Source organism: Chelatococcus asaccharovorans, assembly GCF_003201475.1.
In the GTDB taxonomy this organism is placed as follows: domain Bacteria; phylum Pseudomonadota; class Alphaproteobacteria; order Rhizobiales; family Beijerinckiaceae; genus Chelatococcus; species Chelatococcus asaccharovorans.
The window spans coordinates 1-115,107 of record NZ_QJJK01000009.1 but is presented as its reverse complement, the minus strand read 5'-3'; the positions used below and the strand labels follow the sequence as shown (position 1 = coordinate 115,107).

Below are 115,107 nucleotides of genomic sequence, written 5' to 3'. Positions count from 1 at the left end.
CGGTTTCCGTCTGGGTGACAACGAATTCCATCGCCGCCGTCTCGGCGATCATGCGCGCGGTGCGGTTGCCGCCGTGGCCGATACCCTTGAGATAGGAGGCGATGCGCTTCTTGATATGCCGCGCCTTGCCGACATAGAGCACATCCCCATCCGCGTCGATCATCCGATAGACGCCAGGACTGTTGGGAGCCGTCTGCCAGAAATCGCGGATGATCAGGGCACCGGCGCGCAGCGACGCCGGTGCCTTCTCGGCGAAGTCGAAATCGACGCTCGACGCGACATCATCCGCTTCATCAGCGCCCGCATCGCTCGCGACGCTCGCGCCCGCCCTCAACTCCCCCGGCACAAGCTGTGCCTCGGCTTCCTCGTTCGGCTTATCGTCGCGTCCCATCACCATGCGCATGACGTGACCCCGGAGGCGCCGGAGGTCAAGGGGGCCGCGGCGATCCGTGCCGTCTCCGGATGCATTTCGCGCTCCCGAATTCCGGATGACGCTTTCGCGTCACGGGCCATCCTCGGACCGAGGCGCCTTGACCGGCAATGTGGCGAGATAGGCCTCAACGTCAGCCCTGCCGTTGAGGCGCGTGACGGGAACCGACGGTCCCGTCGCCCTCAGGGTCGCCTCGATGCGCGGGCGGACGTCCCTGTTGAAATTCCAGACATAGCGCAGGAAGGCGAGATAGGCCCGGTCCATCCGCTCCTCGCAACCCACTGGCAGGTCGGGACGGCGCCCGCCCTTGAGCCCGCGCATCAGCACGCGCCACACGCAGAGGAGCCGCGGCGCTTCCAGCCAGATCACCCGATCGGCGCGCGGCAGGCGCAGGTCGAAGGTCTGGCGGGAATAATTGCCCTCGGAGATCCAGGAGTAGCCTTCGATCGCCGCCGCGACCCGCGCACGGAACACGGCGTCGTCAGGCTGCTTCCAGCCCGGCTCCCAGAACAGCACATCGAGATGGACCACGGGCAAGCCAAGACGCTCGCCAATCTGCCGGGCGAGCGTCGACTTGCCGCTACCCGCGCTGCCGAGAATGACAAGACGTCGGAGATCGTTGCCGGCGTTCAGCGGCAACCGGTTCACGCCGCCGGCTGGGGCTGTGGTGGCGCCATGGTCGTCGAGGCGGCGCCGGCTGCTTCGAGCGACTGCTCCTGCATCGTGCCGCCCCGCCCCTGAACCACGACGGCATTGGAGGCGAACTCGATGCCGCTGTCGTGGAATGCCTTATGGATGCGCTTTATCGCCTCGCGCTGGATCATCGTCTGCTTGCCGGGCTTGACGGTGAACTTGAACCGGCACAACAGCGCGTTGGGCTCGATGTCCGTGACGCCCTGCATCTTGAAGGGTGCGATGAACTGATCAGCGTATTCCGGCATCGCGCTCAGGTCCGCCCCCACCTTCTTGGCAAGCTTGCGCGCCTTTTCCATGTCGGTGTCCCGCGCGAGACGCAGATTGAACTTGATCGTTGCATAGTCACGGCTGAAATTCGTCACCGCGCCAAGTTGACCATAGGGAATGGTGTGGAACTGGCCGTTCTGATGGCGCACCCGGACGGAGCGCAACGACAGTTTCTCGACCGTGCCCTTGTGGCTGCCCGCCTGGATATACTCGCCCACCCTGAACGCGTCGTCCGCCACGAAGAAGACGCCCGAGACGATATCCTTCACGAGGGTCTGCGAGCCGAAGGAAAAGGCGAGGCCGAAGATGCCGGCGCCCGCCAGCAGCGGCGAGATATTGACACCGAGATGCGACAGCCCGAGCAGCAAGGCCGTGGCAACCACAAGAACGCCGAAGAAGCCGCGCACGACCGGCATGATGCTTGACAGCCGCGATGTGGGCTGCCCGGCCCCGGGAAGCGCATCTTCATGATCCCCGATCGGGGCGGCGACGGCGACGGGGGCCGAGAGCCGCGTCGACGACCAATAGCCCAGCAACTCATAGGCGATATGGCCGACAATGAGCACGCTGATCACCATGATCAGGGCACGGTCGAATGTCCGCCAGTCTTCCCACGTGAAGATGCCGAACACATCCACCAGCCATGACCGGGCCAGCATCACGAGCACGACGGCCGCGGCAACGGGCACCATGGTTCGCCGCGCGACATGCAGCAGAGAGAAGCGGTTCTTGTCCTTCTCGGCGATGCCATCCGCTTCGCGCTGGGCGATCGCCCGCGAAAGGAGACGCTCGATGATATAGGTGGCGATGGCCACCTCCATCGCCCAGAACACAACGTTATAGGCTTCGAACCTCAGCATGCTCACGCCGATGGTCCACAGCGCCCAGCCGACGAGAACCATGACCTTCGCCACATTCCCCATGGTCTTGCGCCATCCCCTGGACTGCGCGAAGAACCGCTGCAGGGCGAATACGGCGCCGATCATGATCAGCGTGCCCACGACCACGCCGACGGCCTGCGCGGGCGGGACGGGCATACCCGCATCGATCATGAGCGGCAAGTATTTCACCGCGACGAAGCCGGCCGCGAAGCAAAGGCCGGCACTGCGATAGGCCATCAATGCCCGTTGGTCATCCGCCTGGATGAGCCGCTGCTGCGGATCCGATGGGCGCAGCAGGATGAGGAAGGGCAGCATCCAGATGCGCCACTGGATGGTAGCGAGCCCGATGCTCGCGGCGAAGGCATCGAAGAGGGTTGGACCCAGCAACCGGTTCCGTCCCACGACTCCCGCGACCGCCACGGTCAGCCCCAAGGCGACGATGTCGAGGAGGCCGCGACGCAGGATCGCGCGGGCATCCGGCCCGGTGAAGTCGAGGTGACGCATCCAGCGCATGAACAGGCGGCTGAGCAAAGCTGGCAGCCAAATCACGGCCAAGACGACCACGAGCACTTTGCTGAGGGTCAGCAGCGGGGTGGCGGCGGTGTCCAGAAGCGTGGCAGTGGCGTCGGCCAACGCCCGCGGCGCAGCAGGCAATGCCGCCAGCACCGTCGCGAGACGGTCGCTGATGAGGTCGACATTCGCCCACATCCGCGTGAAACTCGTGTCGAGCTCATTGCGAAGCGGATTGACGGCGGCTGTGGCGGCCGGAGGGGCTTCCGCGGGTGCGGCGGCTCCCGCGACCGATACCGTGATGACCAGTCCCAACACGAACAAGGCCAGTCCAGCCGCAACGCGCCGCCCCGGCCCGATGTTAAACGCCCGACTCATCGCAGTTCCTCTTGACGCCAGAACGCACCATACCCCATCAGCCCAGCTTCCGCTTGCGGCGCGGAGGCCTAACCGGCCCGGGCCATTGCTCTAAATTGCGCGCAAGTCGTTTGCACGCAAGCCTTTTTATGCCCTCCCAAGATGGTCGCGTGTTGGATAGTAACCAACCTCGCCGACTGCGCTGGACCTTGCCGCGACACAGGCGTAAACGTTAAGGGTCTGTTAAGCACGATCAGCGGAACGGAGCGGCGGAAACGTATGACCCAAAAGGCATTGACTTCGCTGCTGATTCCCTGCGGCGCCACGGTCGTCGCTCTTGCGCTCGGCGCCTGCCAGACCAACCCCACCGCAATGAACGCCCCGCCGGGAATGCCCATCGCCCTCGAAAGCATCGAGGGCGCTCCTGATGCCGTGAAGTCCGAGCTTTCCACTGCGCTTGCCACCGCTGCGGTGGCGCGCAAGGTCGAGCTCGTATCGGGCACGGATGCGCGTTACAGGCTCAAGGGCTATCTCACCGCCTATGACCGGCAGGATGGCTCGACGGAGCTCGCATTTGTCTGGGATGTCTTCGACGGTGACAAGCGGCGTGCGAAGCGGATCGAGGGGACGAGCTTCTCGGTCGCCGGCGCTGGCGGCGCTGCCCAAGCGAAAGATGCCGCGACAGGCGATACCAAGACAAACGATACGCGGACAAGCACGGCCTGGACGGCGGTCGATCAGACCATCATCGACAAGGTTGCCTCGACCAGCATGAGCGAAGTGGCCGGGTTCCTTGCGACAGATGCGCGCTTCGGCGGCCAGACAGCCGTGGCTCAGGCTGATGCGGCGGAACTCCCGGCGGCTCCGGCTTTCGGCACCCAGGTCGCATCCGCCTCAGAAGCCGTGCAGGCTTCGGTTGGACAGGATTCGACTGGACAGTCTTCGGCGGGAACGGCGGCGCTCGGCTTTGCGGAATAAACGGGCGTGCCGGCCGGGCAACCGGTCAAGCGGCCCAGAATCCTGCTGACGCTGCCGCCGTGAGCGGCCCTTGCGCATTTTTGACAGGACGCTGGTATTGTTCGGCGGCGCTCCGGCTGTTATGAGCCCGCCAGAATGGATTATGTCGGCGGCATGACATCCGGCATTACGACCATTCCGCATCGCGCCATCATCACATACGGAAGTTCGGCCGCATGAAAGCCTCGATCAAACTTGTCGCGGGCAATGCCAATCGCCCATTGGCGGAGGCCATTTCGTCCTACCTGGAGATCCCGCTCGGCGCCTGCCAGGTCAAGCGCTTTGCGGATATGGAGATCTTCGTCGAGATCCTGGAAAACGTCCGCGGCGAGGATGTTTTCGTCGTGCAGCCGACGTCGTTCCCCGCGAACGATCACCTGATGGAGCTTCTCATCATCATCGACGCGCTGCGCCGCTCTTCAGCGCGCCGCATCACGGCGGTGCTGCCCTATTTCGGTTATGCCCGGCAGGATCGGCGCGCCGCCGGCCGTACGCCGATTTCGGCCAAGCTCGTCGCCAATATGATCACCCATGCCGGCGCCGATCGTATCCTGACGGTCGACCTGCACGCCGGCCAGATCCAGGGCTTCTTCGACATTCCGACCGACAACCTCTTTGCCGCGCCGGTCATGGTGCGCGATATCAAGGAGCGGCTCGAGCTCGGCAACCTCATGGTCATCTCGCCGGACGTCGGCGGTGTGGTGCGTGCCCGCGCGCTCGCCAAGCGCATCGATGCCCCCCTCGCCATCGTCGACAAGCGCCGTGAACGGCCTGGCGAATCCGAGGTCATGAACATCATCGGCAATGTCGAGGGGCGCACCTGCATCCTGGTGGATGACATCGTCGATTCCGGGGGTACGCTCTGCAACGCCGCCGAGGCGCTGCTCGCCCATGGCGCCCGCGACGTCTATGCCTATTGTACACACGGGGTTCTCTCCGGCGGCGCGGTTGCCCGTATTGCCTCGTCGCAGCTCAAGGAAATGGTGATCACCGATTCCATCCTGCCGACCGAAGCGGTGAAGGTCGCGCGCAATATCCGCACCATCACCATTGCGCCGCTGCTCGGCGAAGCGATCGGCCGCACGGCCTCGGAATCGAGCGTCTCCAGCCTGTTCGACTGAGCGGCAAGCGCTTCCGGATTTGTCTTCCGGCGCGATCGGCGGTATAAGCCGCGCGCGCCCGCCAGACACCCTTGGAGGCACGGGCGTATCGACTGAGACGTTGAAAAACCAATGGGTGCCTTCGGCGCCCGCCGGACGACGTTCAAGGCAACCGCGCATCCTGCGCGGTTCTTTGCATTTCATCCGGTCACACAAGGACCGAACCATGACCTCTGTGAAGCAGATCAAGGCCGTGGCGCGCGAACGGGTCGGCAAGGGGGCCGCCCGTGCAGTTCGTCGTCAAGGCCAAGTTCCCGCCGTGATCTACGGCTCGGGGCAACCCGCCGTCGCCATCGCGCTCGACTACAACGAGACAAAGCGGCTGATCTTCGCCGGCCACTTCCTGACCACGCTTTTCGAAATCGAGCTCGGCGGCGACAAGACCCGCGTCATTCCGCGCGACTATCAGCTTGACCCGGTCAAGGATACGCCGGTCCATGTCGATTTCCTGCGCGTCGCCAAGGACGCCACCATCAATGTGGAAGTGCCCGTGCACTTCGTGAACCAGGAAGCCTCGCCCGGCCTCAAGGTTGGCGGCGTGCTCAACGTGGTTCACCACTCGATCGAGCTGACCGTCCCGGCCGATGCCATTCCGGACTCCGTTGAAATCGACGTCACCGGTCTCGATATCGGCGCGTCGATCCACCTGGAAGACGTGAAGCTTCCGGCGGGGACGAAGGCTGCGACCCATGAGAAGGGTTTCACGGTTGCGACCATCGCGGCCCCGGCGAAGCTCGAGGCTGCCGGGGAAGCTGCGGCCGAGCCGACCGCCGAGTGATTGTTCCGGCCGGGGTTCCAACGCCCCGGCCGTGTCCCGCCACGCGGCGTGCCGATGACGCCTGCGCGCGCTCCATGGCTTCGCGATACCGCCGCCCTCACCATGACCAGGCCATGTGTCTGTTTCGATGTGGGCTTGCGCCTTCGGGGCGCGTATCGCCCAACCGAGACCTGTCGCCATGCTCCTCTTCGTCGGGCTCGGCAATCCCGGGGACCGCTATCGGCTCAACCGGCATAATGTCGGCTTCCTCGCGATCGAAATGATCGCATACGTGCATAAGGCCGGTCCGTGGCGGCAGCGCTTCGCCAGCCGTGTCGCCGAAGCTGACATTGCCGGCCAGCGTGTGCTCCTGATGGAGCCCCAGACCTTCATGAACGAATCGGGGCGGGCCGTGGGCGAAGCCTCGCGCTTCCTCAAGATCCCTCTCGACAAGATCGTGGTGTTCCACGACGAACTCGATCTCGCGCCCGCCAAGCTGCGCATGAAGACCGGCGGTGGCAACGCCGGCCACAACGGTCTGCGCTCGATCACCGCGCATATCGGTAACGACTACCGCCGCGCGCGGCTCGGCATCGGGCATCCCGGCAAGGACAACGTGCTCCATTACGTGCTCAGCGATTTCGGTCGTGACGAGATGCCGTGGGTGGAGGACCTCACACGGATCATGGCCGACAATGCGGGGCATCTCGCCAAGGGCGAGGATCCGAGCTTTCAAAACAAGGTTCACCTCGCCATGGATGCCCGCGGCTGGGGCGATGTGAAACGCGTCGGCGAGCGCGGCGCCGCGAAGGAGTAGGCACCATGGGTTTCAAATGCGGCATCGTCGGCCTTCCCAATGTCGGCAAGTCGACGCTCTTCAACGCGCTGACGCAGACAGCCGCCGCACAGGCGGCGAATTATCCCTTCTGCACCATCGAGCCGAATGTCGGCGACGTGGCGGTCCCTGATGCGCGGCTCGACAAGCTCGCTGCCATCGCCGGCTCGAAGGAGATCATCCCCACGCGCCTGACCTTCGTCGATATCGCCGGCCTGGTGCGTGGCGCCTCGCGTGGGGAAGGCCTCGGCAACCAGTTTCTCGCCAATATCCGTGAATGCGACGCCATCGCCCATGTGGTGCGCTGTTTCGAGGACAGCGACATCACCCATGTGGAAGGCAAGATCGCGCCCATCAACGACATCGAGACCATCGAGACCGAGCTGATGCTCGCCGATCTCGAAAGTCTCGAGAAGCGTGTCGTACCGCTCGAGAAGAAGGCGAAATCCGGTGACAAGGATGCCAAGGAGCAGGTCGACCTGATGAACCGCTGCCTTGCCCTCCTGCGCGACGGCAAGCCGGCGCGACTGGTCGAGGTCGCCGACAGTGAGCGCCGCGCCTTCACGATGCTCGGCCTCCTCTCCTCGAAGCCCGTGCTCTACGTCTGCAACGTCGAGGAGGCGAGTGCGGACACGGGCAACAGCTTCTCCGCCGAGGTCAAGGCGCGCGCGGCCGAGGAAGGCGCCGTCGCGGTCGTCGTCTCCGCCAAGATCGAGAGCGAGATCGCCGTGCTCCCGGAGGCCGACCAGAAGGACTATCTGGAGGCCGTCGGGCTCGAGGAGCCGGGCCTCAACCGTGTCATTCGCGCCGGCTATGCCCTGCTCAATCTCGTCACCTATTTCACCGTGGGGCCGAAGGAAGCGCGCGCCTGGACCATCGAGAAGGGCACCAAGGGCCCGCAGGCCGCCGGCGTCATCCATAGCGACTTCGAGAAGGGCTATATCCGGGCCGAGACCATCGCCTTCGACGACTACATCGCCTACAAGGGCGAGGCCGGCGCGCGCGAGGCCGGCAAGTTCCGCCTCGAAGGCAAGGACTATGTCGTCGCCGACGGCGACGTCCTGCATTTCCGCTTCGCCAACTAGAGCATTTTCGAGCGAAGTGGACACCTGTTCGCGTGAAGAAAATGCGCTAAACAAAAACATGGATCATTTTCGCGATTCGGAGAAACGCGAAAATGCTCTAGCAGGCTGTTGAAAAACTCAGCCTTTGCCTGAGCGATGTCATTTGGCGACGGTGTCATTCCCGGCCGAGGGTCGCAAGGCCCGAGGGGAAGGGAATCCAGGACAATGACGCCCTTGATGATTTTGGATCCCCTTCCCGCTATTGGCTTCGCCAATCGCGCCGGGGATGACACGTGAGCGGTTCGAGAAACAGTTTTTCAACAGCCTGCTAGAGTAAGTCCGTCTGTTGCGGACTTGGCTCCACTTGAAAATAGACGTGCAAATTCACCGGCTTAGATGGTATCAGACGATTCCATCCAAGCCGGATTTGCTCTAGGATGGGGCCAGAGCTATGCAGCTCGCGCACCGCCACGACTGGTCACTGACGCCCAGCGAGGCGATCGCCCTCCAGCAGCGCATGCGCGCGGAGGTGATCGCCGACCAGCCGCTGGATGTCGACGCCGTGAGGCTGGTGGCGGGCGTCGACGTCAGCGTGCGCGACAACGTCTCCCAGGCGGCGGTTGTCGTCCTGCGTTTCCCCGAACTGACCATCGTCGAGACGGTTCTCGCCGCCGCGCCCACGCCCTTCCCCTATGTCCCCGGCTTGCTGAGCTTCCGTGAGGGGCCGGTGCTCGAGGAAGCCTTCCGCAAGCTCAAGCACACCCCGGATGTCTTCATCTTCGATGGCATGGGGATCGCCCATCCGCGCCGTCTCGGCATCGCCAGCCATATGGGACTGTGGCTTGGCCTGCCCACCATCGGCTGCGGCAAGACGCGGCTCTGCGGCCGGCACGAAGCGGTCGGACCCGACAAGGGCGACGCGGCGCCCCTCATCGATCGCGGCGAGACGATCGGCGTCGCGCTGCGGACGCGCGCCGGGACCAATCCGGTCTTCATCTCGCCCGGCCATCTCTGCGACCTGCCGTCCGCCGTGACGCTCATCCTCAGGACGACGCCGAAATTCCGCCTGCCCGAGCCGGTGCGCGCGGCGCACAAGGCCGCCGGAGCGATGGCTTCCCAGGACCGGTGAGTTCTGCGAGGCGAGGATTTGCACGCTGTCACAGTCCGGCGCAGACCCGTCGGCATGGGACGCCTGCAATTGCAATCCCGATGCGCGCGAAGCTTCTCGAAAATAATATACACCATTGTTATATTAGGATAAAATATCAATAATCCATAAAATTGCTATATGGAAATGTACCAATGAAATGGAACAAATATTTTATACTAAATATAGAGCCGGATAACGCTATAGTCAGCGGATGCGTCAGGATCCTTAAGAGCAGATACGGCATACCGTCAACCAGAAATTTTTACGTCCGCGGTTTCAACGCTGATTTATACTCAGATGTTAGACCAACGATATTCGACGCCTCTCCCCTCTCACCAACCGCGTTCGCAACCGTCGATCGCGCATCCAAGCTGATGATCGTGGGGCATGGGACTGCTTGGGGCCTGTGCGAGATGGACCTGGGGCCCTTGGCCGACCTGCTCGAGAAAACTGGCCTCCGGGAAGTCGGATTGATTTCCTTCAAGGCATGCCTGATCGGAAAGTTATCGTCCCTCGACATCCTGTCCTTGTACCTGAAGATCCGCAAAATCAATCACGGCTGGCTCATCGGCTATCTGGAGAATGCTCTGCTCCCCCTCCCAAAGTCCGGAAACCCATGGCACATACGTATTGACACCGACGAGGACATGTATTTACATAGTGAGTTTGGTTATAAATCCGCTGATTGCGACCGCATCCGCCTGGTCAAAGGCAATATCGACGTGATACTGCCCGGAACGCGCCGTTTTTCGAGCACTTCGCCACGGCTCTGCACTCGTCGCCTGCGGCTGACCTGAAGCCGGCGGCAGCCCTTCGGCGACCGCATGCCTGCCCCAACTTTCCCCCGTGCAGCCCATGGGCTAGGGTCAGGACCCATTAATATGATGGAAATGGCGCCTGAAACGACAAAGAGATGCCGAAAAGAGATTCCTGGAGAGACGCGAAGGTCGATGGGGTTCCATCGGCCGAGTGGCTCGACGCCGCAGGTCGCAGCCGTTTCGGCGTCCTTCGGATGTGGTCCATTTGGCCGGCAACTGCGTCGCGGAGGGCTCGAAAGCCGAAAGGCTTCCTTCACCTCCGCTTCTTGTATCCGGCCAAATGGCCTCACACCATTTCAACCAGATTAATGGGTCCTGACCCTAGGGTCGGAAAGACTTGAGCTGCAGATCACATTGAAGGGCTTGCATGTCGCTGCTGTATTTCGAGGATTTCGTGGTCGGCGAACGCCGGCACCACAGCCTGCCCGTCGTCCGCGTGGACGATGTCATTGCCTTCGCCCGTGAATACGACGCGCAGCCCATGCATCTCGGTGAAAGTGACGGGTTTTACAGCGAGCACATCGGTTCCGGCTGGCATACATGCTGCCTGACCATGCGGGCCATTGCGGACAGTTTCCTGACAGGCTCGCGCGCGTTCGGCGCACCGGGCATCGACAAGGTGGAGTGGCGCGAGCCACTGCGGCCCGGCGATCAGCTCAGCGTCACGATCGAGACCCTCGACAAGCGCGAGTCACGCAGCCGCCCGGAAATGGGCCTGGTCCAGTTCGGTATCGAGACCACGAACCAGTCCGGCACGGTCCTCATGCGCCAGGTCAATTGGGTGATGTTCGGCACCCACGAGCCCCCGCTTGAAGAGCGGCCCGCGCCCATCCCGCGCGTCGTGCCTTCCGCTGCCGCCGCCACCCTGACCGGCAAGGCCGGCACGGACCAGCAGCTCTATTTCGACGACCTCACGGTGGGCGACACCCAGATCCTCGGCAGCCACTTATTCCTCGAAGAGGATATCATCACCTTCGCCCGCGCCTACGATCCCCAGAGCTTCCACACCGATCCGGCGGCGGCGCGCGACAGCTTTTTCGGGAGCCTGTGCGCCTCCGGCTGGCATACGGCCGCAATCTGGATGAAGAAGATGGTGGAGCACCGGAACGCCATGGCCAGGACCGCGATGGCGCGTGACGGCCGGACTGCGCGCCTCGGACCCTCCCCGGGTTTCCAGAATCTCAAATGGATCAAGCCCGTACGCGCCGGCGACACCCTCACCTATCGCTCGCGCGTCAGCGGCAAGCGCCCGTCGGCCTCGCGCCCGCAATGGGGTATCGTGTCCCATCACAACACCGCGCATAACCAGCATGGGGAATGCGTATTCGCCTTTGACGGCGTAGTCTTCTGGGAGCGGAAACCGTAAGTCGCAGACGTCGCTCCAGCTGTGGGCGACGCCGCGATCCAGGCGACCCGGCGTCAGTGACCGTCGAAGCTCATCAGCGTGCGAACAGTGATGCCGAGCTCTCGCAGCTTGTCGGCGCCACCGAGGTCCGGCAGGTCGATCACGAAAACGGCCGCGACCACCTCCGCCCCCAGGTTGTGGAGTAGTTTGACCGCGCCTGCTGCGGTCCCGCCTGTCGCGATCAGATCATCGACGAGAATCACGCGATCGCCGGGCGTGACGGCGTCGCGGTGCATCTCCATCTCGTCGATGCCGTATTCCAGCGAATAGGCCACACGCACCGTCGCATGCGGCAGCTTGCCCTTTTTGCGGATCGGCACGAAGCCGGCGGAAAGCTGGTGCGCGACGGCGCCACCAAGAATGAAGCCGCGCGCCTCGATGCCGGCGACCTTGTCGATCTTGGAGCCTGGCCAGGGCTGCACCATCTCGTCCACGGCACGGCGGAAGGCCCGCGCATCACCCAGGAGGGTCGTGATGTCGCGAAATACGACCCCGGGCTTGGGATAGTCGGGAATGCTGCGTATTGCCGCTTTGAGGTCCGTTACCAACCGCTCGGTCATCCACCGCTCCATCAGACGCAACCCAGGCGCATCGTTGTCAGATTCGACCAGACGCGACCGGAGCGCAAGTCAACCAGAGCGCAAGTCACTGCATTCGCCCCAAGTCCCAAGCCCCAGGTCCCAAGTCCCAAGCCCCAAACCCCAAGTCCCAAGTCCCAAGTCCCACGCCCCAAGCCCCAAGCCATCACCCCGCGTCGCACGCATCATGATGCAATGTCCGCGCAGTGCGGAAAAATGGAGCGGTCCGCGAAAGAATATGGCCGCCCCGAGGGACGGCCATGAAAGAGAACCGACAGCGTCAACGCGCAGGCATGGCGCTCAGGTCAGGCCTTGGCTTCCTCGTCGTGAGCCTTGGCCCAGATCTTCTTCTTGGTGAAGTAGAGCAGCCCGGCGAACACGATCAGGAACACCATGACCTTGAAGCCCATCTGCTTGCGGGCTTCCAGATGCGGCTCGGCAGCCCACATCATGAAGGCGGTCACGTCGCGGCTGTACTGATCGACGGTCTCGGGAACCTGCGGCTGCCCGTTCGGGAGCTTCGGGTACTCCACCTGACCGTCGTTGATCGGCTTCGGCATCGCGATGCGATGGCCGGGGAAATATTCGTTGTAGTGCTGGCCCGGCTGCAGCTCGAACCCCGCCGGCGCAGGCACATAGCCGTTGATGATGCCGTGGATGTAATCCGGCCCCTGTTCCTGGTACTGCGTCACCGCATCGATGAGAAACCACGGGAAGCCGCGCTCGAAGGTCCGGGCTTTGGCGAGCAGCGAGAAATCCGGCGGGAAGGCGCCGCCGTTGGAGGCCCGCGCCGCCTGCTCGTTCGGGAACGGCAACGGGAAGCGGTCCGCTGGCCGGCCGGGACGGTCGAACATGTCGCCCGCGTCATTCGGCCCGTCGTGAATTTGGTACGTGGCGGCGAGCGCCTTGACCTGCGCCTCGCTGAACTCGGGACCGCCGGGCTCGGCGAGGTTGCGGAATGCCACAAGGCCAAGGCCATGGCAGGACGAGCAGACCTCGCGGTAAACCTTGAAGCCACGCTGGAGCTGGGCACGGTCGTAGGTGCCGAAGGGACCCGAGAAGCTCCACGATTCGCGGGGAGGTTTCGGCGCGCCCTCGGCGGCGTGCGCCGGCACCGATGCCGCACCGGCAAGCGCGACCATGGCGGCCACCACACCGGCGATGAGAAGACCAGGCTTCGACATATCCCTCAAAATCCCTCGGCGATGGCCATTGACCGGCCCGTCTGAACCATCATTCTGTCCGTCCCGCCTGACAACGCCCAGTTCTGAACGCTGACGAGCGGACGGGAGCCTGTCTTGCGACGGGCCGTCATCCCTTCGTGTTCGGCGCGGAGACCGCACCCTGCGCCACCACGGCCCCGCCGGCACCGGCGTGCTTGGTCAGCACGGCATCGGCAATGGAATTCGGCAGCGCCTTCGGCTTCTCGATGAGGCCGAGCAACGGCAGAAGAACGAGGAAGTGGATGAAGTAATAGGCCGTCAAGAGACGCGAGGCGATGACATATCCGCCCTCGGGCGGCATCGCGCCGAGATAGCCGAGACCGATCGACACCAGGACCAGCACCCAGAAGAGCTGCCGGTAGATCGGGCGGTAGACGGCCGAGCGCACCTTGGAGGTATCGAGCCACGGCAGGAAAGCCAGCACCGCGATGGCACCGAACATCGCCAGGACGCCGCCGAGCTTGTCCGGGATCGAGCGAAGGATCGCGTAGAACGGCAGGAAGTACCATTCCGGAACGATGTGGGCGGGCGTCACCAGCGGGTTGGCCGGTATGTAGTTGTCAGCGTGGCCCATGTAGTTCGGCTGGTAGAACACGAACCAGGCGAACAACAGCATGAAACAGACGATGCCGAATCCGTCCTTGATGGTCGCATAGGGCGTGAAGGGCACGGTGTCCTTCCTCACGTCCTTGATTTCGACGCCGGTCGGGTTGTTCTGGCCAACCACATGCAACGCCCAGACGTGGAGCCCGACGACGCCGGCGATCATGAACGGCAGCAGGTAGTGCAGCGAGAAGAAGCGGTTGAGCGTCGGATTGTCCACCGAGAAGCCTCCCCACAGCCACGTCACGATCGGCTCGCCGACGAAGGGCAGCGCCGAGAACAGGTTGGTGATGACGGTGGCGCCCCAGAAGCTCATCTGTCCCCAGGGCAAGACGTAACCCATGAAGGCCGTTGCCATCATCAGGAGGAAGATGATCACGCCGAGGATCCACAGCACCTCGCGCGGCGCCTTGTAGGAGCCATAGTACATGCCGCGGAACATGTGGATATACACGGCGATGAAGAACATCGACGCGCCATTGGAATGGAGGTAGCGGATCAACCAGCCGTAGTTCACGTCGCGCATGATGTGCTCGACCGAATTGAAGGCCAGCGTCACATGCGGCGTGTAATGCATCACCAGCACGACACCCGTGACGATCTGCGCAACCAGCATGAACGACAGGATGCCGCCGAAGGTCCACAGGTAGTTGAGGTTGCGCGGAACCGGATAGGCGATAAACGACGAATGGATGAGACCGCCCAGGGGAAGGCGGCTCTCGAACCACTTCATGAATGCGCTTTTCGGAACGTAGGTCGAATGTCCGCTGCTCATGGCTCTCTCAGGTGGCTCCCCGGCTTCACGCTTCTGGCGGCAATCAACCGATGCGCACGGTCGTATCGGAAATGAAGGAATAGACCGGAATATGCATGTTTTCCGGCGCAGGCCCGACGCGGACGCGTCCGGCGGAATCATATTGCGAGCCATGGCAGGGGCAGAACCAGCCGTCGTAGTTGCCCTGCTCGCCGAGCGGCACGCAGCCGAGATGGGTGCAGATGCCGACCATGATCAGCCAGGCTTCCTTGCCGGGCGCGCTTCTGTTGACATCCGTCGCCTCCGCATCCGACGCCAGATTGGCGTTGCGGGCGTCACGATCGATAAGCTGCGCCACGGGGACGCTCTTGGCTTCATCGATTTCCTTCGGTGTGCGATGGCGAATGAAAACCGGCTTGCCGCGCCACTTGACGGTGATGCTCTGTCCTTCGGCCACCTGGCCGACGTCGACTTCCACCGTGCTCAGCGCGAGCGTGGACGCATCGGGGTTCATCTGGCTGATGAAAGGCCAGGCCACGCTCGCCAAACCAACGGCGCCCACGGCACCCGTTGCAATGTAGAGAAAATCCCGCCTGGTCGGCTCAGAACTTGCTATCTCAGCCACAACGGCTCCCCAGTCCTCGATATTCCGGTTCTACTGGCGTCGGATCCATAGTCCTGACGTCAGCACGACCCAGGTTGGCCCCACCGGAAAGCAATGAGAACGCTAGTCCTCGGATCGCCATCCCGAACGAGACCTCCCGCAAGGCAGCAATGCTGCCGCTTTAGCAACAAACACGGCGCGACGATGGCCGCAATGCGACCGGGAGTCGCCCATCACCTTCGCCACGAGGCGGCTCTTTGGCATGGTTCTAGAAGCATGTCCATAGGCTGGGTCGCGCTCGGAAATGTCGCTGGGGCGCCGCACGGCGCCCGTTTCCCGCTCTCGTGGAACTCTCGCATTCGACATTCGGTCTCACGGCCGAGATCAGGCAGGTGCCGGATGGAACATTCATTCCGCTAGAGCAAATCCGGCTTAGATGGAATCGTTTTATGCCATCTAAGCCGATGAATTTGCTCGTCATTTTTTGAGCGGAGCAAGTCCGCAAAAGACGGACTTGCTCTAGGAAACGGCCTCCGCCTGAAGGGCCGCCGCACCGTCGGAGGCAAGGAACCCGCCCGATTGCCTGTGCCATAGTCTTGCATAGAGGCCGCCCCGGGCGATCAGTTCCTCATGGGTGCCCTGTTCGACGATCGCCCCCCGATCCATGACGACGAGCCGGTCGAGCGCCGCGATCGTCGACAGGCGATGGGCGATCGCGATGACCGTCTTGCCCTCCATCAGATGCGCGAGCTGGCTCTGGATGGCGGCCTCGGCCTCCGAATCAAGCGCCGATGTGGCCTCGTCGAGCACCAGGATCGGCGCGTTCTTCAGGAGGACGCGGGCGATGGCGATGCGCTGGCGCTGCCCCCCGGAGAGCTTCACGCCCCTCTCGCCCACGTGCGAATCGAAGCCGCGGCGGCCGCGATGATCCTCAAGGCCGGCGATGAAGGCTTCGGCATCGGCCAGCCGCGCGGCATGGCGGACCGCGTCCTCCGAAGCCTCGGGCCTGCCATAGCGGATGTTGTCGCGGATCGAGCGATGCAGAAGGGAGGTATCCTGGCTGACGACCGCGATCTGCTGGCGCAGCGAATCCTGTGACGTCTTGGCAATATCCTGGCCGTCGATGAGGATGCGCCCGCCTTCGAGGTCATAAAGCCGCAGGAGAAGGCTCACGAGGGTGGACTTGCCCGCGCCGCTCGGCCCGACCAATCCCACCTTTTCCCCAGGCTTAACCACAAGGTCGAGATTCTCGACGACGCCGGAGGTGCGGCCATAGTGGAAGCGCACGTTCTCGAAGCGGATCTCGCCGCCGGTCACGACGAGCGGCTTGGCGTCGGGCGCGTCGACGACCCCATGCGGCCGCACGATGGTATCCATGCTCTCCTGCACGGTGCCCACATTGTCGAACAATGTGCGCACAACCTGCATGACCCAGCCGGACATGGTGATAATGCGCAGGACGAGCGCCAGCGACGCGGCAATGGCGCCAGGGCTCATCTGGCCGAGCGACCACAGATAGATGGCCGCGCCCGTGGAGACCACGAACAGCACGGTATTCAAGACCGACAAGGTCACGCTGACGCCGGTCATCAGCCGCATCTGCACCAGCATCGTCGCGGTATGGTCGGCAATCGCCTCGCGCACCGCCGAGCGTTCCTCGGACACCCGTGCAAACAGCTTGACGGTCATGATGTTCGTATAGGTATCGACGACGCGCCCGACGAGATAGGAGCGCCTGTCCGCCACCGCCTGGGAACGCGCTTGGGCGCGGGGCACGAAATAGACGAGCAGCGCGATATAAAGGACGACCCAGGCAACCACCGGCACGGCGAGCAGCAGGCCGATCTGCCCGAAGACGGTGATCGCCGTAATCGCATAGACCGCAACGAACCACAGGTTATCCACAACGCCGGTGGCGATTTCACGCAGCGCCGGTCCCACCTGCACGATGCGGTTGGCGAGACGTCCGGCGAAATCGCCCTGAAAATACGCGAGCGAGTGGTTGATCGTGTAGAGATGCGCGCGCCAGCGGATCATATTGGTGAGCTGCGGCACGACCACCTGGTCGACAAGCATGTCATTGACCGCGGTGAACAGGGGCCGCAGCACGAGGATCGCCGCGCCGCCGCCAATGACGATCGCGCCATAGTCCGCGAAGAACTGCGCGGGTGTCGCGCCAGCCAGCCGGTCGACAAGCCAGCCGACGATCAAGAGCAGCGACGAATCGACGATCGAGATGACGAGCGAGCTCAAAAGGATGAGCACAAGCCAGCCGCGCACCGGCTTAAGGTAATACCAGGCGAAGCCGAGGAAGCTCTCCGGCGGCATGCGCATATCGTCGAACGGAGCGAACACGTCGACGCGACGCTCGCACCAGTTCAGGCATCTTTGCAACAGGCGCTGCAGCACGGCATAACCCTCGGTCAAATCTTGAGAAGCCGGACAGGATACACGCCTCTAGCGATTCGCCCAGAAAAGGGGCGCAACCGTGACGTGCGGCAGGCGCAGGCTTGGCCCGCATCGCAGTTGGCCGCTGCCGGAAGGTACGCTTGGCGGCCCCAGGAGACGGCTTGACGTCGGACACGGAAGCGCGCAGGCCCTCCGCATGCTCAATGCTCCCATTGCACTTGCCCTTTACCAGCCGGACATTCCGCAGAACACCGGTACCCTGCTCCGGCTCTGCGCCTGCCTTGCCATCGAGGCCCATATCATCGAGCCGGCGGGCTTCCCGGTCAGCGACCGCGCCTTCCGGCGGGCGGGGATGGACTATCTCGACCGTGTGACGATCACGCGTCATGTGTCATGGACCGCCTTCGATACCTGGCGACGGCAGGCAGGGCGCCGGCTCGTGCTGGCAACGACGCAAGGCGCCACGCCCTACACGCGTTTCGCTTTCGCTCCGGGCGACATCACCCTCCTCGGTCGCGAATCGGCGGGGGTGCCCCCAGCGGTGCATGCTGCGGCAGATGCCCGCATCACCGTGCCAATGGTGGCCGATTTGCGCTCGCTCAATGTGGCGGTCGCCGCCGCCATGATAGCGGGCGAGGCGCTGCGACAAACGGACGGCTGGCCGGGCTCGCAGCCCGGGCCTTGAGCCAGGCACCCGGACGATACATCCAGATAGAACCTCCCGAAGGAGCTGCCATGGGTTCCGCCGTCACCGACATCATCGCCACCGAAGCCCAGCGCGACGAGGCCCGCCAATGGTTCGAGGCGCTGCGCGACCGCATATGCGCCAGCTACGAGGCGCTCGAGGACGCGGCAACCGGCCCGTTTTTCCCTGAGGCGACGGCGCCGGGACGCTTCGTGCGCACGCCATGGCAACGCCAGGACCACACCGGAGCCGATGGTGGCGGCGGGACGATGGCCATCATGCGCGGCCGGGTGTTCGAGAAGGTCGGCGTCCATTGCTCGACCGTGCACGGCGAGTTCGCGCCCGAGTTCCGCAGCCAGATTCCCGGCACCGAGGCTGATCCGCGCTTCTTCGCAACGGGAATTTCGCTGATCGCCCATCCGTGGAACCCGAATGTGCCCACGGTTCACATGAACACGCGTCTCGTCGCCACCTCGAAATCGTGGTTCGGCGGCGGGGCGGATCTGACGCCGGTGCTCGACCGCCGGCGCAGCCAGGACGATCCTGACGCGATCGCCTTCCATGCCGCGATGCGCGCGGCCTGCGAGGCCCATGCCGCGGTCGCGCCCTATGGACGCTACAAGGACTGGTGCGACGAGTATTTCTATCTGCCCCACCGCAAGGAGCCGCGCGGCATCGGCGGCATCTTCTACGATCACCACTGGTCCGGCGATTTTGGGAGGGACATGGCCTTCACCCGCAGCGTCGGCGAGGCCTTCCTTGCGATCTACCCGCGCATCGTCACCAACAACGTCGAGATGCCCTGGACCGACGCCGATCGCGAGGAACAGTGCATCCGCCGCGGTCGCTACGTGGAATTCAATCTGCTCTACGATCGCGGCACGCTGTTCGGCCTGAAGACCGGCGGCAATGTCGATTCGATCCTGTCGTCGATGCCGCCGAGCGTCCGCTGGCCGTAAATCGCTTCCGCGTTCGTGGCCGGAGCCTACCCTGATCAACCGCTCGAAAAGAACCGCCATTGTCATCCCGGAAGCCGCAAAGCGGCTGTCCGGGATCCATGCATACGACGGGTGATCAATGGCCCATGCCGGTGTTCATGGGTTCCGGCTCCACGCTGCGCGTGGCCCCGGAATGACCGGCGAGGATAGTCCCGCACCGGTCCGATGATCATAGAGCCGCACCACTCCCGCGTCATCCCGGAAGCGGCAAAGCCGCTGTCCGGGATCCATGAACACGGCGCCTATCCATGCGGCATCGACAATGTTCATAGTTCCCGGCCAGCCTGCGCCTTGCCCCGGGATGACCAAGCGGTCGCCGTTCAGCCGTCAATCCGCGCTCGGCAGGCAGCGAATGGTGAATTCGATGCGCCCGTCGTCGAGCTCGCGCCAGTTTTCGACCTCGGTCATATAGGCGGCTTTCGGAAAGCGCTCGAACCATTCCCGCGCCTTCTCCCTGGCCGCCTCGCGCGGCAGGATGAAGGTCTCGCGCCGCCAGGGCGAGTTTGTCGCATCACGCTCACGCCGCTGGACAACATCGCGCCGCGCCGCCAGGCGCTGCGCAAGATCGGAGGGACGCTGAACGGTGCGAGCCATGACGATGTCCGGTTACAGCCTGTCCGGGCGCCGCCTGATGGGAGACGCCCGCTCAGCCATGCTACCCCTGGTCGAGGCTATGTGCGAGTCACTCTGTCAGTTCTGGTCATTCTTGCAGTTCTGGTCATTCTTGCAGTCCTGGTCACTCTTGCGCTGATTCGCCTGACAGCTCCTTGACAGCCCGGGCAAGGAGCGCCCGCGCCTCGGCCAGGCCCTCAGGGCAATCGTCGTCGAGCCAGAGCGCCTTCGCCCGCGCGAGGACACGGCCGACCGCAGGCCCTCTCTCGACACCGAGCGCGAGCGCGTCTTTCCCCGACAGGCGGAAAGCCGGAACGGGTTCGCCGGCGCGATAGGCCTTGAGCCGGGCCTCCGCATCGGCTGAAAGCACAGGCCGCGGCTCCCCGGCGACGACGGCCAGCACATCGCTCACCGGCGCGAGACCAACGGTCACCGCAAGCCGCCGGATCGCGCGGGCATCGAGCGGCTTGTCCGTGCCCCTGAGCCGCTCCAGCAGCGCAGCATAAGCCGACAGCCGCGCGACCTCGCCATTGGAGAGCCGCAGGATCAGCTTCAGCCGCGCCGCGTCCTCGCGCGTCGTCACGGCCAGCGCAGCAAGCCGCAACACGCCGTCCGGCAAGGTTGCGCACACGGCCTCGCCGGACGCCAGCCGGGCCAGACGCCCGCGTTCGCCGACCCCTCCGATGACGCGCAGCAACAGGCCGGCATCCGCCATGGCGTCAACCGTCTCCACGGCACGGTGCGCAACGAGAAGCTTCAGGAGTTCAGCACGCACGCGCTCGCGGGAGAGACCGTCCAGCCCCGCGCGCAGGCGGATCGACGCCGCCATGCCGTCGGCGTCGAGCGGGCCGGCCGCATAATCGGCATGAAAGCGGAAGAAGCGCAGGATGCGCAGAAAATCTTCGCGAATGCGCGTATCGGGGTCACCGATGAAACGGACGCGCCGCGCCGCGATATCGGCCAGGCCGCCCACCGGATCATGCAGGCGGCCGTCCCGGCCGAGATAAAGCGCATTGATCGTGAAGTCGCGGCGCGCCGCGTCGGCCGCGAAGCTCTTGCTGAAAGCCACGGTTGCGCGGCGCCCATCGGTGGCGACATCCTCGCGCAGGGTCGTCACCTCGTAGGCGTCACCGTCCACCAGAAGGGTGACCGTCCCATGCTCAAGTCCCGTCGGGATCGTGCGCAGGCCCGCGGCGCTGGCGCGGCGCACGACCTCGTGCGGCTGCAGCGTGGTGGCGCAGTCGATGTCGTTGATCGGCCGGGAAAGCAGCGCATTGCGCACGGCGCCGCCGACAATGCGCGTTTCCTCCGTCGGCGCGGCGAGCGCCTCGAACAGGCGTTGCAGGGAGGGCCGCGAGAGAAGTCCGCCAAGGCGCTGGGCACAGGCATCGCTCACGGCCGCGCCGGTCATTCGAAATGTCCGGGAACGAGCACGCCATCCTTGAGATGCGTCGGGACCCACGCGCCCGTGCTGCGCTCAGCCACCAGCCCGATATAGACGAATGAGGCGATGACCACGACAAGACCCGTGAGGACGAGCCAGTGAACATGGCCATCCCATGCCTGTCGCGTAAACGGGTTGCGTCGCCTGGCACCGAGATAGAGGGCGAAAAGTGCAAACGGCGCCAGAAACAGCACCAATCCTTCAAAAACGGCTCTGGTCATACCCCCTCATAGAGCTTTTCGTAGAGATTGCGGATGATTTTCGCCGTTACCCCCCAGATATGGCGCTCCCCATACGGCATTGCATAAATTTCTCTCGGTCCGCCGGGATATTCGCGCATCATTCTCTGATGATTGCCCGCGTTCATCAAAAAGCTGAATGGCACCTCGAAGATGTCGTCGACCTCGTCCGGATTCCGCACGAGGTCAAAACCTGGCTCGACCCAGGCGACGACGGGCACGATGCTGAAGCCGCTCGGCGTGCGCAGAGTATCCAGATACCCGAGGGGTTCGACATAGCGACGGGCGAGGCCGACCTCCTCCTCGGTTTCCCTGAGCGCCGTGGCAAGCGGTGTCGGGTCCGTCGCATCGACACGACCGCCGGGGAATGCAATCTGCGAGGCGTGGTTGCGCAGATGCGCAGAGCGCTGGGTCAGGAGAACCGTCACTTCGGGCCCCCGCCCCACGACGGGCACCAGGACGGCCGCCGGGCGCGGCTCACTGAGCCGTTCGCGCGGGAGCGGCTGCCCCATAAGATTTTCGCCGGCGCGGCCCGCATTATGCGCGGACGGGGGCGTCGGCCATAGGCGCTCACGGGCAAGCGCCCTGAAGGTCACGCGATCGAAATGCTCAGTCATTGCGCGCCCTTCGGCCTCTACGATGGCGACGGATCAGCCGCCGCGAGCTCTGCATCGAGTTCGTGCATGGCGGCGATGGGGAAGAACAGATCGCCCGAGGGCACCCCGAACGAGCCGTTCCGCTCCTCTGCCCCGTCCACGAGATCATGAACAAGGGCGCGTGTCAGGCGTGCCCAGAGGTCGGCGCGCACGCGCACGTAAGGCTTGAGGCCGCCGTCGGCATCCGTCTCGAAACGCAGCGGATGGTCGGCATCCACGGCGACGATATCGTCGACATTGGTGCGGAAATGGAGAGCGCCTCCCGCGTCGCGCGCCATCTCCACCGCCAGAAACGGTAGGTCGTCGACTGAGATGCCCACACATTCGACAGGCGTGACCAAGACATAGCCATCGGGGTCCTTGCGCAGAATGGAGGCAAACAATTTCACCAGCGCCGGCCGGCGAATCGGACTGCCCTCGTAAAACCAGGTCCCGTCGGCCGCGATGCGCATGTCGATGGCCCCACAGAACGGCGGGTGCCACTGATCGACAGGCGCCGGACCCCGGCCCGGCGTGACGGCGCTCAGCCCCGCCAATGACGGAATGCCAGCTCCTTGTGCCCGCTGGCCTTCACTCACATCTTGTTGTGGTCCAACCATTCATTCAGCCCCAACTCGGCCGCAGTTTCTCGTCATCTTACCAATATGTTGTTATGGCCCGACACGTTTTCGTCATGAGCGAAGGACGCGCGGTCTCACAGGAACCGGAAACCCGCCGCTCGGCACGCCGGCCGGGAACGCCAGGTCCGGGGGTGCAAGGTCCGGGGGTGCAAGGTGATGGTCCAAAGGTGATGGTCCAATGGCAAGGGTCCAAAGGCGATCCATGCCATAATGCATGTAGGCTGCGTCGGGCCGCATGAACAGAGGAACGGCGCAAAGACGAATAACGTTGATAGTTTGGTTCCTCGCGGCATCGTGCTTGCATCGGCCTTGATGGCAATCGCGATCTCGGCCCAGATAACCGGATGGGCTTTGAAGGAGAAAGACGAATGACGGCAGGGACGCGCTCTGAGGCTGCAGCCGTGGCGCCCACAACGATCGACCAGGCCGTCGTCGCGGCAGCCGAGGCCGCTCTCGATACGATCGGCAAGGCCAAGGGTTCCATCGGCTCTGTGATCTTTGGCCAGGAACATGTGGTCGAACTGGCGCTCGTCACCATCCTCGCCGGTGGCCACGGCCTTCTTGTCGGCGTTCCCGGCCTTGCCAAGACAAAGCTGGTCGAGGCGCTTGGCACCGTGCTCGGGCTCGATGCCCAACGCGTTCAGTTCACGCCGGATCTGATGCCCTCCGACATCCTCGGCAGCGAGATCCTCGACGAAACGGCCGATCACAAGCGCAGCTTCCGCTTCGTGCGCGGGCCGATCTTCGCCCAGCTTCTGATGGCGGACGAGATCAACCGCGCGAGCCCGCGCACCCAGTCCGCGCTCCTGCAGGCCATGCAGGAGCACCATGTCACCGTTGCCGGTGAGCGCCACGACCTGCCCCGGCCGTTCCATGTGCTCGCCACGCAGAACCCGATCGAGCAGGAAGGCACCTATCCGTTGCCCGAAGCGCAGCTTGACCGCTTCCTGCTGCAGATCGACGTGGGCTATCCCAGCCGCGCCGCCGAGCGGCGCATTCTCCTGGAGACGACCACCTCGGAGACCGTGGTGCCGACGGCGGCGCTGACCGCCGATGGCCTCCTCAATATCCAGCGCCTGGTGCGGCGCCTGCCGGCCGGCGACAAGGTGGTGGATGCCATTCTCGATCTCGTGCGCTCGGCCCGCCCCGGCGACGGACCGGACGAGGTGACCAACCTGCTGGCATGGGGGCCGGGTCCGCGCGCCAGCCAGGCGCTGATTCTTGCGGTTCGCGCCCGCGCGCTCGTCGATGGGCGCCTGGCGCCCTCGCTCGATGACGTCGCCGCGCTCGCTGAACCCGTCCTCAAACACCGCATGGCTTTGACTTTCGCGGCACGCGCCGATGGCGAGACCGTGTCCGGGCTGATCAAGCGGCTCGTGGCGCGGCTCGGCTAGAGGCATTGCAATGGCGCGTGTTGAGGTTCTACCGCTCGCAGACCGATCGCCGGGCCGGCGCGAAGCCGATGCCGCGATGTCGCTGGCCGAGCGCCTGCCGCGCATCGTGCTGGAGGCGCGCCGCGTCTCGGCCTCGGTTGCCCACGGCATCCATGGACGCCGCCGCGCCGGCACCGGCGAGAGCTTCTGGCAGTTCCGCCCTTTCACCTCGGGCGAGGCGATGGCGCGCATCGACTGGCGACGCTCCGCCCGCGACGACCGGCTCTATGTGCGCGAGCGCGAATGGGAAGCCGCGCAAAGCGTCTGGCTGTGGATGGACCGCTCCGCCTCGATGGGCTTCACATCGACGCTCGCCAGCGCCTCGAAGATCGAGCGTGCCCTCGTCATCGGCCTTGCCCTTGGCGACGCATTGGTCGAGGGCGGCGAGCGCATCGGCCTGATGGGGGCGATGCCGCCCCGCGCCTCGCGGCGTATCGTCGAGCTCCTCGCCGAGGCGATCGTCGCCGATACGCAGGGCCTCAAGGCGGACCTGCCGCCCCCGCAGGCCCTGCCGCCGCTGAACGAGGCGATCCTGATCAGCGATTTCCTGGTCGAGCCCGCCCGGCTGCGCAATGTCGTCGAGACCATCGCGGCGCGCGGTGCGCGCGGCCATTGCGTGATGATCATCGACCCGGTCGAGGAGACCTTCCCCTTTCGCGGCCAGGCCGAGCTTGAGAACCCGGAGGACGGCACCCATCTCAGGATCGGCGACGCGACGACCTGGGGCGAGGACTATCGCCGGCGCATCGCGCGTCATCGCGACGAGGTCACCGCCGCCCTCGCCTCCCGCGGCTGGACGCTCTCGCTCCATCACACGGATCAGCCGGCATCGGGCGTGGTCCTGCGCCTCCTCAATCTCATTGCGACCAGCCGCGGTGCCGCCGCGCTGCAGCCGCTGGCCCCGGGGAGGTAGTCGATGTTCGGTTTACCGCTCGCCTTCACCGCCCCCCTCGTCCTCGCTGCGCTCGCCACCCTGCCGGCGATCTGGCTCATGCTGCGGGTCACGCCGCCGCAGCCGCGCCGCATCGCCTTTCCCCCGCTCGCCGTCATCACCGACATCCTGCCGAAGCAGGAGACGCCCGCGCGGACGCCCTGGTGGCTGCTCCTGCTGCGGCTCCTGATCGCGGCGCTGCTCATCCTCGCTGCCGCCGGGCCGGTGTGGAACCCGCCGGCGGGCGATGCGGCCGCCGGCCGCGGGCCGCTCCTTCTGCTGGTGGACAACGATTTTGCCGCCGCGGGCGATTGGCAGGAGCGGATGGATCTCGCCGCCGGGGTCATCGCCACCGCCGCACGGAATGAACGGCCCGTGGCGATTGTCGCGCTGGGAGGCCCGCTGACATCGGACGTGACCATGGGCGACGCCGGCCAGGCGGCCGAGCGCCTGCGCGCCATCGCGCCACTTCCCTTTTCCAGCCGGCGCAACGAGCATCTGGCGAGCATCAGCGCCTTCCTGAACGCCCAGCCGGAGGCGGACATCGTCTGGCTGACAAGCGGCCTCCGCGTGGAGGAAGACCAGTTCGTGTCGGGCCTCGCCGCCATCAAGGGCTCGCATCCCGTGACGGTCTATCGCCGCGAGACCTCCCAGCCCTTCGCGCTGACGGCGACCGCCAATGTCAGTGCGGGCTTCGACGTCACGGTCGTCCGGCCGACCGCGGCGGGCCGCGATCGCGGCACCCTGCGCGCGGTGGACCTCAAGGGACTGCCGCTTGGCGAAACACCGTTCGCCTTTCCCGCCGGCGCGACGGAAACGACGGCGCGCTTCACGCTGCCGGTCGAGATCCGCAATGCCATCACGCGCGTCGAGATCGTCGACGAGAATTCGGCAGGCGCGGTCTCGCTCGTCGGCGACGACGGCAAGCGCCGCAGCGTCGGCCTGGTCTCCGGCGCCAGCGCCGACATCGCCCAGCCCCTCCTGGCACCGACCTACTACGTGGCGCGGGCGTTGCAGCCCTTCGCCGAGCTGCGCGAGCCGCGCGGCGGCGTGGCCGAAGCCATCAGCGCGCTCATCGAGCAGCAGGTCTCGGTGATCGTGCTGACGGATATCGGCGTGCTCGATCCGCAATCCGTGGACCGACTGACGCGCTATGTCGACGATGGCGGCATTCTCGTGCGCTTCGCCGGTTCACGCCTGGCCGCCGGCAACGACGCGCTGGTGCCGGTGAAGCTCAGGCGTGGCGGGCGCAGTCTCGGCGGGTCCCTGTCCTGGGATACGCCGAAGGCGCTCGCGCCCTTCGCGCAGCCCAGTCCCTTCGCGGATCTTGCCGTGCCGGCCGACGTCAGCGTGCAGCGGCAGATCCTCGCCGAGCCGGATGGCAACCTCGCCGCGCGCACCTGGGCCTCCCTGTCCGATGGCACACCCATCGTGACGGCCGAGCGGCGCGGAGAAGGTCAGATCGTGCTGTTCCACCTAACCGCCGATCCATCCTGGTCGAACCTGCCCATGTCGGGCCTCTTCGTCGAGATGCTGCGCAAGATCGTCCAGCTTGCGGGTACGCCGGTGACCGAAACGGGGACCGCGTCGAGTACCGAGACGGTTGCACCCCGGCATATTCTGGATGGTTTCGGCGTGTTCTCGGCCCCGCCCGCCACGGCCAAGCCCGTGCCGCGCGGCTATGCCGGACGCGCCACGCCCGACCACCCCGCCGGCCTCTATGGGCCCAACGAGGGGCTGCAAGCCGTGAACGTCCTCATCCCCGCCGACCGCCTCAATCCGCTCGACATCACGGCGCTCGCCGCAGACGTCAGGCCGATTGCCCGGCCGGAGGCGATCGATCTGCGTGGAAGCCTGATCACCGCGGCCCTCGTCCTGCTCGCCCTCGATACCTTGATCGCGGCCTGGATGGGCGGGCATCTCCGGCGCTTCGGGCGCCGGCGCGGGGCAGCTGCCGCTGCGATCGCCGCTTTCGCCGTCGCGGCATCGCTGGGGGCGCTCGCCCTGATGTCACCGGCGGTGGCGGCCGAGATACCGCCCAAGCCCGCGGCCTCGTCCACCCCCCCTCTGCGGCAGGAGGACATCGCCTCCGCGCTCCACACCCGCCTCGCCTATGTCGTCACGGGTGACCAGCAGGTGGATGCGACGAGCCGCGCGGGCCTCGTCGGGCTCACCGACGCGCTGATGGCGCGGACGACCTTCGAGCCCGCAGAGCCGATCGGCATCGATCCCAGCCGCGACGAGCTCTCCTTCTATCCGCTCATCTACTGGCCGGTCGTCGCAGGCCGGCCGCTTCCGCCGGATGCCGCTCTCAGGCGTCTCGATACCTTCATGAAGAACGGCGGCACGGTGATCTTCGACACGCGCGATGCCTTGCGCGCCAACGGCCAGACCTCGCCGGAAACGCAGCAGCTTCGCCGCATGCTGGCGAGCCTCGACATTCCCGAGCTCGAGCCGGTCCCCCCGGACCACGTCCTGACCAAGGCCTTCTATCTGCTCGACACGTTCCCCGGCCGCTACGACAGGGGGCCAACCTGGGTGGAGGCCTTGCCGCCAGCCGTCGATGGCGAGCGCCGCCCCGCGCGCGCCGGTGATGGGGTTTCGCCGATCATCATCACCGGCAACGACCTTGCCGCTGCCTGGGCCGTCGGTGCGGACGGGTCGCCGCTTTATCCCGTGCTCGGTCCCGATCCGCGCCAGCGGGAGATGTCCTATCGCAGCGGCATCAACATCGTGATGTATGCGCTGACCGGCAACTACAAGGCCGATCAGGTCCATGTCCCCGCGTTGCTCGAACGGCTCGGGCAATAGGAGCCGCTTATGCTGAGCCTGAGCTTCTCGCCGCTCGTGCCGCTCTCCGTCATCTACGGCCTGGCCGCTCTCGTGGCCATCGCCGTGGTGGTGGCGGTGCTCGCGCGCGGGACCGTGGCCATCGTCCGTGCGCTCGCGCTGGCGCTGCTTCTGGCCGGCCTCGCCAATCCCGCCATCGTCCAGGAAAATCGTGAGAAGGCGAAGGATATCGCCGTCGTCGTGGTGGACCGCAGCGGTTCGCAGCAGCTCGGCGATCGCCGCGCCCAGACCGACGCGGCCGCCAGCGCCCTCGAACAACGGCTCGCCCAGCTGCCGGATATCGAGACGCGCATCGTCGATGTGCCGGATGGCGCAGGCGACGAAGGCACACGCCTGTTCACGGCGCTCGGGCGGGCGCTGGCCGACGTCCCGGCCGAACGCGTCGCGGGCGCCATCATGGTCACCGACGGTGTGGTGCATGACATCCCGGCCAATGCCGACCAGATGGGCTTCAAGGCGCCGCTGCACGCCCTGATCACGGGACGGCCCGACGAGCGCGACCGGCGCGTCGCCCTCATCGAGGCGCCGCGCTTCGGCATCGTCGGCCGCGACCAGATCCTGCGCGTGCAGGCCTCCGAGCGCGGCGGCAACGGCCGCATGCGGCTCACCGTGCGCCGCGACGGGCAGGTGCTTCTGACGCGGGAAATCCTGGCCGACGCGCCCCTGTCCATCCCCGTTCGCATCGAACATGGCGGCCCGAATATCGTCGAGGTCGAGGTGGACGCCATGCCCGGCGAGCTCACCACCGCGAACAACCGCCAGGTCGTGACCATTGAGGGCGTGCGCGACAAGCTCCGCGTCCTGCTCGTCTCGGGCGAGCCGCATCCCGGCGAGCGCACCTGGCGCAACCTCCTGAAGTCCGATGCCAATGTGGACCTGGTGCATTTCACCATCCTGCGCCCGCCGGAGAAGCAGGACGGCACGCCGATCAACGAGCTGTCGCTGATCGCCTTCCCGACGCGCGCACTGTTCCAGCAGCGCATCAAGGATTTCGATCTCATCATCTTCGACCGCTACGCCAACCAGAGCGTGCTGCCGTCGATGTACTACGACAATATCGTCCAGTTCGTGCAGGACGGCGGCGCCCTTCTCGTCGCGGCGGGACCGGAATTTGCGAGTTCCGCCAGCCTCGCCCGCACCTCCCTCGGCGCGGTGCTCCCCGCCACCCCCGATGGCCGCATCGTCGAGCGCCCCTTCCGCGCCGATGTGACCGCGGCCGGGAGCCGCCATCCGGTGACCCGCGAACTGCCGGGCGGCGACAGCGAGCCGCCGAGCTGGGGCGAGTGGCTGCGCCTGCTCGGCTCCAACGTGCGCGGCGGCGCGGTGGTGATGGCGGGCGCGGAGGAGCGGCCGCTTCTCGTCCTCAACCGGGAGGGGAAGGGCCGGGTCGCGCTGCTTCTGTCGGACCACGTCTGGCTATGGGCGCGGGGCTTCGAGAACGGCGGGCCCCATGTCGACCTGCTGCGCCGGCTCGCCCATTGGATGATGAAGGAGCCGGAGCTCGAGGAGGAGGCGCTGCGCGCCTCGGCCCGCGGCACGACCATCAGCGTCGAGCGGCAGACCATGGCGGATCAGCCGCCGCCTGTGCGCTTGTTCGCGCCGGGCGGCGAGGAGCGCGAGCTCGTCATGCGCCCCGGCGCACCCGGACTGTTCACGTCGAGCGCGACGGTCAGCGAACTCGGCCTCTACCGGCTGACGAGCGGCGATTTGACGGCCTTCGTCAGCGTCGGGCCGGAAAACCCGCGCGAGCTCGCCGATGTCTTCAGCGATACCGGCCGGCTTGAGCCGATCACGCGCGAGACCGGGGGAAGCGCGCGTCGCATCGCGCCCAACGGCAGCGGCATGGACATTCCGCGCGTACTGACGGTGTCCAGCGGTTCGCGCTTTTCCGGCGGGGACTGGATCGGCCTCAAGCCGAGCGACAGCGCGATCGTCCGCGGCGTGACGGTGGTGCCGCTCGGGCTCGGCTTCGCAGGCCTTGCCCTCCTGGCGGGCGTCGTTCTCGCGGCCTGGCTCGTCGAAGGCCAAAGGCGGCGGCGAAGCTAGCGACGCTGATCGACGGCGAGGCAGGCCCGCGCCTGGGCCGCCTTCCGCGCCAGGTCAGGCTGCCGGGAGCACCATCCCCTCGGTCGTCTCCATGGCGTCAGGCACCAGCGGGCAGAACAGGAAGCGCCGGTCATCCACCGGTCCCGGCAGCTTCAGCTTGCCCGGCGGCACGACCTTGAAGCCGAAGCGGCTGTAATAGGGCTCGTCGCCCACCAGGATGACGAGCCGATAGCCGTCCTCGCGCGCGGCATCCAGCGACAGGCGCATGAGGGCCGCGCCGATACCCCTGTCGTGGAAGGCGGGATCAACCGTCAGCGGCCCGAGCATGAGGACCTTGTCCCCGGTCGTGACGCGAACCTCGGTGAGGCGCACCGACCCCACGATCAGCGTGCCGACCAGCGCCGTGTAGGACAGACGGGCGACCGGCGGCACGCCCTCACGCAGCCGAAAGGCCGTCCGCGCGAAGCGGCCGGGCCCGAAGGCGCGCTCGTGCAGCTTCTCGACGGCGTGGCCGTCTTCGGGCAGTTCGCGGCGCAAATTGAGTTTGAGATCGGTCATGGCGAGGTCTCTCGGCAACCGTCAAGGACGGGGGGTAGCAGCAATGGGACGGATCGTGCGGCCAACCACGCGTTCGCGCGCGGCGAAAGCCGCAGGGCACTGAGCCTTATCGTCGTCGCTGCAAACTCACCTGGCGCACGGCCGTTACATCCCGAAAGATCTGAAGCCACATGAAGTGGCGCGGCCTCTAGCATGGAGAGACGCCCGCGTCTACGCCTCATCATGCAGGCCCCATGATCTACGCCCAGATCTACGTCTCATGACGGATCGTCGCCATATCATGCAAGAATGGCACGGCAACAGGAGGAGGATGCATGGGAATGCTGGTTGAAGGCCAATGGCAAGATCGCTGGTATGACACGACCAGGACCGGCGGCCGCTTCGAGCGCCAGGATTCGGCCTTCCGCAACTGGGTGACCGCTGACGGCGCGCCGGGCCCGACAGGCGGCGGCGGCTTCAAGGTGGAACCCGGCCGCTACCACCTCTATGTCTCGCTGGCCTGCCCCTGGGCGCATCGCACGCTCATCCTCCGCAAGCTCAAGAAGCTCGACGGACTGATCGGGCTGTCCGTTGTCGCCCCGCTCATGGCCGAGCACGGATGGACCTTCACGGAAGGGTCGGGCGTCGTGCCCGATACGGTCAACCACGCCCGCTATCTCTATGAAATCTATGTGAAGGCCAAGCACGACTATTCCGGCCGTGTCACCGTCCCCGTCCTGTGGGATAGCGAGCGGCAGACGATCGTGAGCAACGAATCGGCCGAGATCATCCGGATGTTCAACGGCGCCTTCGCCGCCTTCACCGATGTCGCCTACGACTTCTACCCCGCGGCGTTGCGCGAGGAGATCGACGCGACCAACGCCTTCGTCTATCGCGCCATCAACAACGGGGTCTATCGCGCCGGCTTCGCCACGACGCAGGAGGCCTATGAGGAAGCCTTCGCGACCCTATTCCAGGCGCTCGACACGGTCGAGGAGCGCCTGTCGCGCCAGCGCTATCTCGCGGGTTCACGGCTGACGGAAGCGGACTGGCGGCTGTTCACGACCCTGGTGCGCTTCGATGCGGTCTATGTCGGGCATTTCAAATGCAACCTGCGCCGCATCGCCGACTATCCCAATTTATCGAATTATCTGAAAGAGTTATACCAGATTCCTGGCGTCGCCGAGACGGTCGACATCACCCATATCAAACGCCACTACTACGGCAGCCACACCACCATCAACCCGACGCGCATCGTGCCCGCCGGTCCGGCCCTCGACTTCACGAGCCCGCACGACAGGGAACGCCTGCCGGCGGTGGACAGCTTCAGGCCGTCCTCACCATAGGGCGGCGGCGGGCAGCCCGGCCTTGATCTCGAGAATGCGGGCGCGGGTGCCCTCGGTGGTGCCCTCCGGCAGAGCGTCGAGCGAAAAGAACCCCGTCTCGACGATCTCGGCATCGCCGCGCCGCGGCGCGCTCTGATGGAACTTGCGCACCAGAAAGATCGCCACGTGATCACGATTGGGCGCGCGGCCGTTGAGAAAAACCCCGTGCAACGCCGGCCGTCCGGTCAGGAGGATATTGCCTTCCTCCTCGAGTTCACGCTTCAACGCCTCGACGAGGGTCTCGCCCGGTTCCACGCCCCCGCCGGGCAGGTGCCAACCCTTCACATAGCTGTGGCGCACGAGGAAAACCCTGTTCTCCGTGTCGAGCACGACGGCACGGACGCCAAGCGTCAAGCCGCGCGTGAAGCGCCAATACAGATGCATGATAGCGTAGATGAGACGCAAAACAGACTGTTCCGGATGACTGGAGCTGGCTTCTATCACGAGGCCGACGACACGAGATAGTGCTGAGTGTCCGATAGGATACACGGACCCTTGCGGCCTGGGCGTGAACCGCTCCTCACGGCCGCCGGCAAGCCGGCTCAAATGGCCGATCCATCAATGGGCTTCGCCCCGCCTCCGGCCGCCGGCAAGCCGGGTGATGCGGCAAATGAACCATGCGCGGCGAAGCGCAGGGTCTTCTCAGCGTTGCGCTCACGTTGTAAGGACACCAGGCTTGAGCGCCTCGCACGCCCTCTCTTCCCGGAGCAAGCGGGCGAAGTTTCACTGTGGCCTTCCGCAATCGATGATCTTCACCGCGCATGCTCCTGGCCCATATCTCTGATCCGCACATCGGCCCGCTGCCCTCGCCCAAGCTCAGGGAGCTGATGGGCAAGCGCTTCACCGGCTATGTCAACTGGCGGCGCGGCCGCGCGGCGATCCATGACATGCCGCTCCTCGACAGGATCATCGCGGATATGGAGGCGCAGAAGGCCGACCACATCGCGCTGACCGGCGACATCACCAATATCGGGCTCGCCGCTGAATTTCCCGTGGCCCGCGCCTTCCTGGAACGGCTCGGCGCTCCGGACTACGTGAGCTTCGTGCCCGGCAATCACGATGCCTATGTGCGCGGCGCGCTGAAGGCGCTGATTCGCACCATCGCGCCCTGGATGCTGTCCGACGATGCGAAAGAGGGCGCCATGCCGTCCTTCCCCTATGTCCGGCGCAGAGGGGGCGTGGCGCTCGTCGGCTTGTCCTCGGCGGTGCCGACGCTCCCCTTTGTGGCGAGCGGCACGCTCGGCGACAGGCAGCTCGCCGCCATGGGCGAGATCCTGTCCGGCCTCGGGCGCGAGGGTCTCTGCCGCATCGTCATGCTGCACCATCCGCCCTATTACGAGGGCGCGAAGGCCGGCCGGCAGCTCACCGACGCCGACGCCTTCCAGGCGGTCATCGCCCGCACCGGCGCCGAGCTCATTCTGCACGGCCACAACCATCGTACCTCGCTGGTGCGCATCAGGGGGCCGCATAAGCCGGTCCCGATCCTCGGCGCGCCGTCCTGCTCGGCGGTGCGCGGCCTGTTCACCCATCGTGCCGGCTATCACCTCATCGACATCGCGGAGGATGGCCAAGGCTCGCGCTTTACCATCCGCACCCGCGGCGTGGACGCGCCGCGCGTGCGCGCACGGGCGCTCGACGTTGAAACGGCCACGATCGGCCAGATCGGCGAGATGGTTGTGGACTGAAGCGCCGGTCCGGCGACCTGTCCCGCGGTTCGTCCGCCACCCGCCCTTCCCCTTTTGCGACGGCACTTATAGGCTGCCGCTCCGGATCCCCGGCAATGAGATGAAGGCTCCTTCGCGATGGATATGCTGAGTCAGGACAACGCGTCCTCGCCCCTGCCTGAGCGCGCCCGGACGGTCGTCGCGGCCGCCGCCCGGCTCGGCCTGACGCTGGACGTCCATACCACCACGCAGACGACGCGCACCGCCGAGGAGGCAGCGCTCGTGCACGGCGTTGCGGTGGGGGCGATCGTCAAGTCGCTCATCTTCGAAGGCGCGGAAACGGGCAAGCCTTATCTCTTTCTCGTGTCCGGGCAGAACCGCGTCAACGAGACCGGCGTCACCGCGATCCTCGGCGAGGGCCTGAAACGTCCCAACGCCGCCCGCGTGCGCGAACTCACCGGCTTTGCCATCGGCGGCATTCCGCCCTTCGGCCATGCGACGGATATAGCGACCTATATCGACCAGGACCTGATGGCCTTCGATGTGGTCTGGGCGGCGGCCGGCACGCCCTTCGCCAATTTCCCCATCGCCCCCAAGGATCTGGTGCAGGCGCTCAAGGCCCCGCTGATCGCCGTGACGTGAGACGCGCCCTCAGATACTGATGAACGGGCCGCTCCAGCCACTGGTAGACGGCCAGCGCGAGAAGGCTGGCGGCGACCAGACAGGCCGCCACGAAGCCCCAGGGACCGAGCCATCCCCCGAGCGGACTGCGCGCGAAGACCTCGCGCAGGGCACGAATCGCGAAGGGGTGCAGCAGATAGAGGGCGTAGGATGCATCGCCCATCGCGACCAAAGCTCGTTCGACTGCCGGTGGTCGCTGATTAGGCCGTCCGAGCACGGCGGCGGCCACCAGCATCGCGGCGGGCCCGCCATAGCCGATGAACTGCGGCAGCGCCGTGCCATCGGCGGCCGACAGGTCAAGGTGGAGCAGGCCGAAGCCGCCGATGACCAGCGCCGCGCGCGCCACGCCACCGAGGCGCAGCCCCGTCTCGCGGATCATCGCGACCCCCATGCCGAGCACGAATTCGAGCACGATCGGATCGGACCAATAGGCGACCGGCAGCGGCCAGACGACGAAGGCGCGCGAAGCAACGAGCAAGGCGAGCCCCAGCGAGACCGCGAGCACCGCATGCCGCCGCGGCAAGGCGATGGCGGCCGCGAAGACGAGATAGAAGAACATCTCGAAATTCAACGTCCAGCCGAGCGAGTAGATGGGCTGGACGGCGCCGTCGGCGCGCATCGCCGGGATGAAGAGATAGGACGCGACGATCTGCCAGAGGCTTGGCCAGCCGCTGTTCAGCACCTGCGGCAGTACGATCGCCACGGCCAGATAGAGCGTCGTGACACCCCAATAGAGTGGCACGATGCGCACGATGCGCCGGCTCAGAAAGATGCTCCAGGCCCCCGCCGTGCCGAAGAGCGGCCGGGAGGCGTGCACCATCACGAAGCCGGAGATGACGAAGAAGATGTCGACGCCCGACAGCCACGGCAGGAGATGGCTCGGCGCAAAGGCAAGGCCAAGCCGCCCGGCGAGCGCCCCCGCGTCGTATTGCGCGTGATGCACCACGACCATCAGTGCTGCCAGCGCACGCAGCACCTGCACGGCGAGCAACCTGTCGGCACTGCGCCTGCCAGCGCTCTGCCTGTCAGGACTCGGCACGGCCGCGTCAGCCATCAGGACACGACCTCGATCACGTCACCACCTCGATGATGTGGAAGAACGAGCCGGAGACATGGCCGACCCTGTGCCCGGCCGGCGCGAGCCTGTTGCCGTAGGCGTCCCCGACCTCGGCCAGGGGGGCCGGCGCAGGGGGGGACAGGATGCTGGCGTAGTGGAACTCATGGCCCCGCGCCACCGCGCCGGCGGGCGCGAAGGGCGTCGGCGCCGTGAAGGTGGCGATGCGATAGCCGAGATTGAGCTTGCGTTTGGCGAAGCTCGTCACCAGCGGCAGCAGCCCCGCCATGGGGTGGCTGACGCCCTCCGCGTCGACCAGCGCCTCGCCCAGCACCATATAGCCGCCGCACTCGCCGTGCACCGGACGGGTCGCGGCGAAGGCGGCAAGGCCCGCGCGGAAATGCCCGTTGGCGCCGAGCCGGCCGGCGTGGAGCTCGGGATAGCCGCCGGGCAGCCAGCAGACGTCGCAGTCGTCGCCCGGCGCCTCGTCGGCCAAGGGCGAGAACGGCACAAGTTCCGCACCGGCGGCGCGCCAACCCATCGCGATATGCGGATAGACGAAGGAGAAAGCGGCGTCGTCGGCGATGGCGATACGCTGGCCCGGCGGCGGCACGGCGACGCGCAGGCCTTCCGGCGCCGCGACGCGCGGGCCGCTCCGCGCCAAGGCCTGCACCGCCGCGATGTCGACATGCGCTTCGACGAGATCGGCCAACGCCTCCAGCTGCGTCTCGAGCTCTGCCGTCTCGCGCGCCTGCACGAGCCCGAGATGCCGTTCCGGCAGCGTCACCGCGCCGCGCGGCAGCGCGCCGAGCACAGGGAGGCCAACCGCCTCGATCGCCTCGGCGGCAAGCCGTCTATGGCGCTCGCTGCCGACCTTGTTGAGGATCACCCCGCCGATCGTGATGCGCGGGTCATAGCGCGCCGCGCCGAGCGCCATCGCCGCGGCCGACTGCGACTGGCCGGAAATATCGAGCACCAGCAGCACGGGCCATCCCACGAGGGCCGCGATATCGGCGCTCGATCCGGTGCGCCCCGGCTCGCCGGGCACCCCGTCGAACAGGCCCATCAGCCCTTCGCCCAGCACCAGATCGGCATCGGCGGACTGGCCGGCAATGAGCGCATCGAGAAGACCGGCACCCATCGCCCAGCTGTCGAGATTGACGCCGCCGCGACCCGCCGCGACCGCGTGGAAGGCGGGATCGATATAGTCCGGCCCGCATTTCACCGGCGCGACCCTGAGCCCGCGACGCGCCAAAGCGCGCATGAGGCCAAGCGTCACCGTGGTCTTGCCGGCGCCGGAGCGCGGCGCGGCGACGAGCAGGCCGGGAGGCATCGCGGGTACCGTCACGCCGTCATGCCCTCCGTCAAGCCCCTGAGCCGCGCCCGCAGGCCGACGATGGAGCCGATGGCGACGATCGACGGTGCCGCGATGCCGGCCGCCGCCAAGGCTTCGGCGGCAGCGTCCAGCGTCGTTTCCAGAATCTGTTCGGATGGCAGCGTGGCGGACGCGACGATCGCGACGGGCGTTGCCGGATCGGCCCCGCCGGCCATGAGCGCGTCGGCAATGCGCGGCAGGTTGGCCACCGCCATGTAGAGCACGAGCGGCTGGCGCAGGCGGGCGAGTGCGGCCCAGTCGAGATCCTCCTCGGAGCCCGCCGCCGCATGGCCGGTGGCGAGCACCACGGCCTGGTTGGTGCCGCGGGTCGTCGCGGGAATGAGCGCGCTGGCGAGCCCGCCAAGCCCTGCCGTCACCCCCGGCACGATACGGAAAGGAATGCCTGCTTCCACCAGCGCAAGCGCCTCCTCCCCGCCGCGCCCGAAGACGAAGGGATCCCCGCCCTTCAGCCTGAGGACCCGCCGGCCCTCCCGGGCCAAGGCGATGAGACGGCGCGTGATGTCGGCCTGCTGTGGTGAGGGCTTGCCGCCACGCTTGCCGGCGAACTCAAGGAGGGTACCGGGTCGCGCCAAGCCGAGCACGCGCGGATCGACGAGCGCGTCATAGACGATGGCATCCGCCTGCGCCAAGGCGTTGACCGCATGCAGCGTCAGCAATCCCGGATCGCCGGGCCCCGCGCCCACGAGCCACACCTCGCCCACCGCGAAAGCGGGCGTCAGCGCTTGCAGGGAGATTGGCAGGGAGGCTGGATCGGTCGAGGGACGTATCATTGCGCTGCTATAGACCGAATCGTAAGGCTGCGCACGAGGGGCGAGCTTGGCTTTCGGCGCGACACGGAACCGGCTTGCTGTCAACGCGGTCGCGACGGGCCGATCCCTCCCCTTCAAGGGGAGGGATCAACGCGTCGGCTCTCTTGTCTCTTTCCCGGCGGCACGTGGCGCCTCGATGACACGGCGTTATGCCCTCTCACGTCCCCGCACCGCGAAAGCGCCTGACATAGTGCTCGCCATAGAGCGCGCTTTCGCGGAAATCCTCCGCGCCGAGGACGGGTCCGACGAAGATCGTCGCCGTCCGCTCGACCGGATCAGCGGCGAGGAGGCCGGTGATCGTGCCCAAGGTGCCGCGCAGGATGCGCTCCTCGGGCCAGCTTGCCCGCGCCACGACGGCGACGGGGCAATCCTCCCCGTAGTGGGGCGTGAGCTCGGCCACGACCGTGTCGAGCACATGGATCGAGAGATGGATGGCGAGCGTCGCGCCCGTCGCGGCGAAGGCGGCGAGCGTCTCCCTCTCCGGCATGGCAGTCGCGCGCCCGGAGGTCCGGGTCAGCACCACGGACTGCGCGACGCCCGGCAGCGTCAGCTCCTGTCCGAGCGCCGCCGCGGCGGCGGCGAAGGCCGGCACGCCGGGCGTGATCGTATAGGGAATAGCGAGCGCGCGGAGGCGCCGCAGCTGCTCGCCCATGGCGCTCCAGATGGAGAGATCGCCAGAATGCAGACGGGCGATGTCCTCTCCCGCCGCATGCGCATCCGCAATCGTCGCGATGATCTGGTCGAGCGACAGGGGCGCCGTATCGATGATGCGCGCGCCGGGCGGGCACCAGGTCAGCACCTCGCGCGGGACGAGCGAGCCGGCGTAAAGGCAGACCCGGCTCTGCGCCACGAGATCACGGCCGCGCACCGTGATGAGATCAGGCGCGCCGGGTCCGGCGCCGATGAAATGGACGGTCACGGCCTGATCCTTATGGTTGTACGCGGCGTGCCAGGGCGCAGGTGACGGTGGCGGTCTTGATGCGCGGCCGGATCAGCCGCGCGCCCTCACCCGCGGCGGCGAGCGCCGCCGCCTCTGCGACGCTCGGCACGCCGAGGGCGCCCATCGCCCGCGTCGACAGGGAGAGGCATCGGTCGCTCGCGGCGTGCAGATCCATTTCCGAGAGGACGACCAGCGTAAGGCCCCGCCGCAGCGCGAAAGCCTCGACGATGGCGCTGCGCTTGGCACGGGCAACGGCGATTTCGGCAAGATCCTCGGCCGCAACGCCCGCATCGGCCAGCGCAGCGTCGAGCGCGGCACCGAAATCGTCGAGGGTCGCACGCTGCCGGAAGCCGAAACCGGCAATCACATTTCTCACGATATGCACCGTTTCTCGACCCGCCACTGCATTACCGGCATTGCCGCCCTCCAGCCGCGAAACCGGCCGATCGGCTCGGCGCGCTCAAGCGCGCAGCGCAGCAGGTCACCGCCATAGCGCGCCTGAGCGCCCGTGAGAAGCGTCTCGGTTTCCAGCGTCACCGCGTGGACGACGAGGCGGCCTCCTTCGGGCAAGGCCTGCCAGCAGGCCTCGATCACCCCGGGGCGGCTCGCGCCGCCGCCGATGAAGATGGCGGACGGCGGCGTCAGCCCGGCAAGTGCCGCCGGCGCCTCACCCCGCACCACGGCGAGATCCGGCACCCCGAGAGCCTCGGCATTGGCGCGGATACGCGCGGCGCGCTCCTCCTTCGCCTCGATGGCGATGGCCTTGAGCGAGGGATGGCGCAGCATCCACTCGATGCCGACGGAGCCCGACCCCGCGCCGACATCCCAGAGAAGCTCCCCCTGGCGCGGCGCCAGCGCGCTCAGCGCCAACGCCCGGATTTCGCGTTTGGTGATCTGCCCGTCATGGGCGAAGAATCCGTCGTCCAGCCCCGGCGCGAGCGGAATGACGCGCGCCTCACGGCCCGCCACGACCTCCAGCGCGATGGTGACCAGCGGATCACAATTACCGCCGTCGAAATCCGCAGCCGTGGTCGCGCGTATACGCTCCCGCGGACCGCCCAGGCATTCGAGCGTGGTGATCCGCGAGGCACCGAACCCGCCCTCCCGCAGGAGCGCGGCGAGCTTTGCCGGCGTGGTGCCGTCCCAGGCCAGCGCCAGGATGCGGGCGCCCGGTTGCAGCAGCAGCCTGACGCGCGCCAACGGACGCCCATGCAGGCTGATGGTGGCGACGTCCTGCAAGGCCCAGCCGAGGCGTGCGGCCGCGAGGCTGAAGGCCGACGGCTGCGCCATCACCTGAAGCTCCGCCGCCGGCACCTGCTGGGCGAGCAGGCTGCCGATGCCGTAGCAGAAGGGATCGCCGCTCGCGAGCACGCAGACCGGCGTGCCGCGCCGGGCCAGGATCGCGGGAAACGCCTCATGGATCGGGCTCGGCCAGGCGAGCGTTTCGCCCTTGACGAGCGGCGCGGCGAGCGCGAGATGACGTTGCCCGCCAACCACGAGGTCCGCGCCCTCAACGAAACGGCGGGCGGCGGCATTGAGGCCGTCGAGGCCATCTTCGCCGATGCCGACGATGGCGAGCCAGGGCGCAGTCGAGGACAGGCTCGACACGGGGGGCGGAGACAGGATATCGCGAGCCGACATGGCCTCAAGCTCCTCCATCACGCCGCGCCCCGCGGTGGCGCTCAACATTCTGATCCTCGGCGGAACGACCGAGGCGAGCCGCCTCGCGGCGCTGGTCGCCGGCAGGCCGGATATCGCCCCGGTGCTGTCGCTCGCCGGCCGGACGCGGGAGCCGGCGCCGGCGCCGATCCCGCTCCGTGTGGGCGGCTTCGGCGGCGTGGACGGGCTGGTGCGTTATCTCGAGGCGGCGCGGATCGATGCCGTCATCGACGCCACGCATCCCTTCGCCGCGCGGATCTCGGCCCATGCGGCGCAAGCCTGCGCGAGGCAGGGCATCCCGCTTGCCCGGCTCACCCGCCCGGCGTGGAGCCCCGAACCCGGCGACCGCTGGCAGGTGGTGCCCGCCATGGCGGCGGCCGCGGCCGCGCTCGGACCTGCGCCGCGACGCGTCTTCCTCACCATCGGGCGGCAGGAGCTCGCCGCCTTCAATGCCGCCCCACAGCACCATTATGTCGTCCGCAGCATCGACGCGCCGGACGGCTTCACCGCCCCCCAGGCAAGCTTCATCGCGGCGCGCGGCCCGTTCGCCCTGGCGGATGAGGAAGCGCTGATGCGCGCCCATGCCATCGACGTGCTCGTCACCAAGAATGCCGGCGGCGCGGCGACCGCCGCCAAGCTCGTCGCCGCACGCCATCTCGGTCTGCCGGTCGTGATGGTGGCGCGGCCGGCCAAGCCCGACGTCCCGACAGTCGATGAGCCGGAAGAGGCATTGGCCTGGGCCGCGTCTCACCGTCCGGCTCCGTAGCTGCGCGGCGTATAGACGAAGGGCACGCCCTCGCGCGCAATGAGACGGGTCTCCGACGAGCCGATGATGACGACGGTCGCCATATCGGCCTCGACCTCGGCAGCCTCGCCAAGCGTCGTCAGTGCGATGCGCTCGTCCGGGCGCCCCACGGCGCGGGCCATGATAACCGGCGTATCCCCCGCGCGGATGGCGCCAAGGACGGCAAAGGCTTCGCGCAGCTTGTCGGGCCGCGCGCGGGAGACGGGATTGTAGAGCGCGATGACGAGATCCGCCTCCGCCGCGAGCCTGAGGCGCTTGAGGATGATGTCCCAGGGCTTCAGGTTGTCGGACAGCGAGATCGCCGCGAAATCGTGCCCGAGCGGCGCGCCGACCCGGGCCGCCGCCGCCAGCATGGCCGTCACGCCCGGCTCGACGCGGATATCGAGTGCGCGCCATGCGGCCGGCCCGTGCTCGATCGCCTCGAAAACCGCCGCCGCCATGGCGAAGACACCGGGATCACCACCCGACACCACCGCGACGCGACGGCCTGCGCCGGCGAGCTCCAGGGCGTGCCGCGCGCGTTCGATCTCGACGCGGTTGTCGCTGGCGTGGACGGTGCGGCCCGGCTGAACCGGCAGCCGCGCCGTGTAGGGGCCATAGCCGATGATATCGGTCGCGGCCTCGATCACGGCAGACACGGCCGGCGTGATCCAGCGATCAGGTCCGGGGCCGAGCCCCACCACCACGAGCCAGCCGGCATTCTCCGCGATCATATCTCCGGTCATGGCCTCACTCATGGCCGCCTGCCCTCGCCCGGCACGATCACCATGGCGAAATAGGGTGCATCGTCGCCGGCGAGCGCCGTGAGCGGCATGATGCGCTCGTCGGCCATGGTGGCGCGCTCGACATAGATGGCGCGGTCGGCGATGCCGGCGGTCTCCAGGGCCCGCCGCACCTTCGGCAGATGCCGCCCGAGCTTCATGATGACCGCCGCGTCCGTCGCGGCAAGACGTGTCGCCAGCGCCTCCTCCGGCAAGGTCGCCGGCAGCACCGTCAGGATGTCGTCGCCCCAGGTGATGGGCGCGGCCGCGCGCGTCCAGCCGCCGGACATGCCGGAGACCCCCGGCACCACCTCCACGGGCCAGCGGCCGTAGAGCCGCCGCCACAGATGCATGAAGGAGCCATAGAAGAACGGGTCGCCCTCGCAGAGCACGGCGACGCTCGCACCACGGCAGAGCTCGGCAACCAGCGTCGCCACGCTCTCCTCATAGAAAGCCGCGAGGCTTGTCCGGTATGCGTCGGAATCCGCCGGCATTTCCGTGGTCATCGGGTAGATCAGCGGCATCTCGCGCCGCCCCGCCCCGATCAGCTCCGCGGCGATGGTGCGCGCATGGCCGGGCCTCCCGCGCTTGGCGAAGAAGGCGATGATGTCCGCGTCTGCGATCACGCGGGCCGCCCTCAGCGTCATGTAATCGGGCTCGCCGGGGCCGAGGCCGACGCCATAGAGCGTGCCGGATCTGATGGGGGGCAAGCTCACTCGGCGTCCCTCGCGAGCGCATTGACGGCCGCCGCCGCCATGGCACTGCCGCCCTTGCGCCCCTTCACGACGAGTGCCGGCACCCGGCCATCGGCGATGAGCGCTTCCTTCGATTCAGCCGCGCCGACGAAGCCGACCGGCAGGCCGATGACGGCGGCCGGCCGAGGCGCGCCGGCATCCAGCATCTCGAGCAGGCGGAACAGCGCCGTCGGCGCATTGCCGAAGACGGCGACGGCGCCAGCGAGATGCGCGCGCCACAGGTCCAGCGCAGCGGCGCTGCGGGTATTGCCGATGCGGCGGGCGAGATCCGGCACGGAGGGATCGTCGAGCGTGCAGATCACCGCATTATCGGCCGGCAGGCGTGCGCGCGTGATGCCGTTCGCGACCATCTTGGAATCGCAGAGGATGGGCGCGCCGGCCCGCAGCGCTGCCCGCGCGGTCTCGGCGAAATCCGGGGTCATGGCGATGTCGTCGGCCACCTCGACCATGCCCGAGGCGTGGATGATGCGCACGGCCACGCGCTCCTCGACCGGCGTGAAGCGCGCAAGCCGCGCCTCGGACCGGATGATGGCGAAGGACCGCCGGTAGATCTCGTCACCGTCGCGAATGTAGTCGCGATTGGAACCCTGTATGTCAGCCATCAGACGCCACGAACATTCCTGCCAATTCCCTGTCGCCCAGCGCCGCCAGCGCAGCCGCGCCGCCCTGCGCCCGGCAATGGGCGGCGAGGCGCGCCAGTCCCTCCGCCGCCTCGGCCGCGCCGAGCGCGACGATGGGCCTAGCATGGGTTACGCCGCCACGCATCACTTCGTAACGCCCCCCCGCGCCGACGAGCGTCAGGCCCGGTGGATGGCGCCCCGCCGTCGCCTGCGCCGCGCAGCCCTTGACGCAGCCGGAGACATGGAGGCCGAAGCCGGCCCCGGCGAGACCCGGCGCCGCCGCGGCGATGCGCGCCGCATCCGCCTGCGCCGGCATCTCCCCGCTGGCGCAGGCCGGCGCGCCCGGACAGGCGATGATGGCAAGCCGCGCATCCCCGGCATCCGTGATGAAACCGGCGGCCGCTGCCCTGCCCATCAGCGCGGCCGCCCGCTCCGCCGCGATCCCCGGCCAATGGATCTGCCGCCACGGCCCGAGCCGCAACGCGCCGCTGTTGTCCCCCTCGGCCATGTCGGCGATCAGGGCGAGCTGCCGCGCGGCCATGCGCCCAAACGGCAGGGCCAGCGTCAGCACGGCCCGGTCCTGTGCCATGGGGTGAATACCGACGGTCGCAGGCCCCCTCACCCCGACCCTCTCCCCGGTGGGGAGAGGGTCGGGGTGAGGGAGAAAACCCCGTAATGGTTCAAGTTTCAGCCCGCCTAGAAGGGCCTGCCGCGCCGCCGCATCGCACTGGCGCATACGGCGCAGGCCGGGGTCCCGCGCCATTGCTTCGACAAAGGCGCAGCCGATCAGGCGGGCCACATCCGGCATGTCCACCAGGGGACACGCACCGACCCAGTCGATCCCCTCCCGCGCATCGAGACCGATCGCCCATAGTGTTTCGCCATCGTGGATGAAAGCGCGAAAGCGCACGTCGGCGGCAATCTGATCCAGCGCCAGCGCGCCGCCGTCATCGACGATCCAGGAGAACTTGGCCGGCAGCGGCAGCGGTCCCCCACCCCTCACCCCTCCCCGCAAGGGGGAGGGGAGCGGTTGATGTCGCGAATATTCAACAGCAGTCGGCCTCGGCTCATTGACCGTTGGCTTCGGCTCCGCTTCCAGCCGCACAAAGGGCGGACTTGAAATCTCGCCGGCGCCGCGCCCCTCCCCCTTGCGGGGAGGGGTAAGGGGTGGGGGTAAACCCCGCCTGGGATCGGAAACCCCCTCCCCCTGCCCCATCAGTGCCGCTTCCAGCGCCCGTGCCGCCGAGCGCGCATCACATAAAGCTGTTGGATCGCAATCCGACAGCGGGCTCGCCAGCACGTTGCGCGCGGCCTCATGCGCCGGGCTCTCGTCGAGGAGGCCGGCTTGCGCCAGTTCGTCCAGCAGGGGATCAAGGCTTGTCTCCGTCACGCCGCGCAATTGCAGATTGGCGCGGCTGCTCAGGTCGATCAGCCCGTTGCCGTGGCGCGCGGCGAGATCGGCGATCAGCCGCGCGGTTCCCACCGGCAGAAAACCAGCGGTGAGGCGCAGCCGCACGATGAGCCCGTCGCCGGTCGCCATCGGGCGCAAGGCGCCTGGGCACCAGCCGCGCCGGCGATCGGCATCGGTCGCCGCGCTCATTCCGCGGCCTCGGGGCGATTGCCGAGAGCGGCAGCGAGACGCGCATAGATGGAATTGCGGCGGGGCTGCCACAGGCCGCGCTGCAGGGCATCGGCAAAGCGCGCGGCGATGGCGCGGGCGGCGGCGGGATTGGCGTCCAGGATCGCCGACCACACGGCCTCGTCGGCCACATAGGCGTCGAACACCAGCGCGAAGGGCCGCTGGCCGACCGCATTCGAGGTGGCCGCGAAGGCATAGAGCGCGTCGACCCCCTGCGCGAGCTCGGCAACGCCGCGATAGCCATGGCGCAATTGCCCGGCGATCCAGCGCGGATTGGCGAGGCGGCTGCGGGCGATGCGGGCGATTTCCTCGCTCATCAGCCGCGCCCGCGGCGCATCCGGCCGGCTCGTGTCGAGATGGATGAGCGCGGGGCTCGCGCCGAGCGCCGCGGCCGCCGCCGCAAAGCCGCCGACGAAATCGGCCACGTCCTCGGTGTCGAGCGCGTCGCGCTCGCCGTCGTCGCGGGCATGCACCAAGGCATCGGCGGTCCGCACGCGCTCCCGGAACGCATCCGGCGCCGCCCGTGCAGCCCCATCGGCGCCGATGGCATAGCCGCCGGCCGCGAGATAGCCCTCACCGAGGGCCTCTCGCCCCGACCAGTCCCCGTCGAGCACCCGCGCGGACACGCCCGCGCCATAGGTGCCGGGCGCGCCGGAGAAAATGCGATCGAGCGGCTCGCCGCGCCGCCGCGCGGCCGCGAGCGGGTTGAAATCATCCTCCTCGTCGAGCGCCGCGATCGCCCTGACCGCCTGGTCGAACAGGGTGATCTGTTGCGCGAAGGCATCCCGGAACAGGCCGGAAATGCGCAGCGTCACGTCGATGCGCGGCCGGTCCAGGCGCGGCCCGGGCACGATCTCGACGCCGGTGACGCGGTTCGAGGCATGGTCCCAGCGCGGGCGGGCGCCCATCAGCGTGAGCGCCTCGGCGAGGTCGTCGCCGCCGGTGCGCAGCGTCATCGAGGCCCAGAGGTCCATGACGAGCGCGCGCGGCCAGTCGCCATGGTCCTGCAGATAGCGTCGCAGCACCTCCGCCGCCGCCCGTTCGCCGATGGCAAGCGCCGTGCGGGTCGGGATGGCGCGCGGGTCGAGCCCGGTGAGATTGCGCCCCGTCGGCAGCACGTCGAGCCGCCCGCGCGTCGGCGCACCTGCCGGGCCCGGCGGCACGAAACGCCCGGCGAGCGCCGCGAGAAGCGCAGCCTTTTCCGCCTGCGGCGAGGCCGCGATCCGCAGGCGCGCTTCCGCCTCCGCCTCCCCCATCAGGGCCGCCATGGCAGCACTCGAAGCAGGTGGAGGCGCCTCGCCCAGCACATGCAGGCCGTCGCGGATGGCGAATTCCTTCAGGTCGCACAGCCAGGCATCGAGGGCCGTGATCAGCGTGTCGTCGTCGCTCCCTTCCGCCCCGCATTCGGCGGCGAGCCCCGTCTCGCGCGCCTTGTCGACGATGGCGGATTTCAGGAGCCGCTGGCGCTTCGTATCGAGCCCGTCGGCGGCCGCATATTCGTCGACGAGCGCCTCGAGCTCGGCCGAGGCGCCATGGAGCCCCGCCTCCGAGATGGGCGGTGTGAGATGGCCGATGGTGACCGCACCGATCCGCCGGCGCGCCACCGCCGCCTCGCCGGGATTGTTGACGATGAAGGGATAGATCACCGGCAGCGCGCCCGTCAGCACCTGCGGCGCGCAGGCAGGTGACAGCGCGGCCGTCTTGCCGGGCAGCCATTCCAGTGTGCCATGGGTGCCGAGATGGACGATCGCATCGACCTCCTCGCCGCCGCCCGGCCGGCCAAGCGCAAGCCAGGCATAGAAGGCGCAATAGGCATGGCGCGGCGGCAGCGCCGGGTCATGATAGCTCGCCCTGCGGTCGGCGTCTCGCCCGCGCTCCGGCTGCAGCGCCAGCACCCCATGGCCGGCCCTGATGACGGGGAAGGCAAAATGCCCGTCCGCGACCGCCGGGTCGTCCCCCGGCGCGCCCCAGGCGGCCATCACCGGATCGCGGAAGGCCGGGGGTGTCGCCGCGAGCCAGTCCCGATAGGCGGCCAGGCTGAGGTTGGCGCGCTCCGCACCGGCCTCCAGCCGCGGCAGGATGGCCTCGGCCGGGATCGTGCTGTCCACGGCATAGCCGGCCGCGGCCAGCCAGGTCAGCACGTTGGCGGCGCTGCGGCCGGTGTCGAGGCCGACCGCATAGCCGGTACGCCCGCCGCGCGAGGGGTAGTCGGCGACGATCACCGCGATCCGCCGCGCCGCGGGCGGTGTCCGGGCGAGCCGCACCCAGCCCCCCGCCCGGTCCGCGACGAGCGCGATCTGGGCCGGGTCGGGCGCGTGGCGCACGACGGCGAATTCGAGCGCGGGGTTGGCCGGCGCCTCGGCCTTGAAGGAGATCGCCGTCGTCGTGAGCCGCCCATCGATCTCCGGCAGGGCGACGTTCATGGCGAAATCGGCGGCGCCGAGCCCACGCGGGCTCTCGTCCCAGGCCGCGCGCGGCGCGCCGGCCAGGATCACCTGCAGCACAGGGCAATCGGCGCGATCGAGCACGCTGCCGCCCTCATTCCGCTGCGCCGAGAAAGCCGTCGTGTTCAGGATCACCGCCGGCCTCTCCCGGTCGATCGCCGCCTCGACCACCGCAATCGCCTCTGGATCCTTCAGGCTGGAGACGAAGAGCGCGACAGGGGTGAGGCCCCGTTCCGCCAGCGCCGCGGCCAGCGCCGAGATCGGCGCCGTGTCGCCCGCGAGATAGACCGAGCGGTAGACAATGATGAGCGCTGTCGGAGAGGCCTGCGCGCCATCCTCCGAAAGGGGCTCCGTGATCCCTCCCCTCCAGGGGAGGGTGGCCTTGCCCCCGGCAAGGTCGGGTGGGGCCAGCGTGCGATTGTCTTGACGCGAGCGAAGGCCGGGCCCCCACCCGGCGCCTGCGGCGCCACCCTCCCTTGACGGGGAGGGATCGGCGGCGGTGCTTCCACCCCCCTCACCCGGACGCTGCGCGTCCGACCTCTCCCCACCGGGGAGAGGTGAAACAACCGGCGCGCCCGTGTCATCCCCGGCGAGGGCGTCAGCCCGAGGGAAGGGGATCCATGCGACCGCCTGACCTGCGGCGACTAAGCCGGGAAAACCTGGGGTTGGATCCCCTTCCCGTCGCTCCGCGACGCCGGGGATGACACACGGGCCATCCCGCCCCTCCCCACCGGGGAGAGGTGAAACGGGCGCTTCCAGCGCAAAGACTCCAGCCGCCGGTACCGGCTGAGGCGGCGGCACGGGCAGTGAGGCGCCGAGCGCATTGGCCATCAGCGCAAGCGCCGCGCCGCAATTGTCCACCCCGCCGGCGCGGAAATAGCCGTCCAGCGCATCGTAGAGCTCGCCGTCGGCGTGCGACAGGGCGGCGAGGCGCTCGTCCGGGCGGTCGTCGCCGGCGAGCGCCACGAGGATGGCACCGCGCCGGGCGCAGCTCGCAGCGATCTCGTTGAGGCCGTAGTCGAGATAGTCGAGCCCGCCGAGGCAGCGCATCACGACGATCCGCGCCTTGTCGACGACCTCCTCCACATAGAGATCGACCGACAGGGGATGCCTGAGGCGCTGGAGATTGGCGAGCCGCAGCGTCGGCAGGGATTTGCCGGCGCGCTCATGGGCCGTGGCGAGCGCAGCCAGGTCCGTGTCGGTGAAGGAGAGGATCACCATCTCCGCCGGCGTCTGGCCGAGGTCGATCGGCGTCTCCGCCTGATCGAGCCCGACAGCCGTCACCGGCAGGAGATGCATCGCGCCCTCCCCTCAGCCGAGGATGGCAGCCGTCACGGCATCGCGGTCGAAGCCCTTCTGGCCGATGACGACGAGCCGTCCGCCGCGCGTCTCGCCCGGCCGGAAGGGACGCTCGAACTGCTGCTGGAAGCGGGCGCCGACGCCCTGCACGAGAAGCCGGAGCGGCTTGCCGGCAACCGCGAGAAAGCCCTTGATGCGCAGGATGTCATGGGCTTCGGCCGCTGCCTTGAGCCGCGCGATCACTGCCTCCGCATCCCCCTGCTCGGAGATTTCGACGACGAACGTATCGAAGTCGTCGTGATCGTGCTCCCCTTCCGCGTCGTGATGGGAGGGTCGCGCGTCGAGGTCGCTTTCCGCCGCCGCGCCGAGGCCAAGCAGCACGGTGGGATCGACCACGCCCTCGCGGGTGGTGACGACCTTCACGGCGCGCGGCACCGTGTGCGCGATCTCGGCGCGCACGCGCGCCTCGTCATCGCCCGTGAGAAGGTCGGCCTTGTTGAGGATCACGAGATCGGCGGAGAGCAGCTGGTCCTCGAACACCTCCTCAAGGGGGTTGTCGTGCTCGAGCGACGGATCGGCGGCGCGCTGGCGGGCGAGTGCCTCGAGATCGTCGGCAAAGCGCCCGGCGGCGGTCGCCGCGCCATCGACCACGGTGATGACCCCATCCACAGTCACGCGCGAGGCGATGGCCGGCCAGTTGAAGGCCTTGACCAATGGCTTCGGCAGAGCAAGGCCGGAGGTCTCGATGAGGATGTGCTCCGGCGGCTCGGCCTTGGCGAGCAGCCCCTCCAGCGCCGGGATGAAATCGTCGGCGACGGTGCAGCACAGGCAGCCGTTGGCGAGCTCGACGATATTGTCCTCCGGGCAAGCCGCGACGCCGCAGCCCTTCAGGATCTCGCCGTCGATGCCGACATCGCCGAACTCGTTGACGATGACGGCAAGCCTGCGCCCTTCGGCATTGGTGAGCACGTGGCGCAGGAGGCTCGTCTTGCCGGCGCCGAGAAAGCCGGTGACGATGGTGCAGGGAACCTTGGCCGTGGCTGTGACGGTTGACGTCATGAGGTCTTGTCCAATGCTGTGAAAGCGAGCGGCGGAACGCGCGCGACGACCCCCTTGCGGATCGGTAGCGGGCGCTCACGCCAGGGAATGATGCCGTCCTTGGCCAGCGTATAGCCGCGGGCAGCGGTGACGAGATCGTCGAGATGGACGTCGGCGTCGAGATCGCCGACGACATAGGTCCATTTGCCGGGGGCGGCGAAAGCCACCGTACAGGGCCTGCGGCAGACGGAGAGGCACTCCACCGGGGTGACGGTGACGTCGGCATCGCCGGCCAGCCGGTCGGCCAGCGTCTGCACAAGCTCGCGCCCCGGCTCGTCATAGGGCCCTTCCGTTGCGCCGCCCTGCCGCCGTCGGCAGGTGACGCAGACCATCACCGTCGTCGGCACAATCGTTGCGGGGGCATTCATGCCGCGCGTCGGGCGAGGCGAGGCCAGAAGAACCCGACAGCCACCGCCACCGCTGCCCACAAGGCCGCATGCACGACCAGCGAGGCGGCGGCGAAATGGCCCGCAAGCTCGGCAGGCGCGCCGCTCGCATAGGCCTCCGGGTGCGGCGCACCGACCACATGCGGTGCCAGAAGCAGCACGAAACCGAGGATCTTCGCCCAGACCGCCGGCGTGCGGATGAGAAGCCACAGGGCTGCGGCCGTCGCGACGGCGGTGGATACCCACCAGACCTGGCGTGCGACGAGCGGCCCTGCGGCACTGCCCGGCAGCTCGGGGGCAAGCCCCAGGGCCGGCGCAAGGCCCGTCGCCACGAAGGCCGCGGCCGCGAAGGCGAGCGCATGCCTGATATCGATGGGCTCGCCTGCCACGAGAAGGACGGCCAGCAGCATCAACGCAAAACCGATCGCCGTGACGATGGTGGCGAGCGCGGTGAACGCGGTGCGCTCCAGGCCATCCGCGGGGCTCCAGCCCTCGCCATGCTCATGGGCGGCGCCCGCGTCGGCCGCGGCTCCGCCATGGCTATGCGCCTTGACGACGTTATGAGTCACCACATCGCCGCGCGCCAGCACCCCATGGGCGCCGAACAGGCCGGCGGCCATGCCACCGAGCGCGGCTTCGCCTTCAGGCTTTTCGTATTGTTCGCCAGCCAGGATCAGCGGAGTCGTCGTGAAATGCTGCAGGACCGCGATCGCAAGTCCCGCAACAAGGCCGGCCACCAGGGCAACGGCCAGCACGCGATTGAACATGCCGCAGTCAGTGGCAGGGAAAGCTCAGCGCATGGCGCGTATCATGGGCAGCGTTGTGGACCGCCTCGGGATGGGCAAAGCCCGTCACGAACACCAGCACCACGCCCATCGCAAAGGCGACGAGGGCGATCTTCACGACCTCAGCGCGCGACCCCAGGCCCGCAACAGCAACATTCGACACCACGACCTCCTTCCCTGCCCCGCCGGCAGTTCTTTGGCTTCCATGGCGAAGGCAGGTCTCCTGGCTCGCGGATCATCGAAGCGAACCGCCTTCCCAGATCGTCGCCGCCGACATGGCAGCAGATCCAGTGGCTTTGATGGTTCGCGCCTCAACCGCTCACAGTTGCGGGGGCAGCTCCGGCCTTGGGCGTCAAGCCCGCACCGGCATTCCCTTTTGACCTCTGACGAGGACCGTCGCCTAAGGCAGCTAGACGCCGTCCCCGCCCAAAAGTCAACGCGCGAAGCTTACTCGACGAGCTTGTCGCGGTGGAGGAGCGCCGGAAACAGCCGCGTCCACAGCAATGCGATGGCGATGGTGCCGACCCCGCCCAGCGCGACCGCCGGCGCGGCGCCGATGAAGGCCGCCAGCGTCCCGGACTCGAACTCGCCGAGCTGGTTGGAGGCGCCGATGAAGACCGTGTTCACCGCCGCGACCCGGCCGCGCATGGTATCGGGCGTCTCGGCCTGGACGAGCGTCTGGCGGACGAACACGCTGACCATGTCCGCCACGCCGAGGACGACCAGCGCTGCCAGCGACAGGAAAAAGTTGGTCGACAGGCCGAAGACGATGGTCGCAAGCCCGAACAGGATGACGGCCCCGAACATGCGCTTGCCCGCATGGCGCGCGATGGGGTGCTGCGCGAGATAGAGCCCCATCATTGCGGCGCCCACAGCCGGCGCGCTGCGCAGGAGCCCGAGGCCAGCCGGCCCGATATGCAGGATATCGCTGGCATAGATGGGCAGAAGCGCGGTCGCCCCGCCGAGCAGCACGCCGAACAGGTCGAGGGAGATGGCGCCGAACAGCACCGGCTTGCCGCGAATGAAGGTGAGCCCGGCGATCAGCGTCGGCCAGTCGATCTTCGGCCGGGGAACCTTCTCCGCCCGCAGGCGGATCAGCGTGACCGCGACTGCGGCCACCAGGAACAGCAAGGCCGCGCCCCCGAAGGCGACATAGGCGCCCGCGATATACAGAAGGCCGCCGATCGCCGGCCCGGCGATGACGGCGACCTGTGTGACCGAGGAACTCCAGGCGATCGCCTGGCCGAACAGCGAGCGCGGTACCAGGTTCGGCACGAAGGCCTGGCTCGCCGGCTGGTAGAAGGCACGCGCCACGCCCATCAGCACGACGAGCGCGTAGAGCGGCCACACGTCGGGCGGGTGCCAGATGGCGAAGAGTGCAAGCCCTATGCAGATCAGGGTATTGAGCGTGAAGCACCCCATCATGATGAGGCGCCGGTCGACCCGATCCGCCACATGACCGGTGACCAGGACGAGGCTGATGACCGGGAGGAAGGCGGCCAGGCCCACGAGCCCGAGCGCCAGCGCACTCCCCGTCAGGTCATAGACCAGCCAGCCGACCGCGATATCGGTGATCTGCTGGGCGACCGAGGCACAGAACCGGCCGGTGAGAAAGAGCGAAAAATCCCTCTCCCGCAAAATGCTCCAACTGGACGAGGACATGGACGGCGTTCGGCTCCCGCTCAGGCTGGTACGCCGGTGATGCGATCGATCTCAGCGAGATCCTCGGCCGTCAGCTGCCAGGATGCCGCCTTGATATTGGCCTCCACCTGCTCCGGCTTGGTGGCGCCGGCGATCACGCTCGCGACGAGCGGCCGCGCGGCCAGCCAGCTGAAGGCGAGTTCGAGCAGGCTGTGGCCGCGCGCCTCGGCGAAGCCGCGCAAGCCCTCGACGATGTCCCAGTTGCGGTCGTTGAAGTAGCGATCGGCATAGCGCTGCTCGGCGAAGCGGGTGCCGGCGGGCGCGGCCTCGCCACGCTTGTACTTGCCGGTGAGAAGGCCGCTCGCCAGCGGAAAGAACGGCAGCAGCCCGAAGCCATAGCGGGACGCGGCCGGAACAAGCTCCCGCTCGATGCCGCGCTCGACGAGGCTGTATTCGTCCTGGACGGAGGCGAAGCCGTTGATACCGAGCTCGCGCGCCGTGAAATGCGCCTCGACCACCTGCCAGCCCGGCAGGTTGGAGCAGCCGATATAGCGCACCTTGCCGGCACGGATGAGATCGTCGAGGGCGCGCAGCGTCTCCTCGATCGGCGTCAGCGGATCGGGGCGGTGCAGCTGGTAGAGGTCGATCCAGTCCGTCTTCAGGCGCTTCAGGCTCGCCTCGACGGCAGCCATGATGTAGCGGCGCGAGCCGCCCTTGAGGACGTCGACGTCATCCATCGCCATGCCGAATTTCGTGGCGAGCACGATGTCCTTGCGGCGCGGACCGAGGACTTCGCCGAGCTGGCTCTCGGACCCGCCCCGGTTGCCGTAGATGTCAGCCGTGTCGAACAGGGTGATGCCCGCGTCGATCGCCTTGTGGACGACGCTGCGCGTCGCCTCCACATCGAGCCGGCCGCCGAAATTGTTGCAGCCAAGACCGACGACTGAGACACGCAGGCCCGAACGGCCGAGATTGCGAAATTCCATGGCGTTTCCCCGATAGTGCCCATAACCCGCGGCGACGCTGCGCGTGAACAGGCTATAGATCCTTGTATGGTAATTGTGACGGAACACGCGCCGAAGTGTTATGCAAATTGCGCATAGGAGGTCAGGCGGGTGCCTCACCCTGCAGCTTGCCGCGCATCATCCACATCACGGTCAGCATGACGGCCACACCGGCGACCATCCCGGAGAGCCGATTGACCGGTGCCAGGATGCTGTCGGGCGGGCCTGCACCCGTCACCAGCGTAATCATGAAGGCGATGCCGATCTGCGTGCCGACATAGGCGTGCCTGTGCGGGCTGAGATGCAGGCGCGACGCCAGGAAGATGCCTGAGACGAGCGCGGCCGCCCACCACAGGAAATCTGTCGCATCGATCAGGATGACGATGAGGCCGAGGCAGCCGCCGAGAATGCAGCCCATCATGCGCTGCGTGCCGCGCAGGCGCGAGGCCCCCAGATCCTGGCTCACCACCACGAGGCTCGTCACGATGACCTGCGGCAGGCTCGGCAGATCGAACCAGTTCCAAAGAAGGGCAATGACGACCGCCGCGATGCCGGCGGACACGGCCTGTTCCAGTGCGGCCTCACGGGCGACGGCCACCGGCGCCGGCTGCAGGCTGATGGGGCCGCTGGCCGAAAAGCCCCAGGCCAGCACGGTCGCGACCGCAACGCCGATGGAAATTTCGTAGAAGCGTGTCCAGGCAAAGACATAGAGGTCGGTCGGATCGCTCATGCTGCTAGTGACGAGCAGCATCACGCTCGCCGCGCCGAGTATCCAGGCATAGCTGAAACGGCTGCGGAAGCGGCCATAGGTGCCGATCGAAGACGCAAGGAACAACACAGCCGCCTGCGCGAAGGGCAGTCCCTCCATCGCGACGGCGGCGAAATAGCCGATGACGCAGCCGATGGCGGTTCCGACAAGCCTGAGCACGGCCTTCGTCACCAGGGCCGATGTGTCGATGTTGGAAACGATGAAGGCCGTGATGGTCGCCCAGAAGGGCTGTTCCAGGCCGGCTGCGATGGCGGCAAGGGTCGCGATCAGGCAGGCCGCGGCGGTCACGAGGCTTTGGCGGGTGATCGCGTCCATCCGCCCCGCTTCCTCAGAAGACGACGAGAACGCGCGCGTCGGCCCCGAGATAGAAGCCGAGATCCGCGGGCCATGTGTCGAGCGCGATGTCGACAGGAAAGCGACGGGGCAGGCGCACCCAGTCGGTCGTCGGATCGACATAAGGCAGGGTAAGGGGCGCCGTCGGCGAGCGCGCCACGCCGGGCGCGATACTCGTCACGCGGCCGGCGTGGACGACCCAGGGCTGGGAGCCGAGCGTCAGCCACACCCGCTGGCCGGGCCGCAGCCGCGCCAGATGCCGCTCCGACAGGTTCGCCACGACCCTGCGCCTGTTGTCGGTGACCAGGGTGAGCACCTGGTTGCCGACCTGGAGATAATCGCCGACCCGCGCCGTGAAGGGTGCGACGCGGCCGGCATCCGGCGCGACCACGGCCGTCTTGCCGAGCTCGTAGCGGGCGCGATTGAGGGTCGCCTGCGCCTGCTGGACGCTCGCCGCATTCACGGCGATCGTCTGCCGGGCCACGTCCACGTCGGCAGCGGCGGCCGCCGCGCGCGCCGCCGCGGTCGCAAGATCGCGCGTCGTGTCATCGATGGCCTGACCGGAGGCAAAGTCGGAACGCGCAAGGCTGCTGACCCGATTATAGGTCTCGCGCGCCGCCGTCTCGCTCGCCTGGGCCGAGGCGAGGTCCGCCTGGGATGCCGTCAGGCGGTCCCGCGAGAGGGCAAGCGTCGCCTCGGCATTGGCCAGTGCGGCCGCGCTTTCGTCCACCGCGAGCCGGTACGGCGTCGGATCGATCGTGAACAACGGGGCGCCCTTGGCGACCACCTGGTTGTCCCGAACGTCGAGCGTGGCGATCGGCCCCTCGATTTCCGCCGCCAGGGTCACGGTGTCGCTCGTGACATAGGCATCGCCAGTATAGGCGAAGAAGACGACCGACAGCTCATAGAGCAGGAACAAGACGAGACAGCCGCCGAGCACCGACGATGCCGGCCTCTTCATCAACCAATCGATCATCGGTGAACCTGCTTACGCTCCGCAGCTTCGCTTATGTCATCGCGCCGCCCGGTGCGCAATCGATCAATCGTCGATCGCTTCTCGCGAGTTCCTGTTGATACCCGGCTCAACGCACCAGGATGGCGCGGAAATCGTTGACATTCGTCAGGGTCGGCCCGGTCACGACGAGCCTGTCGAGGGCCGCGAAGGCGGAATAGGCATCGTTGTTGGCGAGATGCGCCGCGAGGTCGATGCCCTGCGCCTCAGCCTCTGCGATCAGATCGGCGTCGACGATGGCGCCGGCATTGTCCTCCGAGCCGTCGATACCATCCGTGTCGCAGGCAATCGCGGAGACACCCGGCACCGCCTGGGAGGCCAGCGCGAAGGCGAGCAGGAACTCGGCATTCCGTCCGCCGCGCCCCTTGCCGCGCACGGTCACCGTCGTTTCTCCCCCCGAGAGCAGGACGCAGGGGCGCTTCGCCGGCTCGTCATGTTCGGCGACCGAGCGGGCGATGCCGGCGAGCACCATCGCCACCTCGCGCGCCTCTCCCTCCAGCGCATCCCCCAGGATAAGCGGCGTCAAACCAAATTCTCTCGCCTTCGCTGCCGCGGCCTCCAGTGCCCTATAAGGCGTCGCCAGCATATGCATCGGCGCCGGCGTCGGCACGTCCTTGATCACATTGGCGCGGATGGCCGCCTCGACGGCTGCGGGCACCGCGATCGCGTAGCGCTTCAGGATGGCGAGCGCAGCCTCCGCATCGGAGGCCTCCGGCACCGTCGGGCCGGAGCCGATGCTGCGGGGTTCGTCGCCCGGCACGTCGGAGATGAGATAGGTCACGAGGCGCGCCGGCGCGGCGGCCGCCGCCAAGCGCCCGCCCTTGATGGCGGAGAGTGCCTTGCGCACTTGGTTCATGGCGCCGATCGGCGCGCCGGATTTCAACAGCGCCTTGTTGATGGCCTGTTTGTCGGCAAGCGTTATCCCCTCGGCCGGCAGGGTCAGCAGCGCCGATGCGCCGCCTGACATCAGGCAGACCACGAGATCGTCCGGGCCGGCCGATTGGGCAAGCGCCAGGATCCGGGCTGCGGCTGCCATCCCCGCCGCATCCGGCACCGGATGGGCCGCCTCGACCACCTCGATCGATCGCGTCGCCATGCCATGCCCATAGCGCGTAACGACCAGCCCCTCGCAGGGGCCCGGCCATTCCGCCTCAAAGGCGGCCGCCATCCGCGCAGCGCCCTTGCCGGCGCCGATGACGATGGTGCGCCCCTTGGGAGGCTCGGGAAGCCGACCGGCGAATTGTCCATCGGGGTAAGCCGCCGCAAGCGCAGCATCGAACAACACCCGCAAGATCGCCTTGTCGTCCACCCTGTCCTCCACTGCCGCTATCCGGCGCTACTTCTGCGTCGCCAAGGATTTCGCCGAAAAAGGATCGCAAGAGGGATGCGAGGGCAAGCCTTTTTGCGTCAACGCGGCACGGCCCGCCGCCCCCCCTGCGGTCAACCCGCTCAATATTTTGACCACGCCCGCCAGCCGGCGCAGCCCGCCTCAGAGGTACGGCGGGGTGCACGCGCTCACGACTTCGCAGGGCTCCTGGCCGACATTGCGGAAGCGATGCGGGATGCGGCTGTCGAACAGATAGGCCTCACCCGCCTTGAGCCGCCTGACCTGGTCACCGACTGTTACTTCGATCTCGCCGGAGATGACGACGCCGCCCTCGTGCGAGGCATGCTCGAGCATGGTCGGGCCGGTGTCGGCGCCGGCTTCATAGCGCTCGTGCAGGATCTGCAGGTCATGCGCGCGGGCATCGCCCACCTGCCGGAAAGCCATGCGTCCGGCCGCGCCGCGCCCGCGCGGGACGATCCGTGAGGTCAGATCCGTGAGCTCGCCCGCCGCAAAGAAAATCCGATCACGCCCGGCCTGCTCCTCGTCGAAGAATTCGGACATGGTCGTCGGAATGCCCCCCAGGATCTTGCGCAGCGAGGCGACCGACGGGCTGTTGCGGTTGCGCTCGATCATCGAGATCAGCCCATGCGTCACCCCTGCGCGGTCGGCCAGATCGCGTTGCGACATACCTGCGGCCATCCTCAATTCGCGCAGCCGCGCGCCGACGTCGAATTCCATCCATCCAGCTCCGACCAGTTGCGGACTATTTTATCCATATTGCTTAAAATTCTGCGCAAGACTATCGTCCAGCCGGGATCGTTTGGCCGACTTTCGCGCAGGACGCGGGTGGCATTTTTTCTGGGAGACGATGGCGATGAATGCAACAGCGCAGTTGGCGGACCGGCAGAAGAGCGCCGTAGCGCGCGGCGTGGCCACCAAGTCGATCTATGTGGCGCGCGCTCAGAATGCTGAACTCTGGGATGTCGACGGCAAGCGCTACATCGACTTCGCCGCCGGCATCGCCGTGGTCAACACCGGCCACTGCCATCCCAAGGTCATTGCCGCCGTCACCGAGCAGGTGCAGAGCTTCACCCACACCTGCTTCCATGTGGCGCCCTATGAGAGCTACGTCAGCCTCGCCGAGCGCCTCAACGCGCTGACGCCGGGTGATTTCGCCAAGAAGACCATGCTCGTCACGACCGGCGCCGAGGCCGTCGAGAACGCCGTCAAGATCGCCCGCAACGCCACCGGTCGCCCGGCCGTCATCGCCTTTGGCGGCGCCTTCCATGGCCGTACCCTGCTCGGCATGGCGCTGACCGGCAAGGTCGTGCCCTATAAGAAGGGCTTCGGCCCCTTCCCGGCCGACGTCTTCCACGCGCCCTTCCCCAAGACCTACCACGGCGTCGACACGGCTGAGGCGATCGCCGGGCTGAAGAGCCTCTTCCTGACGGATGTCGACCCCGCGCGCGTGGCAGCGATCATCGTCGAGCCTGTGCAGGGCGAAGGCGGCTTCTATGTCGCGCCCTTCGATTTCCTGCGCGAGGTCCGCAAGGTCTGCGACGAGCACGGCATCCTGATGATCATCGACGAGATCCAGACCGGCATCGCCCGCACGGGCAAGCTCTTCGCCGCGGAGCATGCCGGCGTCGCCGCCGACATCGTGACCATGGCCAAGGGGCTCGCCGGCGGCTTCCCGCTGTCGGCGGTCACCGGTCGCGCGGAGATCATGGACGCGGCAGCGCCCGGTGGCCTCGGCGGCACCTATGGCGGCAGCCCGATCGGCGTGGCCGCCGCCCATGCCGTGCTCGACGTGGTCGAGGCGGAAAACCTCACCGGCCGCGCGGTCGAGATCGGCGAGATCATGCGCGACCACCTGACCGCCATGGCCAAGCGCAACGAATTCGCCTGTATCGGCGACGTGCGCGGCCTCGGCGCCATGACGGCCTTCGAGCTGGTGAAGGACCGCGCGACCCGCGCCCCGGACGCGGCGCTGACGTCCGCGCTGATCGCCCGTGCGCAGGACAAGGGCCTCATTCTCCTCAGCTGCGGGCCGGATGCCAATGTCGTGCGCTTGCTTGCACCGCTCACGACGCCCGTGGCACAGGTAAGGGAAGGTCTCGCCATTCTGGAGGCAGCCCTCACCGAACTCGTGACCGAGAGCCAGAACTGATGAACGGTGCCGATCTTCTCTGCGATACCCTGCTGGCCCACGACGTCGACGTCTGCTTCGCCAATCCCGGCACGTCCGAGATGCATTTCGTCGCGGCGCTCGACGCCAAGCCGCGCATGCGCTGTGTGCTGGGCCTGTTCGAAGGCGTCGTGACGGCGGCGGCCGATGGATATGCGCGCATGGCGGACAAGCCGGCGGCGACGCTCCTGCATACCGGGCCGGGCCTCGCCAACAGCCTCGCCAACATGCACAACGCGCGCCGGGCGCGGACGCCGATGATCAATGTCGTCGGCGACCATGCGAGCTATCACCTGCAACATGACGCGCCGCTGACCAGCGATATCGAGAGCCTGGCCAAACCCATGTCCAACTGGGTGCGCCGGATCATCAACGCGGAGACGATCGACGAGGATGCGGCCGCCGCCTGGCGCGCCGCCGTCTCGCTGCCGGGCGTGGCCACGCTGATCCTGCCCGGCGATATGGCCTGGGGCGAGGTGACGCCCAGAACCATCCGGCGCGTCGAACGCCCGAAGCTGCCTGCGATCGACGCACGGGCGGTGCAGGCCGCGGCAACTGCATTGCGCTCCGGCAAGCGCGCCGCCCTGCTCCTCGGCGATCACGCGCTGCGGGCGGAGCCGCTCAGCGTGGCCGATGCGATCGCCCAGACGACAAACGCACGCGTGATGTCATCGACGTCGAATGCGCGTGCCGAGCGTGGCCGCGGCCGCGCGTCCTTCGCGCGGGTGCCCTATGCGGTCGATGTCGCCGTGGAGGCGCTCAGGGACGTCGATGTGATGATCATGGTCGGCGCCACGGTGCCGGTCGCCTTCTTCGCTTATCCCGGCAAGCCGGGCCGCGTCGTGCGCAACGACTGCGAGCTCATCACGCTCGCCGAGCCGGGACAGGACCTTGCGGCCGCGCTGGAATGGCTCGCCGATGAGGTCGGCGCCCTGCGCAAGGTCCAGCTCCGCCCCGCCCCCGATGCCGATGCGCTCACCGGCACCGTGCCATCCGGCCCGCTGACGGCCGACGCGATCGCACGCGTCGTCATGCAGCGTGTTCCGGAGAACGCCATCCTCTGCGACGAGGCCGTCACGTCGGGCACCTTCCATAACTACGCGCATCTGGCCGCCCCCCACGACATGCTGGCACTGACCGGCGGCGCCATCGGCGTCGGCCTGCCTCTGGCCACAGGCGCGGCCGTCGCCTGCCCGGACCGCAAGGTCATCGGGCTGCAGGCCGACGGCAGCGGCATGTACACCCTGCAGGCCTTGTGGACGCAGGCGCGCGAGCGGCTCGACGTCATCTCGATCATCTTTTCGAACCGCGCCTACGCCATCCTGCAAGGCGAGATGCGCAATGTCGGGGTCAAGGAATTCGGCCGTAATGCCGAACGCATGCTCGCCTTCGACGACCCGGCGCTCGATTGGGTGAGCCTCGCCAGGGGCATGGGTGTCGAGGGCGCGCGCGTCACCACCGCGGACGAGCTCGCCAAGGTCCTCGACGGCGCGCTCAGGCAGCGTGGTCCTTTCCTGATCGAAGCCGTGATGCCCTGAGGCGACCGGCCTCGCATCTCCGGCCGGTCCCCGGGCTCCCCCCCTTCCCGGCGGGGTGAGGGTTGGTGTGAGGCCCCCTCCCATCCGACGACAGCACAGCGTGAGCCGTGGCCATCGCGTCCGATTTCCGATCGGGCGCGATTTTTTTATCCTCTCCTCCCGCGTTGCGTGCTATTGTTTTAAACTTAAAACATCGGTGCGCGCAGAGGTCGCCGTGCCGACAATGTCGATCCAGAGCACGAGGGAAATGAGCCATGAAGGCCATCATCGTTGGCGGGGGTATCGGTGGGCTGACCACGGCCTTGACGTTGCAGGCCCGCGGCCTTGACTGTGAAATCTACGAGCAGGCAGCGAGCATCCAGGAGCTCGGTGTCGGCATCAATGTTCTGCCCCATGCCATCCGCGAGTTGGCGGCGCTCGGCCTTCTCGACCGTCTCGACGCGGTCGCCATCCGCACTTACGAGCTCTTCTACCTCAATCGGCAGGGCCAGGAGGTATGGCGCGAGCCGCGCGGGCTCGATGCCGGGCACGACGTGCCGCAATTCTCGATCCACCGCGGGCGACTGCAATCGGTGATCCTGGACGCGGTCATCGAGCGGCTCGGCGCCGACAAGGTGCATACGGGACGGCGGCTCGCCTCCTTCAGGCAGGACGAGGGCGGCGTCACCGCCCATTTCACCGACCAGGCCGGCAATCCCGTGGAGACCGCGCGCGGCGAGATCCTGATCGGCGCGGACGGCATCCATTCCGTCGTGCGCCGCACCTTGTTCCCCGACGAGGGCGGGCCCGTCTGGAACGGCCTCGTGCTGTGGCGTGGGGCACGGGACTGGCCGCGCTTCCTCACTGGCCGCGACATGATCATCGCCGGCGGCCTGGAATCCAAAATGGTCGTCTATCCCATCGCCGAAGGCGCGACCCCGGATACGGTCTTCACCAACTGGGCGGTCATCGGCAAGCTCGGCGACGGTTCCAGCCTGCCGGCCCGCGAGAACTGGTCGCGTCCGGGCCGTTGGGAAGACCTGGCGCCCAACACGGCCGGCATCACCATCCCGCAGGTCGACGTCCACGCCCTGATGCGCGCGACCGAGACCTTCTGGGAATATCCCTTGAGCGACCGCAACCCCTTGCCGCGCTGGTCGCACGGCCGCGTCACCCTGCTCGGCGACGCCGCCCATCCCATGTATCCGGTGGGCTCGAACGGCGCCTCCCAGGCGATCCTCGATGCGCGCGCGCTGGGCGATGCGCTGGTGCGCGCCGAGCATCCGATGCAGGCGCTCGCGGCCTATGACGCCGAACGCCTGCCGAAAACGGCCGAGATCGTCCATTCCAACCGCAAGGGCGGGCCGGAAGGCGTGATCGATGCGGTGGAAAAGCTGGCGCCCGATGGATTTACCGACATCGAGGCGGTGCTGAGCTACGCCGAGCGGGAAGCCATCGTCCGCGGCTATGCCCAGCGTGCCGGCTTCGCCGCCGAGAAGGGCAAGGCGGCTTAAGGTCGGGCGCGACAGGCCCCCTCTCCCCGGCGGGGAGAGGGTTGGGGCACACCCGGGGTGTCATTCCCGGCGAGGGCCGCAGGCCCGAGGGAAGGGAACCCAGCCTCACGTCTGATTCAATAGATCCCCTTCCCGCGCTGCCGCGCAGCGCGCCGGGGATGACACGCGCGCGTTGCACGTATCGCAAACCCTCACCCTGTCCCTCTCCCAAGCCAAGTTGGCTGTTGCCAACTTGGCATTGTCGGAGAGCCCAACACGGCAACGCCCGTGTTGGGTGGAGAGGGGACGCCAACGACAACCGGTCGTGTCAGGGAATGGCGCCGGAGCCCCCTCTCCCCGGTGGGGAGAGGGTTGGGGTGAGGGGCAAACCCGGGGTGTCATTCCCGGCGAGGGCCGCAGGCCCGAGGGAAGGGAACCCAGCCCCGCGTCTGATCCAAGAGATCCCCTTCCCGCGTGGCTCCGCAGTGCGCCGGGGACGACACGCGCGCGTTTCGCGTATCGTAAACCCTCACCCTGTCCCTCTCCCAAGCCAAGTTGGCTGTTGCCAACTTGGCATTGTCGGAGAGCCCAACACGGCAGCAGCCGTGTTGGGTGGAGAGGGGACGCTACCGACTATCGGCAGCGCCGAGGGATCCTGGCAAGTCTTACACCGCCCGCAAACCTATTCGCCCACCATCTCGATAACAGCCGCATTGAGCGCGCTTCCCGGCACGGCCAGACCCTCGAGGACGGTGAAATGGTTGGTGTCCGGCACCGGAAAGCCGCGCGGTGCGAGATCCGCCCAGCCGGCGGCCATCTCGCGCGACTGGCGGTGGAACGCGTCCGGCTCCAGCCCGCCGACCGCGAAGGCGGCCTTCGCCGGCGTCACCCATGGCTGCCCGAGCAACGTGAGACGCTCCGCCTCTGCCGCATCGAGCCTGAGCGCCTCATTCATGGAGGTGTGAAGGAGCGGCAGAAGCTCGAACACGCCGGAAATGGAGACGATGCCGGCGATAGGCTTCTCAGGCAGTCCCCGTGCCGTCCAGTCCGTCATGAGATGGAGCGCGGCGAGATAGCCGCCGGCGGAGTGGCCGGTGACGACGACGCTGCGGCGCTCGTCATCGTTCAGCACATCCCTGTGGAGCTTGGTGAAAGCTGCGAGGGCCGATTCGCGGATATGAGCGAGGGTGACGTCCGGGCAAAGCGGATAATTCAGGAGCGCGACCGACAGGCCCTGATCGAGGAAGGCATCGGCCACCCAGCTCGTCTCGAATTTCGACAGGGCACGCCAGTAGCCGCCGTGGATGAAGACCACGGTTCCCCGCGCCTGCGGTGCGCGGAAGAGGTCGAACACCTCGCGCGGATGCGGCCCATAGGCGATATCGGCCAGCGGCGGATGCCGCGCGTGCGTCGCCTTGGATCGCTCAACCCACGCGGCAAGGATGTCCGGCAATTCGGGGACCGCGACACGCGGATTGTATTCGCGCTCGTACCAATCGCGATCTTGCACGCCAATGCCTGCCGTCATGCCCTGCCCCGTTTCATGAAGTGGCCCACGCTCCACCGCTGAGCCGGCTTTCCAGGATAACCCGCGCCGGTCATCCCGGGGCGAGCGCAAGCTCGAGCCCGGGAACCATGAACACTGGCGCGCTTCCATGAATGACCGACGGTGTGCATGGATCCCGGACAACGGCTTCGCCCGTTTCCGGGATGACACAGCGTTTCCCGCCGCCAACCAGAGACGCTGAATGTCAAGTTGCCCCCCGGATCAGGCTGTTCCCTTGCCGGTGAACGCCTCTTCCTCGGCCCGCACGCGCAATGCATAACGTTGCAGCTTGCCGCTCGAGGTCTTGGGCAGTTCGTCGACAAAGACGATCTCGCGCGGGTATTTGTAGGGCGCGATCTCGGCTTTGACGTGGTCCTGCAGGAGCTTGACCATGTCGGCATCGCGCGGATAACCCTCGCGCAGCACGACATAAGCCTTGACGATGCGCCCGCGCTGCTCGCAGGGCGCGCCCACGACCCCGCATTCGACCACAGCCTTATGGGTGAGGAGCCCCGCTTCCACCTCCGGCCCGGCGATATTGTAGCCCGAGGACACAATCATGTCGTCGGAGCGCGCCTGATACCAGAAATAGCCGTCCTCATCCATGACATAGGTGTCGCCGGTCATGTTCCAGCCGTTCTGGACGAATTTGAGCTGGCGCTCGTCGGCGAGATAGCGGCATCCCGTCGGGCCGCGCACCGCGAGCCGTCCCGGCGTACCGGGTGGCACCTCCTCGCCCTCTTCATCCACCACCTTCGCCTCGAAGCCCGGGACCGGCTTGCCGGTGGAGCCCGGACGGATCTCCTCCTCACGGGCGCTGATGAAGATATGCAGCATCTCGGTGCCGCCGATGCCGTCGATGAGCTTGATACCGGTGGCTGCGAGCCAGGCGTCGAAGGTGCTTTTCGGCAAGGCTTCGCCCGCCGAGACGCATTTGCGCAGGCTCGATATGTCGAACTGACCGAGCTTCGGGATCATGGCGCGATAGGCCGTCGGCGCCGTGAAGCAGATCGTCACCTTGAATTTTTCGATCGCCGGCAGGAGATCGTCCGGCCCCGCCTTTTCCAGCACCACGAACGAGGCGCCGATGCGCATGGGGAACAGCACGATGCCGCCGAGGCCGAAGGTGAAGCCGAGGGGCGCCGAACCGATGAAACGGTCACTCTGTTCAGGGCGCAGCACGTTGCGCGAGAAGCCGTCGCAGATGGCCAGCATGTCGCGGTGGAAATGCATGGTGCCCTTCGGCACGCCCGTCGTGCCCGAGGTGAAGGCGATCAGGCAGACGTCGTCGGCGGCCGTATCCGCGGCCGTGAATTCCGGGCTGGCCTTGGCGATCAGGCTCTCGAGCGAATTGTCCTTGCCGGAGCCCCAGTAGACGACGCGCTTCAGTTCCTGCGTCTGGCCGGCGGCCTTTTCCATCTCGTCGGCGAGCGTGTGGTCGCAGAGCGCCAGCGCGATCTTCGCCTTGTCGATGGGATAGACGAGTTCCTTGGCGCGCAGGAGCGGCATGGTCGCCACGACGACGCCGCCGGCTTTCAGAACCGCGAGATAGGTGGCGACCATCATGGTATTGTTGGCGGAGCGCAGAAGAACGCGCCCACCGGGCACGAGCCCCAAATCATTGACTAATACGTTGCAGATGCGATTCACCCGCTCATAAAGCTCGCGATAGGTGAGCGCCTCATTGAGACCGAACATGCAAGGGGCATCACCATGCCCTTCCGCAATCCAGCGGTCGAGAAACTCCACGCAACAGTTCAGGCGCTCGGGATATTGAAATTCAGGCCTGTTGAAGATCATCTCCGGCCACAAATCGCGCGCCGGCAGGTTGTCACGCGCAAAGGTGTCCACATGCGCCGTGTGTGCCATCGTCATCTCCCTCGTGTGCGGCCCCTCCCCTGGTTTCGGGTCCGCACGCTCCATCCAGTCAAAGGCCGACAACCCGAAAAGGCCGTCCTACAAAAGGCTTATGCGCCATCGCCGAGCAATCTCGGCGGGCGGATCACAAGGCCCTTGCGGCCACCACACAATTTATTTTAATCTTGAACTATCGTCTGGCAAGGGCTTTCATGCGGCATTCGTTCCAAAGCATTGCTCGACGAATGATCCGTTCGGAGAGATGATGAACTCTCCACGGCAAAGTGAGCGCCAAGGCAGCGCACCACCCAGGGGAACAGAATTCGGGGAGATGTGAAGATGAAGGATCGCGTAATTCGCCTTGGTTCGGGCGCAGCGGCGTTGGCGACGCTCTTCGCTGGCCTGGCCTTCACCCAGGCCGCCGTCGCGGCGGACAAGGTCAAGGTCGGCGTTATCGTTTCGCTCTCAGGGCCTTCCGCTGTTCTTGGACAGCAGGCCCGTGACGGATTCGAGCTCGCCGTCAAGGAGCTCGGCGGCAAACTCGGCGGCCTGCCGGCGGAAGTCATCGTCGTCGATGACGAACTGAAGCCCGATGTCGCCGTCACCCGCGTCAAGGGCATGCTCGAGCGTGATCAGGTCGATTTCGTCGTCGGACCGATCTTTTCCAACGTTCTGATGGCTATTTCGAAGCCTGTCACGGATGCGAAGACCTTCCTGATCAGCCCGAATGCTGGCCCATCAGTGCTCGCTGGCAAGAGCTGCAACCCGTATTTCTTCGTCACGTCCTACCAGAACGATCAGGTTCACCAGATCTCGGGCAAGGTGGCGCAGGACCGCGGCTACAAAAAGGTCTATCTGCTGGCGCCGAACTACCAGGCCGGCAAGGACGCCATCGCCGGCTTCAAGCGCGATTTCAAGGGTGAAATCGTGGCGGAATCCTATGTCCCGCTCAACACCCTCGACTTCCAGTCGGAACTCGCGAATATCGCCGCGTTGCAGCCGGACGCCATCTACACCTTCATGCCCGGCGGCATGGGCGTGAACCTGGTGAAGCAGTACCAGCAGGCCGGCCTCAAGATTCCGGTGCTCTCCGCCTTCACGGTCGATGAATCGACCCTCCCGGCCCAGAAGGATGCGGCTGTCGGCATGTTCGCGGGCTCCAACTGGGCGCCCAACCTCGACACCCCGCAGAACAAGGCCTTCGTCGCGGCCTATGAGAAGGCGTATAACTCGGTCCCGGGCAGTTATGCCTTCCAGGCCTATGATGCGGCCAAGCTCATCGACAGCGCGGTCAAGGCCACGAAGGGCGATCTCTCCAACAAGGAGGCGCTACGCGCCGCGCTCCTGAAAGCTGATTTCAAGTCGCTGCGCGGCAACTTCAAGTTCAGCAACAACGGCTATCCGGTCCAGGACTTCTACCTGACGAAGGTCGCCAAGCGGCCTGACGGCAAGTTCCAGACGGAAATCGTGGAGAAGGTCTTCACGAACTATGCCGACCCCTATGCAAAGGAATGCGCGCTGACCAACTGAGCGCGGCCTTGCCGGAACGGGACGTTCCGGGCGGCCTCAGGCCGGCCCGGAATCGATGGACACCGCTGATGCAGGACTTGCCTCCAGCATATCCAATGGATCGGGGAACCGCCGCCACTGATCCCTCCCCTGAAGGGGAGGGTGGCCTCGCGTCAACGAGGTCGGGTGGGGGCAGCGAGGCCAGGGTGCTGCTCCGTGGCCAAACTGGTTGGCGTTTTTTGGGCGAGGTCGGCAGCATGTCGACCCCACCCGACGCCTGCGGCGCCACCCTCCCCTGAAGGGGAGGGATCGACGCGTCGCAGCTGACTTGACGACCCGAGACAAAAAGGGTGGCTCCGGATTTCTATCTGTCCCCGGGATTTCTATCTGTCCCAAGGGCAACCCTTCTGTCGGGAATTTGCTCGACGCAAGAATCGAAGAGCAGATTTATCGAAGAGCAAATTGATCGGCTTGGATTGTTGCATCGGATGTCGTGCAAGCCGGATTCGCTCTAGCTGGAGACCTGGATCCCGGGCCCGCAGTCTCGCCATATCCCGGGATGACCGGAAGCGGTTGCCATTCATTACTGCCGACCATGAGTACCCGATGCCGCTGAGCCTTTTCCTCGTCCAGATGCTGAATGGCCTGCAGTTCGGGCTCATTCTCTTCCTCATCGCCGCGGGCCTGACGCTCGTCTTCGGCGTGATGGACTTCATCAACCTCGCCCATGGCGTGCAATACATGGTCGGTGCCTATCTCGCCGCCATGTTCACGGCGCTGACGGGCAACTTCCTGTTCGGGCTTCTGCTCGCACTGCCCACGGCGCTCGCCTTCGGCCTGTTCCTCGAGGTCCTGATCTTCCGCAAGCTCTATGAACGCGACCATCTCGACCAGGTGCTCGCGACCTTCGGCGTGATCATCACGCTGAACGAGGCGGTGAAGATCCTCTGGGGCGCGGCGCCGCTGAGCGTGCCCGTGCCGGAGATCCTGTCCGGGTCCATCCCGCTGATCGGCGGCCTGCGCTACCCCATCTACCGCATCGCCATCATCGTGGCCGGCCTCGCCGTCGGGCTCCTCCTCTATATCCTCGTCAACCGCACCAAGGTCGGCATGCTGGTGCGCGCCGGCGCCTCGAATGCACCGATGGTGGCGGCCCTCGGCGTCAACATCCGCCTGCTGTTCACCTTCGTCTTCGGCTTCGGCGCAATGCTCGCGGGCTTTGCGGGGGCAATGGTCACGCCGATCCTCTCGGTCGAGCCGGGCATGGGCGACAACGTGCTGATCCTTGCCTTCGTCGTCATCGTCATCGGCGGCATCGGCTCCGTGCGCGGTGCCTTCCTGGCGGCGCTTCTCATCGGTGTCGTCGATACGCTCGGCCGTTTCATGGCGCCGATGCTGTTGAGCGCCATTCTTGACCCGTCCACCGCCAGCCAGACCGGCCGGGCGATCGCGCCGATGCTGATCTACGTCCTGATGGCCGTGACGCTCTGCATCCGACCCGCCGGCCTCTTCCCGGCCAAACGTTGAAAGTGACGCGCGTGAAAGGCTTCCCCATGCCAAGCGATTCGCTGTCAGGTGATCCACGATGACGGATGCCGCCCGCCCGGTTGAGCAATCCGTGCCGGCTGCCGCGCCTGCGAGCCTGCGGCGGATCATGGTCCCCATCGTCGTCTTCGCCGGCCTCGCCATCGCCCCCTGGATCGCGCAGTTCGGCACGGAGAGCTTCATCCTGTCGCTCCTGACTCGTGTGATGGTGCTGGGCCTTGCAGCGCTCTCGCTCGATCTTCTCATCGGCTATGCCGGCCTCGTCAGCTTCGGCCAGGCCGCCTTCATCGGCATCGGCGCCTATGCGGTCGGCATCCTCGCCAGCCATGGCATCAACGGCATTGCCCTGCAGACGGCTGCGGCGCTGGCGGCCTCGGCCATTTTCGCGGCGATCACCGGCGCGATCTCGCTGCGGACGCGCGGCGTCTATTTCATCATGATCACGCTGGCTTTCGGCCAGATGCTGTTCTTCCTCGCGACGTCGCTCGCGGCCTATGGCGGCGACGACGGCATGACCCTGCCGAGCCGCAGCCTGTTCCTCGGCTATGACCTGCTCGACAGTGACCGCGCGCTCTATTACGTGGCCTTTGTCACCCTCGGCTTGGTCTATCTCGCCTGCCGGATGCTCGTTGCCTCCCGCTTCGGGCGGGTGCTGCGTGGCGCCCGGCAGAACCCCGTGCGCATGCAAGCCATCGGCTTCTCGCCCTATCGCTACCAGCTCGTGCTGTACATCATCGCGGGCATGATCGCGGCGCTCGCCGGCGTGCTCCTCGCCAATACCAGCGAATTCGTGAGCCCCGCCACCATGAGCTGGCAGCGCTCCGGCGATCTCATCTTCATGGTCGTGCTCGGCGGCATGGGCTCCCTGCACGGCGCCATCCTCGGCGCCATCGTCTTTCTCCTGGCGGAGGAGGTGCTCGCAGGCTTCACAGAGCATTGGCACATCATCTTCGGCCCGCTGCTGATCCTCTGCGTGCTCTATATCCGTGGCGGCATCACGCCCCTCATCGAAAGGACGCGGCCGTGAACGAGACCAGAAGCGCGCCCATGACCGCGCGCATGACCGGCCCCCTTCTTGTCCTCGACCACCTCGCGAAGAACTATGGGGCCTTGAAGGTCACGGACGACGTCTCCCTCACCGTCGGCGCAACCGAGCTCCATGCCATCATCGGCCCGAACGGCGCCGGCAAGACCACGCTGATCCATCAGATCTCCGGCCTCGCCCAGCCCGATTCGGGACGCATCCTCTTCGCGGGCGAGGACATCACACCGCTGACCATGGCGGAGCGCGCGGCGGAAGGGCTCGCCCGCTCCTTCCAGATCACGTCCATCCTGCCGGACTTCTCCGTGCTGGAAAACGTCGCCCTCGCGGTCCAGGGGCGCTCGGGGTCGAGCTTCCGCTTTGTCCGCAATGCCAGCCGGGAAGAGGCGTTGAACGCCCCCGCGCGCGTCATCCTCAACCAGTTCGACCTGCTGCCGCGTGCGGACGTGCCGGCTGGGCTCCTCTCCTATGGCGAGAAGCGGCAGCTCGAGCTTGCCATCGCGCTCGCGACACGCCCGCGCCTGCTTTTGCTCGACGAACCGCTCGCCGGCACGAGCCATGAGGAATCGGCGCGGATCATCGCGACGCTCAAGGGCCTGAAGGGCACGCTCGGCATCCTCTTGATCGAGCATGACATGGATGCCGTCTTCCAGCTTGCCGATCGCATTTCCGTGCTTGTCTACGGCCGTATCATCGCCACGGGATCGGCCGACGAGGTGCGCAACAATCCGGAGGTCCGTTCGGCCTATCTGGGCGAGGAGGCGGCCTGATGCTCAGCGTGCGTGATCTCCAGGCCGCCTACGGCCCCGCCAAGGTGCTGTTCGACATCTCCTTCGAGATCGGCGCCGGCGAGGTCGTCACCCTGCTCGGCCGCAACGGCATGGGCAAGACGACGACGATCAAGACCATCATCGGCCTTTTGCCCGCCACGGGCGGCTCGGTGAGTTTCAACGACAGGCCGCTCGCGGGCCAGCCGGCCTACCGGGTCGCGCGCCAGGGCATCGGCCTCGTGCCGGAGGGGCGGCAGGTCTTTCCCAATCTCACGGTGGAGGAAAACCTCGTCGCAACCGCCTCGCCCGGCCCCGATCGCAGCAAGGCGCCGCGCTGGTCGCTGCCCGATGTCTACGCGCTTTTTCCGCGTCTCAAGGAGCGGCGCGGCAATCTCGGCAATCAGTTATCGGGCGGCGAGCAGCAGATGCTCGCCATCGGCCGGGCGTTGATGACCAATCCGCGCCTGCTGATGCTCGACGAGGCCACCGAGGGCCTTGCACCCCTGATCCGCGAGGAGATCTGGACCTGCCTGCGCCAGCTCAAGAACGAGCAGCAGGCCATCCTGGTGGTCGACAAGAATGTCGATGCCCTGACGAGCTTCGCCGACCGTCACGTGGTGATCGAGAAGGGCGTGGTGGTCTGGACCGGCACGAGCCAGGACCTCAGGTCGGACCCGAGCGTCAAGGACCGCTTCCTGCATGTGTGATCCCCTGTCCGGTGCCCCCCTGTCTGGCTGGCTTCACCGGTCGCGGGGGATGATGGAAGAATGAAGCAAGTATCAACGGGCTCGGCCAGGCAATCGAGCCCACATCTGAAACGGAGAGGTAAAGCCCATGTCGATTGCAGAGACGGCAGGTATTCGCAAGGCCAATGAGGGCCTCGATGGTATCACCTGGAACATTCTCGGCCAGACCTACGTGCCGAAATCACGGACGGACGACAGTTTTTCCTGGCATGCGACCTTCCCGGCCGGCACCTTTGTGCCGCCGCATATCCATCCGGATCAGGACGAATATATTTATATGCTCGAAGGCGAACTGACCTTCTGGCTGGAAGGCGTCGAGAGCAAGGCCGGCCCCGGCGACCTCGCCCGCCTGCCGCGCGACAAGGCGCACGGCATCTTCAACAAGAGCGACCAGACGGCCAAATGCCTGTTCTGGGTGAGCCCCACGCAGAAGCTGTTCGAGCTGTTCACCGCCATCCACGGCGTGCCGGATCCGGCCGAGGTCGTGCGGCGCGCCGCGCTTCACAACGTCCACTTCCTGCCGCCGGAGGCGTGAGGCGGGCGATTGATCTCAACGGTCATCCCGGAAGCCGCATAGCGGCTGTCCGGGAACCACGAACACGGCGCTTATCCATGGGGCATCGGCAGTGTTCATGGATCCCGGGCCCGTTGCTCCGCAACGCCCCGGGATGACGCTCGTGGTAGATGCCAGCTGAAACTGCGAATGGGCAAGGCGGCCACCTGTGGCAGCCTCCCCTCAAATCGCCTCGCCCTCCATGTAGCGGCGGCACTGGCTCATTTCAGCGGCGAGAAAATCCATCAACGCGCGTACACGGGCGTTGTGGCGCAGATCCGGATGCGTCAGCAGCCACAGCTGCGTCTCGAATTCCTTGTCCGGCGACTGCAGACGCACCAGAGACGGGCGCGCGTCGGCGATGAAACAGGGCAGATGGCCGATGCCCAAACCCGCCTCGATCGCCTCGGCAAGCCCGAGAACCGTATTGACCTTGTAGCCGACATTCTCCGGCGCGATATGCGTCCGCACGAAGCGCACCACGTTGAGCGAGCCGAGATTGTCGCCGAGCGAGACCCAGGTCCTGTTGCACAGGGTCGACAAATCGGCGGCGCGCTGGGTCTCGGGATCGGGAAAGTCGATCGCCCGCCCATAGAGCGCCCAGGCGACATTGGAGATGCGGCGGCCAACCAGATTTTCCGGCGGCTTGTCGGTCGCGCGGATGGCCACATCGGCATCGCGCTTGGAGAGGTTGAGCGCCTGGTTCGTCAGCACGACATCGAGCTGGATCGTCGGATAGGCCTCGCGAAACCGGGCGAACAAGGATGTCATCAGGTGCACGAGCAGCGAGTCGTTGGTGGTGACGCGCAGCTCCCCGGCCGGCGCCAGCTCCCGTCCGACAAGCTTGCGCGTAACCGCCGTGATGTCGGCATCGACCCGCTCGGCGACGGCGACGATTTCCTCACCGGCCGGCGTGAGCGCATAGCCCGCCCGGTGACGCTCGAACAGCTTGACGCCGAGGGCCTCCTCGATCTGGCCGAGGCGCCTGAATACCGTCGAATGGTTCACGCCGATCTGCGCTGCGGCGGCCGGCAGCCCGCGTGCATCGGCAATCGCCTTGACCAGGCGAAAATCGTCCCAGGCGAGATGCTTGAAGGGTTCCACCATGTCGCTTCTCCATGGGCATTCCAGCGCACATGCGGTCCGCAGCTCCCGCATGCTGAGAGCTTAACGGCAAACTCAAACACATAAAAGCACAATAGACTTTGCATCAGCGCAATGGAAAGGCTCTGGCGGTTCGGGCGATTGGCGCTATCTCTAGATGCATCGAAGGCGGAGATGACCGCCCGGCACCGAGCTTCCGGATCAATCTCCGTCGAAGCTCCCCTGAAGGAGGGTCTCATCGATGGTCCAGAATGGCATTCATCACGTCACCGCAATCGCCGGCCCGGCGCGCCGCAATTTCCAGTTCTATACGGAGGTCCTTGGCCTGCGCTTCGTGAAAAGGACCGTGAACTTCGATGATCCCGGCACCTACCACTTCTATTTCGGCGACGCGGCGGGATCTCCCGGTACGATCCTCACCTTCTTCCCCTGGGAGCATGTGGCGCCCGGCCGTCTTGGCGTCGGCGAGACGCAGGAGACGGTGTTCCGTGTGCCGGAGGGCTCCATCGGCTACTGGACGCATCGCTTCGTCGAGAAGGGCGTTGTGCATCAGGCCCCCGAGAAGCGCTTCGGCGAAACGGTTCTCGCGTTCAAGGATCCGGATGGCATGCGGCTCGCGCTGGTTGGCGTCGCGGGCATCGAGGCCGAACCCGCATGGGGCGGCAGCGACGTTCCGGCTGAAAACGCCATCCGCGGCTTCCACAGCGTGAGCCTGCTGATCAAGGACGCGGCGCCGACCGGTGCGATCCTGACCGATGTCCTCGGTTTCGGCGAAGTCGGCCGTGAAGGCACGCTCATCCGCTACAAGGCGGGGGACACCGCGATCGGCGGCATCGTCGACCTGCGCGTGGCGGGAGACTTCCTGCCGGCCCGTATGGGCGGGGGCTCCGTCCACCACGTCGCCTTCCGGGCCGCAGACGATGCCGCCCAAGAGGCGATGGTGAAAAAGCTTGCCGAGAACCACGGCATCCAGACCACGGAGCAGAAGGACCGCAACTACTTCCGGTCCGTCTATTTCCGCGAGCCCGGCCATGTCCTCTTCGAGATCGCGACCGATGTTCCCGGCTTCGCTGTCGACGAACCGCTCGCTTCGCTCGGCCAGGACCTCAAGCTGCCGTCTTTCCTGGAGCGGCGGCGCGCCGAGATCGAGGCTGTCCTGCCTGATCTCGGCTGAACCAACCATCGAGATAAAGCGACTGTCTTGCGCTGGTGCAGCGCAGGACAGCGCATCCCTGCCTGCAAGGAGGCTGCCATGACTGCCGCTTTGTCCTTCATCCACCGCTTCGAGCCCGCCACCGTTCCAGGGCTGGCGCCGCTGCTTCTCCTCCACGGGACCGGCGGTGACGAGAACGATCTCCTGCCGCTCGGCCGGCTCGTCGCCCCGGGGGCGGCGCTGCTGTCGCCGCGCGGCAAGGTGTCCGAGGGCGGAGCGCCGCGCTTTTTCCGGCGCCTCGCCGAAGGCGTCTTCGATGAGGAGGATGTCCGCCGCCGGGCCGATGAGTTGGCGGAGTTCATCCGCGAGGCGAGGGCCGCCTATGACCTGGCGGCCCCGATAGCGGTCGGCTTTTCCAATGGCGCGAATATCGCCGCGGCCCTCATGTATCGTCAGCCGGACGCGCTGGCCGGTGCCGTGCTGCTGCGCGCCATGGTGCCCCTGCCGGAGGCGCCGGCCCGTGACCTCGCCAGCCGCCCTGTGCTCATTCTCTCCGGGTCGATGGACCCTATCGTGCCGGAGGAGAACGCCGCCCGGCTCGCCACGGTGCTGGGACAGGCCGGCGCTGACGTCGCCCATCGCGTGCTGCCCACGGGGCACGGGCTGTCGCAGGCCGACGTCAACCTCAGCAAGCAGTGGCTGGACAAGGCGTCCGCCCCGGCAGCCCGGGGTTAGATGGCCTTCGCTGGCCCGCTGCGCTGGGCGATCATGAAAGCGATCTGGGCAACGACGGTGGCACCGGTCAACACCAGCGCGGCCGCAAGCGCCGGGTCGGAGCCCAGACCCGCCAAGGCCGCGCACAATGCGCCCACCGACATCTGCGCGAAGCCATAGAGGCCGGAGGCCGAGCCCACGACCTTCTGGTTGACGCTGACCGCCTGAGTGACGGCGGTGGGCGCCGCAAAGCCCACACCGAAGAGGAAGACGAACATAAGGCCGACGGCCCAGGAGACCGTCAGATGCCCGCTGACCACGACGCCTAGAAACATGAAGGCCGCCACGAGACTGATGAGATTGCCACCGATCAACAATGACCGGATCGGCATGCGCATGATCAGGCGGCTGACGACAATGCTGCCGATCCAGATCCCTCCCACGAGCAGCGCGAGGTAAAGGCCGACCTCATAGGCAGGGCGCCCCAATTCGTTGATGAAGATGAAGGGCGCGACGCCGATGAACGCATACATGGACGTCGTGGCACAGCCGCCGCCGATCGCATAACCCAGAAAGGCAGGCGATGTGAGGAGACTGCGATAGTTGCGCGCCAGGGTCGCCCCGGAATTGTCGCCGCCTGCCCGCCGCGTTTCCGGCAGGATCCACACCGTGAACATGATGTTCATCACGCCGAACAAGGCGAGTGCCACGAAGATGAAGCGCCATCCCACCGTGGAGGTCAACGCGCCTCCTATCAGGGGGGCGATTGCCGGCCCGACAGTGATGAACAAGTTCACCAGGGCAAGGCTTCGGACAGCATCCTGCGCGCTGGAGATATCGCGGATGATGGTGCGACCGAGCACCATGCCTACGCAGCCGCCCATGGCCTGAAACAGGCGCGTCACGATCAGTGCATCGGCACTCGGCGTGACGGCGGCAGCAATACCGGCCACGACATAGATGCAGAGGCCCATGATCAGCGTGGGTCGTCTGCCGAAACGGTCGGCGATCGGTCCGTAGATCAACTGCCCGACAGCCAGCCCAAAGATGTACAGGCTGATCGTGAGCTGCATCGCCCCGACGCCCGCGTCGAGGTCCCGCGCTGCCTGGGGCAAGGCCGGCACAAAGATATGCATCGCGAGCGTCGCGCTGAAGGTCAGCGATGCGAGCAGCCACAGCGATACCTTCGGCCGAGGCTCCTCGCCCGCCATGCCGGTCGCGGGCTCCTTGACCGGGGCATTCACGCGCCAGTCTCCTCGGTGCATGGGGAAAGGACCGTCGCGATGTGATCGAGAACCCGCAGGGTGACCGCGAGATCCTCAGGCGACAGCCCGGCCAGCGCCGTCTCGCGCACCTCCCGGGCAAAGACTTCCACGCGTTGGACGGTCGCCTGGCCGAGCGCGGTCAGGACGATGGCCTTGGTGCGCCGGTCCTTGCCCTCGCGACGCTCGATCAATCCCGCCTGTTCCAACGCGTCGAGCAACCGCACGACGGAGGACCGATCCAGCGAGAGCGATGCGGCCAGATCCTTCTGGTACATCGGATGGGGGGCGCGGGCGATGCGCAGCAGCGGCAGCCAGGTGGCCTCCGTCAAGCCGAAGGGTTGCAGGTGGCGATCAACCGCGCGCCGCCACTGGCGCGCGGTGTGCGCGAGAAGGGGCCCGAGGCGGGCGGGCGCATCAGCCGGAAGAACGGACATGGCAACGGATCAAACAGTGCATGGCAAATAGATGACATGCCATCTATTTCACGGCAATTGATTCCAGGGGAAGGCAGCCGCGCGTTCAGGACATGGATGCTGAGAAGGTCAAGGCCCGCCCCCGCCGCCGAGGTGCGCGTTGCCGCCGATCCGGATGGAGCTCATCACGTCGGCGCGGGCGCGATCGGGGTGAAGGCGCTGGAATCGCGGCGAATGCACCTCACGACGTCGATGTCGCAAAGCTGCGCGAGGCGCACGGCCGGGAACCGGCGCCCGGGCTATTCGCCACTGGCAACGATACGGCTTGGTAGCAGATCGCCGGTGCGCTCAAGCACAGGATAGGCGGCCGCCGCCACAATATGCGAATTGATGAGCTTGATATCGCGCAGAAGATCGAGATGCAGTGCGCTGGTCTCAGTGGTATCGAGGCGCCCGGTGCGCAGGCGTGCGAAATGCGCGCTCGTCGCCGCGTTTTCCGCGTCGCGGAACGCCACCTTTTCCTCCGCGAGAAGCCGGGCCGCACGCGGATCCTCCGTCATGAAGAGCGACGCGGCCGTCCGCAGATTGGCGATCAACCGATCCATCAGGGCGAGCAATTCGGCCTGCCCCTCCTTCGAAAAGGTCAGCCCCCTCTTCAGACGTTTGGCGGCATGCGGCAACAGGTTGTTGTCGACGACGTCGCCCGCCTGTTCGAGATTCATCGTGAAGGCGAGCACCTCGTTCAGGCGTCGATGATCGGCCTCGCTCAACTCATCCGGATCGATGGATGTGAGATAGGCTTTGATCGCCGTATTCAGGCTGTCGAGGATGTCGTCCAGGCGCTTGGTCTCGCTGATGATCCGACGGTCATCCTTGGCGAGCGATTCGCGCGCGCCGCGCAGCATGGTCTCGAGCATGTCGGCCAGACGCAGAGCCTCGCGCGATGCCCCGCCCAAAGCCACGATGGGCGTTTCCTTGGCCGCGTTATCAAGATAGATCGGCCGCGCCGGATCATCCGCCTTGGCGCGTTCCGGCAGGATCTTCTCGAGAAAGCGGCTGTACGGCCCGAGTAACGGGAAGAAGACGAGCGCAATCACCAGATTGAAGAAGGTGTGGAAGTCCGCGACCATACGCCCGGCGTCGCCATCGAGCCGAGTCATCACACTGGTGATCGGATCAATCAGCGCGAGCGCGACAAGCCCGCCGAGAATGCGGTTCAGCAGGTTGCCGATAGGCAGCCGCTTGGAAGCCGGATCATCGTTTGTCGTTCCTTCGAGAACCGGGTTGACCGCCGTGCCGATATTGGCACCGATCACGAAGGCGATCGCCGCTTCTGGCGGGACGATGCCGTTGGTTGCCAGGGACATGATCAGCAGCACAACTGCCACGCTGGAGTGAAAAGCCCAGGTGACGATGATCCCGAATAGGACATCGATGATCGGCAGCGTCGAAACCGCGCCCAGCACCACCTTCAAGCCAGGCGCGTCCTCAATAGGTGCCATCAGCGTCAGCATCTGATGGAGAGCCATCAGGATGAGGCCAAGCCCGATGAACACGCGCCCGAGATCATGCATCCGCGTGCTGGAATCGCGCCGGAACATCACGACGCCGAACAGGATCAGCCCGGGGGCGAAGGCGGCCACATCGAAGGACAGCACCTGCACGATCAAGGTGGTGCCGACATTGGCGCCGAGCATCACCGCGAGCGCCGGCATCAGGCTGACCAGCCCGCCTGCGGCAAAGCCCGTCACCATCAGGCCCGTCGCCGTGCTGCTCTGCAGGACCGCCGTGACCCCAAGCCCCGCGAGAAAGGCCGACAGGCGATTGCGCAGCGCCGAGCCGAGAAATGTGCGCAGATGCGGGCCGAAGGCGCGCTGCACGCCGGTCTGCACCATATGGGTGCCCCAGAGCAAGAGCGCGACATAGCCGGCCAGATTGATCAGTGCGAAAGAAACGACCATGGCGGGACTGTACTTTCCTCAGCGCATCTTGTTCTGCTGGCGGGAGACCCAGCGGCACTGGAATGTGACACAAACACTGTGCTTACCTAGGGTCAGGACCCATTAATCTGGTTGAAATGGTGTGAGGCCATTTGACCGGATTGAAGAAGCGGAGGCGAAGGAAGCCTTTCGGCTTTCGAGCCCTCCGCGACGCAGTTGCCGGCCAAATGGACCACATCCGAAGGACGCCGAAACGGCTGCGACCTGCGGCGTCGAGCCACTCGGCCGATGGAACCCCATCGACCTTCGCGTCTCTCCAGGAATCTCTTTTCGGCATCTCTTTGCCGTTTCAGGCGCCATTTCCATCATATGAATGGGTCCTGACCCTAGACTCTGCTTACCAATGCGGCTCACCGGTTCTCCCCCCTGCCGGACCATGTCCAAGCACGGACGCTGCAGGACAAGGCTTCGGCAAGCGGCGACGGAGCCCGAGGGTCGGCGCGCAGGCGCAGCCGTCTAGAACACATCCGACTCGAATGGAATCGTCCGACACCACCCAAATCATTGAATTTTCTCACCTATTTTTGAACGACGCACGTCCGCAGCAGACGGACCTGCTCTGGCATGAACCTTCAATGATAGCCGGCTTCGCGATCGGGGCAAGCCGGCTACGCTTTGCCGGCTGAACTATGAACAACTTGCAGCCTGAAGAACGGCAGATACGTGGCACAGGCCATAACGCATGCGCTTGGGCCAATGCGGATGGCCCAATCACAGTTAGCCCTCACCGGATGCTGCGGTAGCGTCCATGCCAGTAGAGGAGCGGGTCGACATTGGCATCGGCCACCCTGACCGCACAGACCTGGCCGATCAGGATGGCATGGGTATGGCGCTCGATTGCCTCTTCGAGCCTGCAATCGATTGCGACGAGAGCGCCCACAAGCAGCGGCGCGCCGGTAACGGCCGTAATCCACGTCGCATCGGCGAAGCGGTCCTGCCCCTTGGTCCCATGCCGCCCGGCGAACCGATCCGCGATTGCCGATTGATCCTCGGCGAGGATGTTGACACCGAATGCCTGGTAGCGCGTGACCATCGGCCAGGATGACGTGTTCTTGTTGATGAAGGCCGTGATGCGCGGTGGCTCCATGGAGAAGGAGGCGACGGAGGTGGCCGTGAAACCGTTGCGATCCTCGCCTTCGCCCACCGTGAGCACGGAGACGGCCCCGGCGAGCGTTCGCATGGCGGAGCGAAACTCCGCGGTCATCTCTGCGACGTCAGCTACATCGTTCATTCCGTCGTCCCCGTCATTAGCCTGTGCATCAACCGCCCGGCGGAGCACGGCAGAATGATCTGGTGTCCCATCGGCTTGTCATGCTGCCTTCGAAACCGCCGCCTCCGGGCCGCAGCCACAATCGCCAGTATCTGCCGATCGTTGCCCGCGTGACCGGCCGCCGTCAAGCTGACAGCCCTCCCCGCCTCTCTTGTCAGGACGTTTGGGAAATGGTGTAGCCATTGGCCGCGCTGATCACATGCGCGCCGCGCAGGTTGCACGGTTCGGCGAACCGCAACGAAAAGGCCCCGGATCACGGCGATCCGGGGCCTGTCGCATGTCCGCCTGCCGATCAAGCCGCGAGCGCGGTCTTCGGCTCCCACTCGGCGCCCCAGACCTGGACGAAGTGGCCCGGCGTCACTTCGCGATATTCGCGGATCGGCGGGACATAGTCGGCAGGGCGCACCGGGCTCTTGATTTCGTCGTTCGAGACCGGGTGCTTCTGGCCGCGCCGCGCCGGATCCGGGATCGGCACCGCCGCCATCAGCTTCTTGGTGTAGGGGTGCTGCGGATTGCCGAACACCGAAACGCGCGGGCCGATCTCGACGATCTCGCCGAGATACATCACCGCCACGCGATGGCTGACGCGCTCCACCACCGCCATGTCATGCGAGATGAAGAGATAGGCGAGGCCCATGCTCTCCTGCAGGTCCAGCATCAGGTTGACGACCTGCGCCTTGATCGACACGTCGAGCGCGGAGACGGCCTCGTCCGCGATGATCAGCTTGGGCTTCAGCGCCAGGGCGCGGGCAATGCAGATGCGCTGGCGCTGGCCACCCGAGAACTCATGCGGATAGCGGCTCGCCATATCGGCGGTCAGGCCGACGCGGTGCAAGAGGTCCGCTGTCATCTCGCGCGCCTGCGCCTTCGAGGCGAGGCCATGCGTCAGGATCGGCTCGGCGATCGCCGCACCGACGGTCGCGCGGGGGTTGAGGCTCGCGAAAGGATCCTGGAAGATCATCTGCATGTTGCGGCGCATCTCGCGCAGCTTCTCACGCTTCAGGTCCAGAACGTTCTGGCCGTCGACCATCACCGTGCCGGAATTCGGCTCGACCAGCCGGACGATCGAGCGGCCGGTCGTCGATTTGCCGCAACCGGATTCACCCACAAGCGCCAGCGTCTCGCCGGCCTTGACCGTAAACGATACGTTTTCCACCGCATGCACGCGGCCGGAGACGCCCCCGAACAGCCCGGAGTGGATGTCGAAGCGGGTGATGAGGTTCTTGACCTCGAGCACCGGCCGCTCTTTCTCGTTGACCGTATCCGGCGTCTCCACCGGCACGTCCGACTCGCCCGTAGCCTTGTCGACGACGGGGAAGCGCATCGGACGCGCATGGCCTTCCATCGAGCCGAGGCGCGGCACGGCCGACAGGAGCGCCCGCGTATAGGGATGTTTCGGGCGCGCGAAGATGTCATCGGTATTGCCGCTCTCGACGGCCTCGCCCTTGTACATCACCACTGTGCGGTCGGCGATTTCAGCCACCACGCCCATGTCGTGGGTGATGAAGAGCACGGACATGCCCTCCTCATCCTGCAGGATCTTGATGAGATCAAGGATCTGGGCCTGGATGGTCACGTCGAGCGCGGTCGTCGGCTCGTCGGCGATGAGAAGCTTCGGCTTGCACGCAAGGGCCATGGCGATCATCACGCGCTGACGCATGCCGCCGGAGAAACGATGTGGATATTCGTCGAAGCGGGACTTCGCGGCGGGGATGCGCACCTTCTCGAGGAGGCGGATCGTCTCCGCCTTGGCCTCGCTATGCGACATGCCGCGATGCAGCATCAGGGCTTCGGCGATCTGATAGCCGATCGTCAGCACCGGATTGAGCGATGTCATCGGCTCCTGGAAGATCATCGCGATGTCGTTGCCGCGAATCTTGCGCATCTCATGTTCGGGAAGCGTCAGGAGGTCGCGATCGCCGAGGCGGATCGATCCCTCGACGCGACCGCTCGACGCGGAGATGAGGCGCATGATCGACAGGGCGGTCACGCTCTTGCCGGAGCCTGATTCGCCAACGATAGCAACGGTTTCGCGCGGCGCTACATCAAAGGAGATATTGCGCACCACGGGGCGAAGCTGACCCTCGACAATAAAGGACGTGGTCAGGTTCGCGACGGAGATGACGGGTTTGACCCCGGCCTTGTTCACACTATCACTCACGAAGTCACCCCGTTTGCGCTCAATACCTTCACGTGCCCCTCCGGCAAGCGAAATTCTCTTGATTGAAGACTTCAGCCTTGAAGCGAAGCCAGCGATTTCATGCGGGCCCACAAGGACCTTCACAAATGTGGCATACAATGCAGGACATTGTCACCTGCCTCGTCAAGGCTCCGCCGGCCTGTCCCGTCACGACTTTCATGATGGAGCAACGGATCATTGCCGAGATCCGGTCTCGGCGACGAGGCCGCTGATGGCGGTTCGTTCATCCACCCCTGTCAGCCTGACGCCCGGCATTGTCGATTTTGGATGAAGTTCGGCTGAAGCAGCGACCGAAGAGGAATAAGATGCCGCGCCATCAACATTAGCCGATGGCGCGCCATGCAACGAGAAGCCTGCTCAATTACGACGGCCTTGTCCCTCGGCGATCGGGGACCGACGCTCGTCGTCAAAGAATGTATCGCGATTGCCGGCATGCCGACGCGCAGCGGTTCCGCGTCCCTGGAAACATCGCAGCCCGCCGCATGTCATGCTGATGTGGTAGAGGCGGTTCTCGAGGCTGGCTGTCGGATCATCGGTCGCGCGAACATGCACGAGCTGGCCTTCGGCATGACCGGCGTCAATGCCTATCTCGGGACCCCGATCAATCCTCGCTGGCCCGATCGGATCCCTGGCGGCTCGTCGTCGGGTTCGGCCACGGCGGTCGCCGCCGGGCTTTGCGATTTCTCGATCGGCACCGACACCGGCGGATCCATCCGCCAACCGGCCACCTGCTGCGGCGTTTTCGCCCTGAAGCCGACATTCGGGCGGATCAGCAGGATCGGAGCGATGCCGGCAGCAAGCTCGCTGGATTGTATCGGGCCGTTCGCCCGATCGGCCGCGATGCTGACGCAGGCCATGACCAGGATGGATCGCACATTCGATCCGCGCCTCCTGCGCCATGCACCCAAACTACGCCGCATCGACGTCGAGGCCGCCCCTGCCATAACGTCGGCGCTGGACATCGCGCTCGCCGCAGCCTGCGCATCCGGCGCAATGCCGCGAACGCGGCTCGAAGGGTTGGAAGATGCCTATCGGGCCGGGCTCGTGATCATCAATCGAGAAACCGCAGCCGCATTTGAACATCTCGCGATCGCGGCCACAGGGATCGGAGCGGATGTGCGGGCCAGAATACTGGCGGCTGCCAAGACGACGGACGCTGAGGTCGCGGAAGCGGAATGCGTCCGAAGACATTTCTGCGCGGATGTCGACCGGCTTCTTGAGGATGTCGACGCCCTGGTCTTGCCGAGCATGCCGGTTGCTCCCCCGACACTGGAGGAGGCGCGCGATCCCTCGGCCGTCTTGCCCCTGACCCGATTTCTCCGCCCCTTCAATCTTTCGGGCCATCCGTCACTGGTCGTGCCGCTCGTGACAGCCGAGGGCTTGCCGGCAGGTCTCCAGCTCGTCGGGCGCAAAGGGGATGACGCGCTTCTTTGCGCCATCGCGGAATGGCTTGCCGCTGACTGAGCCTCGCCGAGCACGCCGGATCGCGCGCGATCCCGTTGCGGCAATCGCTTGAAAATGAAACGCGCAGCCCCTCACTGCCGCGATGATCCGTGCGCAATGCAACGTCACGCCCGTTGCTGACCCGGGCGCCGCGGCAGCTGGCGGCAAAACATCCAAAATGGATGTAATGACGAAACTCGCCGCGCGGGATTTTCCTATCATCCGTCCTGCAGGCACCATTTCCGGACCTGGCCAAGGCCGGAGGGGTTCTCGCCATCGATGCAAATCTGCCGACAACATTCAGGGATGGGAGACAACCCGTGACGGACAAAACCGTTGCATTGATCGCATATCAGTATGCCAAGCCTGAAAAACGCGATGAGCTCAAGGCGCAGCTTGCGGTTCTCGCCAAGGAAACGCCGTCTGAGGAGGGGTGCGAAGCCTATGAGCTGCACTGCCTCAAGGACGACCCATCGGTGTTCTTCTTCTACGAGCGCTGGGCTGATCAGGCCGCGCTGGACAAGCACTTCAACTCAGAGACCTTCCAGAAATTCTGGGCTGTCCGGATGGACTATCTTCTCCGAGACGTCGAGATCACGTTCCTCGGCCGGACCTGAAAGCGAGTATAAAATGCAGATGACACTGGACGAAAAGATCGAGCATCAGCTCAAGACCCTGACGGAAAAGGTCGAGATACTGTCCGCGGAGGCGGACATTCGCCGCATCATCAGCCGCTACATGCTCCTTTGCGACGTTCCTCTGCCGGAACTTGGGGTGAGTAATGCGGATCGGATCGGCCTGATCGTCGATCTGTTTTCCGACGACGCAACCTGGGAAGGCGTCGGTCCCTACTACGAGAACCAGTTCGGCTTCAGTTCAGGCCGGGAAGGCCTGATCAAGCACTTCACCGGTTTCTTCCAGCCGCGCGAGCCCGAAATGCTCCTCAATTGCCATTATCTCACCTCTGAGCACATTACGGTGACCGGAGATAGGGCGGAAGGTAAATGGGTGCATTTCCAACCCTGGATTTTCAGCGACGGATCATCTGTGCTGCGCTCGAGCCGTCTTTTCAACGCCTTCAAGAAGGTGGATGGCGTCTGGAAGATGTCGCGATACCGCACGGAAAACGTCTTCATCGCGCCGCTGCCCTCCGGCTGGGCGGAGAATATTCCGCGCTCGTCGACGCTCATGGATATCAAGGACTAACGCGCGACCGGCCCGCCGCCAAAATCGCGCGGGCCGAACCGCTGAGATGGCCGAAACCGACAAGACGCTTCACGCGGCACATGCGCGCAGCGCCATACGATCTACAACAATGATAATGGGGATGAACAACATGGTCAGTCAGCACTGGGAATCACACATATCCCGATCCGGGCGAGTTCGCCGCCCCTCGCGCTTTGCCGCCGTCATCGGCCGGCTGGCGTCCGCCACGGCACTGGCATGCCTTCTGGGAGTTTCGGCGGCCGATGCGGGTGAAATCAACTATCCGTCCTTCCAATGGACGGAACCGACCTATGGCGCCTTCATGAAAGAATTGAAGGCGGATTTCGAGAAAAATAATCCGGGGATCAAGGTCAAGGATACCTTTATCCCCTATTCATCCTTCGCCGACCAGATGTTCGTCGATATTTCCTCGGGCAATGCCCCGGATGTTCTCACCGCCTTCGATCCCGACTTCAAGCGCTATATCGATGCGGACCTGCTCGAGCCGCTTAATCCCTATCTGGACGCTGCCGGATTGAAGCTCGAAGACTTCATCGCGCCGGAGCAGCTCGCAGTCAGCAACGGCAAGATATACGGGATTCCGTTCGCTTCGAATCCGCGCGCGCTGTTCGTGAATACCCAGATGCTCAAGTCCGCCGGCCTTGAGCTGCCTAAGAACTTTGAGGATTTCCAAAAAATCGTCAAGGCGCTGCGTGACCCCAAGCAACAGACCTTCGGCCTGGCGCTCTCTGCCTATTCCGGCTCCGCGTCGCAGCAGTTCCTAGAATATGCTCCGATCGTCGCGAGCTTCGGCGCGCGATTTTTCACCGATGGCAAGCCGTCGGCAGATACGCCTGAAATGCTGAAGGCGCTGACGTTCTATAAGTCGGTCGTCGACCAGAACCTGGTTCCGAAGGGCGCCAAATTCGAAGTCTTCCGGCCGATGTTCGTCAACGGCAAGATTGCCATGTATGCCGCGGGTCCGTTCATGGCCGCCGTCACGCAGGCCGGCAACCTGGAAACCTATAAGAATATCACGACGGTGCCGCTGATGCTGGGCAACGGCAAGCCGATCACCGTGACGAGTTTCCTCGCCATTCCGAAGAGCTCGCAGAACAAGGAAGAAACTGCCAAGTTCCTGATGACGCTGCTTCAGGAAAAGTGGCAGGGACGTCTCGTCGAGCTGGCAAGCGTCATTCCGGGCCGCAAGAACATGATTCCCGCCGCCTACCTCAAGTCCAATCCATGGTTCGAGACTTTCAATACGCTTGCTTCCGAGGCGGTTAGCTACGCACCCGCAGGCGTCGAGCAATATGGCAGTGATATCATTGCGATCATCGGCAAGCGCATCGAAGCGATGTTGTTCGGCGGCGTTTCGGCGCAGGACACGACCAAGTTGATCCAGTCGGATCTTGTCGCATTCATGGCAACCAAGAGGTAAAGCTGTCGCCACCGGGCGGCCGAAACGGTCGCCTGGCGGCAAGGAAGGCTGCCCATGTCCATTGCTGTCTCAGAATCGTCGCCCGCCAAGGCCTTCCGTTCATGGCCGAACATGCATCTGTGGCTCTTCCTGGGGCCCTGTATTGCCTCGCTCATCGCAGTGTTTCTGGTCCCTATATGGCAGACCCTGCAAATGAGCCTCTATTCCGACACGATGGGGCGAAATGTTGCCTTCGTCGGACTTGCCAATTATGCGAGGATCATCGGACAGGACGGCTTCCTTCAGCTCCTCGTCACGTCGATCATCTACACGCTGGGCAACGTCTTCTTCGTCTGGTTCTTCGGACTGGGCATCGCCCTTCTTCTGAACGATCATTTTCCCGGCCGGGCACTCATCCGCGCCATCTTCATCATTCCCTGGGCGACCCCCTATGTCGCCGCAAGCCTGATCTTCTCGCTGCTGTTTAATTTCGACATCGGCGTGCTGAATTACCTCCTGTCCCTGGCAACAGGAGGCCGTTTCGTGATCGATTTTCTGAATGCCTGTCCCAATGCACTGATCTCGCTGACGGGTATCTCGATCTGGAAGCTTCTGCCGCTCGGCATCGTCATGATGCTGTCCGCGCTGCAGTCCATCCCCGACTCCCATTACGAGGCAGCCAAGGTGGACGGCGCATCCCGGCTGCAGACGTTCTGGTACGTCACCCTGCCGGGGGTCAGGTCCACCACGGTCATGCTGACGCTCTTGATGATGATCTGGTGTTTCGGCCGCTCCTTCACGGCCATCTACCTTCTGACCGGCGGCGGTCCCGCCGGTTGCAGCGAAACCATCGTGCTGCGCAGCTATCTGGAAATGTTTCAGATGTTCCATCCCGGCAGCGCCGCGGCGCTTGGCGTCGGCGTCTTGTTGATCTCGATGCTCTGTGCAGGCCTCTACTACGGAATGGTCAACAGGCGGGGCTCCCATGCAGAATGACCGGACTATGATGGCCCGTACGAACTGGATCGCGGCGCTGCTTGCCTATAGCCTGGCCTTTGTGGTCGCCATCCCGTTTCTCTGGATGCTGAAATCGGCGCTCGAAAGCCCTGCGGCCGCCACGGCTTATCCGCCGGCGCTGCTGCCGGACGGCGCGTTCATCGAAACGTTTCGGACCATTCTCTTCGAAACACGGCTTTTTCATTGGCTGCTGAACTCGTTCCTGGTCTCGACGATATCGACGCTGGTCGCCCTGTCCATCGGCATTCCCGCCGCCTACGGCCTGTCGCGATTCAACTTCAGGCATAAGGGCCTGATGACGCTATCGATCCTCGGCACGCAGATGATGCCGCCCATCGTGTTGATCATCCCGCTCTACACGACCTTCATCAAACTCGGCTTGGCCGATAGCATGGTCGGCGTGGTGATCGCCAATGCAGCCTTCTCTTTGCCTGTCATGGTATGGATGCTGAAGACGGTCTTCGACGGCGTTCCCTTCGAGATCGATGAGGCGGCGCGCATCGACGGCGCATCGTGGATCTATATCGCGGCACGGATTGTCGTGCCGCTCTCACTGCCTGGTGTCATTGCAGCATCCATTTTCTCCTTCCTGAATGCATGGGATGAATTCATGCTGGCGAGAACGCTGCTGCGGACTGTTGATCAGTGGGTCGGAACAATCGGTCTTTCGTCGCTCATGGGAGAATATGTGACGCCCTGGAACCAGATCATGGCCACGGCACTGATCTTCACCTTGCCGCCCGTCATTCTGTTCCTCTTCGTCCAGAAATACTTCGTCTCGGGCCTGAGCGCCGGGGCCGTCAAGGGCTGATCCTGGCGCCCCACCAATCGCATAACCGGATATGCGCGCCCCCGCCGCGACCGTTCAAGACCGTGGAACCGACAGGCGCCCAAACGCCTGTCCCGATGCCGCCGGCCGGGATTTCTAATCGCGCCTCGGCTCAGATATAATACGAATCCGCGATGGCGACAGGAGCAGGCACCGAACTCATCTTGGCCGGACGTTTCGTTCGGAAGAGCATGTTTTCCGGGATTCGGTGAAGCAACAAGGACTACCTCAGGCGCGATGACCGAAGATCGTACGTTGGTTCAACCGAATGCTTATGAGATTGCACGCGTCATTTCGTTCATCGCTCGCATCAGGGACCGCTTTCAGCTGATCATGCCCTTCGGAGAGAGCGAAGCCCAGTGGAGGATGGTAAGCTATCTGATTCAGCGCTTCATCGAAGGGCGCCCGGTGACGATCACCGAGCTGATCCAGGTTTCGAGCCTTCCCTATGCCACGGCCCATCGGCGGATCGGCGAGCTGATCGATCAGGGCCTTTTCGAGCGGCAAGGGCGCGGCGGCAAACGATTCGATATCGTTCCGAGCGCCAGGCTCATTCGGGATTTCTTCGCCTATGCCCGAGAGATCAAGGCGGAGCTCACGAAGATTTACGTCGGGGCGGCAGGTGGGGACGCGGACGACTACTTCTTCGGCGGAGAACATCAGGCGCTCGCTTTGAACGAGCAGCAGACACGTATTGTAAAGAGCATCAGTGGCGTCGAGCAGGCCCGCTTCCTGTTTCACGACGACTATTATTTCCAGTCGATCCGCCATGTCTGGTCAGATTTTCGCCAGCGGATAGGAAGCTTTGGCAATTTTTCCCTGCTGAATCTAGACGATCTCCACGAAGAGCTGATAGAGAACGCCGCGCGCCAGACTTCGAAATACGACATCGTTTCTCTCAACGGGCCCTGGGTTGCCGAATTCGCCTCTCGCGGAGCCCTTGTCGACCTTGGCCCGCTTGTTGAGGCCAACGCAACCATGGCGCCGAGCTTCCATCCGCAGGTCTGGGATCTTGGACACTGGCGGCAGAGACCCTTCGGCCTTCCTAGCTATGCCACGGCGCAGATCATGGCGGCCAGGCGCGACGTGTTCGAACGGCACGCACTGAAGCTTCCAACCACTTTCGAGGATGTGCTTCGCTGTGGAAAGGCACTGCATGATCCGGCCGCCGGACGTTTCGGGATCGCCTGGAACGGGCAGGAAGGCATCGATATCGCCCATACCTTCATGTTCATTCTCGGCTGCTGCGGCGCGCCCATCGTCGACCTCGCACAGGTGAGAGGTAATTTCGAGAAGGAAGAGCTTAACGGCCGCAAGATCAGGGCGTTGATAGACAGCTATGCGGCGGTGGAAGCGCTTGAATACATGCGCGAGTTGCTGGCCATTTCTCCCCCCAATGTTCTCAATGCCTCCTGGCGGGAGTCACTCGATCTCTTCCTTCATGGCAGGGCGGCGATGACCTACACCTGGTCGGTTCATGCGACCCGGTTCGAGATGGACATCGACTCGGTGGTCAAAAGGCGTGTCTCCTATGTCGCGCCTCCGGCCGGAAAACGCGGGCGGAGCATGAGCCCGCTTGGCGGTTTCGTCTTTGCCGTCCCATCGAACCTTCCGGACGGCCGCAAGGAGATGGCGCTTCGGACGATGGCCTGGATGTCGTCGGCAGACAGCGCGCGGGCGAAGGACGGCCTGCCGCTTTCGCCCCTGTTCAGCCTGAATGGCGACCTCGGTGCCCAGGTCAATTTTCCTGTCTACAATCTGGTCAAGTCGCTCGCACAGAAGCGCCTGCTGAATGTCTGGCAGAGACCGGCCATCCCTAAATATGTCCGCATCGAAACGATACTCGGGCAGGAGGTTCACCGCATCCTTTCGGGTTCGAAGTCCATCAACGAGGGGCTTGCCGATGCGAACGCCCGCATTCGCGCGACCGATGAAGCATAAAATCACGGGCTGCGGGCCAGGACGAAGAAGTCTTCCTCCCCGAGACCGGCCGAGGCCGCCGCCTTGAACTTGCTGTTCACGAAATCATTCATCGGCATGACAACGCTTTTGGCAGCGGCCGCGGCGGCGATCAGCGTCGTGTCCTTGACCATCTGGTTTACGGTGAAGGCCGGCGCATAGCTGTTCGTTTCAATCGCATGGCGCTTGTAGAGGATGAGCGGCGAGGCAACCACGCTGTCGCAGAGAACGTCCATCAGCGTTCCGATCTCGATACCGCCGGCGCGCCCCAGTTCAAGGGCTTCCGCCACCAGGGCCGCCGATCCGGCGACAAGACTGTTGAGGACCAATTTGAGATACCGCGCCTGCTCTCCGTCGCCCAGATAGTATTGCCGGGCCGCCAAAACGTTGAAGACGTCATGGCATGTCTCGAATGCGCCGAGGGGGCCCGAAGCGAGCACGGTGAGCTTGCCGGCTTCGGCCGTTTCCGTGCTGCCTGAGACCGGCGCGCGAATGTATGCCGCGCCGCTGCCGATCGCCGTGGCGATCTCCGCCGACACCGTGGGCGAAACCGTGCTCATGTCGACGAAAATCTTTCCCGCAAGCTGGCCGGCCAGTCCGCGCGGACCGGAAACGATCGCGCGCAAGGCCTGATCGTTGGGGATCATGGAGATGACGATGTCGGACCGTGCCGCGACGTCCTGCAGGGAGACCGCCGCCGACGCGCCAGCCGACCGTGCCCGGTCGAGCCCGGCCGGATCATTGTCCGTGGCCTGTATGCTGTAGCCGGCATCGATGAGCCGGCGGATCATCGGATACCCCATCTTGCCGATCCCGATCCAGCCGATAGCGGGTTTCTTCATGTCGCTCATTGCGCCCTCCGAACCAGTGTCGCCCGACTGTGCAGCGCACAGAGGCAGGCGGCGAGCCCACAAACATCCAGAATGGACGAAACGCCGATTGTCCCGGGTCCGTCGGAATGGTCACGTCCACGCGCCCCAACCGATGCAGGAAGGACAGGATCTCGTTGATTCCGGACATCTGCGCAGCGCCGTGTCCATCTGCGCCGTGCCCATATGCACCGTGCCCATCTGCGCCGTGCCCATATGCACCGTGCCCATGACTTGACCGTATCGCGTGGCCCGCGGATGCCGTCGGCCAATCCGTGCGGCTTTCGTCAACCGAAGCCCACAGTTCACCGGTCTCGATGTCGGCGAAGAACGGCAAGACCGGCGCAAAATGTGTCCAGAGGCCACGGCCTGGCGAAAATTTCGTGACGCAGCACCCGACGCGTTCCGTCGGTCCATCACAGGAGTTTGCTCATGTTGTTCATCATCACCTGCATCGACAAGCCCGACGCCGCGGCGCGCCGCCTGGCGAATTACGATGCCCACAAGGCCTATCTGGAGACCGCTGCCATTCGCAATCTCCTTTCCGGACCTCTGCTCCACGAGACCGAGGATCGAATGATCGGTTCGCATTTCCTGGTCGAAGCCCGGAGCAGGGAGGACGTCGAGGAATTCAACAGAAACGATCCCTTCAATCGCGCCGGCGTGTGGGGAGAGATCACGATCCACCGATTCATCAATCGCGTCGACAACCGATGATCACAGAGCACAAGCGGTGCAGGCGCGGTCCTGGGGGCGGGGGGCGTCTTGCCGCAGGCGGCGCGATCAGGTCACGGCAAAAGGACATTGCAATACCGCCGGCACGATAACCGGCGGTGAGGCTGCAGCCGTGTTTCAGCCCGCTGCCGTTCCGGCCCGGGCGATCGGCGTCAGCACGAAATCGAAATCTGAGCGCCAGACCGTCTCCGCGTCGACCCGTATGAAAGGTGCGATAAGGCTGTTCTTCACACCGAACACCGCATCCGAGGTCAAATAGGGATCGTCCCCGACGAAGGTATGGGTCACCAATGTCTGGTAGCCGTCGGCGGTGACGAGAAAATGGGTGTGAGCAGGGCGATACGGATGGCGGCCGAGATTGTGCAGCATCTGCCCGACAGGCCCGTCATCTGGAATAGGATAGGCGACCGGCTTAATGCCGATGAACCAGTATCGGCCGTCGGCCCCGGTCACGAAGAGGCCGCGGTTGTTCCATTTCGGTTGGATGCCGGGCTGCTGAACGTCGTAATATCCATCGGGATTGTCGGACCAGACGTCGATGCGGGCACCTTCGATCGGTGTTCCGTCGAGGTCGACGACCCGCCCCCTGAAGAGACATGTCTCGCCCTTGCCATCCAGCGAGATATTGTCCCCCATCGACCGGAGCGGTGCCCCCGCGACATGAAAAGGGCCGAGCACCGTATTCTCCGTTGCACCTTCCGGCCTGCGGTTGTTGATCGCATCAACCAGCATGGATAATCCCAAGGTGTCGCTGAGCAGGATGAATTCCTGACGCTCGTCATCACAGAGCTGGCCGGTGCGCGTCAGAAAGTCGATGGCGAGCTCCCATTCCTTCTGGGTGAGGCCGACATCTTTGGCAAAGGCGTGCAAATGCTTGACGAGCGACGACATCACCAGGCCAAGCCGGGGATTGACCGTGTGTCCCATACGCCCGTTGACCACCTCTGCGGAATGCGCCTCGGTGAAATAGTCCGCCATGTTGTTTCCCTCCCCGTGTCCTTATTGCGGCCTGCGGCCTTCCCAGGCTTGCCGGAGCACGTCCCGGATCGGTTCCTTTTCTACTGGGCGCGGGTTCCAGTAGGGATTCCGGACGGCGAGCTCCGCCGCGCGATCGAGATCGGCGGCCTGCAGGCCAAGCTCCCGGAGCGAACGCGGCGCACCGAGCGATGTGGCAAAGTCATGGAGGCCGCCGGCGATCGATCCCTTGAAGAACGCCGCGAGAGGCGCCAGCGCCTCTGCGGCCGCGCTCATGTTGTAGGCAACGCAGTGGGGCAAGAGAACCGCGTGGGTCTCCGCATGGGGAAGACCGAAGCTGCCGCCCAGCGTGTGACAAAGCTTGTGGTGCAGCGCCATTCCCACAGTGCCGAGGACGGTGCCGCAAAGCCATGAACCATAGAGAGCCTGACCGCGTGCATCGATGTCTCGCGGATTGCGGGCGATAATCGGCAAGGCCTGCAGCAGCGAGCGGATGCCCTCGACGGCGGACAGGGAAGAGAGAGGATTACGGTCCTGCGCATAGAGCCCCTCCACGGCATGGGCCATGGCGTTGAGAGCGCTGTTGACGCTCGTCTCGACCGGAAGGTCCAAGGTGAGTTCAGGATCGTAAAGGACGACGTCCGGGAGAATGCGTGAATGCAGAACCGTGGTCTTGAGGCCGTTTTCGGTTTGACCGAGAACCGGCGTGACCTCGGAGCCGGCATAGGTGGTCACGATGACGAATTGCGTAGCACCGTTGCGGTAGGCGATGGCCTTGCCGAGCCCGATGGTCGAGCCGCCTCCGAAGGCGACGACGCAGTCCGCATTCACGGCGGCAAACACCTGCATGGCCTGCTCGGTCACCGCGACCGGCGTATGCATGGCGGCCCCCGCGAATAGGCCGGCAGCTCTGGAATCCAGCGCGCGCGCGATCGCCTCGGCGTCCTTCCTTCGGCCTGGCGTCGAAAGCAGGAGCGCGCGCCGGCAACCACTTGCCGTAATCTCGTCAGCCAGACGCGCGACGGCGCCTGGTCCAAAGATGATCCGAGCCGGACGGGCATTGTATTCAAACCGCCTGATCATGACCGAGCCCGCCTATCTCCTCCGCCACGGAATGACGCCGCATGAGACGATAGTTCAGTTCTCGCGCCGCGCGAGTGAGGCAAGGATCCAGTTTGGATATTCTCCGTGACCCGCAATGGATCTGGTGCGGATCGACGCGGGCCCAGACAATGGGTCCTGACCCTAAGACGCGGCTTCTTCCAGCTCGATCAGCGTGCCGTTGAAGTCCTTGGGATGCAGGAACAAGACGGGCAGGCCATGCGCACCCGTCTTGGGCTCGCCGCTGCCCAGCACGCGCGCGCCGGTCGCCGTGAGGTGGTCGCGCGCGGCGAGGATGTCGTCCACCTCGTAGCAGACATGGTGAATCCCGCCAGACGGGTTCTTCGCCAGAAAGGAGGCGATCGGCGAACTTTCGTCGAGCGGCTCCATCAGCTCGATCTTCGTGTTCGGCAGATTGACGAACACAAGCCGCACGCCATGGGCCGGCAATATCTGCGCCGGCGTCACGTCCGCGCCGAGGCTGTCGCGATAGAGCGCCGCCGCGGCGTCGAGATCCGGCACGGCGATGGCCACATGGTTCAAGCGTCCGATCATGGCAGACCTTTACCCCTTCAAAGATAGGCGGCTGGATCCTTCTGGCGGAAGCCGAGATGGGTGTTCAGCCGGTCGAGCACCGCAAGCGCCGCATCGGTGATGGGCGTTCCCGGCGGGAAGATGGCGATGGCGCCCGCGGCGTAGAGCGCATCATAATCCTGCGGCGGGATGACCCCGCCGACGACGATGAGGATGTCGGAGCGCCCGCGCCTGTCGAGCTCCGCCTTCAGCGCCGGCACCAGCGTGAGATGCCCGGCGGCGAGCGAGGACACGCCGACGACGTGGACATCCTGGGCGATCGCCTGGTCCGCGGCCTCCTCCGGCGTTGCGAACAACGGGCCGATCACCACGTCGAAGCCGAGGTCGGCGAAGCCCGTCGCGATCACCTTCTGGCCGCGATCATGCCCGTCCTGGCCCATCTTGGCGATGAGGATGCGCGGCGGATTGCCCGCCTCTTCCGTGAAATCGCGGACGAGGCGATTGACGCGCGCGAGCCTGTCGTCATCGGCGCCAAAGGCCGTCTTGTAGACGCCGGAATTGATCTTCACCTCGGCCCTGTGGCGGCCCCATGCCTCCTCAAGGGCCGAGGATATCTCGCCGACCGTCGCCTTTTCGCGGGCCGCATCGACGCCGAGCGCGAGCAGGTTGCCTCGGCCCGAGCGCGCCGCCTCGGCCAAGGCGGCAAGCGCTGCCTTCACGCGGCCGGCGTCGCGTTCGGCCTTCAGGCGTTCCAGTTTCTCGATCTGGCGGGCGCGGACGGCCGAATTGTCCACCTTGAGCACGTCGATCGGCGGCTCGTTGTCGACACGGAAGCGATTGACCCCGACGACGACCTGCTGGCCGGCATCGATCCGCGCCTGCGTCTTGGCGGCGGCCTCCTCGATGCGCAGCTTCGGGATGCCGGCCTCGATGGCTTTCGCCATGCCGCCGAGCTTCTCGACCTCCTCGATATGCTCCCACGCCTTGGCCGCGAGATCGGCCGTCAGGCGCTCGACATAATAGGAGCCGCCCCAGGGATCGATGATGCGCGTCGTGCCGGATTCCTGCTGGATGAAGAGCTGGGTGTTGCGGGCGATGCGCGCCGAGAAATCCGTCGGCAGCGCCAGCGCCTCGTCGAGCGCGTTGGTGTGCAGCGACTGGGTATGGCCCTGGGTCGCGGCCATGGCCTCAATCGCCGTGCGCGTCACGTTGTTGAACACGTCCTGCGCCGTCAGGGACCAGCCGGAGGTCTGGCAATGGGTCCTGAGCGCCAGCGACTTGTCGGACTGCGGATTGAACCCTTTCACGAGCCGCGACCACAACAGTCGCCCGGCCCGCATCTTCGCGACTTCCATGAAGAAGTTCATGCCGATCGCCCAGAAGAACGACAGGCGCGGGGCAAAGCTGTCGATCGGCAGCCCTGCGGCGATGCCGGCCCTGATGTAATCGACGCCGTCGGCCAGCGTATAGGCGAGTTCGAGATCCGCCGTCGCGCCGGCTTCCTGCATATGATAGCCGGAAATCGAGATGGAGTTGAACTTCGGCATATGCTGCGACGTATAGGCGAATATGTCGGAGATGATGCGCATCGACCCGGCAGGCGGGTAGATATAAGTGTTGCGCACCATGAATTCTTTGAGAATATCGTTCTGGATGGTGCCCGACAACTTGTCCGGCGACACGCCCTGCTCTTCCGCCGCGACGATATAAAGCGCCAGGATCGGCAGCACCGCGCCGTTCATCGTCATCGACACGCTCATCTTGTCGAGCGGGATGCCGGAAAACAGCGTGCGCATGTCATAGATGGAATCGATCGCCACCCCGGCCATGCCGACGTCGCCGGCGACGCGCGGATGGTCGCTGTCATAGCCGCGGTGGGTGGCGAGATCGAAGGCGACCGACAGCCCCTTCTGCCCGGCGGCGAGATTGCGGCGGTAGAAGGCGTTGGAATCTTCCGCCGTGGAGAAGCCGGCATATTGCCGGATGGTCCAGGGCTGGTTGACATACATGGTGGGATAGGGTCCGCGCACGAAGGGCACGATCCCCGGCAGGCTGTCGACGAAATCGAGCCCCGCCCGGTCGGCCTCGCCATAGAGCGGCTTGACGGCGATCGCCTCCGGCGTCTCCCAGGTGTCATCCGGAACGGTGGGGTTGGGCGTCGCCGCGAAGGCCGGCTTGACCGTCGTGAAATCGGGAATCCGGCTCATGCTCCGCCCTCCGCTTCGGATGACGCATCCTGCGCATCGAGCCGCGCCATCGTCTTCTCGAGGAAATCGACCACATCCATGCCCGCCACGAGAAACGCGTCGACACCGGCCTCGCGCCGCGCCGCCTCGCGCGCCCCGCCGGCACCGGCCAGCATCACCATCTCGCAGCCGGCCGCAACGAGGCCGCGGGCGGCCTCCTCGGCCAGCGTTTCGCCGGGAACTGCGGCATCGGCCGCCAGGCTGTCATAGCGATCATCGGAGGATGAGATGCAGGCGATGGGAGCACCCGACGCGCGATAGGCCGCGATGAGCGCCTCATAGGACGCAAAACCCTCACTGCCCGTGGTGCGAAGCCCACCCGTCTCGAAGACACCCCGCGCGAAGCCCGCGCGCGCCGCGAAATCGGCCGGCTTGCCGAGCGTGGCGAGTAAAACCGTATAGCCCCGCGCCACGGCGTGGTCACGCAGGCGCTCGACGGGTTCCGCCACCCGCGCCGCCTTCATGGCAGGGAACGCCGCGGCGGGGATATCTGCGCCTGTTTCCTCCTCCGGCTGCACCGCCGGCATCAGCACGGCCACGGGGGCCTCATCAAGGTTCGGGAAGGCGGTCGTGCCGGTCAAAGGCTGCTTCCGCCGCGCGATCGCCTTGGCGCGCGCCTCCCGCGCTGTGGCCACCTCAGCCTGCCAGGCCCCGCTCGCGAGCATCGCCGCGAGACCGCCCTCGGCCTCGATGCGCTGGAACAGGCCCCAAGCCGTGTCGCAGAGCGCGGCCGTCAAGGCCTCGAAGCCGCCGGCACCGGCGGCCGGGTCGGCGACGCGCCAGATATTGCTTTCCTCGGCGAGGATGATCTGGGTGTTGCGTGCCATGCGGCGGGCGAAAGCGTCGGCCAGCCCAAGCGGCGCCGTATGCGGCAGCACGGTGATGACATCCGCCCCGCCGACCGCCGCCGAAAACACGGCCATGGTGTTGCGCAGCATGTTGACGAAGGGATCATGCCGGGTCGTCATCCGCCACGCCGTTTCCGCCGCGAGTTGGATCGGCGCGGGCGCAAGCCCAGAGGCGCGCTCGACGGCGGCCCAGAGACGCCGCAGCGCGCGGAGCTTCGCCACCGTGAGGAATTCATCGGCATCGGCGACCAGCGTGAAGCTGATGGCGCGCCGCGCCTCATCCAGCGGCACGCCCGCCGCCTCCAGGGCGCGGAGATAGGCCACGCCGCAGGCGAGCACCGCCGCGAGTTCCTGCGCCTCGGTGGCGCCGGCCTCGTGATGCACGCGCCCGTCGGCACGCAGGACAGCGCCGCGGAAGCCGGCCGCACGCACGGACGCGACCAGCGCCGCCGCGTCAGTAGCGAGCTCCGGCCAAGGCTTCGGCGCCGTTCCGGTCGCGGCCATGTCGCCGATGGGATCGACACCCCAATCGATGGCGAGCGAACCGGCATCGAGACCGCGCCCGGCGATGACCGCGCCGAGCGCTGCGAAGACTGCCTGCCCGGCGAAGGGCGGCGGCTCGACGCGCAGGCGGATCAGGTCGAGATGCACGTTGTCCAGCGCGTCCGAAATCGCCGTCACCGGAAGCCCGAACCCGCGCGCCCCGCGCGCGCCTTCGCAGACAAGCGTCAGCGCGTCGGCCCCACCGTTGAGATCGGCGAGCGCCAGACGGTTCGCCTCCGCGCCGTCCGGATGATCCACCGGCTGGGCGATCGTCCAGCGTCCGGGCGCCGCGCGCAAGGCCCGCGGGGCGCCGCTTGCCTTGGCATAGAGCGGATCGATACGGATCCCGTCGGCCGTGCGACCGACCAGCACGCGCTCGAAATCGGCGCCCTTCAGCACCTTGTCCACCAGCGCACGCCACTCATCCACGCCCGGAATATCCGGGCTGTGGGCCTCGGCCGAAGCGGCAGCGGGCTCGCGATGGGCGGTCATGACGTTCCTCCGCATGCCTCAGGCAAATTCAAGGATGACGGCATCGACGGCGAGGCTCTGGCCTTCCTTGGCGAGCACCTGCGCAACGGTGCCGTCCCTGTCGGCCTTCAGCACGTTTTCCATCTTCATCGCCTCGACGATGGCCAGCGTCTCGCCCGCCCTGACCTCCTGCCCCGCCGTCACGGCGATGAGCTTGACGAGCCCCGGCATCGGGCAGAGCAGCTGCTTGCCGCTGTCAGCCAGTTCCTTCACCGGCATCAGCGCGGCGAGTTCGGCCTCGCGCGGGGTCTCCACCCGCACATCGGCGATGGCGCCGGCATGGCTCAGCCGGACGCCATTGGCGATGGCGATGACCTGCATGGCAACCGAGACGCCATCGATGGCACCATGCCAGACCGGCTCACCGGGACGCCAGCGTGAAGCCGCCGTGATCCGGCGCCCGTCCTCGGCGACCAGCGCGAGCGTGCCGTCCGCCTCGCCATCCACCATCAGGACGAAGCGCTCCTCCCCCACCCGCGCGATGCGCTGACGCGAGAAGGTGACCGGCCGTGCCGTCGGCATCTGCCCGGAAATCCGGCGCTTGCGCGTGTTGAGGAGATGGTCGATGGCGGTGGCCACCACCGCGATGCGCAGCGCCGTCTCACCGGTCGGCGCCGCATTGGCGAATCCGTCCGGGAATTCCTCGGCGATGAAGCCCGTGGAGAGCTGCCCCTCACGCCAACGCGGATGGTGCATCAGCGCCGAGAGGAAGGGGATGTTGTGCCGGATGCCCTCGATGGCGAAGGCATCGAGACCCGTCGCTTGCGCCTCGATGGCGGCGGCGCGGGTCGGCGCATGCGTCACCAGCTTGGCGATCATCGGGTCGTAGTAGATCGAGATCTCGCCGCCCTCGTAGACGCCGGTGTCGTTGCGCAGGGTCACGCCGTCGCTGACACCCTCGGCGGGCGGACGATAGGTGACGAGCCGGCCGGTCGAGGGGAGGAAGCTGCGCGTCGGGTCCTCGGCGTAGATTCGGCTCTCGACCGCCCAGCCGTCGAGCTTCACATCCTTCTGCGCCAGCCGCAGCGGCTCGCCGGCCGCCACCCGGATCATCTCCTCGACGAGATCGACGCCGGTGACGAGCTCCGTCACCGGATGCTCCACCTGCAGGCGGGTGTTCATCTCGAGGAAGTAGAAGGAGCGGTCCTGGCCGGCGACGAATTCCACCGTGCCGGCGGAATCATAGCCGACCGCCTTTGCCAGCGCGACGGCCTGCTCGCCCATGGCGCGGCGCGTCTCTTCGTCGAGCAGTGGCGACGGCGCCTCCTCCAGCACCTTCTGGTTGCGGCGCTGGATGGAGCATTCACGCTCGCCGAGATAGATGACATGGCCGTGCTTGTCGCCCAGGACCTGGATTTCGACATGGCGCGGATCGGTGATGAACTTCTCCACGAAGACGCGGTCATCGCCGAAGGAGGAAGCCGCCTCCGACTTGGCGCGTGCGAAGCCCTCCGCCACCTCGTCGGCGGAATAGGCGATGCGCATGCCCTTGCCGCCACCGCCGGCCGAGGCCTTGATCATCACGGGGAAACCGATCTCGCCGGCGATCGCCACCGCATGTTCGGGGCTCTCGATGACGCCGAGATAGCCCGGCACCGTTGACACATTCGCAGCGGCCGCCGCCTTCTTCGACTCGATCTTGTCGCCCATCGCGGCGATCGCCGCCGGATTGGGGCCGATGAAGACGATCCCGGCCGCCGCCAGCGCCTCGGGAAAGGCCGCGCGCTCGGAGAGGAAGCCGTAGCCCGGATGCACCGCCTCGGCGCCGGTCTCCTTGCAGGCGGCGATGATCTTGTCGATGACGAGATAGCTCTCGGCAGCCGGCGCCGGGCCGATGGCGACGGCCTCGTCGGCCATCGCCACATGGAGCGCATCACGGTCGGCGTCAGAATAGACCGCCACCGTCTTGATGCCCATGCGCCGGGCTGTCTTGATGATGCGGCAGGCGATCTCGCCGCGATTGGCGATGAGTATTTTCGAGAACACCGGGCGCTTCCTCACAAGGGGATATTATCGTGCTTCCGCCACGGCGTCTCCGCGCGCTTGGAGGCGAGCATGGCGAGCGCCCGGCCGACGCGTCGGCGGGTGGAATGCGGCTTGATCACCTCGTCGATATAGCCGCGCTCGGCCGCCACGAAGGGCGACATGAAGCGCTCCTCGTAGCCTTTTGTGTGGACGGCGATGGCATCCGCGTCGCCGGCGTCCTGCCGGAAGATGATCTCCACCGCGCCCTTGGCGCCCATCACCGCGATCTGCGCCGTCGGCCAGGCATAGTTGACGTCGCCGCCGACATGTTTGGAGGCCATGACGTCATAGGCGCCGCCGAAGGCCTTGCGGGTGATCACCGTGACGAGCGGCACGGTGGCTTCCGAATAGGCATAGAGAAGCTTGGCGCCGTGCTTGATGAGCCCGCCATATTCCTGCGCCGTGCCGGGCAGGAAGCCGGGCACATCGACGAAGGTGACGATCGGGATCTCGAAGGCGTCGCAGAAGCGCACGAAGCGCGCGGCCTTGCGGGAGGCGTCGGAATCGAGCACGCCGGCCAGCACCATCGGCTGGTTGGCGACGATGCCGACCGTGCGCCCCTCGATCCGCCCGAAGCCGACGACGATATTGCCGGCGAAGGCCTGCTGCACCTCGAAGAAATCCCGCTCGTCCACGACCTTGAGGATCAATTCCTTGATGTCGTAAGGCACGTTCGGATTGTCGGGCACGAGCGTATCGAGCGAGGTCTCCACGCGGTCCGGCTCGTCGAGGCTCGGCCAGTGCGGCGCCCCCTCGGTGTTGTTGGCCGGCAGGAAATCCATCAGCCGGCGGATCTGCAGGAGCGCCTCGACGTCATTGTCGAAGGCCCCGTCGGCGACCGACGAACGCGATGTGTGAACCTTCGCACCGCCGAGCTCTTCCGACGTCACCGTCTCGTTGGTGACCGTCTTCACGACCTCGGGACCGGTGACGAACATGTAGGAGGTGTCGCGCACCATGAAGATGAAATCGGTCATGGCCGGCGAATAGACATCGCCGCCCGCGCAGGGTCCCATGATCACCGAGATCTGCGGGATGACGCCGGAGGCGACCACATTGCGCTTGAAGACCTCGCCATAGCCGCCGAGCGCAGCGACGCCCTCCTGGATGCGGGCGCCGCCGGCATCGAACAGGCCGATGATCGGGCAGCGCATCTTCACGGCCATGTCCTGGATCTTGACGATCTTGGCGGCATGGGTCTCGGACAGGGAACCGCCGAAGACCGTGAAGTCCTTGGAAAACAGGAAGACCTTGCGGCCGTTGATGGTGCCCCAGCCGGTGACGACGCCATCGCCGGGGATCTTCTGCTTCTCCATGCCGAAATCCGTCGAGCGGTGTTCGACGAACATGTCGAACTCCTCGAAGGATCCCTCATCAAGCAGGAGATCGATGCGTTCGCGCGCCGTCAGCTTGCCCCGGGCGTGCTGGGCCTTCACCCGACGCTCGCCTCCCCCCTGCCGCGCTTGCTCGCGCCGTTCTTCCAGCCGTTCGAGAATATCGCGCATTGTCCGCCCATCGCCGCGAATTGGGATGCGGCAAATTAGAACACAAGCGCCGATAATCCAGAAGGGATATTGTCTCGCAAAGGCTTTTCGTGCAAAATTGTAAAAATGTGAATTTGGCATTTCAACTTATTGCGAATTTCCGATGGCCCGAAAATTGTTTGCCGGCGATGCCGTGCGCAGCCTGCGCGAGGCACGGGGCTGGACACAGATCGAGCTTGCCAAGCGCATCGGCGTCTCACCGAGCTATATGAGCCAGATCGAGGCCAACCAGCGCAGCCTGTCGGGCACGGTGGTGGTCGAACTGGCGCGCGTGCTGCGCGTCAATGTGTCGGTCTTTTCCGACAACGACAGCGACCGGCTCGTCGGCACGCTCCGCGAACTCCTGAGTGATCCCGCCTTCGGCCCGCCGGACATCACGCTGCGCGAGTTGAAGGCACTCTCGCTGCATGCCCCACGGGTGGGGCGCGCGCTGGTCGACCTCCATGCCCTCTATCGGCGCCTGGAGGAACGGCACCGGGCGCTGGACGAGGCCCTCACGACATCGGGCGGGTCGAGCGGCGCATCCGTGCAGCAATCGGCTTTCGACGAAGTGCGCGACTACTTCCACTTCATCGGCAATTACGTCGACAGCCTCGACCATGCCGCCGAGGAACTGGCCCGGCGCTGGGGCGGCGCGCCCGGCGGCACGGCCAATGCGCTGGCGCAGCATCTGGAGGCGGCGTTCAATCTCACGATCGAGCGCCAGACACCGGTCGACGGCTCGCATTTCGTGAGCCGGCTCGACAGGGACCGCGGACGCATCATCCTCAACGATACGCTGCCGCGCGCGACGCAATCCTTCGCGCTGGCCCGGCATCTCGCGTTCCTGGCCTATGGCGAGGCGATCGACGGACTTGTCGCGTCTGCGGCCTTTCACAGCCCGGACGCCGGCAAGGTCTGCGCGGCCGCACTCGCCAATTATTTCGCCGGCGCCCTCGTCATGCCCTACGGGCATATCCTGGAAGAGGCCCGCCGCATGCGCCACGATATCGAGCGCCTGGCGACGACCTTCAGCGTCAGCATGGAGCAGGTCTGCCACCGCCTCTCGACCCTGCAGCGCCCTGGGCTCGAGGGCATCCCGACCTATTTCCTGCGCGTCGACCGCGCCGGCAACATCACCAAGCGCCACAGCGCCACGCGCTTCCAGTTCGCGCGCTATGGCGGCGCCTGCCCGATCTGGAACATCCACGAGGCCTTCGAGACCCCGGACCGCTTCCTCGTGCAGGCGGCCGAGATGCCGGACGGGTCGCGCTATCTCTCCATCGCCCGCGCCATCACCAAGGGCGAGGCGCGCTTCGATGCGCTGCGCCTGCGTTATTCCATCGGTTTCGGCTGCGAACTCGCCTATGCCAGCGAGTTCGTCTATTCCGACGCGGTCGATTTGCGCAATCCGTCACCGCTCGTCAGGATCGGCGTGAGCTGCCGGCTCTGCGAGCGCACCGATTGCTACCAGCGCGCCATGCCGCCGATCGATCGGCGCATCACCATGGATGCGAGCCGCCGCAACATCATCCCCTATCAGGTTGAATAGACGCTTCGGGTTATCCGGGTCACCGTGAGCCTGCGTGCAGAGCGCCTGTCCTCGACCTGATGCGCTCCGTTTCGGGATCCGGGGCACCAGCTTGCGCGTTTCCGGGATGACAGCGGGGGGCCGGAGCCCAATCGCGCCGTGATACACTGACAATCGGCTGATTCCAGCGCTCCGTTCCGGCACGAAAAGAAAGGACCCAGCCCGCCATGGCCCAGAGAGCCGGCAGCGCCAATCTTCCGCTCCACGGCGGCCGTGTGCCGCCATGGCTCGGCCAGCGCATGACCAGGCTGGGGGCGCTGATCTCCGAGGCGATCGTCCAGCATTATGGGCGCGACGAGCTGCTGCGACGGCTGGCGCATCCCTTCTGGTTCCAGTCCTTCGGCGCCGTCATGGGCATGGACTGGCATTCGTCCGGCATCACCACGAGTGTCATCGGCGCATTGAAGCGCGGCCTCACGCCCTTGGCCGGGGAACTCGGCATCCATGTCTGCGGCGGGCGCGGCGCCCATTCCCGCAAGACGCCCGATGAGCTGATCGCGATCGGCGAGCGCACCGGCTTCGATGGCGGAGCCCTCGCCCAGACGAGCCGGCTCGTCGCCAAGGTCGACAGCGCAGCGGTGCAGGATGGGTTCGACCTCTATCTGCACGGGTTCATCGTGACCGACGACGGGTCCTGGGTCGTCGTCCAGCAGGGGATGAACGGCGATCGCCGCCTGGCCCGCCGCTACCACTGGAAATCCGAGGGGCTCGAGAGCTTCCTCGATTCCCCGCACGCCGCCATCGAAGGCCGCGAGCAAGGCGAGATCGTCAATCTCGCCGACAGGCGCGCCGCGCCGTCACGACGCGACCAACTCACCCTGCTGAGCGAGACCGGCCCCGACGCGATCCTGCGCGAACTCGCCCGCCTCAGCGATGCGCCATCCCCGAAGTCGCGTCGCCCCCAGACTTTGCAGCCTCTCCTGCCCCACCTCGACATGCCGGCCCACCATGATGTCAGGCCGGACGATGTCGTCATGCGGCGCCTGCACGGCACCCTGGCAGCCGCAGCCGATCGCGGCCCGAAAGACTTCAGTGAACTCCTGCTCGTGCCGGGCGTGGGCCAGCGCACGGTGAAAGCGCTCGCCATGGTCGCCGAGGTCGTGCATGGCGCGCCCTGCCGCTTTTCGGACCCCGCGCGCTTTTCCTTTGCCCATGGCGGCAAGGACAGGCATCCCTTTCCCGTGCCGCTGAAGGTCTATGATGAAACCATCAGGCTCATGAAATCCGCCGTTGAGAAGGGGCGCCTCGGCCGCGACGAGGAATTGGCGGCCCTGAAGCGCCTCGACGACCAGGCCCGCCAGGTGGAGCGCTATGCGAAAGGCCCCGATTTCGGGACGATCGTCAGCCGGGAGTTCGAGGATGCGCCGCTCTTCGGTGGACGCAGCGTCTTCGGCTGGGAAAAGGACGTCAAGGAGCGCAAGACCCGCGCCTGAACTTATGCACCGGCCGGCCGTCAGACCGGAGGCGCATGGCGGCGCTCATGATCCAGCAGCCATCGCTTGCGCTCAAGCCCGCCGCTGTAACCCACAAGACCGCCATCCGCGCCTGTGAGACGATGACAGGGAACGATGATGCAGAAGGGATTGGCGCCATTGGCATGGCCCACCGCCCGCACCGCCGTGGGACGCCCGATCGTCGCGGCCATCCCGGCATAACTCAGCGTCGACCCGGGCGGAACGGTCCGCAGTCCAGCCCAAAGGCTCGACTGGAAGTCCGTGCCGCGCGGTGCAAGCACAATGCTGTCGAGCGCCCGGACATCGCCGGCGAAATAGGCTGCGACCTTGCCTTTCAAGCCCGGCGGCACAGCGCCGCGCTCGATATCCAGCGATGCGGCGCCTCGATTCCGGGAAAGCAATGCCCAGAGCCGGGCCTCGCAATCGGCGAAATCGGCAGCATGAACCACCCCGTCGCCGTCGCTCAACACCAGAAAACCACCGAGCGGCGTGTCGATGGTGTCCAGGATCAAGGGGGTGAAAGCGGCGCTAGCGCGCGTCATGGAAGATGACGCCGACGGTGTGCCGCTGGCCGGAGCGGATACGGCTGACGCCGTGGCGCATCTTGACGCGATAGGTGCCACGGGTGCCCGCGACAGGCCGGTCGTTCACGGCGAAGATCACCGCATCGCCCTGGCGCAAGGGCACGACCTCCGCCCGGCTCTGCATGCGCGGGCGCTGCTCCGTCAGGACGAATTCACCGCCCGTGAAATCGCGCCCCGGCTCCGAAAGGAGGATCGCCACCTGCAGCGGGAAAGCGAGATCGCCGTAGAGATCCTGATGCAGGCAATTGAAATCACCCGGCCCGTATTGCAGCAGCAGCGGCGTCGGCCGCGTCTGCCCGGCCGCATGGCATTGTTGCAGGAAATCCCGGTGTTCCAGCGGATAGCGCTGGGCAACCCCCATCTTCTCGTTCCACAGATTGGCGACGCTCGCCAGATAGGGATAAAGGTCTTGGCGCAAATCAGCCAGTAATCCAGGCAGCGGATATTTGAAGTAGCGATATTCGCCTTTGCCAAAACCATGGCGGGCCATGTGGATATGGCTGCGGAAATGCATCTCTTCCGGATAGAGGGCCGCGATATCACGACATGTCTTAGCCGGCAGAAGCCCCTCGAGGGTGGCGCAGCCCCAGCTATCCAGCGACGCCGCGATCGCACCCCAGTCGAAGCGCGCGACGTCGGGGCCGGCATCCACGCCGCTCCGGGGTCGCTTGAGGACGGTGGCGGGCGCGGTCATCGCACGCCCTCCTTGGCAAGGAGCGCGCGCTTGCGCGCGACGCCCCAGCGATAGCCGGAGAGCGCACCGTCATGGCGCACGACGCGGTGGCAGGGAATGGCGACGGCGATCGCATTGGCGCCACAGGCCTGCGCGACGGCCCGCACGGCCTTCGGCGCGCCGATCCGCTCCGCGATCGCGGCATAGCTCACGGTCTGCCCGGCCGGGATGGTGCGCAAGGCATCCCAGACGCGCTGCTGGAACGCGGTACCACGCACATCGAGCGGCAGGTCGAGCCCCAGCGCCGGTGCCTCGACGAAGCCCACCACCTTGGCGACCATGGCCTCGAAATCCGCGTCACCGCCGATGATATCGGCCTTGGGGAAACGGTCCTGCAGGTCGCGGGTCAGCGCGTCGGGGTCGTCTCCCAGCGTGATGGCGCAAACCCCCTTGCTGCTGGCCGCCACGAGGATCGAGCCGAGGGAGCATTCACCGACCGCAAAGCGGATGGCGGTGCCCTCGCCCCCCTTGCGGTAGCGGGTCGGCGTCATGCCCAGCGCTTCGTTCGACGTCTCGTAGAAGCGACTGTTGGACGCAAAGCCGGCCTCATAGATCGCGGCGGTGATCGAGGTTTCTTTCGCCGCGAGCTCTTCGCGCATCCGGCGCATGCGCGCCGCCATGCCATAGGCCTTGGGCGTCACGCCGGTGACAGCCTTGAACTGGCGGTGAAGATGGAAGGGGCTGAGGCCGAGCGCCGTCGCAAGCGTCTCGAGGGTCGGCAAGGTCTCGGCCGTCTCGATCAGCCGGCAGGCCCGCGCGATGATAGCGGCATCCCGCTCGGCGCGCGGGGCCTCATCCGGCCGGCAGCGCAGGCAGGGGCGATAGCCTGCCGCAGCCGCCTCGCCGCCTGTGGCAAAGAACGTGACATTGGCGGGCTTCGCGGTGCGGGCCGGGCAGGACGGGCGGCAATAAACGCCGGTCGTCTTCACCGCATAGACGAAGCCGCCGTCAGCGGCGGCGTCGCGCGTGATGACAGCCTGCCAGCGCGGATCCGTTTCCGTTGTCATCGCGAGGGACTGGCCCTGTTGGCCTTGATGCTGTTGGCCATGGTTATGTTGGACTTGGTTATGTCGGAGTTGGCTCTGGTGCATGACGCGACCTTACATCCTTGTGCAACCGGAGCGAAGCGGTGCCGATTGGCGCGTCACGCCAAAGGGACATCTGGCGGCCGGTTGAATGATTGACCATGCTCCAAGGTTAGGACGCCTTTGTCTCGTCGCCACTCCGATGCTTGCTTTCAAATTTTTGCCTATGGGACGAACCGGAGTTCACCGGCCAGTTCTCGCATGGGGATGGCGACGTAACGCGGCTGTTGCCGAGTTACGTGATCCTAGAAGAGATCGCGCGCGATGCTGCGCGGATCGTCCGCCACCCGATGCGCCTCATAGAGGCCCGTCCTCGCCCGCCGCCTCCAGGGCCGGGCGAGATCGTCCGGGTCGTCGCTGATATCGACCACGGCCAGCGAGGGCATTCCATCGGTCGCGCAACAGGCGGCCCATTGACCGCCGGGCGCCGCAATGCCCGAAGGAACGGCCGAGCCCGGCCGCGCGAGCGCCGCCAAACTGACCCAGTAGCGATGGCTTGCAGCATGCCCCTGCACCTCGACGGCGAAGGCCCGGTTGCCGGGCGACGCACCATCGGTGGTCGAGAACAGCACACAATCCACGTCAAGCCGCTCGTATTCGATGAAGATCTCCGGGAAATGCGCCTCCATTCCGAGCGCACATCCAAACCGGAAGCCGTCGACATCGAAGGTCACCGGGCTTCCACCCGGTGTATACATGAACGATATCTTCGTGTTGGAGAGCATGCGCTCGTCATAGCGCGTGACGAGATGCCCGCTGTCGGACATGACATACAGACTGTTATGCGGTCGGTGCGGCTCGGTGAGCTGATGGACCGATCCGATCACCGTCCATATCCCGAGCTCCCCGGCGAGCCTCCGCGTCGCCTCAAGCTCCTCGCGGAGCACGGCCCATTCGAAGCGTGTCCAATCGGACGGACCGACGGTTTCCGGGCCACTGGCAGACATGATGCGCTTGTTCGGGGCACAGGTCGCACCCTCGGCAAAATGGACCAGCCTCGCACCCGCCGCTTGGGCCTCGCGCATCAACTGCCGGATCTCCGCCCCGCTGCGGCGAAGCCCGTCGCTATCAAGGGGATTGTCGAAGCTCGTGGTCTGCGCGACCGCCAGGCGGATCGATTGCACCGCGGGCGCCGCTTCATCAGCAGCACGTCCACGAAGCTGCCTGAGGGCGGCCGTGTAGGACTCACCGGTTTTCGCGGCGCGCGCGCGAACACGGCGTTTGAAATTGGCGTTCTTCGTCATTGTCAGGCCTCTCACGTTCCGGACGAAGTTCCCCAGCAACCGCATCCGGAACGGCCGGACCAAGACAGCGACCCGAGACATCAGTCCCTTTGCCTCCGTGTGAGACCCTGCTGGGGTGGGTCTTGGGAGGTTGGGCGCAGGCCACGCCACGGCGAGGATGCCGGGAGCCCCGCGATTCGTCAACGCGCCGAAAGGCACGCCGGAGGCATCCCCTGGGACTAAATCCGCCTTACGTTCTCCAGAGATAGAGTGATTTCCTCGATGGCCACGTCGGCGACCAGCCGACCAATACGTGAAAGATGCTTGCGGGCATCGATAGCAACACTGAGGGTCTGGGGTTCGGCCCCCTTGTCGCGCACCGGCAAGAAGATCAGCGATCCTTCGATGAGTTCCGCGGCCGCATCCAGTTCCGACGTGAACGCGACGTAGCGGCCGCTTTTGGCGAGTTGCTTCACGAGTTGCAGGGAATTGGTGACGATAGCCTTCTGCGGATCGGTGAAAAGCCAGCCGTAGCGTGCGTCGAGGTAGCGGCGGATCATCAGCGCCTTGCTCTGCAGCGCGATGGGATAGGTGACCGCCTCCTGGAGGCTTGTGGTTTTGGCCTTCGCCAGCGGGTGACCGGGGGCCACGATACAGCCGAGCGGCAGCTCCGTGGTGAAGAGCATGTGCACGTCACGCCGTGGTGACAGGTTGAAGATGGCAGCGATATCCGCCTCCCCCGCAAGCAGAGCTTGAAGCGCATCATCCGGCGTGGCGATCTCCACCGCGAGCGCAATGCGCGGTTGCTCTGCCGCCAGACGTTCGATCAGGCGCGGCAGGAACCCGTTGGCGTGGCTGTCCATGGCGGCGAGCCGCACCTGGCCCTGATGAATGCCTTGCAATTGCTTGATATCGGCCGCGATGCGCCGCTCATCCGACCGCCAGCGGCGCGCGAGGGTGACAAGCATGTCGCCGGCCGGCGTCAGCCGCATGCCGCGCGGCAGGCGCTCGAAGAGCTCGACACCCAGATCCTGTTCAAGCAGCAGGATCTGCCGGTCGATAGCGGAGGCCGCGACGTTCAGCTCCTTGGCAGCCTTCTGGATCGACCCCGACCGGGCAACCTGGTCCGCGTAGCGCAGGGCGGCGGGGGTGAGAGACGCGCGCATCCAAGCATCCTAATTTTCCGAATGGACTATTGCCAATTCTCTTCTAGACGGCAACGCTCATTCCCCTGTTTATGTATCGTCACAAGCTGGGGAATGCGCGAAGTAGAACCGGACATCTCGAACGAGGCGGGCCGATGAGCAGCGGGGACAGCGTCAGAGCATCAATGCTATCCCCATCCCGCCGCGACGAGGTTTCCGGGCGTGTGACCGAAGCTGCATCTCACACGGCCGAACGCGCCTGGACGATATTCTCCGGGACCCGCTTCACCGGATATTGGCTCGTCGCGCCGGCTGTTCTCTTTCTCGCGATCTGGTTTCTCTGGCCGGTCTTGACGATGATCCATCTCAGCGTCAGCGCACGCAGCGTCGATGGTGTGATGGTCGAAGGGTTCACGCTGGACAACTATATCCGGCTCTTCTCCAGCGATCTCTATGTCCGCATCCTGCTGCGGACCATCCGGATCGCACTGCTGACCAGCGTGATCGCCGCGCTCTTTGCCTATCCTCTCGCCATTGCCATTGCGCGCGGCGGGCCCGCGCTGGCGCGCCTCGTGACGATCACGATCCTCGCGCCGCTTCTGGTGAACGTGGTGGTGCGCTCTTATGGCTGGCAGACGATCCTCAACAAGACCGGTGCCCTCGCCTGGCTGCTGAAGCTCTCAGGCGTCACCAACCCGCCGGTTCTCCTTTATACCGAATGGGCCGTGCTGATCGCCTGCGTGCATGTCTATCTGCCCTTCATGGTGATGCCGCTTGCGAGCGCCATCGGCCGGATCGACCGCGCGGTCGAGGAGGCTGCCAGGGTCGCCGGCGCGCCGCAGCTCTCCGTCATGCTGCGCGTGATTTTTCCCCTCAGCCTGCCAGGTCTTGCCGTCGGCGTCTCGCTCGTCTTCTCGCTGAGTGCAGCCGCTTATGTGACGCCGCAGATTCTCGGCGGAAACTTCTCCCCGCTTCTCGGCACGCTGATCGAACAGCAGATCCTGACCCTCAACGACTGGCCGTTCGGCGCGGCGATCTCCACCTTGCTGATTGCCATGGTGCTTGCGGCCAATCTCGTCTTCCTCAAGGTCGTCAACCGTCGTTTCGCCCGCTGGACGGGAGACATCCGATGAACGAGACCGTCAGCACCCCGTTGAAGATCGTGGTCGGCATCATTCTTCTGATCGTGGTGGCGCCGCTCGTCGTGCCGCTCCTGATGTCGATCTCCGACACGCCCTATATCGTGTTTCCGCCCAAGGGCTTCACGCTGCAGTGGTATGGCGCCGTGCTCGCCAATCCCGAAGCGCGCGGCAGCTTCCTGTTTTCGCTCGAACTCGCCGCGATCGTCACCGCCGTATCGCTCGTCCTCGGCGTGCCTTGCGCCGCCGGCCTCACACGCTATCGCGTCGTTGGCCAGGATGTCGTGCTCGGCCTCATCCTGTCACCTTTGATCGTGCCGCTGATCGTGACCGGCGTTGCCCTGCTCCAGCTCTTTTCCATGCTCGGGTCCCGCGCCACGATGATGCAGCTCGTGATCGGCCACACGGTCGTCTGCCTGCCCTATGTCATCCGCTCGGTCTCGGCGAGCTTCGTGCTGGCAAACCGCAATCTCGAGGATGCGGCAGCGGTGCTGGGCGCAGCACCTCATCTCGTGGCTATCAGGGTGATCTGGCCCCAGGTGCGCCCTGGCGTTCTCGCGGGCGCAGTCTTTTCCTTCATCGTATCCTTCGACGACTATCCGATTTCCATGTGGCTCGCCGACGGCAACCATTTCCCGGTGCCGCTCTATCTCTACACCGTCATCGAGCGCTCCTTCGATCCGTCGATCGCCGCCATCGCCTCGCTGATGATCGGCTTCGCCCTTCTCCTTGTGCTTGTCATCGAGAAGGTCTTCGGGATCAGCCTCGCCCGGCTCGCAAGCTGACAGCCCGCCACCCAATCAAACCAAAAAAGGGGAATGACATCATGACCGGACTATCGCGACGTTCATTTGGAAAACTGGCGCTTGGCGCCACCGCGGTCGCGGCGCCCATGGGCTTTGTCCGCAACGCCTGGGCTGAGGGCAAGGAGATCCAGATCGGCATTTGGGGAGGGTCGCAGGGCGAGTTCGTCAAGAAGCAGATCATTCCCGCCTTCGAGAAGGACTTCGGCTGCAAGGTTACGGCAGAAGAAGGCTTCACGCTGGCCAATGTCGGCAAGATGCGGGCGACGAAAGCCAACCCGAAATTCTCGGTGATGTTCATCGACGACGTCGCCATCCCGATCTGCAAGGCAGAAGGACTGATCGAACAGCTTCCGGCCGGCAACATGCCGGCGCTCGCCAACCTTTATCCGCGCTTCGGCTTCGATGGCTGGGGCACGGCGCTCGCGATCTCCGTCGCGAGCCTGTTCCACAATACCTCAGTCGAGCCTCCGGCGCGCTATGCCGACCTCTGGAAGCCGGAATATGCCGGCAAGCTGAAGCTGGTCAGCCCGAAGAACACGCCGTCGGTGTTCTTCCTCATCGTCGCCGCGGCCGTGAAGTCCGGCAAGCCTCTGGCGGAAGCGCAGTATCTGATCGATGACAGCTTCGACAAAGTCGCCGCACTGAAACCCAATATCCTGAACCTGTTCGACAACGGTCCGCAGGCCGCGAACGAGGTGGCGCAGGGCCAGGCTGATATCGGCCTGCTCGAGCTCTCCAAATACATCTATCCCTATACGGCGAAGGGCGCGCCGGTCACCATGAGCTTCCCCAAGGAGGGCAGCTTTGCCGGCAACAACTGCCAGGTGCTGGTCAAGGGCGCACCGAACAAGGATCTCGCCGTCGCCTTCATGAACCGCATGCTCGAACCGGCAGTGCAGAAGTCTTTCTCCGAATATGCACTCACCGCTCCCCCGGTTTCCGGCATCGAATTCTCAGCCGAAACCGCCAAATACATTGCCTATCCGGTCGAGCAGATGGACGCGCGCGGTCTGTTCACGCCCGATTGGGACTACATCAACGGCAAACGCTCTGCCTGGACCGAAAAGCTCAACGGCATCTTCGCCGTCTGACGATTGTCGGTCCGGCGCATGAGGATGGGACGGCGCCGAGACGAGCCGGCCCATCCTCGCTCAGGTTGTGAAGGGAAGAGCCAGTGAGCGCCTTGGCAGGAATGAAGGCATCGGCCGGTGCAAAGGTCGAACTGAGCGGCCTGTGCCGCAGCTACGGGGACAACCAGGTGGTCGACAACGTCAGTCTGACCGTTGCGAGCGGCGAGATCCTCGCGTTGCTCGGACCGTCCGGCTGCGGCAAGACGACGACGCTCAGGATGATTGCAGGACTGATCAGCCCGTCGGCGGGCGAAATCGCCATCGATGGATCGTCCATCACCGCGCTGCCGGTGCACCGGCGCAACCTCGGCATGCTGTTTCAGAACTATGCGCTGTTTCCGCATCTGACGGTTCTGGAGAACGTGGCCTTCGGTCTCGCGATGCGCGGCCTTCCAAAGGCTGTGATCACCGAGCGCGCCCGGCAGGCGCTGGCGCTGACGCGGCTGACGGGTTTCGAGGACCGGATGCCGGCCGCCCTATCCGGCGGCCAGCAGCAGCGGGTCGCCCTGGCCCGTGCCATCGTCTACCGCCCGCGGGTGCTTCTGCTCGACGAGCCCTTCGGTGCGCTCGACAAGAAGCTGCGGGAAGAGATGCAGATCGAGCTTCGCCAGCTTTGCAACGAGCTCGGCCTGACGACCATCCTCGTGACCCACGACCAGGAAGAGGCCCTCGTGCTGGCCGACCAGATCGCCGTGATGCGCGGCGGGCGCATCGAGCAGGTCGATACGGCGCGTGCCATCTACGAGCGGCCGACCTCCCATTTCGTGGCGGATTTCATCGGCACGTCGAATTTTCTCCCGGCGGAGATCATCGGCAAGGCCGATGGATGCACCGTCTTGCGGGCGCACAGCGGCCCTCTGTTCCGCAGCACCGTGGCGAACGAACTGAGCCCCGGGGACAATGTCGCGGTCGTGGTGCGGCCCGAGAGCATCCGCTTGTCGCAGGGCGAAGGGGCCGACAGCATGAATGCGGTCAGCGGCAAGGTCCTTCGGGCGGTCTTCAAGGGTCAGGCCCTCTCGATCTGGCTTGACGTCAACGGCGCGGACATCGTCGCCTCCCTGCCCATCGAGGCGCTGAATGACATCAATCCCCAGCCGGGAGAACCATGGACGGCGCAATGGTCGTTCGAACGCACGCTGATCGTGCGGGAACAGTGACGCGATGATGACCCCTGCCCTTCCCGCCATTGGCATCATCCTGCCGTCGTCGAACCGCATTGTGGAACGCGTCACGCGGTCGATCCTCGCCGGCCTGCCCAATGTCGATGCCTGTTTCGCCCGCGTTCCCTATGCGGGCCACCCGTCCGACGGTTACGATTTGGAGCCGTTCCGCCGCGCCGCGGCCATGCTCGCCGAAGCCAGGCCCGGCATCATCCTGTGGAACGCAACCCGCGGCGCGCTGCTCGGTTTCGAACCCGACAGGCGGCTCTGCGCAGCAATTGAACGGGACACCGGCATCAAGGCGACCACCACCGCGCTGGCCACCGTCGCCTTGCTGAAGGCCAGCGGCTTGACGAGAATTGGCCTGCTGTCCCAGGGCGATGATCACGACGCCCAGAAGCTCGCGGAGACGTTCGGGCGACAGGGAATCGATATCGTCGCGGGCGCCCATTTCGGGATCAGCGACAACTATGCAGCGGCGCACATCCCGGCCGGGTTGATCGAGCAGCAGGCCGAAGCCCTTGCGGTGAAATCGAAACCCGATGCGATCCTGATCTGGAGCACCAATCTCGCCGGCTATGCGCCGGCGAAAGCGCTTGCGGCGCGCCTGGGAATCCCCGTTTTCGATTCGGCGGCGGTCGGAATTTTTCACGCGCTGGATCATCTCGCAGAAGCCGAATCGGCCAGATGTGACGCCGCCAGCTGCTCACTCGACACGGATTTCGTATAGCGAAAGGTGAAATATAGGCTATATATTTGTGAAAAATTGGACTACTTATAAATCGATACCATATATTACTGTAAAACTTTGATCGCAATCCGACTTGAATGGAATCGTCCGGTACCATCGAAGTCAGTGAATTTACTTGTTTATGTTCTATGCGAAACAAGTCCATAACAGACGGACTTGCTCTGGAGCATGTTGTATTTGGATGGAATCCCACGGTCATCCCGGGGCGTTGCGCAGCAACGAGCCCGGGATCCATGAACACGCGGCCCGAGAAAAGACGCATCGGACTGTGCCTCTCTGGTAGACCATGGTGTTCATGGGTTCCGGGCCCGGGCCTTTCGGCCCGCCCCGGAATGACACCACGGTTCCGTATAAAGTCAGCATGCTCTGGTGGATTTTCGAGCGAAGTGGACACCGGTTCGCGTGAAGACAATGCGTAGAAACGAAGACGTGACGCCTGTCCGGTGAACGGGAGTTCACCGGACAGGCTCTAGTTGTCGAAGCTATGAAGGTTGTTCATCCGGGGCCGGGATGTGAGGTTGGGGTTGCGAAGCCAACCAACCCTGACCGGAGCGCCCGGATGAACATGCATGAGAATGCGCGGATGACCGTTCACGGTCGAGTCCTTTTGGTGAATCGGATCGTGGCAGGGGGCTGGCGCGTCGCGGATGCTGCGCGAGCGGCCGGGATTTCCGAGCGCACGGCCTACAAGTGGCTTGCGCGGTTCCGGGCGGGCGGCGAGCGGATGCTGCACGACAGGAGCTCGGCGCCCGGCCGGATGCCGCATGCGACACCGGTCGCGA

The 115,107-nt window shown here is 65.8% G+C and carries 102 protein-coding genes and 1 riboswitch (1 of these 103 only partly in view); of the genes, 45 read left to right on the top strand and 57 right to left on the bottom strand.

Translation table 11 applies throughout. The annotated features are described in order from the left end of the window. From uvrC to C7450_RS21330, 3 genes are all read right to left on the bottom strand, one after another. Nucleotides 1-391 carry the start of an excinuclease ABC subunit UvrC gene (gene uvrC / locus C7450_RS21340; protein ID WP_110376655.1) on the bottom strand. It extends 1,814 nt beyond the left edge of the window, so only the first 391 of its 2,205 coding nucleotides appear in the window; its start codon is at nt 389-391; its stop codon lies beyond the left edge, outside the window. 111 nt (nt 392-502) lie between these two features. Beyond that, entirely contained in the window at nt 503-1,078 is a 576-nt protein-coding gene (locus tag C7450_RS21335) for a P-loop NTPase family protein (protein WP_210206495.1), read from the bottom strand. Next, nucleotides 1,075-3,162 carry a mechanosensitive ion channel family protein gene (locus tag C7450_RS21330; RefSeq protein WP_110376482.1) on the bottom strand — a complete coding sequence of 696 codons (2,088 nt, stop codon included), beginning with the start codon at nt 3,160-3,162 and terminating at the stop codon, nt 1,075-1,077. The genes C7450_RS21335 and C7450_RS21330 overlap by 4 nt, the downstream gene beginning before the upstream one ends. A gap of 258 nt (nt 3,163-3,420) precedes the next feature. Between C7450_RS21330 and C7450_RS21325 the strand changes: the two genes are divergently transcribed. The 8 genes from C7450_RS21325 to C7450_RS21290 all read left to right on the top strand — a co-directional run bounded on the left by C7450_RS21325 (nt 3,421) and on the right by C7450_RS21290 (nt 11,308). After that, nucleotides 3,421-4,119: a hypothetical protein gene (locus tag C7450_RS21325; protein ID WP_110376481.1), complete on the top strand. Its 699-nt coding sequence runs from the start codon at nt 3,421-3,423 to the stop codon at nt 4,117-4,119. 215 nt (nt 4,120-4,334) lie between these two features. Then, complete coding sequence (locus C7450_RS21320) at nt 4,335-5,279, top strand: ribose-phosphate pyrophosphokinase (protein WP_110376480.1); 945 nt, start codon at nt 4,335-4,337, stop codon at nt 5,277-5,279. Between the two features lie 205 nt (nt 5,280-5,484). Next, nucleotides 5,485-6,096: a 50S ribosomal protein L25/general stress protein Ctc gene (locus tag C7450_RS21315; protein ID WP_110376479.1), complete on the top strand. Its 612-nt coding sequence runs from the start codon at nt 5,485-5,487 to the stop codon at nt 6,094-6,096. A gap of 178 nt (nt 6,097-6,274) precedes the next feature. Next, nucleotides 6,275-6,892, top strand: a complete 618-nt coding sequence (gene pth, locus C7450_RS21310) for an aminoacyl-tRNA hydrolase (protein ID WP_110376478.1) — start codon at nt 6,275-6,277, stop codon at nt 6,890-6,892. 5 nt (nt 6,893-6,897) lie between these two features. Next, the gene (ychF, locus tag C7450_RS21305; protein WP_110376477.1) at nt 6,898-7,995 is read left to right on the top strand and encodes a redox-regulated ATPase YchF; all 1,098 of its coding nucleotides are present in this window, start codon (nt 6,898-6,900) and stop codon (nt 7,993-7,995) included. A gap of 430 nt (nt 7,996-8,425) precedes the next feature. Then, a complete protein-coding gene (nfi, locus tag C7450_RS21300; RefSeq protein ID WP_110376476.1) occupies nt 8,426-9,103 on the top strand; it encodes a deoxyribonuclease V in 678 nt (225 codons plus the stop codon). A gap of 449 nt (nt 9,104-9,552) precedes the next feature. Next, the gene (locus C7450_RS33640) at nt 9,553-9,921 is read left to right on the top strand and encodes a hypothetical protein (protein WP_146227433.1); all 369 of its coding nucleotides are present in this window, start codon (nt 9,553-9,555) and stop codon (nt 9,919-9,921) included. A gap of 388 nt (nt 9,922-10,309) precedes the next feature. Further along, the gene (locus tag C7450_RS21290) at nt 10,310-11,308 is read left to right on the top strand and encodes a MaoC/PaaZ C-terminal domain-containing protein (RefSeq protein ID WP_110376474.1); all 999 of its coding nucleotides are present in this window, start codon (nt 10,310-10,312) and stop codon (nt 11,306-11,308) included. 53 nt (nt 11,309-11,361) lie between these two features. Here C7450_RS21290 and C7450_RS21285 read toward each other — a convergent pair whose 3' ends face one another. The 5 genes from C7450_RS21285 to C7450_RS21265 all read right to left on the bottom strand — a co-directional run bounded on the left by C7450_RS21285 (nt 11,362) and on the right by C7450_RS21265 (nt 17,443). Then, nucleotides 11,362-11,907, bottom strand: coding sequence for an adenine phosphoribosyltransferase (locus tag C7450_RS21285; protein ID WP_110376653.1), 546 nt, complete (start codon nt 11,905-11,907; stop codon nt 11,362-11,364). Between the two features lie 323 nt (nt 11,908-12,230). Continuing rightward, nucleotides 12,231-13,109, bottom strand: coding sequence for a cytochrome c1 (locus C7450_RS21280; protein WP_110376473.1), 879 nt, complete (start codon nt 13,107-13,109; stop codon nt 12,231-12,233). Between the two features lie 127 nt (nt 13,110-13,236). Beyond that, on the bottom strand, nt 13,237-14,526 hold the full coding sequence (locus tag C7450_RS21275) for a cytochrome b (RefSeq protein WP_110376472.1): 1,290 nt from the start codon (nt 14,524-14,526) through the stop codon (nt 13,237-13,239). A 43-nt stretch (nt 14,527-14,569) separates the two neighbouring features. Continuing rightward, a complete protein-coding gene (gene petA, locus C7450_RS21270; protein WP_110376471.1) occupies nt 14,570-15,130 on the bottom strand; it encodes a ubiquinol-cytochrome c reductase iron-sulfur subunit in 561 nt (186 codons plus the stop codon). Between the two features lie 498 nt (nt 15,131-15,628). Beyond that, a complete protein-coding gene (locus C7450_RS21265) occupies nt 15,629-17,443 on the bottom strand; it encodes an ABC transporter ATP-binding protein (protein ID WP_110376652.1) in 1,815 nt (604 codons plus the stop codon). A 271-nt stretch (nt 17,444-17,714) separates the two neighbouring features. Between C7450_RS21265 and C7450_RS21260 the strand changes: the two genes are divergently transcribed. Next, nucleotides 17,715-18,203 carry a tRNA (cytidine(34)-2'-O)-methyltransferase gene (locus tag C7450_RS21260; RefSeq protein WP_110376470.1) on the top strand — a complete coding sequence of 163 codons (489 nt, stop codon included), beginning with the start codon at nt 17,715-17,717 and terminating at the stop codon, nt 18,201-18,203. A 50-nt stretch (nt 18,204-18,253) separates the two neighbouring features. After that, entirely contained in the window at nt 18,254-19,162 is a 909-nt protein-coding gene (hemF, locus tag C7450_RS21255) for an oxygen-dependent coproporphyrinogen oxidase (protein ID WP_110376469.1), read from the top strand. Nucleotides 19,163-19,528: 366 nt separating this feature from the next. Here hemF and C7450_RS21250 read toward each other — a convergent pair whose 3' ends face one another. From C7450_RS21250 to C7450_RS21230, 5 genes are all read right to left on the bottom strand, one after another. Next, nucleotides 19,529-19,795: a hypothetical protein gene (locus C7450_RS21250; protein ID WP_110376468.1), complete on the bottom strand. Its 267-nt coding sequence runs from the start codon at nt 19,793-19,795 to the stop codon at nt 19,529-19,531. Between the two features lie 142 nt (nt 19,796-19,937). Further along, a complete protein-coding gene (locus tag C7450_RS21245) occupies nt 19,938-21,224 on the bottom strand; it encodes a CCA tRNA nucleotidyltransferase (protein WP_110376467.1) in 1,287 nt (428 codons plus the stop codon). Next, nucleotides 21,221-21,478, bottom strand: coding sequence for a DUF6111 family protein (locus C7450_RS21240; protein ID WP_110376466.1), 258 nt, complete (start codon nt 21,476-21,478; stop codon nt 21,221-21,223). The genes C7450_RS21245 and C7450_RS21240 overlap by 4 nt, the downstream gene beginning before the upstream one ends. Then, a complete protein-coding gene (locus C7450_RS21235; RefSeq protein ID WP_110376465.1) occupies nt 21,475-22,113 on the bottom strand; it encodes a CoA pyrophosphatase in 639 nt (212 codons plus the stop codon). The genes C7450_RS21240 and C7450_RS21235 overlap by 4 nt, the downstream gene beginning before the upstream one ends. A gap of 17 nt (nt 22,114-22,130) precedes the next feature. Beyond that, complete coding sequence (locus C7450_RS21230) at nt 22,131-22,751, bottom strand: DUF1285 domain-containing protein (protein ID WP_110376464.1); 621 nt, start codon at nt 22,749-22,751, stop codon at nt 22,131-22,133. A 389-nt stretch (nt 22,752-23,140) separates the two neighbouring features. Between C7450_RS21230 and C7450_RS21225 the strand changes: the two genes are divergently transcribed. The 4 genes from C7450_RS21225 to C7450_RS21210 are packed head-to-tail and all read left to right on the top strand — an operon-like array spanning nt 23,141 to nt 30,032. Next, a complete protein-coding gene (locus tag C7450_RS21225; protein WP_110376463.1) occupies nt 23,141-24,166 on the top strand; it encodes an AAA family ATPase in 1,026 nt (341 codons plus the stop codon). 10 nt (nt 24,167-24,176) lie between these two features. Further along, complete coding sequence (locus tag C7450_RS21220) at nt 24,177-25,118, top strand: DUF58 domain-containing protein (protein ID WP_110376462.1); 942 nt, start codon at nt 24,177-24,179, stop codon at nt 25,116-25,118. A gap of 3 nt (nt 25,119-25,121) precedes the next feature. Next, on the top strand, nt 25,122-27,947 hold the full coding sequence (locus C7450_RS21215) for a DUF4159 domain-containing protein (RefSeq protein ID WP_110376461.1): 2,826 nt from the start codon (nt 25,122-25,124) through the stop codon (nt 27,945-27,947). A 9-nt stretch (nt 27,948-27,956) separates the two neighbouring features. Beyond that, nucleotides 27,957-30,032 carry a hypothetical protein gene (locus C7450_RS21210; RefSeq protein WP_110376460.1) on the top strand — a complete coding sequence of 692 codons (2,076 nt, stop codon included), beginning with the start codon at nt 27,957-27,959 and terminating at the stop codon, nt 30,030-30,032. A 54-nt stretch (nt 30,033-30,086) separates the two neighbouring features. On the opposite strand, the gene C7450_RS21205 is transcribed toward C7450_RS21210, so the two are convergent. Continuing rightward, nucleotides 30,087-30,590, bottom strand: a complete 504-nt coding sequence (locus tag C7450_RS21205) for a GNAT family N-acetyltransferase (protein WP_110376459.1) — start codon at nt 30,588-30,590, stop codon at nt 30,087-30,089. A 314-nt stretch (nt 30,591-30,904) separates the two neighbouring features. Here C7450_RS21205 and C7450_RS21200 point away from each other — a divergent pair, with 314 nt between their 5' ends. Then, the gene (locus C7450_RS21200; RefSeq protein ID WP_110376458.1) at nt 30,905-31,915 is read left to right on the top strand and encodes a glutathione S-transferase family protein; all 1,011 of its coding nucleotides are present in this window, start codon (nt 30,905-30,907) and stop codon (nt 31,913-31,915) included. Here C7450_RS21200 and C7450_RS21195 read toward each other — a convergent pair. Next, nucleotides 31,907-32,338, bottom strand: a complete 432-nt coding sequence (locus tag C7450_RS21195) for an NUDIX domain-containing protein (protein WP_110376651.1) — start codon at nt 32,336-32,338, stop codon at nt 31,907-31,909. The genes C7450_RS21200 and C7450_RS21195 overlap by 9 nt on opposite strands. 377 nt (nt 32,339-32,715) lie before the next feature. Between C7450_RS21195 and C7450_RS21190 the strand changes: the two genes are divergently transcribed. Both C7450_RS21190 and C7450_RS21185 read left to right on the top strand, forming a co-directional pair. Next, entirely contained in the window at nt 32,716-33,639 is a 924-nt protein-coding gene (locus C7450_RS21190) for a metallophosphoesterase family protein (RefSeq protein WP_110376457.1), read from the top strand. Between the two features lie 117 nt (nt 33,640-33,756). Further along, nucleotides 33,757-34,260, top strand: a complete 504-nt coding sequence (locus C7450_RS21185; protein WP_245450020.1) for a YbaK/EbsC family protein — start codon at nt 33,757-33,759, stop codon at nt 34,258-34,260. On the opposite strand, the gene C7450_RS21180 is transcribed toward C7450_RS21185, so the two are convergent. The 6 genes from C7450_RS21180 to cbiE form a co-directional block, all read right to left on the bottom strand. Continuing rightward, nucleotides 34,232-35,353 carry an acyltransferase family protein gene (locus C7450_RS21180; RefSeq protein WP_245450018.1) on the bottom strand — a complete coding sequence of 374 codons (1,122 nt, stop codon included), beginning with the start codon at nt 35,351-35,353 and terminating at the stop codon, nt 34,232-34,234. The genes C7450_RS21185 and C7450_RS21180 overlap by 29 nt on opposite strands. A gap of 16 nt (nt 35,354-35,369) precedes the next feature. Then, entirely contained in the window at nt 35,370-36,686 is a 1,317-nt protein-coding gene (locus C7450_RS21175) for a cobyrinic acid a,c-diamide synthase CobB (RefSeq protein WP_110376456.1), read from the bottom strand. An 11-nt stretch (nt 36,687-36,697) separates the two neighbouring features. Further along, nucleotides 36,698-37,603 (bottom strand): uroporphyrinogen-III C-methyltransferase, encoded by a 906-nt coding sequence (cobA, locus tag C7450_RS21170; RefSeq protein ID WP_245450016.1) that lies wholly within the window; start codon nt 37,601-37,603, stop codon nt 36,698-36,700. Between the two features lie 112 nt (nt 37,604-37,715). Further along, a complete protein-coding gene (gene cobM / locus C7450_RS21165; protein ID WP_110376455.1) occupies nt 37,716-38,477 on the bottom strand; it encodes a precorrin-4 C(11)-methyltransferase in 762 nt (253 codons plus the stop codon). A gap of 10 nt (nt 38,478-38,487) precedes the next feature. Beyond that, nucleotides 38,488-38,874, bottom strand: coding sequence for a cobalamin biosynthesis protein (locus tag C7450_RS21160; RefSeq protein ID WP_170147353.1), 387 nt, complete (start codon nt 38,872-38,874; stop codon nt 38,488-38,490). Beyond that, nucleotides 38,871-40,139 (bottom strand): precorrin-6y C5,15-methyltransferase (decarboxylating) subunit CbiE, encoded by a 1,269-nt coding sequence (cbiE, locus tag C7450_RS21155; protein ID WP_110376453.1) that lies wholly within the window; start codon nt 40,137-40,139, stop codon nt 38,871-38,873. Before cbiE ends, C7450_RS21160 begins: the two co-directional genes overlap by 4 nt. Between cbiE and C7450_RS21150 the strand changes: the two genes are divergently transcribed. Then, a complete protein-coding gene (locus C7450_RS21150) occupies nt 40,138-40,923 on the top strand; it encodes a cobalt-precorrin-6A reductase (RefSeq protein WP_110376452.1) in 786 nt (261 codons plus the stop codon). The genes cbiE and C7450_RS21150 overlap by 2 nt on opposite strands. On the opposite strand, the gene cobJ is transcribed toward C7450_RS21150, so the two are convergent. From cobJ to C7450_RS21075, 15 genes are all read right to left on the bottom strand, one after another. Beyond that, a complete protein-coding gene (gene cobJ / locus C7450_RS21145; protein ID WP_110376647.1) occupies nt 40,905-41,687 on the bottom strand; it encodes a precorrin-3B C(17)-methyltransferase in 783 nt (260 codons plus the stop codon). The genes C7450_RS21150 and cobJ overlap by 19 nt on opposite strands. 8 nt (nt 41,688-41,695) lie before the next feature. Next, the gene (locus tag C7450_RS21140) at nt 41,696-42,439 is read right to left on the bottom strand and encodes a precorrin-2 C(20)-methyltransferase (protein ID WP_110376451.1); all 744 of its coding nucleotides are present in this window, start codon (nt 42,437-42,439) and stop codon (nt 41,696-41,698) included. Continuing rightward, a complete protein-coding gene (locus tag C7450_RS21135; RefSeq protein WP_110376450.1) occupies nt 42,436-43,080 on the bottom strand; it encodes a precorrin-8X methylmutase in 645 nt (214 codons plus the stop codon). Before C7450_RS21135 ends, C7450_RS21140 begins: the two co-directional genes overlap by 4 nt. Beyond that, nucleotides 43,073-44,698: a hypothetical protein gene (locus tag C7450_RS21130; RefSeq protein ID WP_110376449.1), complete on the bottom strand. Its 1,626-nt coding sequence runs from the start codon at nt 44,696-44,698 to the stop codon at nt 43,073-43,075. Before C7450_RS21130 ends, C7450_RS21135 begins: the two co-directional genes overlap by 8 nt. Next, complete coding sequence (gene cobN / locus C7450_RS21125) at nt 44,695-48,480, bottom strand: cobaltochelatase subunit CobN (protein WP_110376448.1); 3,786 nt, start codon at nt 48,478-48,480, stop codon at nt 44,695-44,697. The genes C7450_RS21130 and cobN overlap by 4 nt, the downstream gene beginning before the upstream one ends. A 12-nt stretch (nt 48,481-48,492) precedes the next feature. Then, entirely contained in the window at nt 48,493-49,539 is a 1,047-nt protein-coding gene (gene cobW / locus C7450_RS21120) for a cobalamin biosynthesis protein CobW (RefSeq protein WP_110376447.1), read from the bottom strand. Next, nucleotides 49,536-49,946 carry a DUF1636 family protein gene (locus C7450_RS21115; protein WP_110376446.1) on the bottom strand — a complete coding sequence of 137 codons (411 nt, stop codon included), beginning with the start codon at nt 49,944-49,946 and terminating at the stop codon, nt 49,536-49,538. Before C7450_RS21115 ends, cobW begins: the two co-directional genes overlap by 4 nt. Further along, nucleotides 49,943-50,731, bottom strand: coding sequence for a CbtA family protein (locus C7450_RS21110; RefSeq protein WP_110376445.1), 789 nt, complete (start codon nt 50,729-50,731; stop codon nt 49,943-49,945). The genes C7450_RS21115 and C7450_RS21110 overlap by 4 nt, the downstream gene beginning before the upstream one ends. A 7-nt stretch (nt 50,732-50,738) precedes the next feature. Continuing rightward, nucleotides 50,739-50,912, bottom strand: a complete 174-nt coding sequence (locus C7450_RS21105; protein WP_110376646.1) for a CbtB domain-containing protein — start codon at nt 50,910-50,912, stop codon at nt 50,739-50,741. A gap of 33 nt (nt 50,913-50,945) precedes the next feature. Beyond that, a riboswitch (cobalamin riboswitch) is annotated at nt 50,946-51,162 on the bottom strand. A gap of 34 nt (nt 51,163-51,196) precedes the next feature. Next, the gene (locus C7450_RS21100; protein ID WP_110376444.1) at nt 51,197-52,411 is read right to left on the bottom strand and encodes an MFS transporter; all 1,215 of its coding nucleotides are present in this window, start codon (nt 52,409-52,411) and stop codon (nt 51,197-51,199) included. Between the two features lie 20 nt (nt 52,412-52,431). Next, nucleotides 52,432-53,376: an aldo/keto reductase gene (locus C7450_RS21095; protein ID WP_110376443.1), complete on the bottom strand. Its 945-nt coding sequence runs from the start codon at nt 53,374-53,376 to the stop codon at nt 52,432-52,434. Nucleotides 53,377-53,497: 121 nt separating this feature from the next. Then, nucleotides 53,498-54,478 (bottom strand): FUSC family protein, encoded by a 981-nt coding sequence (locus tag C7450_RS21090; RefSeq protein WP_110376442.1) that lies wholly within the window; start codon nt 54,476-54,478, stop codon nt 53,498-53,500. Between the two features lie 13 nt (nt 54,479-54,491). Then, nucleotides 54,492-55,472, bottom strand: coding sequence for an HlyD family secretion protein (locus C7450_RS21085; RefSeq protein WP_110376441.1), 981 nt, complete (start codon nt 55,470-55,472; stop codon nt 54,492-54,494). Between the two features lie 106 nt (nt 55,473-55,578). After that, entirely contained in the window at nt 55,579-56,817 is a 1,239-nt protein-coding gene (locus tag C7450_RS21080) for a glycerate kinase type-2 family protein (protein ID WP_110376645.1), read from the bottom strand. A 180-nt stretch (nt 56,818-56,997) separates the two neighbouring features. Beyond that, nucleotides 56,998-57,573 (bottom strand): cupin domain-containing protein, encoded by a 576-nt coding sequence (locus C7450_RS21075; protein ID WP_110376440.1) that lies wholly within the window; start codon nt 57,571-57,573, stop codon nt 56,998-57,000. A 136-nt stretch (nt 57,574-57,709) separates the two neighbouring features. On the opposite strand from C7450_RS21075, the gene gabT reads away from it, so the two are divergent. The 3 genes from gabT to C7450_RS21060 all read left to right on the top strand — a co-directional run bounded on the left by gabT (nt 57,710) and on the right by C7450_RS21060 (nt 62,054). Beyond that, on the top strand, nt 57,710-59,005 hold the full coding sequence (gabT, locus tag C7450_RS21070; RefSeq protein ID WP_110376644.1) for a 4-aminobutyrate--2-oxoglutarate transaminase: 1,296 nt from the start codon (nt 57,710-57,712) through the stop codon (nt 59,003-59,005). After that, the gene (locus tag C7450_RS21065) at nt 59,005-60,561 is read left to right on the top strand and encodes an acetolactate synthase large subunit (RefSeq protein ID WP_110376439.1); all 1,557 of its coding nucleotides are present in this window, start codon (nt 59,005-59,007) and stop codon (nt 60,559-60,561) included. The genes gabT and C7450_RS21065 overlap by 1 nt, the downstream gene beginning before the upstream one ends. Before the next feature lie 254 nt (nt 60,562-60,815). Next, on the top strand, nt 60,816-62,054 hold the full coding sequence (locus C7450_RS21060) for a flavin-dependent oxidoreductase (RefSeq protein WP_110376438.1): 1,239 nt from the start codon (nt 60,816-60,818) through the stop codon (nt 62,052-62,054). Between the two features lie 661 nt (nt 62,055-62,715). On the opposite strand, the gene C7450_RS21055 is transcribed toward C7450_RS21060, so the two are convergent. Next, a complete protein-coding gene (locus C7450_RS21055; RefSeq protein ID WP_170147352.1) occupies nt 62,716-63,561 on the bottom strand; it encodes an alpha/beta hydrolase in 846 nt (281 codons plus the stop codon). Nucleotides 63,562-63,801: 240 nt separating this feature from the next. Beyond that, the gene (locus C7450_RS21050; RefSeq protein WP_110376643.1) at nt 63,802-65,448 is read right to left on the bottom strand and encodes a benzoate-CoA ligase family protein; all 1,647 of its coding nucleotides are present in this window, start codon (nt 65,446-65,448) and stop codon (nt 63,802-63,804) included. A 327-nt stretch (nt 65,449-65,775) separates the two neighbouring features. Between C7450_RS21050 and C7450_RS21045 the strand changes: the two genes are divergently transcribed. From C7450_RS21045 to C7450_RS21020, 6 genes are all read left to right on the top strand, one after another. After that, nucleotides 65,776-66,966 (top strand): ABC transporter substrate-binding protein, encoded by a 1,191-nt coding sequence (locus tag C7450_RS21045; RefSeq protein ID WP_110376436.1) that lies wholly within the window; start codon nt 65,776-65,778, stop codon nt 66,964-66,966. Nucleotides 66,967-67,557: 591 nt separating this feature from the next. Continuing rightward, complete coding sequence (locus tag C7450_RS21040; RefSeq protein WP_210206498.1) at nt 67,558-68,472, top strand: branched-chain amino acid ABC transporter permease; 915 nt, start codon at nt 67,558-67,560, stop codon at nt 68,470-68,472. A gap of 58 nt (nt 68,473-68,530) precedes the next feature. Beyond that, nucleotides 68,531-69,517 carry a branched-chain amino acid ABC transporter permease gene (locus C7450_RS21035; protein WP_110376434.1) on the top strand — a complete coding sequence of 329 codons (987 nt, stop codon included), beginning with the start codon at nt 68,531-68,533 and terminating at the stop codon, nt 69,515-69,517. 32 nt (nt 69,518-69,549) lie between these two features. After that, nucleotides 69,550-70,302 (top strand): ABC transporter ATP-binding protein, encoded by a 753-nt coding sequence (locus C7450_RS21030; RefSeq protein WP_110376642.1) that lies wholly within the window; start codon nt 69,550-69,552, stop codon nt 70,300-70,302. Further along, the gene (locus C7450_RS21025) at nt 70,302-71,009 is read left to right on the top strand and encodes an ABC transporter ATP-binding protein (RefSeq protein ID WP_110376433.1); all 708 of its coding nucleotides are present in this window, start codon (nt 70,302-70,304) and stop codon (nt 71,007-71,009) included. The genes C7450_RS21030 and C7450_RS21025 overlap by 1 nt, the downstream gene beginning before the upstream one ends. A 127-nt stretch (nt 71,010-71,136) precedes the next feature. Then, nucleotides 71,137-71,583 (top strand): cupin domain-containing protein, encoded by a 447-nt coding sequence (locus C7450_RS21020; protein ID WP_110376432.1) that lies wholly within the window; start codon nt 71,137-71,139, stop codon nt 71,581-71,583. Nucleotides 71,584-71,784: 201 nt separating this feature from the next. Here the strand turns inward: C7450_RS21020 and C7450_RS21015 are convergent, their stop codons facing one another. After that, nucleotides 71,785-72,708: a LysR family transcriptional regulator gene (locus tag C7450_RS21015; RefSeq protein ID WP_110376431.1), complete on the bottom strand. Its 924-nt coding sequence runs from the start codon at nt 72,706-72,708 to the stop codon at nt 71,785-71,787. 238 nt (nt 72,709-72,946) lie between these two features. Here C7450_RS21015 and C7450_RS21010 point away from each other — a divergent pair, with 238 nt between their 5' ends. Both C7450_RS21010 and C7450_RS21005 read left to right on the top strand, forming a co-directional pair. Further along, the gene (locus C7450_RS21010; protein WP_110376430.1) at nt 72,947-73,879 is read left to right on the top strand and encodes a ring-cleaving dioxygenase; all 933 of its coding nucleotides are present in this window, start codon (nt 72,947-72,949) and stop codon (nt 73,877-73,879) included. 78 nt (nt 73,880-73,957) lie between these two features. Next, the gene (locus C7450_RS21005; RefSeq protein WP_110376429.1) at nt 73,958-74,593 is read left to right on the top strand and encodes an alpha/beta hydrolase; all 636 of its coding nucleotides are present in this window, start codon (nt 73,958-73,960) and stop codon (nt 74,591-74,593) included. Here the strand turns inward: C7450_RS21005 and C7450_RS21000 are convergent. From C7450_RS21000 to C7450_RS20980, 5 genes are all read right to left on the bottom strand, one after another. Next, complete coding sequence (locus C7450_RS21000) at nt 74,590-75,816, bottom strand: multidrug effflux MFS transporter (protein WP_245450014.1); 1,227 nt, start codon at nt 75,814-75,816, stop codon at nt 74,590-74,592. The two genes, C7450_RS21005 and C7450_RS21000, sit on opposite strands and share 4 nt — an antisense overlap. Then, complete coding sequence (locus C7450_RS20995; RefSeq protein WP_110376428.1) at nt 75,813-76,271, bottom strand: MarR family winged helix-turn-helix transcriptional regulator; 459 nt, start codon at nt 76,269-76,271, stop codon at nt 75,813-75,815. The genes C7450_RS21000 and C7450_RS20995 overlap by 4 nt, the downstream gene beginning before the upstream one ends. A 278-nt stretch (nt 76,272-76,549) precedes the next feature. Continuing rightward, the gene (locus tag C7450_RS20990) at nt 76,550-78,211 is read right to left on the bottom strand and encodes a Na/Pi cotransporter family protein (protein WP_110376427.1); all 1,662 of its coding nucleotides are present in this window, start codon (nt 78,209-78,211) and stop codon (nt 76,550-76,552) included. Between the two features lie 763 nt (nt 78,212-78,974). Continuing rightward, entirely contained in the window at nt 78,975-79,481 is a 507-nt protein-coding gene (locus C7450_RS20985; RefSeq protein WP_110376426.1) for a flavin reductase family protein, read from the bottom strand. Nucleotides 79,482-79,812: 331 nt separating this feature from the next. Beyond that, a complete protein-coding gene (locus C7450_RS20980) occupies nt 79,813-81,681 on the bottom strand; it encodes an ABC transporter ATP-binding protein (RefSeq protein ID WP_210206494.1) in 1,869 nt (622 codons plus the stop codon). Nucleotides 81,682-82,059: 378 nt separating this feature from the next. Between C7450_RS20980 and C7450_RS20975 the strand changes: the two genes are divergently transcribed. The 7 genes from C7450_RS20975 to C7450_RS20945 all read left to right on the top strand — a co-directional run bounded on the left by C7450_RS20975 (nt 82,060) and on the right by C7450_RS20945 (nt 89,576). Continuing rightward, nucleotides 82,060-83,184, top strand: coding sequence for an amidase (locus tag C7450_RS20975; RefSeq protein ID WP_110376425.1), 1,125 nt, complete (start codon nt 82,060-82,062; stop codon nt 83,182-83,184). A 299-nt stretch (nt 83,185-83,483) separates the two neighbouring features. Further along, complete coding sequence (locus C7450_RS20970) at nt 83,484-83,780, top strand: putative quinol monooxygenase (RefSeq protein ID WP_170147351.1); 297 nt, start codon at nt 83,484-83,486, stop codon at nt 83,778-83,780. 13 nt (nt 83,781-83,793) lie between these two features. Then, a complete protein-coding gene (locus C7450_RS20965; protein WP_245450012.1) occupies nt 83,794-84,369 on the top strand; it encodes a nuclear transport factor 2 family protein in 576 nt (191 codons plus the stop codon). A gap of 121 nt (nt 84,370-84,490) precedes the next feature. Next, complete coding sequence (locus C7450_RS20960; RefSeq protein WP_170147350.1) at nt 84,491-85,810, top strand: ABC transporter substrate-binding protein; 1,320 nt, start codon at nt 84,491-84,493, stop codon at nt 85,808-85,810. A gap of 54 nt (nt 85,811-85,864) precedes the next feature. Then, entirely contained in the window at nt 85,865-86,785 is a 921-nt protein-coding gene (locus C7450_RS20955) for a carbohydrate ABC transporter permease (RefSeq protein WP_110376422.1), read from the top strand. Between the two features lie 7 nt (nt 86,786-86,792). Further along, nucleotides 86,793-87,617, top strand: coding sequence for a carbohydrate ABC transporter permease (locus tag C7450_RS20950; protein WP_170147349.1), 825 nt, complete (start codon nt 86,793-86,795; stop codon nt 87,615-87,617). 384 nt (nt 87,618-88,001) lie between these two features. Further along, nucleotides 88,002-89,576 (top strand): extracellular solute-binding protein, encoded by a 1,575-nt coding sequence (locus C7450_RS20945; RefSeq protein WP_170147348.1) that lies wholly within the window; start codon nt 88,002-88,004, stop codon nt 89,574-89,576. 2 nt (nt 89,577-89,578) lie between these two features. On the opposite strand, the gene C7450_RS20940 is transcribed toward C7450_RS20945, so the two are convergent. After that, nucleotides 89,579-90,445 (bottom strand): NAD(P)-dependent oxidoreductase, encoded by an 867-nt coding sequence (locus C7450_RS20940; protein WP_110376419.1) that lies wholly within the window; start codon nt 90,443-90,445, stop codon nt 89,579-89,581. A gap of 450 nt (nt 90,446-90,895) precedes the next feature. Here C7450_RS20940 and C7450_RS20935 point away from each other — a divergent pair, with 450 nt between their 5' ends. Then, nucleotides 90,896-91,180 (top strand): YciI family protein, encoded by a 285-nt coding sequence (locus tag C7450_RS20935; protein WP_110376418.1) that lies wholly within the window; start codon nt 90,896-90,898, stop codon nt 91,178-91,180. A 135-nt stretch (nt 91,181-91,315) separates the two neighbouring features. On the opposite strand, the gene C7450_RS20930 is transcribed toward C7450_RS20935, so the two are convergent. From C7450_RS20930 to C7450_RS20900, 7 genes are all read right to left on the bottom strand, one after another. Next, complete coding sequence (locus C7450_RS20930) at nt 91,316-92,176, bottom strand: intradiol ring-cleavage dioxygenase (RefSeq protein ID WP_110376417.1); 861 nt, start codon at nt 92,174-92,176, stop codon at nt 91,316-91,318. Between the two features lie 21 nt (nt 92,177-92,197). Continuing rightward, nucleotides 92,198-93,256 (bottom strand): maleylacetate reductase, encoded by a 1,059-nt coding sequence (locus C7450_RS20925; RefSeq protein ID WP_110376416.1) that lies wholly within the window; start codon nt 93,254-93,256, stop codon nt 92,198-92,200. A 162-nt stretch (nt 93,257-93,418) separates the two neighbouring features. Next, on the bottom strand, nt 93,419-93,829 hold the full coding sequence (gene mce / locus C7450_RS20920; RefSeq protein ID WP_110376415.1) for a methylmalonyl-CoA epimerase: 411 nt from the start codon (nt 93,827-93,829) through the stop codon (nt 93,419-93,421). Nucleotides 93,830-93,846: 17 nt separating this feature from the next. After that, nucleotides 93,847-96,015, bottom strand: a complete 2,169-nt coding sequence (gene scpA, locus C7450_RS20915) for a methylmalonyl-CoA mutase (protein WP_110376414.1) — start codon at nt 96,013-96,015, stop codon at nt 93,847-93,849. Continuing rightward, entirely contained in the window at nt 96,012-97,937 is a 1,926-nt protein-coding gene (locus tag C7450_RS20910) for a methylmalonyl-CoA mutase subunit beta (RefSeq protein ID WP_110376413.1), read from the bottom strand. Before C7450_RS20910 ends, scpA begins: the two co-directional genes overlap by 4 nt. 18 nt (nt 97,938-97,955) lie before the next feature. Further along, complete coding sequence (locus tag C7450_RS20905; RefSeq protein ID WP_110376412.1) at nt 97,956-99,962, bottom strand: acetyl-CoA carboxylase biotin carboxylase subunit; 2,007 nt, start codon at nt 99,960-99,962, stop codon at nt 97,956-97,958. 11 nt (nt 99,963-99,973) lie between these two features. Beyond that, nucleotides 99,974-101,506, bottom strand: coding sequence for an acyl-CoA carboxylase subunit beta (locus tag C7450_RS20900; RefSeq protein WP_110376411.1), 1,533 nt, complete (start codon nt 101,504-101,506; stop codon nt 99,974-99,976). Between the two features lie 142 nt (nt 101,507-101,648). On the opposite strand from C7450_RS20900, the gene C7450_RS20895 reads away from it, so the two are divergent. After that, nucleotides 101,649-103,076, top strand: a complete 1,428-nt coding sequence (locus C7450_RS20895) for a helix-turn-helix domain-containing protein (protein ID WP_110376410.1) — start codon at nt 101,649-101,651, stop codon at nt 103,074-103,076. Between the two features lie 206 nt (nt 103,077-103,282). Beyond that, entirely contained in the window at nt 103,283-104,548 is a 1,266-nt protein-coding gene (locus C7450_RS20890) for a DUF763 domain-containing protein (RefSeq protein ID WP_110376409.1), read from the top strand. A 20-nt stretch (nt 104,549-104,568) separates the two neighbouring features. On the opposite strand, the gene C7450_RS20885 is transcribed toward C7450_RS20890, so the two are convergent. From C7450_RS20885 to C7450_RS20865, 5 genes are all read right to left on the bottom strand, one after another. Further along, nucleotides 104,569-105,111 carry a methylated-DNA--[protein]-cysteine S-methyltransferase gene (locus C7450_RS20885; protein WP_110376408.1) on the bottom strand — a complete coding sequence of 181 codons (543 nt, stop codon included), beginning with the start codon at nt 105,109-105,111 and terminating at the stop codon, nt 104,569-104,571. Then, nucleotides 105,098-105,847 (bottom strand): 2OG-Fe(II) oxygenase, encoded by a 750-nt coding sequence (locus C7450_RS20880; RefSeq protein WP_110376407.1) that lies wholly within the window; start codon nt 105,845-105,847, stop codon nt 105,098-105,100. The genes C7450_RS20885 and C7450_RS20880 overlap by 14 nt, the downstream gene beginning before the upstream one ends. Continuing rightward, nucleotides 105,844-106,893 (bottom strand): bifunctional DNA-binding transcriptional regulator/O6-methylguanine-DNA methyltransferase Ada, encoded by a 1,050-nt coding sequence (gene ada, locus C7450_RS20875; protein WP_110376406.1) that lies wholly within the window; start codon nt 106,891-106,893, stop codon nt 105,844-105,846. The genes C7450_RS20880 and ada overlap by 4 nt, the downstream gene beginning before the upstream one ends. A gap of 323 nt (nt 106,894-107,216) precedes the next feature. Beyond that, nucleotides 107,217-108,215, bottom strand: coding sequence for a carbon-nitrogen hydrolase family protein (locus tag C7450_RS20870; RefSeq protein ID WP_110376405.1), 999 nt, complete (start codon nt 108,213-108,215; stop codon nt 107,217-107,219). Nucleotides 108,216-108,433: 218 nt separating this feature from the next. Continuing rightward, nucleotides 108,434-109,360: a LysR family transcriptional regulator gene (locus C7450_RS20865; protein ID WP_110376404.1), complete on the bottom strand. Its 927-nt coding sequence runs from the start codon at nt 109,358-109,360 to the stop codon at nt 108,434-108,436. A 203-nt stretch (nt 109,361-109,563) separates the two neighbouring features. Here C7450_RS20865 and C7450_RS20860 point away from each other — a divergent pair, with 203 nt between their 5' ends. From C7450_RS20860 to C7450_RS20835, 6 genes are all read left to right on the top strand, one after another. Then, nucleotides 109,564-110,472 carry an ABC transporter permease gene (locus C7450_RS20860; protein ID WP_170147347.1) on the top strand — a complete coding sequence of 303 codons (909 nt, stop codon included), beginning with the start codon at nt 109,564-109,566 and terminating at the stop codon, nt 110,470-110,472. After that, nucleotides 110,469-111,263, top strand: coding sequence for an ABC transporter permease (locus tag C7450_RS20855; protein ID WP_110376402.1), 795 nt, complete (start codon nt 110,469-110,471; stop codon nt 111,261-111,263). Before C7450_RS20860 ends, C7450_RS20855 begins: the two co-directional genes overlap by 4 nt. 41 nt (nt 111,264-111,304) lie before the next feature. Continuing rightward, the gene (locus C7450_RS20850; protein WP_110376401.1) at nt 111,305-112,375 is read left to right on the top strand and encodes an extracellular solute-binding protein; all 1,071 of its coding nucleotides are present in this window, start codon (nt 111,305-111,307) and stop codon (nt 112,373-112,375) included. An 83-nt stretch (nt 112,376-112,458) separates the two neighbouring features. Continuing rightward, nucleotides 112,459-113,571, top strand: a complete 1,113-nt coding sequence (locus tag C7450_RS20845; protein ID WP_146227431.1) for an ABC transporter ATP-binding protein — start codon at nt 112,459-112,461, stop codon at nt 113,569-113,571. Nucleotides 113,572-113,575: 4 nt separating this feature from the next. Further along, the gene (locus tag C7450_RS20840) at nt 113,576-114,304 is read left to right on the top strand and encodes an aspartate racemase/maleate isomerase family protein (RefSeq protein ID WP_110376399.1); all 729 of its coding nucleotides are present in this window, start codon (nt 113,576-113,578) and stop codon (nt 114,302-114,304) included. A gap of 580 nt (nt 114,305-114,884) precedes the next feature. Then, nucleotides 114,885-115,107: leucine zipper domain-containing protein (locus C7450_RS20835; RefSeq protein ID WP_170147346.1), on the top strand; the 223-nt coding region annotated here is incomplete at its 3' end.

Excerpts from the sequence above, each read along its gene's own strand:
- C7450_RS20910 (WP_110376413.1), bottom strand. The coding sequence starts at position 97,937 with ATGACCGCCCATCGCGAGCCCGCTGCCGCTTCGGCCGAGGCCCACAGC.
- C7450_RS21320 (WP_110376480.1), top strand. The coding sequence starts at position 4,335 with ATGAAAGCCTCGATCAAACTTGTCGCGGGCAATGCCAATCGCCCATTG.
- C7450_RS21220 (WP_110376462.1), top strand. The coding sequence starts at position 24,177 with ATGGCGCGTGTTGAGGTTCTACCGCTCGCAGACCGATCGCCGGGCCGG.
- C7450_RS21250 (WP_110376468.1), bottom strand. The coding sequence starts at position 19,795 with ATGGCTCGCACCGTTCAGCGTCCCTCCGATCTTGCGCAGCGCCTGGCG.
- C7450_RS20960 (WP_170147350.1), top strand. The coding sequence starts at position 84,491 with ATGAACAACATGGTCAGTCAGCACTGGGAATCACACATATCCCGATCC.
- C7450_RS21275 (WP_110376472.1), bottom strand. The coding sequence starts at position 14,526 with ATGAGCAGCGGACATTCGACCTACGTTCCGAAAAGCGCATTCATGAAG.
- gabT (WP_110376644.1), top strand. The coding sequence starts at position 57,710 with ATGAATGCAACAGCGCAGTTGGCGGACCGGCAGAAGAGCGCCGTAGCG.
- C7450_RS21130 (WP_110376449.1), bottom strand. The coding sequence starts at position 44,698 with ATGAGCGCGGCGACCGATGCCGATCGCCGGCGCGGCTGGTGCCCAGGC.
- C7450_RS21230 (WP_110376464.1), bottom strand. The coding sequence starts at position 22,751 with ATGGTTGGACCACAACAAGATGTGAGTGAAGGCCAGCGGGCACAAGGA.
- C7450_RS21095 (WP_110376443.1), bottom strand. The coding sequence starts at position 53,376 with ATGGAATTTCGCAATCTCGGCCGTTCGGGCCTGCGTGTCTCAGTCGTC.
- C7450_RS20890 (WP_110376409.1), top strand. The coding sequence starts at position 103,283 with ATGGCCCAGAGAGCCGGCAGCGCCAATCTTCCGCTCCACGGCGGCCGT.
- C7450_RS21005 (WP_110376429.1), top strand. The coding sequence starts at position 73,958 with ATGACTGCCGCTTTGTCCTTCATCCACCGCTTCGAGCCCGCCACCGTT.
- C7450_RS21235 (WP_110376465.1), bottom strand. The coding sequence starts at position 22,113 with ATGACTGAGCATTTCGATCGCGTGACCTTCAGGGCGCTTGCCCGTGAG.
- C7450_RS20855 (WP_110376402.1), top strand. The coding sequence starts at position 110,469 with ATGAACGAGACCGTCAGCACCCCGTTGAAGATCGTGGTCGGCATCATT.
- C7450_RS21225 (WP_110376463.1), top strand. The coding sequence starts at position 23,141 with ATGACGGCAGGGACGCGCTCTGAGGCTGCAGCCGTGGCGCCCACAACG.
- C7450_RS21115 (WP_110376446.1), bottom strand. The coding sequence starts at position 49,946 with ATGAATGCCCCCGCAACGATTGTGCCGACGACGGTGATGGTCTGCGTC.
- C7450_RS20995 (WP_110376428.1), bottom strand. The coding sequence starts at position 76,271 with ATGTCCGTTCTTCCGGCTGATGCGCCCGCCCGCCTCGGGCCCCTTCTC.
- C7450_RS21290 (WP_110376474.1), top strand. The coding sequence starts at position 10,310 with ATGTCGCTGCTGTATTTCGAGGATTTCGTGGTCGGCGAACGCCGGCAC.
- C7450_RS20935 (WP_110376418.1), top strand. The coding sequence starts at position 90,896 with ATGTTGTTCATCATCACCTGCATCGACAAGCCCGACGCCGCGGCGCGC.
- cobJ (WP_110376647.1), bottom strand. The coding sequence starts at position 41,687 with ATGACCGGAGATATGATCGCGGAGAATGCCGGCTGGCTCGTGGTGGTG.
- C7450_RS20900 (WP_110376411.1), bottom strand. The coding sequence starts at position 101,506 with ATGCGCGATATTCTCGAACGGCTGGAAGAACGGCGCGAGCAAGCGCGG.
- ychF (WP_110376477.1), top strand. The coding sequence starts at position 6,898 with ATGGGTTTCAAATGCGGCATCGTCGGCCTTCCCAATGTCGGCAAGTCG.
- cobN (WP_110376448.1), bottom strand. The coding sequence starts at position 48,480 with ATGCATCTCCTGCCGGTGACGGCTGTCGGGCTCGATCAGGCGGAGACG.
- C7450_RS21210 (WP_110376460.1), top strand. The coding sequence starts at position 27,957 with ATGCTGAGCCTGAGCTTCTCGCCGCTCGTGCCGCTCTCCGTCATCTAC.
- C7450_RS21215 (WP_110376461.1), top strand. The coding sequence starts at position 25,122 with ATGTTCGGTTTACCGCTCGCCTTCACCGCCCCCCTCGTCCTCGCTGCG.
- C7450_RS21195 (WP_110376651.1), bottom strand. The coding sequence starts at position 32,338 with ATGCATCTGTATTGGCGCTTCACGCGCGGCTTGACGCTTGGCGTCCGT.
- C7450_RS21325 (WP_110376481.1), top strand. The coding sequence starts at position 3,421 with ATGACCCAAAAGGCATTGACTTCGCTGCTGATTCCCTGCGGCGCCACG.
- C7450_RS21110 (WP_110376445.1), bottom strand. The coding sequence starts at position 50,731 with ATGTTCAATCGCGTGCTGGCCGTTGCCCTGGTGGCCGGCCTTGTTGCG.
- C7450_RS20975 (WP_110376425.1), top strand. The coding sequence starts at position 82,060 with ATGCAACGAGAAGCCTGCTCAATTACGACGGCCTTGTCCCTCGGCGAT.
- C7450_RS21190 (WP_110376457.1), top strand. The coding sequence starts at position 32,716 with ATGCTCCTGGCCCATATCTCTGATCCGCACATCGGCCCGCTGCCCTCG.
- C7450_RS21100 (WP_110376444.1), bottom strand. The coding sequence starts at position 52,411 with ATGTCCTCGTCCAGTTGGAGCATTTTGCGGGAGAGGGATTTTTCGCTC.
- C7450_RS21260 (WP_110376470.1), top strand. The coding sequence starts at position 17,715 with ATGCTCAATGCTCCCATTGCACTTGCCCTTTACCAGCCGGACATTCCG.
- C7450_RS21065 (WP_110376439.1), top strand. The coding sequence starts at position 59,005 with ATGAACGGTGCCGATCTTCTCTGCGATACCCTGCTGGCCCACGACGTC.
- C7450_RS21245 (WP_110376467.1), bottom strand. The coding sequence starts at position 21,224 with ATGACCGGCGCGGCCGTGAGCGATGCCTGTGCCCAGCGCCTTGGCGGA.
- C7450_RS21200 (WP_110376458.1), top strand. The coding sequence starts at position 30,905 with ATGGGAATGCTGGTTGAAGGCCAATGGCAAGATCGCTGGTATGACACG.
- C7450_RS20955 (WP_110376422.1), top strand. The coding sequence starts at position 85,865 with ATGTCCATTGCTGTCTCAGAATCGTCGCCCGCCAAGGCCTTCCGTTCA.
- C7450_RS20940 (WP_110376419.1), bottom strand. The coding sequence starts at position 90,445 with ATGAGCGACATGAAGAAACCCGCTATCGGCTGGATCGGGATCGGCAAG.
- C7450_RS21050 (WP_110376643.1), bottom strand. The coding sequence starts at position 65,448 with ATGGCACACACGGCGCATGTGGACACCTTTGCGCGTGACAACCTGCCG.
- C7450_RS20870 (WP_110376405.1), bottom strand. The coding sequence starts at position 108,215 with ATGACGAAGAACGCCAATTTCAAACGCCGTGTTCGCGCGCGCGCCGCG.
- C7450_RS21060 (WP_110376438.1), top strand. The coding sequence starts at position 60,816 with ATGAAGGCCATCATCGTTGGCGGGGGTATCGGTGGGCTGACCACGGCC.
- C7450_RS21280 (WP_110376473.1), bottom strand. The coding sequence starts at position 13,109 with ATGTCGAAGCCTGGTCTTCTCATCGCCGGTGTGGTGGCCGCCATGGTC.
- C7450_RS20965 (WP_245450012.1), top strand. The coding sequence starts at position 83,794 with ATGCAGATGACACTGGACGAAAAGATCGAGCATCAGCTCAAGACCCTG.
- C7450_RS21180 (WP_245450018.1), bottom strand. The coding sequence starts at position 35,353 with ATGGCTGACGCGGCCGTGCCGAGTCCTGACAGGCAGAGCGCTGGCAGG.
- cbiE (WP_110376453.1), bottom strand. The coding sequence starts at position 40,139 with ATGTCGGCTCGCGATATCCTGTCTCCGCCCCCCGTGTCGAGCCTGTCC.
- C7450_RS20950 (WP_170147349.1), top strand. The coding sequence starts at position 86,793 with ATGATGGCCCGTACGAACTGGATCGCGGCGCTGCTTGCCTATAGCCTG.
- C7450_RS21035 (WP_110376434.1), top strand. The coding sequence starts at position 68,531 with ATGACGGATGCCGCCCGCCCGGTTGAGCAATCCGTGCCGGCTGCCGCG.
- C7450_RS21240 (WP_110376466.1), bottom strand. The coding sequence starts at position 21,478 with ATGACCAGAGCCGTTTTTGAAGGATTGGTGCTGTTTCTGGCGCCGTTT.
- C7450_RS20880 (WP_110376407.1), bottom strand. The coding sequence starts at position 105,847 with ATGACCGCGCCCGCCACCGTCCTCAAGCGACCCCGGAGCGGCGTGGAT.
- ada (WP_110376406.1), bottom strand. The coding sequence starts at position 106,893 with ATGACAACGGAAACGGATCCGCGCTGGCAGGCTGTCATCACGCGCGAC.
- C7450_RS21055 (WP_170147352.1), bottom strand. The coding sequence starts at position 63,561 with ATGACGGCAGGCATTGGCGTGCAAGATCGCGATTGGTACGAGCGCGAA.
- mce (WP_110376415.1), bottom strand. The coding sequence starts at position 93,829 with ATGATCGGACGCTTGAACCATGTGGCCATCGCCGTGCCGGATCTCGAC.
- C7450_RS21285 (WP_110376653.1), bottom strand. The coding sequence starts at position 11,907 with ATGACCGAGCGGTTGGTAACGGACCTCAAAGCGGCAATACGCAGCATT.
- C7450_RS20885 (WP_110376408.1), bottom strand. The coding sequence starts at position 105,111 with ATGACGCGCGCTAGCGCCGCTTTCACCCCCTTGATCCTGGACACCATC.
- pth (WP_110376478.1), top strand. The coding sequence starts at position 6,275 with ATGCTCCTCTTCGTCGGGCTCGGCAATCCCGGGGACCGCTATCGGCTC.
- C7450_RS20840 (WP_110376399.1), top strand. The coding sequence starts at position 113,576 with ATGATGACCCCTGCCCTTCCCGCCATTGGCATCATCCTGCCGTCGTCG.
- C7450_RS20990 (WP_110376427.1), bottom strand. The coding sequence starts at position 78,211 with ATGGTCGTTTCTTTCGCACTGATCAATCTGGCCGGCTATGTCGCGCTC.
- hemF (WP_110376469.1), top strand. The coding sequence starts at position 18,254 with ATGGGTTCCGCCGTCACCGACATCATCGCCACCGAAGCCCAGCGCGAC.
- C7450_RS21205 (WP_110376459.1), bottom strand. The coding sequence starts at position 30,590 with ATGACCGATCTCAAACTCAATTTGCGCCGCGAACTGCCCGAAGACGGC.
- C7450_RS21025 (WP_110376433.1), top strand. The coding sequence starts at position 70,302 with ATGCTCAGCGTGCGTGATCTCCAGGCCGCCTACGGCCCCGCCAAGGTG.
- C7450_RS21315 (WP_110376479.1), top strand. The coding sequence starts at position 5,485 with ATGACCTCTGTGAAGCAGATCAAGGCCGTGGCGCGCGAACGGGTCGGC.
- C7450_RS21175 (WP_110376456.1), bottom strand. The coding sequence starts at position 36,686 with ATGCCTCCCGGCCTGCTCGTCGCCGCGCCGCGCTCCGGCGCCGGCAAG.
- C7450_RS21010 (WP_110376430.1), top strand. The coding sequence starts at position 72,947 with ATGGTCCAGAATGGCATTCATCACGTCACCGCAATCGCCGGCCCGGCG.
- C7450_RS21015 (WP_110376431.1), bottom strand. The coding sequence starts at position 72,708 with ATGGTGGAACCCTTCAAGCATCTCGCCTGGGACGATTTTCGCCTGGTC.
- C7450_RS20865 (WP_110376404.1), bottom strand. The coding sequence starts at position 109,360 with ATGCGCGCGTCTCTCACCCCCGCCGCCCTGCGCTACGCGGACCAGGTT.
- C7450_RS21075 (WP_110376440.1), bottom strand. The coding sequence starts at position 57,573 with ATGGAATTCGACGTCGGCGCGCGGCTGCGCGAATTGAGGATGGCCGCA.
- C7450_RS21090 (WP_110376442.1), bottom strand. The coding sequence starts at position 54,478 with ATGGACGCGATCACCCGCCAAAGCCTCGTGACCGCCGCGGCCTGCCTG.
- C7450_RS21150 (WP_110376452.1), top strand. The coding sequence starts at position 40,138 with ATGGCCTCAAGCTCCTCCATCACGCCGCGCCCCGCGGTGGCGCTCAAC.
- C7450_RS21085 (WP_110376441.1), bottom strand. The coding sequence starts at position 55,472 with ATGATCGATTGGTTGATGAAGAGGCCGGCATCGTCGGTGCTCGGCGGC.
- C7450_RS21045 (WP_110376436.1), top strand. The coding sequence starts at position 65,776 with ATGAAGGATCGCGTAATTCGCCTTGGTTCGGGCGCAGCGGCGTTGGCG.
- C7450_RS21265 (WP_110376652.1), bottom strand. The coding sequence starts at position 17,443 with ATGCGCATGCCGCCGGAGAGCTTCCTCGGCTTCGCCTGGTATTACCTT.
- C7450_RS20985 (WP_110376426.1), bottom strand. The coding sequence starts at position 79,481 with ATGAACGATGTAGCTGACGTCGCAGAGATGACCGCGGAGTTTCGCTCC.
- scpA (WP_110376414.1), bottom strand. The coding sequence starts at position 96,015 with ATGAGCCGGATTCCCGATTTCACGACGGTCAAGCCGGCCTTCGCGGCG.
- C7450_RS20925 (WP_110376416.1), bottom strand. The coding sequence starts at position 93,256 with ATGATCAGGCGGTTTGAATACAATGCCCGTCCGGCTCGGATCATCTTT.
- nfi (WP_110376476.1), top strand. The coding sequence starts at position 8,426 with ATGCAGCTCGCGCACCGCCACGACTGGTCACTGACGCCCAGCGAGGCG.
- C7450_RS21330 (WP_110376482.1), bottom strand. The coding sequence starts at position 3,162 with ATGAGTCGGGCGTTTAACATCGGGCCGGGGCGGCGCGTTGCGGCTGGA.
- C7450_RS21020 (WP_110376432.1), top strand. The coding sequence starts at position 71,137 with ATGTCGATTGCAGAGACGGCAGGTATTCGCAAGGCCAATGAGGGCCTC.
- C7450_RS20945 (WP_170147348.1), top strand. The coding sequence starts at position 88,002 with ATGGTAAGCTATCTGATTCAGCGCTTCATCGAAGGGCGCCCGGTGACG.
- cobW (WP_110376447.1), bottom strand. The coding sequence starts at position 49,539 with ATGACGTCAACCGTCACAGCCACGGCCAAGGTTCCCTGCACCATCGTC.
- C7450_RS21185 (WP_245450020.1), top strand. The coding sequence starts at position 33,757 with ATGGATATGCTGAGTCAGGACAACGCGTCCTCGCCCCTGCCTGAGCGC.
- C7450_RS20895 (WP_110376410.1), top strand. The coding sequence starts at position 101,649 with ATGGCCCGAAAATTGTTTGCCGGCGATGCCGTGCGCAGCCTGCGCGAG.
- C7450_RS20930 (WP_110376417.1), bottom strand. The coding sequence starts at position 92,176 with ATGGCGGACTATTTCACCGAGGCGCATTCCGCAGAGGTGGTCAACGGG.
- C7450_RS21135 (WP_110376450.1), bottom strand. The coding sequence starts at position 43,080 with ATGGCTGACATACAGGGTTCCAATCGCGACTACATTCGCGACGGTGAC.
- C7450_RS20850 (WP_110376401.1), top strand. The coding sequence starts at position 111,305 with ATGACCGGACTATCGCGACGTTCATTTGGAAAACTGGCGCTTGGCGCC.
- C7450_RS21030 (WP_110376642.1), top strand. The coding sequence starts at position 69,550 with ATGACCGGCCCCCTTCTTGTCCTCGACCACCTCGCGAAGAACTATGGG.